The organism is Nocardia sp. NPDC003979, from assembly GCF_053605015.1.
In genome coordinates this window covers 570,393-685,386 of sequence record NZ_JBSGIJ010000002.1, presented here as the reverse complement: position 1 = coordinate 685,386, position 114,994 = coordinate 570,393, and the positions used below count along the sequence as shown (strand labels likewise).

At 67.4% G+C, this 114,994-nt stretch carries 101 protein-coding genes, 5 tRNA genes, 1 other RNA gene and 1 pseudogene (2 of these 108 only partly in view); 53 read left to right on the top strand and 55 right to left on the bottom strand.

The genetic code is table 11. The features are described from left to right. The 6 genes from pks13 to ACWEVR_RS06765 form a co-directional block, all read left to right on the top strand. Positions 1–4,031, top strand: partial view of a polyketide synthase Pks13 gene (pks13, locus tag ACWEVR_RS06790; protein ID WP_452466124.1) — the 3' portion only. The gene continues 1,135 nt to the left of window position 1, outside the view; only the last 4,031 of its 5,166 coding nucleotides appear in the window; its start codon lies beyond the left edge, outside the window; the stop codon is at positions 4,029–4,031. A gap of 5 nt (positions 4,032–4,036) precedes the next feature. Further along, on the top strand, positions 4,037–5,581 hold the full coding sequence (locus ACWEVR_RS06785) for an acyl-CoA carboxylase subunit beta (protein ID WP_067494870.1): 1,545 nt from the start codon (positions 4,037–4,039) through the stop codon (positions 5,579–5,581). 408 nt (positions 5,582–5,989) lie between these two features. After that, positions 5,990–6,292 (top strand): WXG100 family type VII secretion target, encoded by a 303-nt coding sequence (locus ACWEVR_RS06780; RefSeq protein WP_452466123.1) that lies wholly within the window; start codon positions 5,990–5,992, stop codon positions 6,290–6,292. 8 nt (positions 6,293–6,300) lie between these two features. Then, positions 6,301–6,600, top strand: coding sequence for a WXG100 family type VII secretion target (locus ACWEVR_RS06775; protein ID WP_378667622.1), 300 nt, complete (start codon positions 6,301–6,303; stop codon positions 6,598–6,600). Positions 6,601–6,630: 30 nt separating this feature from the next. Continuing rightward, the gene (locus ACWEVR_RS06770) at positions 6,631–8,295 is read left to right on the top strand and encodes a hypothetical protein (RefSeq protein ID WP_452466122.1); all 1,665 of its coding nucleotides are present in this window, start codon (positions 6,631–6,633) and stop codon (positions 8,293–8,295) included. A gap of 50 nt (positions 8,296–8,345) precedes the next feature. Continuing rightward, positions 8,346–8,762 carry a hypothetical protein gene (locus ACWEVR_RS06765; protein ID WP_452466121.1) on the top strand — a complete coding sequence of 139 codons (417 nt, stop codon included), beginning with the start codon at positions 8,346–8,348 and terminating at the stop codon, positions 8,760–8,762. A 77-nt stretch (positions 8,763–8,839) separates the two neighbouring features. Here ACWEVR_RS06765 and ACWEVR_RS06760 read toward each other — a convergent pair whose 3' ends face one another. The 3 genes from ACWEVR_RS06760 to ACWEVR_RS06750 all read right to left on the bottom strand — a co-directional run bounded on the left by ACWEVR_RS06760 (position 8,840) and on the right by ACWEVR_RS06750 (position 10,743). Next, on the bottom strand, positions 8,840–9,337 hold the full coding sequence (locus ACWEVR_RS06760; protein ID WP_452466120.1) for a hypothetical protein: 498 nt from the start codon (positions 9,335–9,337) through the stop codon (positions 8,840–8,842). A gap of 109 nt (positions 9,338–9,446) precedes the next feature. Beyond that, on the bottom strand, positions 9,447–9,944 hold the full coding sequence (locus ACWEVR_RS06755) for a peptidylprolyl isomerase (protein ID WP_452466119.1): 498 nt from the start codon (positions 9,942–9,944) through the stop codon (positions 9,447–9,449). 460 nt (positions 9,945–10,404) lie between these two features. Continuing rightward, positions 10,405–10,743, bottom strand: coding sequence for a hypothetical protein (locus ACWEVR_RS06750; RefSeq protein ID WP_243750027.1), 339 nt, complete (start codon positions 10,741–10,743; stop codon positions 10,405–10,407). On the opposite strand from ACWEVR_RS06750, the gene ACWEVR_RS06745 reads away from it, so the two are divergent. Further along, positions 10,733–11,035, top strand: coding sequence for a hypothetical protein (locus ACWEVR_RS06745; protein ID WP_452466118.1), 303 nt, complete (start codon positions 10,733–10,735; stop codon positions 11,033–11,035). The genes ACWEVR_RS06750 and ACWEVR_RS06745 overlap by 11 nt on opposite strands. A gap of 471 nt (positions 11,036–11,506) precedes the next feature. Then, positions 11,507–14,839 (top strand): arabinosyltransferase domain-containing protein, encoded by a 3,333-nt coding sequence (locus tag ACWEVR_RS06740; RefSeq protein ID WP_452466117.1) that lies wholly within the window; start codon positions 11,507–11,509, stop codon positions 14,837–14,839. Positions 14,840–14,910: 71 nt separating this feature from the next. Here ACWEVR_RS06740 and ACWEVR_RS06735 read toward each other — a convergent pair whose 3' ends face one another. From ACWEVR_RS06735 to ACWEVR_RS06695, 9 genes are all read right to left on the bottom strand, one after another. Next, positions 14,911–15,072, bottom strand: coding sequence for a hypothetical protein (locus ACWEVR_RS06735; protein WP_157101793.1), 162 nt, complete (start codon positions 15,070–15,072; stop codon positions 14,911–14,913). Positions 15,073–15,224: 152 nt separating this feature from the next. After that, positions 15,225–18,659, bottom strand: coding sequence for an arabinosyltransferase domain-containing protein (locus ACWEVR_RS06730; RefSeq protein WP_452466116.1), 3,435 nt, complete (start codon positions 18,657–18,659; stop codon positions 15,225–15,227). Positions 18,660–18,707: 48 nt separating this feature from the next. After that, positions 18,708–19,217: a hypothetical protein gene (locus ACWEVR_RS06725; RefSeq protein WP_452466115.1), complete on the bottom strand. Its 510-nt coding sequence runs from the start codon at positions 19,215–19,217 to the stop codon at positions 18,708–18,710. Positions 19,218–19,408: 191 nt separating this feature from the next. Further along, complete coding sequence (locus tag ACWEVR_RS06720) at positions 19,409–19,945, bottom strand: hypothetical protein (RefSeq protein WP_067640407.1); 537 nt, start codon at positions 19,943–19,945, stop codon at positions 19,409–19,411. 160 nt (positions 19,946–20,105) lie between these two features. Next, positions 20,106–22,076, bottom strand: a complete 1,971-nt coding sequence (locus ACWEVR_RS06715) for an arabinofuranosyltransferase (RefSeq protein WP_452466114.1) — start codon at positions 22,074–22,076, stop codon at positions 20,106–20,108. Between the two features lie 221 nt (positions 22,077–22,297). After that, entirely contained in the window at positions 22,298–22,726 is a 429-nt protein-coding gene (locus ACWEVR_RS06710; protein WP_452466113.1) for a PIN domain-containing protein, read from the bottom strand. Further along, positions 22,723–22,947 carry a type II toxin-antitoxin system VapB family antitoxin gene (locus ACWEVR_RS06705; RefSeq protein WP_452466112.1) on the bottom strand — a complete coding sequence of 75 codons (225 nt, stop codon included), beginning with the start codon at positions 22,945–22,947 and terminating at the stop codon, positions 22,723–22,725. The genes ACWEVR_RS06710 and ACWEVR_RS06705 overlap by 4 nt, the downstream gene beginning before the upstream one ends. Positions 22,948–23,077: 130 nt before the next feature. Then, a complete protein-coding gene (locus ACWEVR_RS06700) occupies positions 23,078–23,857 on the bottom strand; it encodes a decaprenylphospho-beta-D-erythro-pentofuranosid-2-ulose 2-reductase (protein ID WP_181700776.1) in 780 nt (259 codons plus the stop codon). Continuing rightward, a complete protein-coding gene (locus ACWEVR_RS06695; protein WP_452466111.1) occupies positions 23,854–25,281 on the bottom strand; it encodes an FAD-binding protein in 1,428 nt (475 codons plus the stop codon). The genes ACWEVR_RS06700 and ACWEVR_RS06695 overlap by 4 nt, the downstream gene beginning before the upstream one ends. A gap of 57 nt (positions 25,282–25,338) precedes the next feature. Between ACWEVR_RS06695 and ACWEVR_RS06690 the strand changes: the two genes are divergently transcribed. Continuing rightward, positions 25,339–25,794 carry a GtrA family protein gene (locus ACWEVR_RS06690; RefSeq protein WP_084457194.1) on the top strand — a complete coding sequence of 152 codons (456 nt, stop codon included), beginning with the start codon at positions 25,339–25,341 and terminating at the stop codon, positions 25,792–25,794. Between the two features lies 1 nt (position 25,795). Here the strand turns inward: ACWEVR_RS06690 and ACWEVR_RS06685 are convergent, their stop codons facing one another. The 3 genes from ACWEVR_RS06685 to ACWEVR_RS06675 form a co-directional block, all read right to left on the bottom strand. Beyond that, positions 25,796–26,419, bottom strand: coding sequence for a pyridoxamine 5'-phosphate oxidase family protein (locus tag ACWEVR_RS06685; protein ID WP_452466110.1), 624 nt, complete (start codon positions 26,417–26,419; stop codon positions 25,796–25,798). A gap of 137 nt (positions 26,420–26,556) precedes the next feature. Then, positions 26,557–28,719 carry a molybdopterin-dependent oxidoreductase gene (locus tag ACWEVR_RS06680; protein WP_452466109.1) on the bottom strand — a complete coding sequence of 721 codons (2,163 nt, stop codon included), beginning with the start codon at positions 28,717–28,719 and terminating at the stop codon, positions 26,557–26,559. A gap of 107 nt (positions 28,720–28,826) precedes the next feature. Then, positions 28,827–29,318: a hypothetical protein gene (locus ACWEVR_RS06675; protein ID WP_452466108.1), complete on the bottom strand. Its 492-nt coding sequence runs from the start codon at positions 29,316–29,318 to the stop codon at positions 28,827–28,829. A 179-nt stretch (positions 29,319–29,497) separates the two neighbouring features. Here ACWEVR_RS06675 and ACWEVR_RS06670 point away from each other — a divergent pair, with 179 nt between their 5' ends. Both ACWEVR_RS06670 and ACWEVR_RS06665 read left to right on the top strand, forming a co-directional pair. Further along, positions 29,498–30,103, top strand: coding sequence for a DUF4282 domain-containing protein (locus tag ACWEVR_RS06670; protein ID WP_452466107.1), 606 nt, complete (start codon positions 29,498–29,500; stop codon positions 30,101–30,103). Between the two features lie 121 nt (positions 30,104–30,224). Continuing rightward, positions 30,225–31,070, top strand: coding sequence for a helix-turn-helix domain-containing protein (locus tag ACWEVR_RS06665; protein ID WP_452466106.1), 846 nt, complete (start codon positions 30,225–30,227; stop codon positions 31,068–31,070). Between the two features lie 3 nt (positions 31,071–31,073). Here ACWEVR_RS06665 and ACWEVR_RS06660 read toward each other — a convergent pair whose 3' ends face one another. Beyond that, positions 31,074–31,472, bottom strand: coding sequence for a MarR family winged helix-turn-helix transcriptional regulator (locus ACWEVR_RS06660; protein ID WP_067494823.1), 399 nt, complete (start codon positions 31,470–31,472; stop codon positions 31,074–31,076). Positions 31,473–31,557: 85 nt separating this feature from the next. Between ACWEVR_RS06660 and ACWEVR_RS06655 the strand changes: the two genes are divergently transcribed. After that, the gene (locus tag ACWEVR_RS06655; protein WP_452466105.1) at positions 31,558–33,021 is read left to right on the top strand and encodes an MFS transporter; all 1,464 of its coding nucleotides are present in this window, start codon (positions 31,558–31,560) and stop codon (positions 33,019–33,021) included. A gap of 50 nt (positions 33,022–33,071) precedes the next feature. Here ACWEVR_RS06655 and ACWEVR_RS06650 read toward each other — a convergent pair whose 3' ends face one another. Both ACWEVR_RS06650 and rfbA read right to left on the bottom strand, forming a co-directional pair. Further along, entirely contained in the window at positions 33,072–33,620 is a 549-nt protein-coding gene (locus ACWEVR_RS06650) for a dTDP-4-dehydrorhamnose 3,5-epimerase family protein (protein ID WP_452466104.1), read from the bottom strand. A 3-nt stretch (positions 33,621–33,623) separates the two neighbouring features. Beyond that, complete coding sequence (gene rfbA, locus ACWEVR_RS06645; RefSeq protein WP_067494815.1) at positions 33,624–34,496, bottom strand: glucose-1-phosphate thymidylyltransferase RfbA; 873 nt, start codon at positions 34,494–34,496, stop codon at positions 33,624–33,626. Between the two features lie 242 nt (positions 34,497–34,738). Between rfbA and ACWEVR_RS06640 the strand changes: the two genes are divergently transcribed. Next, positions 34,739–35,788, top strand: coding sequence for an alpha/beta hydrolase (locus tag ACWEVR_RS06640; protein ID WP_452466103.1), 1,050 nt, complete (start codon positions 34,739–34,741; stop codon positions 35,786–35,788). 114 nt (positions 35,789–35,902) lie between these two features. On the opposite strand, the gene ACWEVR_RS06635 is transcribed toward ACWEVR_RS06640, so the two are convergent. Beyond that, entirely contained in the window at positions 35,903–36,604 is a 702-nt protein-coding gene (locus ACWEVR_RS06635) for a hypothetical protein (RefSeq protein WP_452466102.1), read from the bottom strand. A 306-nt stretch (positions 36,605–36,910) separates the two neighbouring features. Between ACWEVR_RS06635 and rfbB the strand changes: the two genes are divergently transcribed. Next, the gene (rfbB, locus tag ACWEVR_RS06630) at positions 36,911–37,912 is read left to right on the top strand and encodes a dTDP-glucose 4,6-dehydratase (protein WP_452466101.1); all 1,002 of its coding nucleotides are present in this window, start codon (positions 36,911–36,913) and stop codon (positions 37,910–37,912) included. A 24-nt stretch (positions 37,913–37,936) separates the two neighbouring features. Here rfbB and ACWEVR_RS06625 read toward each other — a convergent pair whose 3' ends face one another. Then, positions 37,937–39,454, bottom strand: a complete 1,518-nt coding sequence (locus tag ACWEVR_RS06625) for a DUF2142 domain-containing protein (protein WP_452466100.1) — start codon at positions 39,452–39,454, stop codon at positions 37,937–37,939. Continuing rightward, positions 39,451–40,416: a glycosyltransferase gene (locus ACWEVR_RS06620; RefSeq protein ID WP_452466099.1), complete on the bottom strand. Its 966-nt coding sequence runs from the start codon at positions 40,414–40,416 to the stop codon at positions 39,451–39,453. Before ACWEVR_RS06620 ends, ACWEVR_RS06625 begins: the two co-directional genes overlap by 4 nt. A gap of 230 nt (positions 40,417–40,646) precedes the next feature. Here ACWEVR_RS06620 and ACWEVR_RS06615 point away from each other — a divergent pair, with 230 nt between their 5' ends. Next, positions 40,647–41,168, top strand: a complete 522-nt coding sequence (locus ACWEVR_RS06615) for a GtrA family protein (protein WP_452466098.1) — start codon at positions 40,647–40,649, stop codon at positions 41,166–41,168. Positions 41,169–41,278: 110 nt separating this feature from the next. Then, the gene (locus ACWEVR_RS06610; protein ID WP_452466097.1) at positions 41,279–43,177 is read left to right on the top strand and encodes a glycosyltransferase; all 1,899 of its coding nucleotides are present in this window, start codon (positions 41,279–41,281) and stop codon (positions 43,175–43,177) included. Positions 43,178–43,248: 71 nt separating this feature from the next. Here ACWEVR_RS06610 and rsgA read toward each other — a convergent pair whose 3' ends face one another. From rsgA to ACWEVR_RS06580, 6 genes are all read right to left on the bottom strand, one after another. After that, on the bottom strand, positions 43,249–44,280 hold the full coding sequence (gene rsgA / locus ACWEVR_RS06605; RefSeq protein ID WP_357150827.1) for a ribosome small subunit-dependent GTPase A: 1,032 nt from the start codon (positions 44,278–44,280) through the stop codon (positions 43,249–43,251). Positions 44,281–44,515: 235 nt separating this feature from the next. Continuing rightward, entirely contained in the window at positions 44,516–45,043 is a 528-nt protein-coding gene (locus ACWEVR_RS06600; protein WP_452466096.1) for a hypothetical protein, read from the bottom strand. 39 nt (positions 45,044–45,082) lie between these two features. Continuing rightward, positions 45,083–46,165: a galactofuranosyltransferase GlfT1 gene (glfT1, locus tag ACWEVR_RS06595; protein ID WP_452466095.1), complete on the bottom strand. Its 1,083-nt coding sequence runs from the start codon at positions 46,163–46,165 to the stop codon at positions 45,083–45,085. Then, positions 46,162–46,980 carry a galactan export ABC transporter ATP-binding subunit Wzt/RfbE gene (gene wzt, locus ACWEVR_RS06590; RefSeq protein ID WP_452466169.1) on the bottom strand — a complete coding sequence of 273 codons (819 nt, stop codon included), beginning with the start codon at positions 46,978–46,980 and terminating at the stop codon, positions 46,162–46,164. The genes glfT1 and wzt overlap by 4 nt, the downstream gene beginning before the upstream one ends. Positions 46,981–46,998: 18 nt before the next feature. Then, positions 46,999–47,886: a galactan export ABC transporter permease subunit Wzm/RfbD gene (gene wzm / locus ACWEVR_RS06585; RefSeq protein WP_443093646.1), complete on the bottom strand. Its 888-nt coding sequence runs from the start codon at positions 47,884–47,886 to the stop codon at positions 46,999–47,001. A gap of 113 nt (positions 47,887–47,999) precedes the next feature. Then, on the bottom strand, positions 48,000–48,590 hold the full coding sequence (locus ACWEVR_RS06580) for a bacterial proteasome activator family protein (protein WP_452466094.1): 591 nt from the start codon (positions 48,588–48,590) through the stop codon (positions 48,000–48,002). Positions 48,591–48,676: 86 nt separating this feature from the next. Between ACWEVR_RS06580 and ACWEVR_RS06575 the strand changes: the two genes are divergently transcribed. Beyond that, positions 48,677–49,879: a cysteine desulfurase-like protein gene (locus tag ACWEVR_RS06575; protein WP_067494785.1), complete on the top strand. Its 1,203-nt coding sequence runs from the start codon at positions 48,677–48,679 to the stop codon at positions 49,877–49,879. An 18-nt stretch (positions 49,880–49,897) separates the two neighbouring features. On the opposite strand, the gene ACWEVR_RS06570 is transcribed toward ACWEVR_RS06575, so the two are convergent. Continuing rightward, on the bottom strand, positions 49,898–50,881 hold the full coding sequence (locus ACWEVR_RS06570; RefSeq protein ID WP_452466093.1) for an NAD(P)H-quinone oxidoreductase: 984 nt from the start codon (positions 50,879–50,881) through the stop codon (positions 49,898–49,900). Positions 50,882–51,042: 161 nt separating this feature from the next. Between ACWEVR_RS06570 and ACWEVR_RS06565 the strand changes: the two genes are divergently transcribed. Together ACWEVR_RS06565 and ACWEVR_RS06560 are read left to right on the top strand one after the other, a co-directional pair. Then, positions 51,043–51,130, top strand: a tRNA-Ser gene (locus tag ACWEVR_RS06565). Between the two features lie 48 nt (positions 51,131–51,178). Next, positions 51,179–51,595 carry a hypothetical protein gene (locus tag ACWEVR_RS06560; protein WP_452466092.1) on the top strand — a complete coding sequence of 139 codons (417 nt, stop codon included), beginning with the start codon at positions 51,179–51,181 and terminating at the stop codon, positions 51,593–51,595. 56 nt (positions 51,596–51,651) lie between these two features. Here the strand turns inward: ACWEVR_RS06560 and ACWEVR_RS06555 are convergent, their stop codons facing one another. After that, positions 51,652–52,440, bottom strand: coding sequence for a PRC and DUF2382 domain-containing protein (locus tag ACWEVR_RS06555; RefSeq protein WP_452466091.1), 789 nt, complete (start codon positions 52,438–52,440; stop codon positions 51,652–51,654). Positions 52,441–52,687: 247 nt separating this feature from the next. After that, positions 52,688–53,755, bottom strand: coding sequence for a histidinol-phosphate transaminase (gene hisC / locus ACWEVR_RS06550; protein ID WP_452466090.1), 1,068 nt, complete (start codon positions 53,753–53,755; stop codon positions 52,688–52,690). A gap of 45 nt (positions 53,756–53,800) precedes the next feature. Here hisC and ACWEVR_RS06545 point away from each other — a divergent pair, with 45 nt between their 5' ends. The 3 genes from ACWEVR_RS06545 (at position 53,801) to ACWEVR_RS06535 (ending at position 54,815) form a co-directional block, all read left to right on the top strand. Continuing rightward, positions 53,801–54,529 carry a dienelactone hydrolase family protein gene (locus tag ACWEVR_RS06545; RefSeq protein ID WP_067494737.1) on the top strand — a complete coding sequence of 243 codons (729 nt, stop codon included), beginning with the start codon at positions 53,801–53,803 and terminating at the stop codon, positions 54,527–54,529. A gap of 93 nt (positions 54,530–54,622) precedes the next feature. Further along, a tRNA-Ser gene (locus ACWEVR_RS06540) sits at positions 54,623–54,712 on the top strand. Between the two features lie 30 nt (positions 54,713–54,742). Further along, positions 54,743–54,815, top strand: a tRNA-Arg gene (locus ACWEVR_RS06535). Positions 54,816–54,913: 98 nt separating this feature from the next. Here ACWEVR_RS06535 and ACWEVR_RS06530 read toward each other — a convergent pair. The 4 genes and pseudogenes from ACWEVR_RS06530 to ACWEVR_RS06515 all read right to left on the bottom strand — a co-directional run. Further along, positions 54,914–55,228, bottom strand: a pseudogene (locus ACWEVR_RS06530) (site-specific integrase); the annotation flags it as partial. Positions 55,229–55,366: 138 nt separating this feature from the next. After that, the gene (locus ACWEVR_RS06525) at positions 55,367–55,603 is read right to left on the bottom strand and encodes a DUF2188 domain-containing protein (protein ID WP_452466089.1); all 237 of its coding nucleotides are present in this window, start codon (positions 55,601–55,603) and stop codon (positions 55,367–55,369) included. Between the two features lie 656 nt (positions 55,604–56,259). After that, a complete protein-coding gene (locus tag ACWEVR_RS06520) occupies positions 56,260–56,985 on the bottom strand; it encodes a maleylpyruvate isomerase family mycothiol-dependent enzyme (protein WP_452466088.1) in 726 nt (241 codons plus the stop codon). A 143-nt stretch (positions 56,986–57,128) separates the two neighbouring features. Next, positions 57,129–57,524 carry a RidA family protein gene (locus ACWEVR_RS06515; protein ID WP_452466087.1) on the bottom strand — a complete coding sequence of 132 codons (396 nt, stop codon included), beginning with the start codon at positions 57,522–57,524 and terminating at the stop codon, positions 57,129–57,131. An 85-nt stretch (positions 57,525–57,609) separates the two neighbouring features. Here ACWEVR_RS06515 and ACWEVR_RS06510 point away from each other — a divergent pair, with 85 nt between their 5' ends. Together ACWEVR_RS06510 and ACWEVR_RS06505 are read left to right on the top strand one after the other, a co-directional pair. After that, a complete protein-coding gene (locus tag ACWEVR_RS06510; protein ID WP_452466086.1) occupies positions 57,610–59,190 on the top strand; it encodes an esterase-like activity of phytase family protein in 1,581 nt (526 codons plus the stop codon). A 112-nt stretch (positions 59,191–59,302) separates the two neighbouring features. Further along, positions 59,303–59,431, top strand: a complete 129-nt coding sequence (locus tag ACWEVR_RS06505) for a hypothetical protein (protein WP_452466085.1) — start codon at positions 59,303–59,305, stop codon at positions 59,429–59,431. A 48-nt stretch (positions 59,432–59,479) separates the two neighbouring features. Here the strand turns inward: ACWEVR_RS06505 and ACWEVR_RS06500 are convergent, their stop codons facing one another. Together ACWEVR_RS06500 and ACWEVR_RS06495 are read right to left on the bottom strand one after the other, a co-directional pair. Next, positions 59,480–59,929 (bottom strand): very short patch repair endonuclease, encoded by a 450-nt coding sequence (locus ACWEVR_RS06500; RefSeq protein WP_452466084.1) that lies wholly within the window; start codon positions 59,927–59,929, stop codon positions 59,480–59,482. Next, positions 59,926–61,059, bottom strand: coding sequence for a DNA cytosine methyltransferase (locus tag ACWEVR_RS06495; protein WP_452466168.1), 1,134 nt, complete (start codon positions 61,057–61,059; stop codon positions 59,926–59,928). The genes ACWEVR_RS06500 and ACWEVR_RS06495 overlap by 4 nt, the downstream gene beginning before the upstream one ends. A 271-nt stretch (positions 61,060–61,330) precedes the next feature. Between ACWEVR_RS06495 and ACWEVR_RS06490 the strand changes: the two genes are divergently transcribed. The 3 genes from ACWEVR_RS06490 to ACWEVR_RS06480 are packed head-to-tail and all read left to right on the top strand — an operon-like array spanning position 61,331 to position 65,671. Continuing rightward, the gene (locus tag ACWEVR_RS06490; protein WP_452466083.1) at positions 61,331–63,160 is read left to right on the top strand and encodes an ABC transporter ATP-binding protein; all 1,830 of its coding nucleotides are present in this window, start codon (positions 61,331–61,333) and stop codon (positions 63,158–63,160) included. Continuing rightward, positions 63,160–65,004, top strand: a complete 1,845-nt coding sequence (locus tag ACWEVR_RS06485; RefSeq protein WP_452466082.1) for an ABC transporter ATP-binding protein — start codon at positions 63,160–63,162, stop codon at positions 65,002–65,004. The genes ACWEVR_RS06490 and ACWEVR_RS06485 overlap by 1 nt, the downstream gene beginning before the upstream one ends. A gap of 49 nt (positions 65,005–65,053) precedes the next feature. Continuing rightward, positions 65,054–65,671 (top strand): putative glycolipid-binding domain-containing protein, encoded by a 618-nt coding sequence (locus ACWEVR_RS06480; protein ID WP_452466081.1) that lies wholly within the window; start codon positions 65,054–65,056, stop codon positions 65,669–65,671. Positions 65,672–65,766: 95 nt separating this feature from the next. Here the strand turns inward: ACWEVR_RS06480 and ACWEVR_RS06475 are convergent, their stop codons facing one another. Next, complete coding sequence (locus ACWEVR_RS06475) at positions 65,767–66,732, bottom strand: prephenate dehydrogenase (protein ID WP_452466080.1); 966 nt, start codon at positions 66,730–66,732, stop codon at positions 65,767–65,769. 40 nt (positions 66,733–66,772) lie between these two features. Here ACWEVR_RS06475 and ACWEVR_RS06470 point away from each other — a divergent pair, with 40 nt between their 5' ends. From ACWEVR_RS06470 to ACWEVR_RS06460, 3 genes are all read left to right on the top strand, one after another. Further along, the gene (locus tag ACWEVR_RS06470) at positions 66,773–67,312 is read left to right on the top strand and encodes a tRNA adenosine deaminase-associated protein (RefSeq protein WP_452466079.1); all 540 of its coding nucleotides are present in this window, start codon (positions 66,773–66,775) and stop codon (positions 67,310–67,312) included. A gap of 11 nt (positions 67,313–67,323) precedes the next feature. Then, positions 67,324–67,758 carry a nucleoside deaminase gene (locus ACWEVR_RS06465; protein ID WP_084457211.1) on the top strand — a complete coding sequence of 145 codons (435 nt, stop codon included), beginning with the start codon at positions 67,324–67,326 and terminating at the stop codon, positions 67,756–67,758. Between the two features lie 46 nt (positions 67,759–67,804). Further along, positions 67,805–67,895: transfer RNA gene (locus ACWEVR_RS06460), tRNA-Ser, on the top strand. Here ACWEVR_RS06460 and ACWEVR_RS06455 read toward each other — a convergent pair. Then, a complete protein-coding gene (locus ACWEVR_RS06455) occupies positions 67,874–68,890 on the bottom strand; it encodes a GlxA family transcriptional regulator (RefSeq protein ID WP_452466078.1) in 1,017 nt (338 codons plus the stop codon). The two genes, ACWEVR_RS06460 and ACWEVR_RS06455, sit on opposite strands and share 22 nt — an antisense overlap. A gap of 285 nt (positions 68,891–69,175) precedes the next feature. Here ACWEVR_RS06455 and ACWEVR_RS06450 point away from each other — a divergent pair, with 285 nt between their 5' ends. Next, entirely contained in the window at positions 69,176–69,424 is a 249-nt protein-coding gene (locus tag ACWEVR_RS06450) for a hypothetical protein (protein ID WP_067494949.1), read from the top strand. Between the two features lie 33 nt (positions 69,425–69,457). Here the strand turns inward: ACWEVR_RS06450 and ACWEVR_RS06445 are convergent, their stop codons facing one another. Then, entirely contained in the window at positions 69,458–71,746 is a 2,289-nt protein-coding gene (locus tag ACWEVR_RS06445) for an MMPL family transporter (RefSeq protein ID WP_452466077.1), read from the bottom strand. 162 nt (positions 71,747–71,908) lie between these two features. Then, a complete protein-coding gene (locus tag ACWEVR_RS06440; protein ID WP_452466076.1) occupies positions 71,909–74,203 on the bottom strand; it encodes an MMPL family transporter in 2,295 nt (764 codons plus the stop codon). A 133-nt stretch (positions 74,204–74,336) separates the two neighbouring features. On the opposite strand from ACWEVR_RS06440, the gene ACWEVR_RS06435 reads away from it, so the two are divergent. From ACWEVR_RS06435 to tgt, 5 genes are all read left to right on the top strand, one after another. Next, positions 74,337–74,930 (top strand): TetR/AcrR family transcriptional regulator, encoded by a 594-nt coding sequence (locus ACWEVR_RS06435; protein ID WP_452466075.1) that lies wholly within the window; start codon positions 74,337–74,339, stop codon positions 74,928–74,930. A gap of 10 nt (positions 74,931–74,940) precedes the next feature. Next, the gene (locus tag ACWEVR_RS06430) at positions 74,941–75,417 is read left to right on the top strand and encodes an RrF2 family transcriptional regulator (RefSeq protein ID WP_452466074.1); all 477 of its coding nucleotides are present in this window, start codon (positions 74,941–74,943) and stop codon (positions 75,415–75,417) included. Between the two features lie 94 nt (positions 75,418–75,511). Continuing rightward, a complete protein-coding gene (locus ACWEVR_RS06425; RefSeq protein ID WP_452466073.1) occupies positions 75,512–77,245 on the top strand; it encodes an ABC transporter ATP-binding protein in 1,734 nt (577 codons plus the stop codon). Beyond that, the gene (locus ACWEVR_RS06420) at positions 77,242–79,146 is read left to right on the top strand and encodes an ABC transporter ATP-binding protein (RefSeq protein ID WP_452466072.1); all 1,905 of its coding nucleotides are present in this window, start codon (positions 77,242–77,244) and stop codon (positions 79,144–79,146) included. Before ACWEVR_RS06425 ends, ACWEVR_RS06420 begins: the two co-directional genes overlap by 4 nt. 20 nt (positions 79,147–79,166) lie before the next feature. Further along, positions 79,167–80,420, top strand: a complete 1,254-nt coding sequence (gene tgt, locus ACWEVR_RS06415) for a tRNA guanosine(34) transglycosylase Tgt (RefSeq protein WP_439265684.1) — start codon at positions 79,167–79,169, stop codon at positions 80,418–80,420. An 89-nt stretch (positions 80,421–80,509) separates the two neighbouring features. Here tgt and ACWEVR_RS06410 read toward each other — a convergent pair whose 3' ends face one another. After that, the gene (locus tag ACWEVR_RS06410; protein WP_067640328.1) at positions 80,510–81,283 is read right to left on the bottom strand and encodes a queuosine precursor transporter; all 774 of its coding nucleotides are present in this window, start codon (positions 81,281–81,283) and stop codon (positions 80,510–80,512) included. An 84-nt stretch (positions 81,284–81,367) separates the two neighbouring features. Between ACWEVR_RS06410 and ACWEVR_RS06405 the strand changes: the two genes are divergently transcribed. Then, positions 81,368–81,937: a DUF4190 domain-containing protein gene (locus ACWEVR_RS06405; RefSeq protein WP_452466071.1), complete on the top strand. Its 570-nt coding sequence runs from the start codon at positions 81,368–81,370 to the stop codon at positions 81,935–81,937. Positions 81,938–82,010: 73 nt separating this feature from the next. Here the strand turns inward: ACWEVR_RS06405 and ACWEVR_RS06400 are convergent, their stop codons facing one another. The 3 genes from ACWEVR_RS06400 to ACWEVR_RS06390 are packed head-to-tail and all read right to left on the bottom strand — an operon-like array spanning position 82,011 to position 84,163. Beyond that, the gene (locus ACWEVR_RS06400) at positions 82,011–82,703 is read right to left on the bottom strand and encodes an RDD family protein (RefSeq protein ID WP_357150899.1); all 693 of its coding nucleotides are present in this window, start codon (positions 82,701–82,703) and stop codon (positions 82,011–82,013) included. 43 nt (positions 82,704–82,746) lie between these two features. Then, a complete protein-coding gene (gluQRS, locus tag ACWEVR_RS06395; RefSeq protein ID WP_452466070.1) occupies positions 82,747–83,667 on the bottom strand; it encodes a tRNA glutamyl-Q(34) synthetase GluQRS in 921 nt (306 codons plus the stop codon). Positions 83,668–83,677: 10 nt separating this feature from the next. Next, on the bottom strand, positions 83,678–84,163 hold the full coding sequence (locus ACWEVR_RS06390) for a DUF309 domain-containing protein (protein ID WP_452466069.1): 486 nt from the start codon (positions 84,161–84,163) through the stop codon (positions 83,678–83,680). A 420-nt stretch (positions 84,164–84,583) separates the two neighbouring features. Here ACWEVR_RS06390 and ACWEVR_RS06385 point away from each other — a divergent pair, with 420 nt between their 5' ends. Continuing rightward, on the top strand, positions 84,584–84,793 hold the full coding sequence (locus ACWEVR_RS06385) for a DUF397 domain-containing protein (RefSeq protein WP_067494664.1): 210 nt from the start codon (positions 84,584–84,586) through the stop codon (positions 84,791–84,793). Between the two features lie 85 nt (positions 84,794–84,878). After that, positions 84,879–86,270 (top strand): wax ester/triacylglycerol synthase domain-containing protein, encoded by a 1,392-nt coding sequence (locus ACWEVR_RS06380; protein ID WP_452466068.1) that lies wholly within the window; start codon positions 84,879–84,881, stop codon positions 86,268–86,270. On the opposite strand, the gene ACWEVR_RS06375 is transcribed toward ACWEVR_RS06380, so the two are convergent. Together ACWEVR_RS06375 and ACWEVR_RS06370 are read right to left on the bottom strand one after the other, a co-directional pair. Continuing rightward, a complete protein-coding gene (locus tag ACWEVR_RS06375; protein WP_452466067.1) occupies positions 86,267–86,713 on the bottom strand; it encodes a helix-turn-helix domain-containing protein in 447 nt (148 codons plus the stop codon). The genes ACWEVR_RS06380 and ACWEVR_RS06375 overlap by 4 nt on opposite strands. A gap of 272 nt (positions 86,714–86,985) precedes the next feature. Beyond that, positions 86,986–87,624 (bottom strand): helix-turn-helix domain-containing protein, encoded by a 639-nt coding sequence (locus ACWEVR_RS06370; RefSeq protein WP_452466066.1) that lies wholly within the window; start codon positions 87,622–87,624, stop codon positions 86,986–86,988. A gap of 126 nt (positions 87,625–87,750) precedes the next feature. Between ACWEVR_RS06370 and ACWEVR_RS06365 the strand changes: the two genes are divergently transcribed. Next, positions 87,751–87,882, top strand: a complete 132-nt coding sequence (locus tag ACWEVR_RS06365; protein ID WP_255284036.1) for a hypothetical protein — start codon at positions 87,751–87,753, stop codon at positions 87,880–87,882. 85 nt (positions 87,883–87,967) lie between these two features. Then, positions 87,968–89,413: a threonine/serine ThrE exporter family protein gene (locus ACWEVR_RS06360; RefSeq protein WP_452466065.1), complete on the top strand. Its 1,446-nt coding sequence runs from the start codon at positions 87,968–87,970 to the stop codon at positions 89,411–89,413. Between the two features lies 1 nt (position 89,414). On the opposite strand, the gene ACWEVR_RS06355 is transcribed toward ACWEVR_RS06360, so the two are convergent. The 3 genes from ACWEVR_RS06355 to ACWEVR_RS06345 all read right to left on the bottom strand — a co-directional run bounded on the left by ACWEVR_RS06355 (position 89,415) and on the right by ACWEVR_RS06345 (position 91,238). Then, positions 89,415–89,828, bottom strand: coding sequence for a DUF5994 family protein (locus ACWEVR_RS06355; RefSeq protein ID WP_133734144.1), 414 nt, complete (start codon positions 89,826–89,828; stop codon positions 89,415–89,417). Positions 89,829–90,081: 253 nt separating this feature from the next. After that, a tRNA-Ser gene (locus ACWEVR_RS06350) sits at positions 90,082–90,169 on the bottom strand. A 67-nt stretch (positions 90,170–90,236) separates the two neighbouring features. After that, on the bottom strand, positions 90,237–91,238 hold the full coding sequence (locus ACWEVR_RS06345) for a hypothetical protein (RefSeq protein ID WP_452466064.1): 1,002 nt from the start codon (positions 91,236–91,238) through the stop codon (positions 90,237–90,239). 147 nt (positions 91,239–91,385) lie between these two features. Here ACWEVR_RS06345 and ACWEVR_RS06340 point away from each other — a divergent pair, with 147 nt between their 5' ends. The 3 genes from ACWEVR_RS06340 to ACWEVR_RS06330 all read left to right on the top strand — a co-directional run bounded on the left by ACWEVR_RS06340 (position 91,386) and on the right by ACWEVR_RS06330 (position 93,485). Further along, a complete protein-coding gene (locus ACWEVR_RS06340) occupies positions 91,386–91,946 on the top strand; it encodes a TetR/AcrR family transcriptional regulator (RefSeq protein WP_067640344.1) in 561 nt (186 codons plus the stop codon). 26 nt (positions 91,947–91,972) lie between these two features. Then, positions 91,973–92,067: signal recognition particle sRNA small type (gene ffs / locus ACWEVR_RS06335), an RNA gene on the top strand. A 128-nt stretch (positions 92,068–92,195) separates the two neighbouring features. Further along, entirely contained in the window at positions 92,196–93,485 is a 1,290-nt protein-coding gene (locus tag ACWEVR_RS06330) for an aminotransferase class I/II-fold pyridoxal phosphate-dependent enzyme (protein WP_452466063.1), read from the top strand. A gap of 50 nt (positions 93,486–93,535) precedes the next feature. Here the strand turns inward: ACWEVR_RS06330 and ACWEVR_RS06325 are convergent, their stop codons facing one another. Then, entirely contained in the window at positions 93,536–94,339 is an 804-nt protein-coding gene (locus ACWEVR_RS06325) for a methyltransferase domain-containing protein (RefSeq protein WP_452466062.1), read from the bottom strand. Positions 94,340–94,384: 45 nt separating this feature from the next. Between ACWEVR_RS06325 and ACWEVR_RS06320 the strand changes: the two genes are divergently transcribed. The 3 genes from ACWEVR_RS06320 (at position 94,385) to ACWEVR_RS06310 (ending at position 97,355) form a co-directional block, all read left to right on the top strand. Continuing rightward, positions 94,385–94,963 carry an HhH-GPD-type base excision DNA repair protein gene (locus ACWEVR_RS06320; RefSeq protein ID WP_452466061.1) on the top strand — a complete coding sequence of 193 codons (579 nt, stop codon included), beginning with the start codon at positions 94,385–94,387 and terminating at the stop codon, positions 94,961–94,963. 69 nt (positions 94,964–95,032) lie between these two features. Beyond that, entirely contained in the window at positions 95,033–95,728 is a 696-nt protein-coding gene (locus ACWEVR_RS06315; RefSeq protein WP_452466060.1) for a hypothetical protein, read from the top strand. Between the two features lie 358 nt (positions 95,729–96,086). Further along, complete coding sequence (locus ACWEVR_RS06310; protein WP_452466059.1) at positions 96,087–97,355, top strand: ROK family protein; 1,269 nt, start codon at positions 96,087–96,089, stop codon at positions 97,353–97,355. Here the strand turns inward: ACWEVR_RS06310 and ACWEVR_RS06305 are convergent, their stop codons facing one another. After that, positions 97,356–98,969, bottom strand: coding sequence for a DUF2207 family protein (locus ACWEVR_RS06305; protein WP_452466058.1), 1,614 nt, complete (start codon positions 98,967–98,969; stop codon positions 97,356–97,358). It lies immediately after the preceding gene. A gap of 77 nt (positions 98,970–99,046) precedes the next feature. Here ACWEVR_RS06305 and ACWEVR_RS06300 point away from each other — a divergent pair, with 77 nt between their 5' ends. Continuing rightward, positions 99,047–100,147: a neutral zinc metallopeptidase gene (locus tag ACWEVR_RS06300; protein ID WP_378667551.1), complete on the top strand. Its 1,101-nt coding sequence runs from the start codon at positions 99,047–99,049 to the stop codon at positions 100,145–100,147. Position 100,148: 1 nt separating this feature from the next. Here the strand turns inward: ACWEVR_RS06300 and ACWEVR_RS06295 are convergent, their stop codons facing one another. Further along, a complete protein-coding gene (locus ACWEVR_RS06295; RefSeq protein ID WP_452466057.1) occupies positions 100,149–100,976 on the bottom strand; it encodes a hypothetical protein in 828 nt (275 codons plus the stop codon). Positions 100,977–101,422: 446 nt separating this feature from the next. On the opposite strand from ACWEVR_RS06295, the gene ACWEVR_RS06290 reads away from it, so the two are divergent. From ACWEVR_RS06290 to ACWEVR_RS06280, 3 genes are all read left to right on the top strand, one after another. After that, entirely contained in the window at positions 101,423–104,269 is a 2,847-nt protein-coding gene (locus ACWEVR_RS06290; RefSeq protein WP_452466056.1) for a DNA polymerase III subunit gamma and tau, read from the top strand. A gap of 189 nt (positions 104,270–104,458) precedes the next feature. Further along, positions 104,459–105,673, top strand: a complete 1,215-nt coding sequence (locus ACWEVR_RS06285) for an acetyl-CoA C-acetyltransferase (RefSeq protein WP_067494619.1) — start codon at positions 104,459–104,461, stop codon at positions 105,671–105,673. Between the two features lie 40 nt (positions 105,674–105,713). Further along, positions 105,714–107,864, top strand: a complete 2,151-nt coding sequence (locus ACWEVR_RS06280; protein WP_067494616.1) for a 3-hydroxyacyl-CoA dehydrogenase NAD-binding domain-containing protein — start codon at positions 105,714–105,716, stop codon at positions 107,862–107,864. A 77-nt stretch (positions 107,865–107,941) separates the two neighbouring features. Here ACWEVR_RS06280 and ACWEVR_RS06275 read toward each other — a convergent pair whose 3' ends face one another. Both ACWEVR_RS06275 and ACWEVR_RS06270 read right to left on the bottom strand, forming a co-directional pair. Continuing rightward, positions 107,942–108,307: a cupin domain-containing protein gene (locus ACWEVR_RS06275; RefSeq protein WP_452466055.1), complete on the bottom strand. Its 366-nt coding sequence runs from the start codon at positions 108,305–108,307 to the stop codon at positions 107,942–107,944. A 235-nt stretch (positions 108,308–108,542) separates the two neighbouring features. Beyond that, the gene (locus ACWEVR_RS06270; RefSeq protein ID WP_452466054.1) at positions 108,543–109,187 is read right to left on the bottom strand and encodes a hypothetical protein; all 645 of its coding nucleotides are present in this window, start codon (positions 109,185–109,187) and stop codon (positions 108,543–108,545) included. 138 nt (positions 109,188–109,325) lie between these two features. On the opposite strand from ACWEVR_RS06270, the gene ACWEVR_RS06265 reads away from it, so the two are divergent. Then, positions 109,326–110,405 (top strand): esterase-like activity of phytase family protein, encoded by a 1,080-nt coding sequence (locus ACWEVR_RS06265; protein WP_452466053.1) that lies wholly within the window; start codon positions 109,326–109,328, stop codon positions 110,403–110,405. Positions 110,406–110,519: 114 nt separating this feature from the next. Continuing rightward, complete coding sequence (locus ACWEVR_RS06260; protein WP_452466052.1) at positions 110,520–114,068, top strand: protein kinase domain-containing protein; 3,549 nt, start codon at positions 110,520–110,522, stop codon at positions 114,066–114,068. A gap of 30 nt (positions 114,069–114,098) precedes the next feature. Here the strand turns inward: ACWEVR_RS06260 and ACWEVR_RS06255 are convergent, their stop codons facing one another. Continuing rightward, positions 114,099–114,994: the 3' portion of a class I SAM-dependent methyltransferase gene (locus tag ACWEVR_RS06255; RefSeq protein WP_452466051.1), read on the bottom strand. Its footprint extends 421 nt past the window's final position; only the last 896 of its 1,317 coding nucleotides appear in the window; the start codon falls outside the window, past its right edge; the stop codon is at positions 114,099–114,101.

The window sequence follows — 114,994 nt, the reverse complement described above, 5'->3', positions numbered from 1 at the left end:
GCGACGGCGACAACATCCTCGGCGTGATCAAGGGTTCCGCCGTGAACTCCGACGGCCGCTCCAACGGTCTGTTCGCCCCCAACCCCGACGCCCAGGTCGACGTGCTGCGGGCCGCCTACCGCGACGCGCGCATCGCGCCCTCCTCGGTCGACTACATCGAGGCGCACGGCACCGGCACCCCCATCGGCGACCCGATCGAGGCCGACGCGCTGGCCCGCGTCATCGGACGTGGCCGCGAGGCCGACAAGCCCGCCCTGCTCGGTTCGGTGAAGACCAACTTCGGCCACCTCGAATCCGGCGCGGGCGTGCCCGCTCTGGCCAAGGTGCTGATGTCGTTCCAGCACAACGTGATTCCGCCGAACATCAACTACGCGGGCCCGAGCCCGTACATCCCGTTCGAGCAGGCCAACCTCAAGGTCGTCGACGAGCCGACCGAGTTCCCGCGCTACAGCGGTGTCGCCACCGTCGGTATCTCCGGTTTCGGTTTCGGTGGCACCAACGCGCACGTGGTGCTGCAGGAATACGTGCCGTCGCAGCCCGTCGTCGAGGACGTCACGTCCGAGCAGGTCGCCGCCGCCCAGGTCGAGGGTGAGGAGACCACCGATGTGGTCGCCGAGGCCGTCGCGATCACCGAGGCCGCCGTCGAACCGGCCCCGCTCGAGTGGGACGGCGACCGCGAGGAGCCGCTGCCGGTGATCCTCGCCGTGTCGGCCTACCTGCCGTCGCGTCGCAAGCGTGCCGCCGCCCGGCTCGCCGACTGGCTAGAGGGTGCGGGCAAGGATGTGCCGCTGGCCGACGTGGCCCGTTCGCTGGCCAAGCGCAGCCACCAGCGTTCGCGCGGTGTCGTCGTCGCCAAGACGCACGAGGAGGCCGTGGCCGGTCTGCGCGCGATCGCCGAGGGCAAGCCGGGCGCCGGTGTGTTCACCGCCGACTCGCCCGCGTCCAACGGCCCGGTGTGGGTGATGGCCGGTTTCGGCTCCCAGCACCGCAAGATGGCCAAGCAGCTCTACACCGAGAACTCGATCTTCCGCAAGAAGGTCGACGAGGTCGACGAGCTGGTGCAGGACGAGGCCGGCTACTCGATCCGCGAGATGTTCCTCGACGACGAGCAGGACTACGACGTCGGCACCTGCCAGGTCGGTATCTTCACCATCCAGCTCGGCCTCGCCGCCGTGCTGCGCGCACACGGCGCGGAACCCGCCGCGGTGGTGGGTCATTCGATGGGTGAGGTCGCCGGCGCCTACATCGCGGGCGGTCTGTCGATCGAGGACGCGGTGCGCGTGATCTGCGCTCGCTCGCGCCTGATGGGCGAGGGCGAGCAGATGATCACCGAGGACGACGTGCGCAATATGGCACTGGTCGAACTCAGCGCCCACGACGTGGCCCAGCTGCTGCCGCGCTTCCCCGATGTGGAGTGCGCGGTGTACGCGGCGCCGACGAACACCGTGATCGGTGGTCCGCGCGATCAGGTGGAGCAGATCGTCGCCGAGGTGGAGGGCATGGGCAAGTTCGCCCGCATCCTGCCGACCCGCGGCGCGGGCCACACCTCCCAGATGGATCCGCTGCTCGGCGAACTCGCCGCCGAACTCGCCGGCATCGAGCCCACGTCGCTGAAGGTCGGCCTGTACTCGACCGTGCACGAGGGCCTGTACTTCAAGCCCGGCACCGACCCGATCCACGACGAGCCGTACTGGGTGAAGAACATGCGCCACAGCGTGTACTTCACCAACGCGGTCAAGGCCGCCGTCGACACCGGGCACACCACGTTCCTCGAGCTGGCGCCGAACTCCGTCGCGCTGATGCAGGTTCTGGGCACCACCTTCGCGGCCGGTGTGCACGACGCGCAGCTCATCCCGACCTTGAAGCGCAAGGAGGACGAGTCGGCCGGTGTCATCGGCGCGCTCGCCCAGCTCTACGTGCACGGTCATGCGGTGAACCTGAGTTCGCTGCTGCCCGAAGGCGATTACGCCGATATCCCGCGTACCGCGTTCGTGCGCAAGGAGTACTGGCCAAAGGTTTCGATGTCGGGCGGCTCGGGCAGCACCCGCGTGCCCGGCGCGCATGTCGCGATGCCCGACGGTCGCCATGCCTGGGAAGTACAGGCCGGTTCGGTCTCCGACCTGTCGGCTCTCGTGAAAGCCGCTGCCGCACAGGTACTTTCCGACGTCGCCGTCACAGTGACGCACCCGCATGCCGAGCTGCCGACCACCGGCACCCTCACCACCACCCTCACCCCGCACCTCGGTGGGGCATCGGTGCAGGTGCACGCCAAGACACCGGTCGGATTCATCCTGCTGTTCGACGCGGTCGTCACCTCCGGTGCGGCCCTGCCCGAACCGGTTGCGCCCGTTGCGGTTCCGGTTGCCGAGCCCTCCGCCGCCGAGATCGCCGTCGCCACCAGCGACCGCTGGGACCCCAACGGCAGTGAGACCGTCGAGCAGCGACTGTGCGTGATCGTCGCCGAGTCCATGGGTTACGCCGTCGAGGACCTCCCCATGGAGATCCCGCTGATGGAACTCGGCCTCGACTCGCTGATGGCCATGCGCATCAAGAACCGCGTGGAATACGAGTTCGACATCCCGCAGTTGCAGGTGTCGGCCGTGCGCGATGCCAGTCTGCACGAGGTCGCCAAGGTGCTGCGCTACGCGATCGAGCACCGCGACGAGGTCGCGGCGATGGCGGAGAAGCAGGCCGCGGCGCGGGCCGCGGGCGAAGATGTGGAACTCGGGGTCGACGCGAACTTCGTCGAGGCGGCTCGGGCCGCTATCGCGGCGGGGGATGATCCGTTGGCCGCAGCGAAGGCTGCCGGTGCTGAGCTTCCGTCGGAAAGTGCTGCGGGGGAGTCGGTTTCCGATGCTCCTGCTAGCGATGCGGCTGTCGCCGAGCCGGTCGCGGAAGAGTCCGCTGTTGCCGATATCGACTACTTCGCCGACGCCGGTGCCGACGAGGACAACGTTCCGCCACGTGACGCGGCCGAGCGGTTGACCTACGCCACCTGGGCTGTCGTCACAGGTGCCTCGCCCGGCGGCATCTTCAACACTCTCCCGATTCTGGAAGAGGAGGTCGCCGAGAAGATGGCGGCCCGCCTCACCGAGCGGGTGGGTGCCGAGGTGACCGTCGACGACGTGCTCGATTGCGAGACCATCGAGCAGCTGTCCGACATCGTGCGCGGATTGCAGGACAGCGGTGCCGATGTGGACGGGTTCGTTCGTCCGCTGCGCGCTCGCGTGGAAGGTTCCGACGCCGTGCCGGTGTTCGTGTTCCATCCGGCGGGTGGCAACACGTTGGTCTACGAGCCGCTGTTGAAGCGTCTGCCCGCCGATACCCCGATGTACGGCTTCGAGCGGGTCGACGGGTCCATCGAGGAGCGGGCCCGCCAGTACCTGCCCGAGCTGCGCAAGCTCCAGGGCGACGGGCCGTACGTGCTTGCCGGTTGGTCGCTGGGCGCGGTGCTCGCACTCCAGGTCGGTCAGATGCTGCGCGAAGAAGGCGCCGACGTGCGCTATGTCGGCCTGATCGACCTCGCGATGACCGTCGAGGACGAGGACAACAGCCCCGAGGAGCGCGTGCGCCGCCTCGAGCGCTACCAGGCCTTCGCCAAGAAGACCTACAACGTTCCCGCCGAGCTCGATCGCGAGCAGATCGAGGAACTCGCCGCTGCGACGGATTCCGAGCAGTTCGCGATGATCAGCGACCTGATCAAGCTCTCCGGTGCGAAGATTCCGGGCGGTGTGCTCGAACATCAGCGCACCTCATGGCTGGAAAACCGCGCGTTGCAGCAGGTTTCGCCGCGTCAGTACGACGGCGACGTCGTGCTGTACCTGGCCGACCGCTACCACGACGGCGCGATCGAACTCGAGCCGCGTTTCGCCCATCGCAAGCCGAACGGCGGCTGGGACGAATACATTCCCAACCTGGAGATCGTCCACATTCCGGGCGACCACCTGCAGATTGTCGACGAACCGCGGATCGGCCAGATCGGTGCCGACCTCGCCGCCAAGCTGGCCGCGATTTCCGCAAAGGGAGATTGAGTTAGTTGAGCACGACCGCCGAAAAGCTTGCCGATCTGAACCAGCGGCTCGAGCTCGCCAAAGAGCCCGCGGGCGCGAAGGGTATCGAAAAGCGGGCGCGTAAGGGCATTCCGAGTGCCCGCGACCGGATCAACATGCTGATGGATCCGGGCACCTTCGTGGAGATCGGTGCGCTGGTCCGCAAGCCCGGCGACCCGACCGCCCTCTACGGCGACGGTGTCGTCGTCGGGCACGGACAGGTCGACGGCCGTCCGGTCGCGGTGTTCTCGCACGACCAGACCGTGTACGGCGGTTCGGTCGGTGAGGCGTTCGGGCGCAAGCTGTGCGGGATCATGCAGTACGCCGCCAAGGTCGGTATCCCGCTGGTCGGCATCAACGATTCCGGTGGCGCGCGCGTGCAGGAGGCCATCAGCTCGCTGGCCTGGTACGCGTGGATGGCGACCAATGTGGAGCCGCTGTCGGGCATGGTGCCGCTGGTGTCGGTGATCCTCGGCAACTGCGCCGGTGGCGCGGTGTACCAGCCGATCTGCACCGATGTGGTGGTGGCGACCGAGTCGGCGCACATGTTCGTCACCGGTCCGAAGATCATCAAAGAGGTCACCGGCGAGGACGTGAGCCTCGAGGAGCTCGGCGGTGCGAAGACGCAGGCCGAGTACGGCAACATCCACCACGTCGCCGTCGACGAGGCCGCCGCGTTCCAGTGGGTGCGCGAGTACCTGGCCTACATGCCGAGCAGCTGCCAGGAGCTCCCGCCGGTCGTGAATCCGGGCATCGAGCCCGAGATCACCGACTCCGACCGTGAGCTGAACACGATCATGCCGGACTCCGACAACGCCGGTTACGACATGTACGACATCCTGCTGCGCATCTTCGACGACGGTGAGTTCAAGGAGATCAGCGCGGGCACCGGACCCAACATCATCACCGGTTTCGCCCGGGTCGACGGCCGCAGCGTCGGCGTGGTCGCCAACCAGCCGCTGGCCTCGGCCGGCGCCCTTGACGCACGCGCCTCGGACAAGGCCTCGCACTTCGTGCGTCTGTGCGACGCGTTCGAGATCCCGCTGATCTTCGTCGTCGACACCCCCGGCTTCCTGCCCGGCGTGGAACAGGAGAAGGTCGGCGTCATCAAGCGCGGCGGCCGCTTCCTGTTCTCCTACGTGGAAGCCTCGGTCCCCAAGATCACCCTGGTGGTCCGCAAGTCCTACGGCGGCGGCTACGCGGTCATGGGCTCCAAGCAACTCGGCGCCGACATCAACCTCGCCTGGCCGACCGCCCGACTCGCCGTGATGGGCGCCGAGGGCGCCGTCAGCCTCCTCGGCGCCGCCCAGATCGCCGCCGCCCCCGAAGACCAGCGCGCCGCCATCCGCCAAAACCTGATCGACTTCTACAACGCCAACATCGCCACCCCCTGGGTAGCCGCCGAACGCGGCTTCATCGACGCGGTAATCGAGCCCGCCACCACCCGCCTGGAACTCCGCCGAGCCCTGAAACTCCTCCAGGACAAGAAACTCCAGCGCAACCCCCGCAAACACCACGTCCTGCCTTTGTAGTTCGCCCCGACGGCCTGCCGCGTCTTCTGCGGCAGGCCGCGTTGCGCTGCGCGCTGCGGCAGGGCTGTATTGCTGCTCGAGGGCATAGCGGCTTCGTTGCATCATCGGGACGCGCTTGCTACGAGCCCGAATCAAGCATCCAGGGGTGCGGATGTCGTATCCCACTTCCCCGGACTGCGGATCGCCATGCACCGATAGACCTTCTCAGCCAATACTTCTGGCCGCGCTTCGCAGGGCCGCCTGGCGACGGATTGCACCGTGTCGAAGGCGGAAGCCCCTGCGCGGTAGTCGGACTGGCTCGCGACGGTACTCTCCGCGATCGGGATGAGCCACAAGGTCCAGGGCTGGCCTGCCCAGTGACGGGTTGATAGTGTCCGAATCTGTTGTATGCCAGAGCTAGGGGGTTCCATGAATAACAGCGTCTCGGTCATACCCGACGAAGTTCAGGAGATCGGTAGGGTCGCCTATCGGGTGGCCACCGAGCTGCGGTCCGGGGCCAACTCGCTGGATACCTCCGTCGTGCAGCTGCTCGCGTCATGGACTGGTACTGCGGCCGAGTCATACCAACGCGCGTGGGGCGACATGCAGACCGGCTCACGCCGCGTATGGGATGAACTGTTCGAACTCGCAGAAAAGCTGGGAGTTACCGCCGAGAACTTCCAGGCAACCGACACGGGTAGCGCGGAATCCATTTCCTCTCTAGATTTGTAGGGTATCGCGTGAGTGAATCATTCAGCGTAGACCTCGATGACCTCGAAGAGGTCACCATTCGTATCCGCGGATATAACCAATACCTCACCGATGGGCTCGCTGATTTGCAACAGCGGATCGACGGGCTGAATTCGTCGTGGGAAGGATTGGCCGCGGCAGCTTTCGCCGAGGCACACCGCGACTGGGGTACCGCCGTAGCGGACATAAGTAATGCATTGACCAGTTTATGTGATGCCGCAACGTCCGCCCGCAGCAGTTACTCCGACGCCGGCGATACCAATACCCGAATATTTCAGCGGCGGTCTTGATGGCCGGACAAGTTCCGAGGAATTGAATAGATGGCACCGATCAAAGTGGACCCGCAGGTATACTACGAAGCGGCAAAGTCGATGTCTGCGGGCTTGGCTGAATTGAAGAGCGCCGTCGCGGACGTATTGAATCCGCAGATGGTGGCCACTGACGGAATGGGGGGAAACGATCAGGTCTCTACCGCCTGGAATACTGAGTATTCCACCAAGTCCGGATGCTTTACAGATACGATAGTTGCGTACGGTCGTGCGCTGCATACCGTTGGCCGGATGTTCGATCTCGCCGGTTTCAACTGGCAGGTCGCGAATTACGATGCCGATGTCGAATCACGGAGCGGCGAACGCCCGACCATGCAGTACGCGCCGTCGGATCCTGGGTGGGCACGAGATAACATCAAGATTCCGGACTCGCTCCCAGCACCCTTTACGACGCCCAATCGAGGGCTCACGAGTACGCCGATCGAACTTCGCGATGACGTTCTTTCAGTATTTCGAAGTGTGGGCACGCATGTCACCGACGGCGATACCGATGCGCTACAAAAGGCTGCGGCGGCCTGGACTGCTTTCGCTGACCATGCCGCGTGCCTTGATGCGCCTGGAAGGCTACAGCAATTAACGGATTCTCTAGGATCCCTCCAGGCTCCAGAAACGCCAGATGTTGTAGACATGCTTGCTGCAATCAAGGCTGCGGTCGTCGGTATACGGTCCGCCGCATGCGGATTTGCGTCAGGAGTCGCTGACTTTTCGAGCGCCGTTACCGACTTTCGGTCGAAATTGGTGGCCGCAACACCGGGAGCGTTCCCCACCACCCTGGATGGCATGGCGGTTGCGCCGGTAACGGCCAGCGCTTCGTCCCAAGCGGTGGACATTCGGGCGTCGGTCGACTTCGATGCTTCGGAGATCAAGAGCGCTGCGACTACGCTCTCCAATGCGGTCACGGGGCATCGGGTTTATGATCTGGGTCAACAACCTAATTTTCCTGATACAGAGCAGCTGGCCGGGATCAAGGCCTCATTGGAAGAGATCGCAAACTCTCCTATCGATGAGATAGCCAACCGCGGTAGCTGGAAGTCAGGGGTGGTCAAATGCACGCTGAACCCTGAGGGGCAGCGCGACTACGGTAATGCGAATGCCAACATGAGAGAATGGATCGACGATGCGGTGCTGTATGGAAACCAAGCCGGCGTGGATCCTCGAGTAGTACTGGCGATTTTGTACCAAGAAGGAGGGGATCGCGCCGAGAGCGCCCTCCAGGAAAGTGCAAGCTGGGGCTACGATGCTTTCAGATATATCACTACAAGACCCAGGGAAGTGACTGATGGATACGGTAACTCCCTGGGAATTACGAATATGAAGGAAGAAACCTTCAATAAACTTAAAGAGAAGTATCCAGAGGAATTCGCCGGAAAACAGTGGGCGCTTGTCGCTGACGACGACTCGTTGGCCATCAAGGCGGCCGCATTCAACCTCAAGCGCATCCAAGAAGAGTACGGTGGACAGGCTACAGATGGGCTGAAGGAGAATTATACGCGGGATGAGTATTTGGCTGCTGGGTATAATTCGGAGACTAAATTCACGGATACCTACATCCCAAATGAAGAGTTCGGCCCCGCAGCCAAGGACTATATCAACCGATTTGATATCTCACGCCAGATAGCTTCGGACATGATCGATGGTGTATACACATGCAAGTAGGCCGAAAGAAAGTTTCGGGTCGTTGGCTCGGGGGTTTACTACTCATCGTCGTGATCCTGGGGGTGGCGTCATACTTTTACACGCGAGAAACGCCGAACTCCGTGGCCAGAAGACATGCCGAGGAGACGGTGATAACTGGATATGAGCGCGTGCATTTCGAATCTACCTGTGGAAACACCGGATGTGCTTACGAATACATGTATTTGGTCGATGCGGGTGACGGCTGGGTCGAGAAGATCTCCGCCCCCGGTCTGACCATGGGTGGGCGCTTTTCTCTAGCTGGTCCGGAACCTTATAACTGGGGCATGAGAGGAAAATTCGAGGATGGGTGCCATATGACCGCCAGGCCACTCGATCCGGCCTCTGAAGACCTGACGAAATGGGATATCGATCCCGCCGGCGTGCAGCGACTTCGGGCGGGAGGCCTCACGCTGGTGAGGCTGGGTTTCGTCTGCGGCGAAGGATAGACTTGGTCAGCATCACCGAGTCGCATCGCCTGCCGGTCGGGCCCGCATCGAACAGCGAAGGCGAGGAGGGCGCCCGTTTACCGGCAGTAGTTCGGGTTGTAAGTGCCCTGCGGGTGATTCTGCGGATGCTGCGGTTGGTATGTGGGTGCGCCGTAGGCGGGGCCGCCCTGCGGCCACTGGCCCTGAGGTTGTGGGGCGGGTGTCGGCCACTGGCCCTGTGCACCAGGCTGGCCGGCGGGGGCGTAACCCTGCGGGGCGGCGGCGGTGCGGCGTGCCCGGCGCGACCGGAGATTGCTTCGCAACCAGAACGCGCAGCCGACGCTCATTACCGCCCCACCCCCGATCAGCATCCACCCGGTGCGCTTGTTCTGTGCCTCTTGCTCGGCGGCGTCACGCTCCACCGACGAACCCTTGCTGGTCGTTACGCAGGTCTGGCCGGCCGACATGGCCGTGCCGTCGCAGTCGGCCCCACTGTTGTGAGTGACGATCCCACCGAAGACGAGGAAGCCGCCGAACACAACGCCCAGCGCAGAATAGATGAGGTCTTTCACGTGTTCCCCCAAGAACTTTGACAAGTCTTGGCACCATACCGCGTGTGCATCGGCCGCATTCGGGCGGTCCGAGGAATTCGACAACGGGCCGCCACCGAAAGGAAGGTGGCGGCCCGGGGCAAGCGTCGAAAGATCAGGCGACGGTTGCGGATTCGATGATGACGTCGTCGCGGGGGACGTCCTGGTGGGGGCCCGCGTTGCCGGTGGGGACGGCGGCGATCTTGTCGACCACCTCGGTGCCCTCGGTGACCTTGCCGAAGACGGCGTAGCCCCAGCCCTGGCCCTGGGGGGCCGTGTGGTTGAGGAAGGCGTTGTCGGAGACGTTGATGAAGAACTGGGCGGTGGCCGAGTGGGGGTCGTTGGTGCGGGCCATCGCGACGGTGTACTTGTCGTTCTTGAGGCCGTTGGTTGCTTCGTTCTCGATGGGAGCCTGGGTGGGCTTCTGCTTCAGGCCGGGCTCGAAGCCGCCGCCCTGCACCATGAAACCGGGGATGACGCGGTGGAACACGGTGCCGTTGTAATGGCCGGAGTTCACGTATTTCACGAAGTTGGCGACCGTGTTCGGCGCGGCCTGGTCGTCCAAGTCGAGCACGATCGGTCCGTAGTTTGTTACGAGATTCACCTTGGTCATGCGGTCGAGTCTAGGGAGGGGAGGGGTCAGGAAGTGACCGGGGTCCGGCGCGCCGGTAAAACTACTTCCGGCAGAAGGGCGCCCCGGACCGGGAAATACCCTGTCGGGGGACATAATCGATCAGGAGCCCGGGTGCGCCGGCCGACCGTGATCGGCGCCGTGGCAAATCGATAGTTGCCGGTTCTGAACACGATAAATCGGTTGAACTCCATCGGATCCGAATCGACTGTTCAGATCGGATATCCACCGCGGTGATGGCTGAGCGGATAACCGCCGAATCAGGGCCCGGACATGGCAAATCCGCGTACGAGAAACAATTCCCGCCGCGGAATCTCTGAATACGGGGACCCGCATGCGCCATCGGACGCATGCGGGCCTTTATTTATTGCACACCGGCGTGCTTCACCTGATTCGCGGTGACTTCGTCGCGTTACCCGTCACCGGAATATCAACCCTGAAATCAGGGGCCGACGGTAATCGGCACCGACGGGTTGGTGGTGTTGTTCACCTTGTAGGTGGCCGTCACCGTTCCGGTGGTCGAGCTGGTCGGGCAGCCGAATCCACCGGTCACCTTGATGGGCGCCGAGGCGTTGTTCAGCGACACCGTCGAGGGCGACCCGTTGGTCCACGAGCCGGCCACATTCGCCGGTGCCGTGGGGGCGACAACGGCGGTGCAGGTGGCGAGACCGGAGGTCTTGATCACCGCGCCACCGGTGGGAATCACCAGGCTGCCCGTGATGGGCGAGCCGTTCTGGCCGGTGATCGCCCAGCTGCCGCTGGTGGTGACGGTGGCGCTCACACCCCACATACTCGTGGTGCACCCGGTGATGCTCGGCGCCGCGATCGGAACCGTCACCGGCCCGCTCGGGTTCGTGTTGTTCGGCGCGGCGGGTACCGCGCCGGTGGTGCTCGAGGTCGTGCAGGTCACCGTGACGCTGCCCGCCACGAACTTCACCGTCCCCGAATTGGTTGCCGACACATTCGCCCCGGCGGGCGAAACTGTGGTGGATCCGGCGGCGTGCGCCGGCCCTATTCCGAAGGCAATTGCGGCTGCCGCACAACTCACGGAAGCCAGGGCTGCACGCGTATAGAAATTGTTATGGCTCATGCGTACTCCTAGGTGAAGCCGACAGACTTTCGGGATGAAAGCTGTCACGTTCAAGAGTACGAATGGGAATTGTTTACAAAGCTCGATTCATCGCGACAATTTCGTGCGGAAACTTTCGTGAAAAGGGTACGTGTGCGTCGATTCCGGCCTTAGAATGCACTGACGTTACCGCGTGTAACAGTTACCGCACTTTTTATCAACACCGGGAACCCGCGCTGGTATCATCGGATAACTCCTGTGCCTTCTTCGATCGCTTTCTGTCGCCCCGAGCAGACCTGGATCGATAGCCGGTATGCATCATGGCGAAACAAGCGGGGCCGGCGGGGGATCGCGGGGCTCTACCAGGTTAAACCTAATGAAATGCTTGAACTTCACACTGGCGATCCGACGACTTCACGGCCGCTGACTCGCGCGCACCAACGCTGAGTCAACCCAGCAGATACCATGGCGAACCGTGCCAGACGCCGCAACAGCTGTTCTCTCCAAGCCACCCGCAGAACCGGTGGCCTCCGCGAAGGACTTCCGCATCGCGCGATGGATCGCGCTGATCGCCGGACTCCTGGGAGCCGTGTTCGCGGTGGCGACGCCGTTCCTGCCGGTCACCCAGACCACCGCGCAGCTGAACTGGCCGCAGAACGGCAAGCTCGGCAATCTGCAAGCGCCCCTGATGTCGCAGGTGCCGATCGACCTCAACGCCACCATTCCGTGTGCCGCGGTCGACCGGTTGCCCGCCCAGGGCGGCATGCTGCTGGCCACCGCACCACCCCAGGGCGACGGCGCCGCGCTCGAGGCGCTGTTCGTTCGCGTCTCCGACACCGCCGTCGACGTGGTCGACCGCAACGCGGTGGTCGCCTCGGCGCCGCGTTCGGAGATGGGTGGCTGCTCGACCATCACCATCGCCTCCGACCAGCACCGCACCCGCGCCTCGTTCGACGGCCTGACGACCGAGATCGAGCGGCCGATCCCCGGTCAGCCCGGCGCGACGGAGACGGTGCGCGTCCCGGTGGAGGGCGAGCTCGGCGGCGACCTGCGCCCGCAGATCGTCGGTGTGTTCTCCGACCTGGAAGGCGAAGTACCCCAGGGCCTCTCGCTCACCTCGACCATCGACACCAGGTTCTCGTCGAGCCCGTCGGCGGTGAAGCTCATCGCGATCATCGCGGCCGTGCTGTGCACCCTGCTGGCACTCGGTGCGCTCGCCCAGCTCGACGGCAGCGACGGGCGTGGGCACCGCCGGTTCCTGCCGAAGAACTGGCTCAAGCCCACCTGGGCCGACGGCGCGGTGATCGGCACGCTGCTCGTGTGGCATTTCGTCGGCGCCAACACCTCCGACGACGGCTACATCCTCTCGATGGTCCGGGTGGCGCCCGAAGCGGGCTACATGGCCAACTACTTCCGCTGGTACGGCGTGCCGGAGGCGCCGTTCGGCTGGTACTACTACGTCATCCAGGTGTTCGCCGAGATCTCCACGGCCAGCCCGTGGGTGCGCGTCCCGGCCCTGATCTGCGCGATCCTGTGCTGGATGGTCATCAGCCGCGAGGTGGTGCCCCGCCTCGGCAACGCGGTCAAGCGCAGTCAGGTGGCGCTGTGGACCGGTGGCCTGGTGTTCCTCGCTTTCTGGCTGCCCTTCGACAACGGCCTGCGCTCGGAGCCGATCGTCGCCCTCGGCGCCCTGCTCACCTGGGTCTCGATCGAACGCGCCATCGCCACCGGCCGGCTGCTGCCCGCCGGGATCGCGGTGCTCGTCGCCGCCTTCACGCTGGCCGCCGCCCCGACCGGCCTGATGTGTGTGGCCGCGCTGCTGGCCGGTATCCGGCCGCTGGTGCGGATCATCGTGCGCCGGCATCGCCAGTTCGGCACGGCCGCGCTGCTCGCGCCGATCGCCTCGGCGGGCCTGCTCGTGCTCACCGTGGTCTACAGCGACCAGACCTTCGCCGGTATCCAGGAGGCCAACCGGGTGCGCCAGGCCACCGGCCCGAACCTGGCCTGGTACGAGGACTACCTGCGCTACTACTACATGTTCGTCGAGACCGTCGACGGCTCGCTGGCCCGCCGCTTCGCCTTCCTGGTGATGCTGCTGTGCCTGTTCACGACGCTGCTGGTGCTGCTGCGCCGCCGTCAGGTGCCCGGTATCGCGTCGGGTCCGACCTGGCGTCTGATGGCCGTGGTGTTCGGCACGATCTTCTTCATGATGTTCAACCCGACGAAGTGGACCCACCACTTCGGCGCGTACGCGGGCATCGCCGGATCGCTGGCCGCGGTGACGGCCGTGGCCGTGTCGCAGAGCGCGTTGCGGTCACGCAAGAACCGGGCCATCTTCCTGGCCGGGCTGCTGTTCGTGCTCGCGCTGTCGTTCTCGGGCATCAACGGGTACTGGTACGTGTCCAGCTACGGCGTGCCGTGGTTCGACAAGACCATCTCGCTGCGCGGGGTGAACTCCAACACCGTGATGCTGATCCTGTTCGGCGTGGGATTGGCCCTGGTCGGCTGGTACGCACTGCGCGAGGACTACGTGAAACCGCAGCCCTCGGCGAAGACCAAGCGCGGCAGGCGAATTCGCAAGTTCGCCGCCATCCCGCTCACCGTCGTGGTCGGGTTGATGGTCGCCTTCGAGGTGCTCTCGCTGGTGAAGGGCGCCACCCAGCAGTACCCGGCGTACTCGCTCGCCCGCTCCAACATCGACGCGCTCGGTGGCGAGAGCTGCGGCCTGGCTCGCGACGTGCTGGTGGAAGCCGACCCGAACAGCGGCAGGCTCGACCCGATCGTCGACCCGTCGCGTCCGCTCGTCGACCCCGCCGACCCGCTGCGCGGCACGCTGGCCGAAGGGTTCAGCCCCAACGGCGTGCCGAGCGACCTGTCGGCCGACGCCGTCGAGGTGAAGCCGGGTACCGGCAACACCAGCAACCAGTCGGTCGGCGCCGCCTTCGCCGAAGGTGAGAGCGCGGGCACCGGCGGTGGTGAGGGTGCGCGTGGCGTCAACGGGTCCACCGTCGCGCTGCCGTTCGGTCTCGATCCCGCCCAGACGCCGGTGCTCGGCTCCTACCAGGAGGGCATGCAGCAGCGCGCCCGTCTCGAGTCGTCCTGGTACGGCCTGCCCGCGCGCACCGAGGAGTCGCCGCTGATCGTCATCAGCGCCGCCGGTCGCATCGCCTCCAAGGACGACACCGGCGCCGACAAGTACGGCCAGTCGCTGCTCGTGGAGTACGGCACGCGCAACCCCGACGGCAGCGTCACCCCGCTCGGCACCTACCAGCCGCGCGATATCGGCCCGGCGCCGTCGTGGCGCAACCTGCGGGTGCCGCTGGCCGAGCTGGCACCCGAGGCGAACGCCGTGCGCATCCTGGCCAACGACCCGATTCTGATCGGTGACCAGTGGCTGGCGTTCACCCCGCCGCGTGTGCCCAAGCTGCAGAGCCTCGACAGCTTCATCGGCCGCACCCAGCCGGTGCTGCTCGACTGGGCCGTGGGCCTGCAGTTCCCGTGCCAGCGTCCGTTCTCGCACGAGAACGGCGTGGCCGAGGTGCCCAACTACCGCATCCTGCCCGACCGCCCGCTGGCCATCTCCTCGACCGACACCTGGCAGGCCCAGGAGTTCGGTGGCCCGCTCGGCTTCGCGCAGATGCTGGCCGCCCGGGTGACCATCCCCACCTATCTGAAGGACGACTGGGCCCGCGACTGGGGTTCGCTGGAACGCTACGACCAGCACATCCAGGCCGAACCGGCCCAGCTCGAGACCGCGACGACCGGTCGCGACGGGTTCTGGAGCCCGGGACCGCTTCGGGTGTTCTGAGGCGGGAGAGCATGAAGGCGGGGACCACCATGGTGGTCCCCGCCTTCGGTTTGTATGCCGTGTGTGGAAGGTCAGACGTTGAGCAAGCGACGGTTGAGGTCGCGGCGTAATACCTCCTGGGAAGGCAGTCTTTCCAGCACCCGCATCACGGCAGGTCGTAGTTCCTTCTTCTCGTCGTCGCTGAGCAGGTCGACGAGATCCCGCAGGTCCATGTCATCGAAGGCTCCTGTCATACCCACCAGGGTACGTGCCCAAACCTGAGAACGGGCCAAGTTGAGCGGCTCCTTAACGGGTCTTTCACCGAACCGAAATGTCCAGTGACACTAGGGTTTTCGTGAAACAGCAGCGCAACTGCCCGATCACTGCCCATGCGCTGCCCCAGTCTCTACCGCGCCCGGATGTCCGGCTCCTTCGCCCGTCCGGACTGGTCTACCACGCGCACCGTGATGTCGGCGGGCGGCGCCGGTTCGTACGGGGTGAACCGCTCCAGCGAGCCCCAGTCGCGACCGAGATCACGATCCAGATAGGTGGGCACAGTCTCGGCCTTCATCAGCAGACCTGTCCACCCGAGCGGGCCGCCGCCGATGTCGTCCTGCCAGGCGTTGGCCGCGTCCGAACCCACCCGGTCGGGCAGGATCCGCCACTTCGGCGCCTCGGCGACACCGTCGTGGTGCTCGAACGGGCGCTGACACGGGAACGCCAGGCCGACGTGCCAGTCCAGCAGCACAGGGTCGGTGTGCCCGACCACCGAGTCGAGGGAGGCCAGTTTCGGCAGGCGCGGCGGGGTCACCGCGAGCCACTGCTTCTGGGTGATGTCGTTGTCGGTGGCGACCAGGCGTACCGCGTTCACGCCCGCGGGCAGGCGGTCCAGCGGCACGCGCAGGTTGCGCCACGACGGCGACGGGCCGATGTCGAGCGGCTGGATCGAGCCGGTGACCTGCACCGATCCGTCCTCGGCGCGGGTGCCGTACTCGACGACCAGGTCCTGGCCGTAGTGCACGACGCCGTCGTTGTCGACGTAGCGGATGCGGCCCGCGGCGGTGACGACCAGCGCCTGGTAGGCGGGATCGTCGCGCACGGCGTCGATATCGGCGCCGTACCACTGCGAGGTCAGCTTCGCCTGCTGCTGTACACCGTCCTGGTAGGAGCCGAGCACCGGCGTGCGGGCCGGGTCGAGGCCGAACGGCAGGGCGACGGTGCTGCCGTTGATGCCAGCCTCGGTGCTCGTGCCGCCGCCGGTACCCGCGCCGGTGGTGTTGGTCGTCTTGTTGGCCGAGTCCTTGTCGACGGAGTTGGCCCCGCCGACCACGGTCTCGTCGGCGTCGGCGGTGAGGTCGGCGGCCACCCCGTTCGGGGTGAAGGCCACCGATTCGGTGCTCAGCCCGTCGGCAGGCGCGCCGGTGATGGGGGTGAGCAGGGAATCGGCCGTATTCGTCTCCACCAGTACGTCGTTGGCCAGGGCACACGTATTGCCCTGCAGCGACTCGATATTCGACTTGGCGATCGAATAGGCCGGGTACTGCGTGACCGCGCCCTTCAGCATCGAGGCCACCTCGAACGCCACGAGCAGCGCGGCCGCGATCGTCAACGGCATGGTGGCGAAACGGTCGAAACGGGCTGGGCGCGAAGGCTTGCGGTACGGGTCGCGCAGGTGGAAGTACAGGGCGACGAGCAGGGCGAGCACGCTGAGCCCGAGCAGTAGCGTCGACACACCCTTGCCCGCGACCATCGGCGCCTTGTCCCAGAACGGCACCCCGAAGCTGGACACGTACCACCAACCGTTGGAGCCGGTGAACGTGAGCGCGAGCAGGAACAGGACCGCCGCGGTGAACAGGGCGCGATTGCGTGGTGCGCGAATGCCGTTGGCGCCCACTGCGACAGCGGCAAGTGCGGCCAGCGAGCCCGCCAGGCCCGCGTACACACCGAAGTGGTGTGTCCACTTGGTCGGCGTCCACATCATCAGCAGCAGCGCGCCGAACACGATGCCGAGGATGCGCACCGACGGTCCGCGCGAGGTGCCGGGGATGCGGCCCTTGCGCAACACCTGCAGGATGCACACCAGCAGGCACAGCAGCATCACGAGGACGCCGAAACGCCTGGCCAGCGAGCCGTCGGGGGAGAGCATGAACAGCGAATCCCAGCGGGTGCGTTCGTCGAACCACGCCGCGTTGGGGCCGACCAGGGTGCGCACGCGGGTGGCTTCCATGACGGTCGCCAGGGTCTGATCGGCGAAGACGACGATCAGCACGAGGGTGCCTGCGGCTATGCCCGGGGCAAGGAGGGCGGCGTAGCGGAAGATCTTGGTCGCCAGAGAAAGTCGGCCGAATGCATGAGCACCGTCGGCTGTGTTGCGAGCCTCGTGCTTGCCCTCGGTGGCCGTTGCCTCTGCCGTGGCTTGGTCGGCACGCGACTTTCGTGCCTCTTCGGCAGCGTCGAGTCCGTCTCTGTCCGCGGCGATTTCGCGAGGACGCAGGCCTTGGGCGCGTTTGATGATGATCTGCATGACCGGGCGCGTGCCTGCGATCAGCGCGGCGATGCAGATGAGTCCGGTCGGACCCGCTGCCAGCGAGAACGCCGCGATGAGGATCGCGAGGGCGGCGGGGAGCAGGCGGGCGGTGGCGATCGCGCGTTCGATGGCGCACCAGGTGAGCAGGGCGCCTGCCGCGATGAGCGGTTCGGGGCGAAGACCGTTGTCGTAGGGGAGCCAGAAGGCGAGGAACACCAGGCCCGCCGTCCACAGCGCCACCTTGTCGCGCCGCACCCGGGCACCGAGGCGGGGCAGCACCTCCCGGCTGATCACCGCCCAGCACACCAGGCCCGCGGCGAGTGCGGGCAGCCGCATCCACGGGCTGGCGTCGGAGATCTTCGTCATCCAGGCCAGCAGCTCGTAGGACCATCCGAACGGCGCCTCGGGCACCCCGAACCAGCGGTAGTAGTTCGCCATGTAGCCCGACGGGCCGGAGGCGCGCGCCATGTTCAGGATGTAGCCGTCGTCGGAGGTGTTCGCGCCGATCACATGCCAGCCGAGCAGCGTCGCCACCACGACCACGTCGGTCGGCGTGATACGCCACCAGTGCCGGGGCAGGAAGTGGCGGGCGCGGCGGCCGTCGGCGCGGTCGAGCAGGTGCAGGGCGACCAGCGCGGCGAGGGTGGCGAGCGCGGCCACGATCATCACGGCCAGTTTCAGCGGCGTCGGGGTGGAGGTGAAGCGGGAATCGATGTCGGCGTGGAACCGGGCGCCGGTGAGCTGGGCTTCGTCGAGATCGGTGTACACCCCGACGATCTGCGGCCGCTTGTCCACGGTGACGGTGTTGCGGAACGGGCTGCCGTCGGCCCGCGTCACGCCGACGAACTCGACAGTCGTCGCGGCGATGGTCGAGTCGATCGCGATGTGGTCGCAGTTCGCGATCTCCTCGATCGGCGCCGACAGCATCGGCACATCGCGGGACTGCACCGTGAGCACGCCCTCGCGCGCGACGACACTCAGACCCTTGGTGATCTGCCCGGATTCGGCCGGGATCGTGGTGAGCAAGGTCGTCGGCTGCGGTGTGGGGTTCTCACCCTCCGGGCCTCGCACATCACCGCCGGGCAGTCCGCGCAGCACCGGACACGGCAATTGCGCGTTCACCTGCTGGGGCACATACGACACCAGTGGTGCTTGCACATTCGTCGCGCCCGCCTGCGGCCAGTCGAGGCTCGCGCGGTCCTGGCGCACCGGCAACAGCGGTGTGAGCAGGGCAAGCACGAACCCGAGCAGCCCACAGACGAGGGCGATCAGGCGGTATCGGGTGAACGCTCGTTCAGATCGGTCCGGTCGCACGGGGGTTGATGCTAGCCACCCGACCCGATCGTGCGGGGGCGCCGCGTCCTATCCGGTCATCCTGTTCGACCAATCGAGCTGCGAGCGGGCCCAATCGGGAATCTCCGCGGCCGGCCGCGGGTAGGCCACGAACTCGGCGCGCAGATCGTCGACCGACACCTCGGGCATCCAGTCGGCGACGGTGCCCGGCGAGTAGGTGGCCTTGAAACGGGTGGGTCCGGCGATGAAGATCTCCGCACTCAGCCAGGCGCCGACCGCCGGGTCGTAGGACATGCGCTTGTGGTCGGCCAGGTATTCGACGACTTCGGTCGGCGGCACCATATTGGTGACCGACCCGTCGCGCTCCTTGACCTGAACACCCGCCACCAGATGCCCGCCGACCTGCAGCGACCACAGCAAGGCGAACTTCTGGCCGGGGGAGAGCATGGCGATCGCGGCATCGACCACGAACTTCTCGATATCGCCGAGTGAGTGCAGTTGTTCCCGTGGCGCAGGTTCGGCGTCCTGGCGGTGTTCCCGCATCAGGAGATCGATTCGCTCCGGTCTGCTGAGCGTCATAGCTATACCTCTGCATCCGTACCGATCAGCGCTACCAAAACTGATTTCGGTCGGCCGAACTTGTCAACATTTCGCAGCGTACCCGCCCCGTCCGACGGACTGTGCGGTTTGTTCGCTGCAACCGCACATATTGTTGTCTATCGGTGCTCCGCACACCAGTAGCTACCGGGTGTCTATGGACACATGTCCGGTCAGGCTGCCGATGCGCGCAGGGCGAACCAGCCGTCGCCGGGGTCGGCGAAACCGTGGTAGACGAGGGGTACCCGCTGGTCCACGCCGAAAAACTGGTACACCGCCGCCATCGCCTGCCGCACCGAGTGCGCCTGGAAGTCGTCGATGCGCCGGGGTCCGATCCGGTGTTCGGGCAGCATCGAGAGCCGGGTGAGCTCCGCCGGATCGTCCACATCGAGCCCGATCGGCGCCGGTTCCTCGATCAGATGGTCGTGCAGCACCGTGCGCGCCGCGGTGGGATCGTGCCGTGGGCCGGTGAACGCCACCCGTTGCACCCGGGCGAGCCCGGGCAGATTCAACGGCGTGCGCACCGCCTCGATGAGGTCGATCAGTTCGGGATCGGGTTCGGGCCCCCGTTCGGCCACCGGCGCCTGTTCCAGCAGATGCAGCATCTGCCCACCCCGAACCAGCGGCTCGGGTACCACGAACACACTGATACTCGGACAGACGCAGTTCATTCCGGTGAGGCACACCCTGGTGTGCAACGGATCGGACATGAAGTCCTCCTCCGGTAACGGGCCACCCGGACCCACAACGTGCAGGATCGATAACCTTCGCCATCCGCCGACCCCCACCGACGACGACCGTTCCGCACCGCCAAGTGTAGTGCGCCTCCCCGCCCGGAAGACAGGGTTGCGCGAACTCGTTTTCGCCGGATCAGCGGTTGACGGTGATGAGGGTGAAGGGGCCGATGTCGGTGGTGGTGAAGGCTGGGGCGGCGAAGAGGGGGCGGGGGAAGGTGACGGTGTAGCGCTTGACGTTGGGGTCGTTGGGGTAGACGTCTTCGGCGAGGCGGAGGGTGTAGTTGTCGCCGTCGCGGCGGAAGAGGAAGGCGTCGGGGGCGCGCCAGGGGGCGGCCGACATGGCGTCGAGGAGGGCCTGGGGGGAGTCGAGTCTGCTCCAGGCGGCGATGGTGTCGGCGCGGGCCTTGAAGTCGGCGAGGGGGTTCGCGTAGTGCGAGGTGAGGGCCTGGAAACCGAAGTAGGGGTAGAAGGACAGGAAGCTGGTGTCGGCCGTGAGGACGACGGATTCGTCACGGGGACGGCCGGTTTGCGCCAGTAGCGCCTCGTCGACGGCGTGGTAGTAGGCCACGGCGGAGGGGCGGCGTTTGTCGCCGCGTTCACCGAAAGTGCCGTAGGCGTCGGGTGTTTCGGTGGGCACCGTGTCGGTGTAGGCGGTGTCGATCTCATGGACCAGAACGGTGGGGATCGTCTGGGCGAAGGCCATCGCGCCGAGCACCGCGAGCGCGGCGGCCGCGGTACGCACCGGCGCGGGTTCGTTCAGCGCCTGATACACCGCGCGGCCGCCCTCGACGAAGCCGAAAACGCCTGCGGCGGCGAGTAAAGCGAGCAGCACCGGTTCCAGTCGGAACGACAGCAGTGTGGTGCCCGCCGCCGTCGCCGCCATCGACAGCAATGTCCACAGGTAGATCGCCACCACGCCGATGCCGAGCGCCTGCGCCCGCCGCGACGATCCCGCCCGCACCACCAGCCACAGCAACCCGAGCAGGCACAGCGCCCCACGCAGGGAGAACTCGAGCATCGGGAACGCCAGCTGCGCACCCGACTCGGGCAGATAGTGGAAAGCGTTGCCGGACGGCAACTTCGCACCCGACAGCATCTTCAGCAGATACGGCGTCCACACCACCAAGGCCACCGCGATCGCGAGCACGCCGATCGCCGCCAGCCGCGTGAACGGCACGACCACCACCCGCCACGCGGGCTCGGTGGTGACGGCCGCATCGCGCTTGCCGATCGCCCGTCCGCTCGCCCGCCGCGCGTACAGCGCGCACGCGGCGGCGATCACCGCCATCAGCACCACGGTGAACGCCGCGATCGCCAGGTACAGCGTGTAGAAACACGCCGCGACCCCGAGGAACAACCCGGTCCCGAGCACCGCGCCCCACCCGCCGGACCGGCGATGCAACGCGCCCCACGCCAGCACGAGCACCGGCGGGATGAACACCACCAGCACCGCGCCGTAGGCCTCGGGCGAGGCATAAGCCAAGGTCATCGCGGTGACAGCGGCCGCGGCGCCCACCGCCATGTCCGCACGGACCAGCTGTGTCCACAGCACGAGCGCCACCGTGGCGGCCACCGTGAGCATCCCGATCGAGTACGGCTTGAACACCTCCCAGCCGTCCATGCCGAGCAGGTTCCCGACCCGCCCGCCGATCCAGAACCAGCCCGCCGGATAGAAGGGCGGCAGGTCGACATAGGTCATGTCGCGCAGTGCCGCACTGTCGGTGAGCCGCGTCAGATACTCGGTACGGAATTCCTGATCGACCGAAACACCGAACAGGTACAGCTTCGTCGCCGCAAGCGGCATCCCGAGCGTCACCGTGACGAATCCCGAAATGCCCACCCAGGAAGCAAGTTTCGCGACAACAGGCCACTTGCGCAGCCGGATCAGCAAGACCGAGACCACCAGCAGCCCCACCGAAACGACCTGCCCCACGGTGGTCAGCGCGCGAGTCACGTTGGAGGAGTTGAACGCAGGCCACTGCACGGCTGAGAACGCGACCAGCCCGACCACCGCCACCACGAGGGCAACCAGCGCCGCCCCGACACCTTCGCCGACCCCCACCAACGCCCTGCGCCCCGCCCGCACCTCGTCCTTGGTCGTCATCGGCGCGCGATCCTCCTCTGTGCTCCACGGTCCGGGTCAGCCTAGTGGAGCGTCATCGGGCTGTCGGTCCCGCCGACGACGAGCTCGGCCTGACCGACCTTCCGGTGGAGAACCTCCTGTGAGGTCGAAGCGAAATCGGGTTCGGTTTCGGTCGACACGGCGAACGAGTGGTGTCGCGCGATGCTGGGTTCATGCAGGTCGAAGGCACCGGCGTCGGGGACTCAGGTCCCGAGTTTCAGCGGTCCGTGGTGGACGTTGGCTTCCCTCAGCTCGGCGGCGAACCTCTTCGCGGTGACGAAGTCATTGTCGTCGTGGACGATGATCAGGTTGTGATGCGCTGCGGTGGCGCAGATCATCAGGTCCACCGCGGACAGCGATTTCACGCAACCGCCCTCTGCCGCTCGGTGTTGGAGGGTACGGATCCATGAACCGGCGGATTTCGGCACGGTCACATCGCGCGTCGTATCATCGAACATCTCCGTGAATTCGTCGTACTCTTCGAGGTTTCGAGCCGACTGACAGAACTCTGCCCGCTGCGGGTAGCACGATCGCAACGCGCCATCTGCGATCACGTCGCGCCACTTGTCGCTGACCGGGCCGCCGCGCAGCATGCGCCACATCGCCGACGAATCGATCAGGTACCCGGTCACCGCCGATACGCTTCTTTGGCGGCACGGTGGGCCGCTTCCTTGCCCTCGATGTCCCAGTTTCGTGCGCGCTCGATGGCGCGATCGAAGGCGGCGAGCCGGTCGCGCCGCTCGTTGTATTCGTCGAGGGCGGCGGCGACCGCGGCAGTCTTCGTGCGATGGCCGCCGAGCCGCTTGGCCTTTTCCAGGGACTCGTCATCGATGTCGATATGTGTCAGTGACATGTCAGCACTCCTGTACATATTCGGGCCGACGATCGTCTCAGAATTGTACATCTTGCCCCCTACTTCGTGAGTAAACGAAACCGCCGCACCGTTAGTAACGGTGCGGCAGTGATTCGGAACGGGGCGCGAGCTAGATGGGAAGCTTGCGGAAGATCGGGCGCGGCACGTGGCGAAGCGCCGACATCACGAAGCGGGCCTCGTTGGGGGTCCACACGATCTCGGTGCCCTTCTCCGAGGCGGCGACGGCCTGGCGGGCGACGTCTTCCGGGTCGACCGTGAGCGGCGCTTCCTTGGAACCGGTCGCTTCCCAGTGGGCCTTGGTCGCCGAGGTACGCACCTGCATCGGCCGCACGACGGTGACGCGCGGGCCGTAGGGGCGAAGCGCCTCGCCGAGACCCAGGTAGAAGCCGTCGAGGCCGGCCTTGGTCGAGCCGTACACGAAGTTCGAGCGACGAACCCGCTCGCCCGCCACCGACGACATGACGATGAACCGGCCGTGACCCTGCGCCTTGAACTTGTCGCCGACCAGCACACCCACCGACACACCGGCGGTGTAGTTGATACCGACGGTCATGACCGCCTTGCGCTGGTCCTGCCACAGCTGTTCGGCGTCGCCGAGCACACCGAACGCCACGATCGCGACGTCCACGTCACCACCGGCGAACGCGGCGTCGACAACCTTCGGGTGCGAGTCGGTGTCGAGCGCGTCGAAGTCGATGACCTCGACCGCCGTGGCGCCCGCGCCTTTCAGCTTGGCGACGGCATCGTCGAGCAGCGGGTCGCCGGGCAGGTTCGCCAGGATGATCCGCGCGGGGCTCTTGCGCAGGTACTCCGCGCAGATCGCGAGACCGATCTCGGAGGTGCCGCCGAAGAGCAGGATGGTCTGCGGGTTGCCAACTGCGTTGATCACTGGAGCTCCAGCCTCCTGGCCATATCGGACATGAACACGCCGTTCGGGTCGACGCTGCGGCGGACCTTGATCCACTCGTCGATCCGGGGGTACATCTTGTGGAAGGTCTCGGCGCTGGTGCGCGAGTCCTTCGCGGTGTAGAGACGGCCGCCGAATTCCATCACGCGGCGGTCCAGCTCGGTGACCAGCTCGTTGAGGCCCGGCTTGATCGGGAAGTCCACGCAGATGTTCCAGCCCGGCATCGGGAAGCTCAGCGGCGCTTCGTTACCGGGGCCGAACAGCTTGAACACATTGAGCGCCGAGTAGTGGCCCGACGCCTGGATGTCGATGATGATCCGCTTGAACTCCTCGACCGCCTCGGTCGGCACCACGAACTGGTACTGCAGGAACCCGTTGGAACCGTAGCCACGGTTCCACTCCGAGATCATGTCGAGCGGGTGGTAGAACTGCGTCAGGTTCTGCACCTTGCCGGTGTAGTTGCCGCCCATGGCGTAGTACGCCTCGCCGACCGCCGAGAGCGTCAGCTTGTTCATGGTGAAGTTCGGGAAGATGTCGGGCACCGTCATCAGGTGCGGCGCGTCGAACTTCAGCGGCTTCTTCTGCAGCTTCTTCGGCAGTTCGTCCAGCTTGGCCAGGCGGCCGCGGGTGATCGTGGCGCGGCCGAGCTTCGGCAGCGGGCTGATCACGTCGAACCAGGCGCTCGAGTAAGTGTAGTTCGCCTCGCTGCCGTCGCTGTGCGCGGCGACCGTCTCGTCGAGGGTCGCCGTCTTCACACCGTCGTTGAGGAAGTAGGCCGTTTCCGTGGGCGCCATCTCGATGGTCGCGCGCAGGATGATGCCGGTGAGCCCGTTGCCGCCGACCGTCGCCCAGAACAGCTCGGCGTCGTTGTCGGGTGACACCGTGCGCACCGAACCGTCCGCGACGAGCAGGTCGATCGAGCGGACGTGGTTGCCGAAGCTGCCCTCGCTGTGGTGGTTCTTGCCGTGGATGTCGGAGGCGATGGCGCCGCCGATGGTCACCTGGCGGGTGCCGGGTAGCACGGGAACCCACAGCCCGAACGGGAGCGCGGCCTTCATCAGCTGGTCCAGGCTCACGCCGCCGTCCACGTCGACCAGGCGGGTGTCGCGGTCGATGCGGTGGATGCGGTTGAGCGCGGGCATGTCGATGACGAGGCCGCCCGCGTTCTGGGCGTGGTCGCCGTAGGAGCGGCCGAGGCCACGGGCGATCACGCCGCGTCGCAGATGCGCCGGCTTGCTGTCGTTGTCCTCGGCGACCATGCGCACGGCCTGGGCGATCAGCTCGGGATCACCGGTCGAGAGCACTTCGGCGGAGGTGGGTGCGGTGCGACCCCAACCGGTGAGCTTGCGCGTACGCGTAGGAAGCGTAAACGGCCCGTCGTTGGTGGTCGAAATGTTCTCAGACATCGGCTTAGAGGCTACAGGCATGGCACAACCTGTGACCGGTCTCGTACCCTTCCTCACGTGCAAGCACAGCCGCATCTGCCCCTGCCCCCCGAAATTCCCCTGGTCGACGAGCCGGGGGGGACCGATGTCGATCTGAAGACTCAGATTGTCCGGTTCACCCTCACGGGCGGTTTCTCGGCGATCGTCGACTTCGGCTTGCTGCTGTTGCTGTCGAATGTGCTCGGGGTGCCGGAGGTGCTCGCCAAGGCGATCAGCTTCATCGCCGGTACGACGACGGCCTACCTGATCAATCGTCGCTGGACGTTCCAGGCCGAGCCGAGCCGTAAGCGGTTCGTGGCGGTCGTCGCGCTGTACGCGGTGACGTTCGCCGTGCAGCTCGGGATGTATGCCGCGTTCGCGTTCGCGCTGCCCGACCAGTGGTGGCGTCAGGCGGTGGCGTTCGTCGTGGCGCAGGGCACGGCGACGGTGATCAACTTCGTCGTGCAGCGTGTGGTGATCTTCAAGATCAAGTAGGTCAGCCGGCTTTGACTTCGGCGTGCTGGCGGCCCGCCTTCACACCGAAGTAGTCGCCGCCCTTGGCTCGGACGTTGTCGGTACCCCATTCGCGGCGGTCGCGGGCGACGGGGATCATCTGCGGAATGTGCTTGCGGCAGTGGATGTATGCCTCTTCCACGTCGACGACCACCCATACCTGCGCGGCCGTGCCCCGTTCCGCGGGTGGCAGATCGCTGACGGCCTCGCGTAGTTCGCTGTCGGCGACCATGCGGGCCTTCCCGTTCACGTGCAGGCCGATGAGGTCGCGGACGAAGTCGATCATCAGGATCCCGACGTGCGGGTTCTCGAGGATATTGCCGAGGCTGGCCATCACCCCGTTACCACGGTATTCGGGGTACGCAATCGTGCGATCGTCGATCACGTGCAGGAAACCGGGGGTTCCCGCACGGAAGCTGGCGTCGCATTCACCGTGCGCGTCGGCGGTGGAGATGAACGCCATGTCCATCCGGGTGACGAATTCCATCATCATCGGGTTCAGATAGTCGATGACCTGGTCGTCGTAGAACCGTTCGGCGCGATCTGTGGTGCCCAACGTTTCCTGAAGTTCGTGCTCTCCGTCGCTGCCGACCTGTGTTCCAGGCATCGGGGCCCCTCTGCTGCCGAATTGCTGTGACCACAATCTCATTGGAGTCTAGGGGAGTTCGGCGCGCGGCGTGGCGAGTCCAGTATTGCGAAGGACCGTAACGGGCGGTTTGCTTCGGGTTTTCGGACGACGACCGATCAGGCCGGACCGACCGTCACCGGCACACCGTTGAAGACGGCGGTTCCGGTGATCGCGTCGACGATCGAATTGTCGGTCAGCGCATTGGCATTCACGCCTGCGTGCGCGCGGGCGACCGACTGGGTGGTGCTCGCGGCGTGTCCCCACCCGTGCGGCAGGCTCACCACCCCGGGCATGATCGCCGCTGTCAGCTCCACTTGCACGGTCAGCGAACCGGCGGCCGAGGTGATCTCGGCCGTCTCGCCGATGCCGAGGCGGTCGGCATCCTCGGGGTGGATGTGCAATGTGCAGTGGTTGGACCCGCCGACCAGCACCTCGATGTTGTGCATCCAGCTGTTGTTGGAACGCAGCTGCCTGCGCCCGATCAGCACCATGGGCGGTGTACTCGCCGCGAGGCCTTCGCGCAGGCGCGAGACATCGGCGAGCAGGGGCTGCGGTGCGAGGTCGACGCGTTTCGATGCGGTCAGCAGAACCTTCGGCAGACGCGGTTCGAGCGGGCCGAGGTCGATGCCGTGCGGGTTGTCGAGGAGGGTGCGCAGGCCGAGGTCGCCGCCGTTCCACGCGCCGTAGGGGCCGAGTTTGAGCATCAGGTCGACGCGCTGTTCGGTGGTGTCGGCGCCCTCGAGCTCGTCGCGCCGGTCACTCATGCCAGCCTTGTGCAGCATGCCCGCGATGACCAGCTCGTCGATCATCGCGACGGCCTCGTCGCTGTGATGCGGCTGCCCGCTCACGGCCGCGGCGAGCCGGGCCAGCACGGCCGATTCCGACGGCCTGCCGTCGAGCGGCACCAGCGGGCGCGAGTATCGCGCGTAGTTGCGCACCGCGAAGTGCAGCAGCGCGAAGTCGTAATGCGGTGACTGGATCGAACGAGGCGGCGGCAGAATCACATTCGCGTGCCGGGTCGTCTCGTTGACGTACCGGTCGACGCTCACCATGAAGTCGAGCCCGGTCAGTCCCGCGTCGAGCCGCGCGCCGCTCGGTGCGGAGAGCACCGGGTTGCCCGCCACCGTCACCAGCGCGCGGATCTGACCTTCACCAGGGGTTTCGAGTTCGTCGGCGAGGGTGGCGACGGGGAGTTCGCCCATGGTCTCGGGCAATTCGCGCACCCGGCTGGTCCACCGGCCAGGCCGGAACGGCTTGGTCCGCGTGATGCCGAGCGCCGCGGGGGTGGCGAACATGGCGCCGCCGGGGGAGTCGAGATTGCCGGTGAGGACATTGATCGCATCGACAAGCCACTGCGTGAGCGTGCCGAATTCGGTGGTGCACGTGCCGATTCGGGCATAGACGGCGGCCGTCCGGGCTGCGGCGAGTTCGCGCGCGATGCGGCGGATGGTCTCGGCGGGAATGCCGGTGCGTTCCGTCGCGATCTCCGGGTTGAAATCCGCTGCGGCCGCGCGCAGTTCGTCGAGGCCGTCGACCTCCACGCGCACGTCGATCAGGTGTTCGGCGAACAACGTGTGTACCACCGCGAACAGCAGATACGCGTCGGTGCCGGGCCGGATGAAGAGGTGTTCGTCTGCCAGCTCCGCCGTGCGCGTCGCCCGGGGATCCACCACGACGAGCCTGCCGCCGCGCGCCCGCAACGCCTTCAACCGGCCGGGGAAGTTGGGCGCCGTGCAGAGCGAACCGTTCGATTCCAGCGGGTTGGCGCCGAGCATCAGCAGGTAGTCGGTGCGGTCGAGGTCGGGAACGGGCACGACCATCGGGTCGCCGAACATCAGCCCGGCGGCCACCTGCTTGGGCATCTGATCGGCGGTGCTCGCCGAGTACACGTGCCGGGTGCTCAGCGCGCGGACCAGCGCGGGTGCGTAGAGGGCGCCCGCGATCGTGTGGGCAGTGGGATTGCCGAGATAGATGCCGGTGGCGCCGGTACCGTGCGCGGCGCGCACAGCGGCGAAACGCTCGGCGATCAGGTCGAATGCTTCGTCCCAGGTCGCGGGACGGAAATCGGCGCCGTCGCGGATGAGCGGGGTGGTGACCAGGTCGGGGTCGTCGTCGAGCTTGCCGAAACCGGCGCCCTTCGGGCAGATGAAGCCTTTGCTGAACGGGTCGTCGCGGTCGCCGCGCACCGAGAGCACCCGGTCGTTGTCGTCGAGGGTGATGCTCAGGCCGCAGACGGCCTCACAGAGCGGACAGGTGCGAAGCAACGAACGCGGAGCCATGGTTCATGCCTACTCCACCCCGGCCGCTCGGCACCGGGAAACGCAGAAAACCCGCGAGGCGACGTGGGGATCCGTCGCGTTCGCGGGTTGTCGGTGGAAGAGCTGCCTCAGCAGGCCACGGTCAGGGTGGCGCGTTTGCGGGACGCGGCGGCACGCACGGCGGCACCGAGCGCGACGACCGGCGGGACCCAGCGGGCCTCGGAGGGAGCGACGCCCCACGACGCCGAACCGGCGGCCAGCTGGGTGGGCGGCAGCGGGATGCTGGCACCGTCGGTGTGCACCAGCACACCGGCCTCGCGCATCGCGGCGATGGCCATGGTGGCCTTGGCGACGCCGGTCACCAGGTGGATCTCGCGACGCTCGGCGCCCGGGATCTCGATCACGGGGCCGGACAGGTTGTTGGCGCGCAGGAAGCGGCGGACCTCGCCTGCCATCTCACCGGTGATCTCGATGGCCGAAACGTTCTCGTCGGTCACCAGGCACAGGCCGTTGGTGGTTTCGGCGACGTTCCAACCCCGCGCGGCGTAGTCCAGCGCGGCGGCACCCTTGTCGGCGGCCATAGTGTTGGTCGGAAACGTCGTGCGCACTGTGTTCTCCATTCCCCGAAGAGCTCTGTTCCTGCGTTCATGGGCGTATCGGCGCAGGGTGGCCGAGTTGTTACGCGGATTCCGAAAAATAATCGAGAGTGTCTGCTTCGTCTCATTCGACGAACCTTCGCTATCGCAGGTTCGGTCCCCGTGTGTTGGCGTGTCGTCGGAAAGCGGGCAGGATTCGGACTATGACCGACGTGCCGAACACCACCCCGGCCGGTGAGCCGGAGGCCGAGGAGTTCGAGGCCGAATCCCGCTGGCTCTCTTGGAAAGAGGCCGACGTGAAGCGTACGGCGTCGCGTTCGCGAGAGCAGGGCGAGGACTCCGAAGAGGCCGAGGCGATGAGGCTCGCGCGCGACGCGGGCTTCGACGATCCGTTCCGCAGCACCCGCTCGGCCACCCAGTGGGGCGCCGAGGCGCTTCGCTCCCTGCTCGACGTGCAATTCCGCAGGCCCGCGACCCGTACGCTGCTGCCGCTGGCCTACATCCTGTGCGTGATCTCCTTCGCGATCGGCCTGCCGATCGCGCTGACGGTGCTGATGTGGAAGGCCTCGGCGGTGCTCGGTGTGCTCGCCGCCCTCGTGGCCGTTCCGCTCGGGCTCACCATCGCCGCGTCGGTGCGGTTGATGCTCGAATTCGCCGACAACGCCGCTCGGCTCGCGGGCCGGGTCGAGCACATCAGCGAACTCGCCGACGGACTGTTCCAAGCACTGTCCGATGTCGCCGAACCGGTGAATCAGTTGTCCGAAGATGTTCGCGCCGTTCAGTTCTGGCGTTTCCGGAAGAAGAAGTAGGTCTTGCGCGGTGTCCGATTCATTGTGAAACAATCCGTCCGCAGATCTGATGATGCGTCAGCTGCGAACGGCGGCCTCCAGAGGACAAGGGGGAGGCCGGATTTGGATACAGGGGGGAAGTATGGCTTCACCGCAGGGCGTCACCGGTTCGACCATGCCGCGCAGGCAGCTGGGCAGGCACTTACGTGACCTGCGCAACCGTGCGCGGATGACCACCAGAACCGCGGCGGCGCAACTCGAGTGGTCGGAAGCGAAGATCTGGCGGATCGAAACGGGGCAGACATCGCTGCGCAGCCTCGATGTCGAGGCCATGTGCAAGGTGTACGGCGCGCCCGCCGACCAGGTGGAACCGTTGGCCGCGCTGGCTCGCGAAACCAAGGCAAGGGGATGGTGGACGAGTTACGGCGATGTGATTCCGGAGGGTTTCGAGGTCTACATCGGGCTCGAAGAGGCGGCGGCCGAGCTGTCGATCTACGAGGACGGCCTGGTCCCGGCGCTGTTGCAGACCGAGGACTACTCCAGGGCGCTGCTCGAACGCACGGTTCCCGAACTCACCGACGCCGACCTGGAACGTCGGCTGCGGGTGAGCGCGGCCAGGCAGGCGTTGCTCACCAGGGCGGGCTCACCGTTGCGGCTGCGGGTGGTGCTCGCCGCGTCGGTGCTGTCGCGCCGGATCGGTGACGATCGGGTACTCGCCGGTCAGCGTGCGCGGCTGCGTGAACTGGCCGAACGCGACACCGTCGACATCCGGGTGATCCCGGACGACTGCGGCTACCACGCCGGGCTCGAGTCGGGCCGGTTCACCGTGCTCGATTTCGACGGCGACAACGCGGTCGACAAGCAGGAACCGCCGGTGGTCTACGTGGAGACCTTCGCCGGTTCGGTCTATCTCGACAAGCCTGCCGAATTCGACCGTTACCGAAGCGCTTTCGCCGACATCACCGCCGCGGCGAGCGCGACGGTGTAGCTCCTACCAGGAGTCGGTGAGCACCGAACGGTGCGTGGGCAGGGCCTGGTCGTAGACCGCCCTGCCCTTTTCCGTGAGCTTGACGAAACACGCCCGCCGGTCACCGTCGCAGGTGATGCGTTCGACCAGGTCGTCGCGCTCGAGCCTGGCCACCGCGCGGGACAGCGCGCTCTGACTCAGGTAGATGTCGCCGGACAGGTCGGTCATGCGGTACTTCTCGCAGGCCGCGTCGACGAGACGGTCGAGGATCTCGAACTCGCTGAGTCCGATCCGGTGTTCGTTCTGAAGCGCCTTCTCCAGTGCGCAGCTCACGGCGGCGTGCCGGTCGAGCAATGCGCGCCACTGGCCGACCAGCTCGGTGGGCGCTTCGTTGCGCCGAGCTGTGTTGGCCGGGTTCGACATGCGGCCATCTTAGTGCGCCCGACCAATACATGCAACTGCATTAAATGTGTTGGCATTAAATGCGCATGCATGTAATGTCCTCCGCATGACTTCGCCAGCAACGCTCTCGGCCGCCGAGGCGACCGACCCGACCCGGTGGTCCGCTCGCCTCTGGGGCCTGCTGATCACTCTGTGCATTGTTCTGTTCCTCGACGGCCTCGATGTTTCGATGATCGGCGTCGCCCTGCCGTCCATCGGCGCCGAACTCGATATGTCCACCTCCACCCTGCAGTGGCTCGTGGGCGGTTACGTCCTCGGCTACGGCGGTCTGCTGCTGCTCGGCGGCCGCACGGCCGACCTGCTCGGGCGCCGCAAGGTGTTCCTCATCGCCCTGGCCGTCTTCGCGGTCGCGTCCCTGATCGGTGGCCTGGTCAGCGATCCGACGCTGCTGATCGTCACCCGCTTCATCAAGGGTCTGGCCGCCGCGTTCACCGCACCGACCGGCCTGTCGATCATCGCCACCACCTTCGCCGAAGGAAAGGCGCGCAACAAGGCGCTGTCCATCTACACCGTGTTCGGCGCGGGCGGCTACTCCATGGGCCTGCTCTTCGGTGGCCTGATGACCGGCGTCGGCTGGCGTTGGACCTTCCTGCTGCCCGTCCCGATCGCCGTCGCCGCCCTGATCTCGGCGTTCGTGCTGATCCCCAAGGACGGCAAGGCCGAGGAAGGCGGCCACGATCTGCTCGGCGCGCTGCTGTCCACCTCGGGCATGCTGCTGCTGGTCTACACCGTGGTCACCGCGCCCGAGGTCGGCTGGGCCTCGGCCCGGACCGTCGTCTCGTTCATCGCCGTGGTCGCCCTGTTCGCCGCGTTCGTCGTCACCGAGCAGCGCGTCGCCCACCCGCTGGTCCGGCTCGGGATCCTGCGCAAGGTGTCGCTGGTGCGGGCCAGCCTGGCCATCATCGCGGTCGCCGGCTCGTACTTCAGCTGGCAGTTCATCGTCACGCTGTACCTGCAGGACACCCTCGGCTGGTCGCCGCTGAAGCTCGCCATGGCGCTGCTTCCGGTCGGCATCCTGGTCGTCGCCTCGGCGTTCTTCTCCGACAAGCTGATCGACCGCTTCGGCACCGGCCCGGTGATCGCGGTGACCATGTCGGTGATGGCGATCGGGTACCTGCTGTTCCTGCGAGTCGACACCGCGCCCGACTACCTGACCGTGCTGCTGCCCGCCGTCCTGCTGATCGGCATCGGCTGGGTCGGCTTCCCTGCCATCAACGTGCAGGCCACCAGCGGTATCGACGACGAGGAGCAGGGCCTGGCGGCCGGCGTGCTGCAGACCTCGATGCAGGTCGGCGCGGCCGTGGTGCTCGCGGTGACCACCGCCATCGTCACCTCCGGCACCGCGCACGGCACCTCGCCGCAGCAGATGCTCGACACCTACCGGCCGGGCCTCGAGTTCGCCGCCGGTGTCACGGTGCTCGGCGCACTGGTCGCGCTCACCGTCTTCTGGCCGCGTAAGCGGGTCACCGACGCGCCGGTGGTCGAGGAGAAGGTGCTCCAGACGGTCTGATCCGAAAGCGCTGAACGGCACCACCATTCCCGGTGGTGCCTTTCGGCGTATCAGGCGAACCGCGGCGCTGCCTGGTCCTTGGCGGAGCGGATGAAGGTGAGCGGGCGGCCGTCGCGGCCCTCGGTCGGCCAGTCGATGGCCAGCCGGGGGTCGAAAGCGTCCAGGTCACGGTCGAATTCGGGGGTGTACTCGAGCGAGCACAGGTAGGTCACCGTCGAGTAGTTCTCCAGCGAGAGGATGGCGTGGCCGAGACCCTCGGACAGGAACACCGAGCGGCGGTCCACGTCGTCGAGCAGCACGCTGTCCCAGCGGCCGTAGGTGGGCGAACCCGGTCGCAGGTCGACGACCACGTCGAGAAAGGCGCCGCGCACACACGTCACATACTTGGCCTGGCCCGGCGGGTCCTCGGTGTAGTGGATGCCGCGCAACACTCCCGCGGCCGACACCGAGGTGTTCACCTGGTACAGGTCGAAGGGCCGCCCGGTGGCCTTCTCGAACTCCGAGGCCTTGAACGACTCGCAGAACATGCCGCGGTCGTCGCCGAGCAGGCGGGGGGTGACCACCCACGCGCCGGGGATGGCCAGTTCACGGATCTCCATGCGCTACCAGTCTTTTCCGCGGTCGATCAGGTCGAGCAGGTAGCGGCCGTAGCCGGAGCGAACCATCGGCTCGGCCAGTTCGCACAGCTGGTCGTCGGAGATCAGGCCGCGCCGCCACGCCACCTCCTCGGGTACCCCGATCTTGAGGCCCTGGCGTTCCTCGATGGTCCGCACGTAGTTGGCGGCGTCGAGCAGCGAGTCGAAGGTGCCGGTGTCGAGCCAGGCGGTGCCGCGTGCGAGCACGTCGACGCTGAGCCTGCCCTGCTCGAGATAGGCGCGGTTGATATCGGTGATCTCGTACTCCCCGCGCGCCGAGGGACGCAGCTCGCGCGCGATCTCGACCACGTCGTTGTCGTAGAAGTACAGACCGGGGATGGCGTAGTTGGAGCGCGGCACCTTCGGCTTCTCCTCGATGGAGACCGCGCGACCGTCCACGAACTCCACCACGCCGTAGGCGGTGGGGTCGCTCACCCAGTAGGCGAACACCGCGCCGCCGTCGATGTCGTGGAAGCGGTGCAGGCTGGCGCCGAGGCCGGGGCCGTGGAAGATGTTGTCGCCGAGCACGAGCGCGGCGGGTTCGGTGCCGATGTGGTCGGCGCCGAGCACGAAAGCCCTGGCCAGGCCGTCGGGTTCGGGCTGGACCACGTAGCTGATCGACACCCCGAACTGGCTGCCGTCACCGAGCAACCGGGTGAACGCCTCGGCATCCTCCGGCGTGGTGATGACGAGAATGTCGTCGATCCCTGCCAACATGAGGGTGGACAAGGGGTAATAGACCATCGGTTTGTCGTAGACCGGGACGAGCTGCTTGCTCACCCCGCGCGTGATCGGGTGCAGCCGCGATCCGGTGCCGCCCGCCAAGATGATTCCGCGCATAGGTGGCAAGTCTGCCAGCTCCGGTGCCGCAGGAGTCGGGGAGGTTCCGACACGTGGACGAATTGATCACGAACGTTTCGCGACCGGGTGTGTCGGTCGATAACTGGGACACGACGGCGTTCATCTGATTATGTGAGCGTCGATGTGTGAAACATCACTGTGTTAGATGTCAGCGTCGACATCCGATCCGGGGCTCGCACCCGGGCCATCGAGTCGACGCGCCAGTGTGAGGTAGGTGCGCGATGGAAGCCTCGAAGATCGGCAGGCCCGGTGTGTTGGGCGGGATCGTCCCCGTTGCCCCCAGGGTCACCACCAGTCCGAAGGCGGCGGGAATCGTCGTCAACTCCGGGCGGACGAGCACCGCGTCGCGCGTGCTGATGGGTACCTGCGTCGGCGTCGTCGGACCGCTGCTGCGCACCGTCCCCATCAACCGGAGGACCATTCCCCTCGGCGGAATCGCCGTCGACCTGCTCGCGCGCCTGCGCCCCGAACCGACGGGCATCGAGCGCGAACAGATCCAGCTCGACGGATTCAAGATGGAGATGATCCGTCCCGCGGGCGCCTCGCGGGCGCTGCGTCACGGCGCGCTGCTGTATCTGCACGGTGGCGGCTTCGCCGTCTGCGGATTGTCGACCCATCGGGCCGTCGCCGCCGGGCTGGCCAGGCGGACCGGGCTGCCGGTGCTCAATGTGGAATACCGTCAGCTGCCGGGTTCGATCGACGCCGCCATCGACGACTGCGTCCTGGCCTACCGCTGGCTGCTGCGCCACGGCGCCGACCCGGGCCGCATCGTCTTCGCCGGTGACTCGGCGGGCGGGTTCCTCACCTTCGCCACCGCGCTGCGCGCCCGCGACATCGGATTGCCGTTGCCCGCCGGTCTCGTCGGCCTGAGTCCGCTGCTCGATCTGGACTACCGGGCGAAGAAGGACTACGTGAATGTGCGCCGCGACGCCTACATTCCGCTGGCCGGGCTGGAGGCCGTGGTCCGCCTCGGCGCCGAGCACGAGGGTCCGCTCGACGCGAAGCTCTCGCCGGTCAACGCCGACCTGGCCGGGTTGCCCCCGGTACTGCTGATCGCTGCCGAAGACGAATTGCTGCGCTACGACTGCGAACTCATGGCCCATCGGCTCGGTGCGGCGGGTGTGCCGCACACACTCGAGCTGTGGCGGGGCCAGGTGCACGCCTTCATGAGCATCCTGCCGGACATGCCGGAGAGCCGTTCGGCGCTCGGACGGGTCGCCAAGTTCGTGCGGGAAGCGGTGGCGCCCGCCGAACGGGCCCGCACCGCCTGACCTCGAAACGACAGGTGCCCCGCCGCGACACTGTCGAGTCGCAGCGGGGCACCTGGCGTATCTGCTCGCGAATGTGCTTACGCGAGTGCGGTTATTGCACGTTCGGAACCGGAACTACTTGGCAGGCGGGGTGAACGGCGAGGTGACGGTGGCGAAGTACTGGATCGCCGCACCGATGGCGACCGGAGCGGTGATGAACAGCTGACCGGCCAGCACACCGAGGAAGCCGACAGCGGCGGCACCGGCGATGCAGCCGGCCAGCGGGCCCGCGCCGAACAGGGCCAGGAGGGCACCGGTCAGGACCAGGCCGGCACCGGCACCGGCGATGCAGCCGACAGCCGCGCCACCGAGGCCACCGACGAGGGCACCCATGGTGGCGCCGACGGAGATGGTGTCCTTCAGACGGTTGAACGCCGCGACCTCACGGTCGTACTCGGTCTTCCAGGGCGCCTGCGCCTCGTAAGGCAGGGCGACCGGCTTGTAGACGGCCTTGGCCGGGTCCATCACCGGGGTCAGGGTGGCGGTGTTGCCGGAGATCTCGGCCACGATCGGGAGCTCGTGCTCTTCGATGCGGAACGCCAGCGGGGTGCCCGCGACGACGGTGCCGTCGGCCGCCTTGATCTTCAGGACATTGTCCTCGACGACCATCGAGCCGGCGTCGGTGGTGACGACGGCCTTCGAGTCCTCGACGATTTCGGCGGTGTAGTTGATCGGCGCAGTGGCGGCCGGGGCCTCTTCGGCGTGCGCGGTGCCGGCGGCGACGCCCATGGCAGCGATCAGCAGCGCCGAAGTGGCGGCGAATTTCCTCATCAGCATTTTTGTTGAACCTCGATGTTGGAGCGTTCGGAGGGGACCCGATGATCAAAAGCCCCCGCAGCTAACGAGCGGTGAACCACCTGTGTACTTCTATTCAAATTCTGTTCACCGTTGATACCCCAGGGCCGGTGCGCATCCAGAAACCTGAGTGCCGACTAGGGTTTTTCTCAGGAAAGCAGACCCCGGGTCGTAACCTGAACGCGCCCAGTGTGACGGACATCACGGTGTAAATACCGTGACTGTTTCTACCTGGGCGAGTGCCGGTTCGCTTTCTGTCCCCGATCGCGAGCACGTATCGTTGTCGACGTGCGAGTGCTCGTTACCGGCGGGGCCGGATTCATCGGTGCGAATTTCGTCCAGCAGACGGTGGCCACGCGCCCCGACGTAGCGGTGACCGTCCTCGACGCGCTCACCTACGCCGGAAACCGCGCGTCGCTCGATCCGGTGGCCGACCGTATCGAATTCGTCCACGGCGACATCGCCGATCTCGACCTCGTCGACAATCTCGTCAGCGGTGTCGACGCGGTTGTGCATTTCGCCGCCGAATCCCACAACGACAACTCGCTCGCCGAGCCGTGGCCGTTCGTGCAGACCAATATCGTCGGCACCTACTCCCTGCTGCAGGCCGTGCGCCGCCACGACGTGCGCTACCACCACGTTTCCACCGACGAGGTCTACGGCGACCTCACCCCCGACGACCCCGCCTTCACCGAGACAACGGCCTACAACCCGTCGAGCCCGTATTCGGCGACGAAAGCGGGCAGCGATCTGCTCGTGCGCGCCTGGACCCGTTCCTTCGGAGTGCGCGCCACGCTGTCGAACTGTTCCAACAATTACGGCCCGTATCAGCACGTGGAGAAATTCATCCCTCGCCAGATCACCAATTTGATCGACGGCGTGCGCCCGCGTTTGTACGGTGCCGGTCATCAGGTGCGCGACTGGATTCACGTCGACGATCACAATCGCGCGGTGTGGGACATTCTCGAGCGCGGCCGAATCGGGCAGACCTATCTCATCGGTGCCGATGGTGAACTCGACAATCTCACCGTTGTGCAGTTGCTTCTGGAAGCGTTCGATCGCGAGCCAACCGATTTCGACCACGTCACCGACCGGCCCGGCCACGATCAGCGCTACGCCATCGATGCGAGCCTGCTGCGCACGGAACTCGGCTGGTCACCGCGCTACAGCGACTTCCGGACCGGGCTGGCCGACACCATCACCTGGTACCGCGAGAACGAGGACTGGTGGCGGCCGAAGAAGGCCGACACCGAACGCGCCTACGCCGCCGCGGGCGAACAGAAACTCTGACGGACTACACCGTCGTCCGCGGGGTCAGCCCCAGACGACGGTGTAATACGTTGCGGCAGCGGCGATCAGCGCGATCAGTGATGCGCAGGCCACGGTGATTCCCGGCCCGCGGGTCGGGACGACACCGTCGGCATCGCGCAGCCGCAGCGGAACCCAGCGGATCACCACCGCGATACCGAGGATGGCCAGCGGCACGAAGTATCTGCCCTGCACGCCGTCGATGATGTAGTAGTCCACCGGTGTGAACGACATGTACAGCGTCACGTAGACCATCGCCACGCTGGCGAGCACCGTCGCCGCGACGATCAGGGTGCGGCGCAGCGTGCTGGTCAGCAGATCGGCGATGCCGAAGCTCACCGCGAACGCGATCAGGCAGGCCAGCATGGTCAGCGCGGGCGCGTCGACGTAGGCGAAGCCGAGTTCACCGAAGAACTGATTGAACCAGCGGTGATCGCGCAGGGCGATGCTCTCGCCGAAGGTGTGCACGAACTGCAGCGGGTCGCCGAGGATCCCGCGCAGCTGGTCACCGGGACGAACCTGACCCCACTGGTGCGGCGGGCGCATCAGGCTCATGCCGTCGCCGGTCGGTGCGGCGATCTTGGTCCAGACCAGGAACAGCGTGCCACCGGTGATCGCGAATACCCACGGCAGCACCTTCAGCTTGCCGGTGAAACCGAGGCGTTCGGTGGGCACGACCACGATCAGCATGGCCAGCAGCACGTAGGCGGGTTTGCTCAGTGGCAGCGCGATCGTGGCGGCCAGCAGGGCGGCGGTCTCGGGCTTGCTCAGCCGGTCACCGATGAACAGCGCCTTCACCAGCAGCGCCGACACCAGAATGGCCAGCGCGTTGGTGAGCGTGTCGGCGGTGACGGTGCCCGCCTGGAACAGCGCGATCGGCAGCACGGCCACGGTGAACACCAGCCACTGGCTGCGCCGCTGCCGCAGGGCGTAGAGCCCGAACCCGACCACCGCGAGGTAGGCCGCCAACCCGGCCAGGCGGGTGAGCAGGTACATTCCGCCGATGTTCAGGCCGAGCGCCTCGCCTGCCCGGATGCCGACGGCGGCAGGCACATACGGCACGGGGGAGTAGGCGGCGGTGTTGGTGAACCACATCGGCCGGGTTGCCGAGGAGATGTCGGCACCGGCGAGCCGGTCGTAGGCGCCGGGGTCGGCGACCATCGCGCCGGGTTCCTCGGGGTTGTCGTTGTAGTCGCGGAAGGCGTAGCCCATGAGCTCGTCGATGCTCACCGGGATCTGCCCGCCGTAGGCGACACCGCGATCGTCGTGGATGCGCTGCGGGAACACCCCGCCGTGCGCCACCTGGTAGGCGCGGCCGAACTGGGTGATCTCGTCGTGGCCCCAGAACGCGGGGGTGAGCACGGCGAACAGCGCGCCGAACAGCGTCGCGAGCACGGCGAACGCCACCGTCGCGGCGCCGAACCGGCCGGTCAGCGAACGGACCGGGGCGGGCAGGCGGTCTTTGCGTTCGGTCGCTGGTACCTGTTCGGCGGCGACGGTTTCCGGCTCGACGGTGCTGGTCACCGACGGTCTCCGGCCGCGATGTCCGTGCTCTCGCCGACGGCCGAATACCGCAGGTACACCAGCCGCGCCGCTTCGTGACGCGACCGGCGGATGCCGTCGAGAATCAGCCCCGCGGTCCAGGCAAGGCAGCCGAGCAGCATCAGGGTGAACGCGAAGAACAGCGTCGGGAACCGCGCCACCTCGTGGGTGTTGTAGAACTCGATCACGATCGGCACGGTGAGGATCACCGAGAACAGCAGCGCCAGCGTGCCGAACAGGCCGTAGAAGGCGACCGGGCGTTCGTGCCTGGCCAGGCCGAGGATCAGCGCGAGGATCTTGGTGCCGTCGCGGTAGGTGCGCAGCTTCGATTCGCTGCCCGCGGGGCGGTCACGAAAACCCACCTGCACCGCGGTCTGCGGAACCCGCAGGTGCAGCGAGTGCACGGTCAGTTCGGTCTCGATCTCGAACTCGCGGGAGACGGCGGGGAAGCTCTTGACGAAGCGGCGCGAGAACACCCGGAAACCGCTCAGCATGTCTTCGACATTGTCGCCGAACACCTTGCCGACCACGCCGTTGAGCACCTTGTTGCCGGTCTCGTGCCCGGACCGGTAGGCGTTGGTGTCCTCGTCCTGCTTGCGCACACCGAGCACGTGATCGTAGGGGCCCTCGAGCAGGGTCTTGATCATCAGCGGCGCGGCCGACGCCTCGTAGGTGTCGTCGCCGTCGATCATCAGGTAGATGTCGGCCTCGATGTCGGCGAAGGCGCGGCGAACCACATTGCCCTTGCCCTTGGTGTTCTCGTAGCGCACGATCGCCCCGGCCTCACGGGCGCATTCGGCGGTGCGGTCGGTGCTCAGGTTGTCGTAGACGTAGACGACGATCCCCGGCACGGCGGCCTTCAGGTCGGCGACGACCTTGGCGACCGCGGCCTCTTCGTTGTGGCAGGGGACCACGGCGGCAATGCGAAGCTCGGTGGAGTCCACCCGGGTCAATCCTCAGATGTAGGCAGTTAAAGGGTCACCGGGAGGGTACCGGATACATGGCGGCGCGGACGCCGCGCGTTCGCGGCCCCGCCGGTCCCGCCGATCAGGCACCGTTGCTTGCTCCTTCGTCGCCTACGCAACGGCACCTGATCGGCGGGACGGCCGCGAACCGGCCACTTCGTGGCCGCCCCTCCTCGAGGTCGGGGGTGGTGGCCGGTTACCGTCGGATCGTGTCGCATCAAGATGTTCCGCCGGTTTCGCTGCTGACGAAGGTGACGACGGCGTTGCGGCAGGGGGCGGCGTTCCTCGTCGTCGGCGCGGTCGGTTTCCTCGTCGACGCCGGTACGTACAACCTGCTGGTGTTCTGGGGCGGCGGATTGTCGCTGTCGGAAGGTGTGCTCTATCACTCTCCGCTCACCGCGAAAGTCGTCGCGATCGTGGTGGCGACGGTGGTCACCTACTTCGGCAACAAGTGGTGGACCTTCGCGCACAAGAAGTCCGACAGCGCGGGCCGCGAATACCTGTTGTACGCGTTGGTGAATGTCGTGGCGATCGGCCTGCAACTGGGCTGCCTCGGCTTTTCCCGCTATGTGCTGGACCTGTCGTCGCCGCTGTCGGACAACATTTCCGCGACCGTCATCGGCCAGACGCTTGCTGTCATATTCCGTTATTGGGCCTACGACAAATTCGTGTTCACCGGCGCCGAGGCAACCGGCGAGCAACACGCGCGGGGTGCTGTTACCCCTCACTGACGGCGCCCGGCGCGGCGGTGATTGATATCCTCACCCCGCCCGCCGCGCCGCCCTTTCCTTACGTGACTGCTTGCGTCGGCGCAGTCGATACCGAGAATTTCGAGGACTTCATGGAGCAGTCGGCTACTCGAGTCGTGACCGAATCGAACGAACGGCACGAGGCCGCACCCGCGTCACTGCGTGGTGAACACTCGGCACCCGAACGCTTGGTCCTGGCCAGGGGCATCTTCACCGGCCCGTCGGCCCGGGTGAGCGACGAGCTCTACGCCGTGGTCAAGGGTGGTGCCGCCATCCGCGAGCGCCTGTCGCTGCACCTGCCCAAGGGCGCGACCGCGCACACGAACACCTACTTCGGCCGGTTCGCCGCCAGCTACTGGCAGCGCTGGACCACCGTTACCGAGGTGACCGCCACCGCGAATCTGCAGGTGGGGAACAGGGCGAATGTGCGCCTGGTCGCCTCCGATATCGCGGGCCACCGCCGCATCGTCGCCTCGCTGGTGGCGACCAGCAGCGGGTTCGTGAGCCTGTCCGCGCCGCTCGACCAGTACGTCGACGGTGGCGCGCTGTGGCTCGAGTTCGACGCGCTCGGCGGCGAACTCGACATCACCGAGCTCGCCTGGACCGCCAAGGCGCCCGAGGCGGTCCGCCCGGTCGCCATCGCGATCTGCACCTTCAACCGGGCCGAGGACTGCGCCCACACCGTCGCCGCGCTGGCCTCGGACCCCACGGTGCTGGCCGCGATCGACGCCGTCTACGTCGTGGACCAGGGCACCGACCTGGTCGAGAACCGGCCGCTGTTCCAGCAGGTCCGCCCCGATTTCGGCGACAAGCTGCGCTACATCCGTCAGCCGAATCTGGGTGGCGCGGGCGGCTTCACCCGTGGGCTGTACGAGGTGTCGGCGGCCAACGAGCACGCCGACGTCATCCTGATGGACGACGACATCCTCTGCGAGCCCGAGACCGTCCTTCGCCTGCAGGCCTTCGCGAACCTGACCGTCGAGCCGACGCTGGTCGGCGCGCAGATGCTGTTCCTGCTCAACCCCGACTACCTCAACGTGGGCGCCGAGGACGTGCGCCTTGGCGAGCTCAAGCACGGGCAGAAGGTGCCCAAGGCGCTGCGCAACACCTCCATGCTCAAGAAGAACCAGGAGCGCCGCGTCGACGCCGGCTACAACGCCTGGTGGACCTGCCTGATCCCGGCAGAGGTCGTGAAGAAGATCGGCCTTCCGGTCCCGATCTTCTTCCAGTGGGACGACGTCGAATACGGCATCCGGGCCCGCGAGCACGGCTTCGTCACCGTCACCCTGCCCAATGCCGCCGTCTGGCACGCCGACTTCTACTGGAAGGACTACGACGACTGGGCGCGCTACTTCTCCACGCGCAACTCGCTCATCGTCGGCGCCCTGCACACCGATCTCGACGGCAAGGCCGTCACCAAGGACTTCTTCCGCTACATCGCCGAACACCTCGTCGGCATGCAGTACGGCCTGGTGCACACCACGCTGCAGGGCATCGAGGACTTCATGAAGGGTCCGAAGGTGTTGCGCGACGGCGGAATCGAGGCGCTGGCCGCGGCCCGCACCTCCCGCAACGACTACCCCGAGACCATCAAGCACCCCGCCGCGACCCCGCCGGTGAACTCCGCCGAAATCCAGGTGCGCCGGGCGAGCGGTGAGCCGAGCCGCATCACCCTCGTGCTCATCAAGCGCGCGATCATGCAGTGGACCGGGCGCACCCAGCACGGCCTGATCGGTGTCACCCGCGAGGACGCGCACTGGTGGCATGTGGGCCTGTTCGACCACGTGGTCGTCACCGATGCCTCCCAGTCGGGCGTGCGCGTGCGCCGCCGCGACAAGGCCCGCGCCCGTGCTCTGCTCATCCGCACCTACCGCACGCTGCGCAAACTCCGCCGCGAACTGCCCAGGCTCCAGGCCGAATACCGCGCGGCGGTCCCCGAACTCACCAGCCGTGAGAACTGGGCCCGCCTCTACGGCATCGACCCCAGCTGATCGAGGTCACCACGCGCTGGTGGCGGCATCGCCCGAGAGGCTTCCGCCACCAGCCGTGGCGATCGGCTAGGTCAGCGGTAGCCGCGTTCGCGGTACTGCTTGCGGTGTTGCTTGGCGATGGAGCGCCAGGCGCGTTCGCGTTCGGCGGCCAGGCGCTTGTCGGTGCGCGCGGCCATCCACTCGTTCTCCTTCGCCAGCTTGCGGTAGCTGGTGAGGCGGCGCTCGGTGATGGTGCCGTCGGCGATGCCCGCCTGGACCGCGCAGCCCGGTTCGGTCTCGTGCGCGCAGTCGGCGAAACGGCAATCAGCGGCGAGTGATTCGATGTCGCTGAAGGTTTTGCCGATACCGTCGGCGGCGTCGTAGAGGCCGATACCGCGTAGCCCCGGTGTGTCGATGAGGGTGCCGCCGCCGGGGAGCGGTCGCAGTTCCCGGTGGACCGTTGTATGGCGGCCCTTGCCGTCGACCGCGCGAACGGCGTTGGTGGCGAACACTTCCGCGCCGAGCAGGGCGTTGGCCAGGGTCGACTTGCCCGCGCCGGACGGCCCGATCAGGGCAACCGTGCCGTGCAGCACGGCCGTGAGCACATCCAGCCCGGTCTCGGCGGCGGCACTCACCGCGAGCACCGTCGCCCCCGGCGCGACCGCGCGCACCTCGTCGAGCGGAAGATGATCCGCCGCATCGGCTTTGGTGAGCACGACCACGGGTTGGGCATTGCTCTCCCAGGCGAGGGCGAGCATGCGCTCGATCCGTCCCAGGTCGACGTCACCGTCGGCGGCACTGCAGATCAGCACGGTGTCGACATTGGTGGCGAGCACCTGGGCGACCGAGCGCCCCGACACCGACGATCGCATGATCGCCGAACGGCGCGGAAGCAGCAGGCGCACAGTGCCTTCGGCATCGAGACCGACCCAGTCTCCGGTGCACAAGCCGGTGATGTCACGCGGACAGGCGGCACGAGACGGGCCGCCCGGTGCGACCACATCGCATTCGCTGCGATCCATTCGGACGATGCGTGCGGGTACGAGATCGCCGAGCAGCGGAAGATATTCGGTAGCTACGGCTTCGGTCCAGCCGTAAGGGACGAGCAGGTCGTAGTCGACCATCGGTAGAAGTCCTTCGTCGGGCGCCGAGCCCGACGTCGGGCTCAGCGAGTAGAGGTGATGTCCGGAGCAGTCGGGGCGCCATCGCGCACCCCGGGCACGGCAATCCACACGTCTGTACTCACGGACATCCACCTCCTCTCCAACGTTGCTCCTACTGTGCCGCATACCCAAGGCATCGCACAACCGATTTATGCCACCGCGAGCCCGGTCAGCTCTCCATGGGCATCAAGGCAGGTCAGGGAACGACGACCTCGGTCGAAGCGGGCAGGCTCGGCCGGTCGGTGCGCACGGTGAGCTGGAACCGGCCGGGACCGGTGGGGGCGATCACCTGGAACGGGTAGGTGCCGTTGTGCCGGGCAGGGACGAAATGCGTCATGGAGCCGGTGACGCCGTTGTCCAGGTTCCGCCAGTCGACGATGACGTTCACATCGCAGGTGAGCAGGGCAGGCGCCATGTTGCCGAGCAGGCCGTGCGAGATGCGCAGCGAGATGCTGTGGGTGGCGCCGGGCGCAACGCTCGGGTCGTTGAGCGGTCCGTCGAACGCGGTACCGCCCACGTTGACGATGCCGAAGCACACGCCGTTGCCGAGCGTGGGGACAGGGGCCGTGCGCACTTCGTTCATCACGCAGGAGCGGGGGCCGACATTGGATGCGCCGAGCTGACAGGTGTCGTCGGCGGTTGCGGTGCCCGGCGCGGCAAGGCACAGCGCGCTGCCTGCGAGAACGGCGGCAGCGGCGGACGCGAAACTCGTTCGTAAGGTCACCTATCGAATCCTAGGTCGCGGGCCCCAGGATCTATGCCCCTATTTCTGGGGGCCTCGCTGGTCCGGCTTGCCGAACTGCTCATTGCGTCCGAGCGAGCGCAACCGGAACCATTCCTTCAAACCCGCCGGATCGCGGCGCGTCACCAGGAAGAACCAGGAGAACCGAATCCACTCCTGCGGCAACAGCTTCCGCATACCGGGCTGCGACATCAGGTACCCGCGATTGCGGTAGGTGAAGTAGCGCTTCACCGGATCGTCGGGGTACTGGGTGTGCATACGCCCGCCGAGGATCGGCTTGAACTCCTCGGCCCCGTTGGGGTGCAGGTAGGCGGTCTGCAGGCAGGTGCCGAACGGCAGGCCCGACCGGACCAGGCGCCGATGCACCTCCACCTCGTCGCCACGCACGAACAGGCGCAGGTCGGGCACACCGATCAGGTCGACGGCCTTCGCCGAGATCAGCGCGCCGTTGAACAGCGACGCGATGCCGGGCAGGAAGTCCTCGTCGCCGAGCTCCGAGCGTCGCCTGCGCCACACCACGCCCCGGCGCAGCGGGAAAGCGAGCCGATCGGGGTCGTCGATATCGCACACCACCGGCGATACCTCGACCAGGTTGTGCCTGCGCGCGCAATCGATCAGCGTCGCGAGGACTTCCGGGCCGTCGGGTCGGCCGTCGTCGTCGGCCAGCCACACCCAGTCCGCGCCCTGGGTGAGCGCGTGCAGCATGCCGAGCGCGAAACCGCCCGCGCCGCCGAGATTGTGGCGCGAACCGAGGTAGGTGGCCTCGATGGGCTGCTGGGCGACCAGCTCGGCCACCTCGTCCTCGTTGGCGTTGTCGACGACGATCAGATGGTCGATCGGACGCGACTGCGAGGCAAGCACTTTCAGCGATTCGGCGAGCAGTTCGCGGCGCTTGTGGGTGACGACGACCGCGATGATCCGCGCGTCCGGTCCGGTGTCGGTGCTCAGGTCGGCCGGTTCGGCGCCTGCGGGCAGCTCGGGCTCCTCGGTCACGGGCAGCACGGCGGCGGGCTCAACCGGGGCAACCCCCGCCTCGAGCCGATCGGCCATGCTGAACCCACCGGGCACAGCGGCCGGGACAGCGTCCTCACTCTGACCGCTCATGCCTGATTCCGCTCCAATTCTTTGTCGCCGGATTCGGCTTCCAGCTCGCGAAGCACTTGTGCCACGTGATTACCCGCCTCGGGCCCTTCATACGCTCGCACAACGTCTTCGATGCCGCCCTGCTCGCGGATGCGACCGTGGTCGATCCACATCGCGGTATCGCACAGCTGGGCGAGGAATTCGTTGGAGTGGCTGGCGAAAACGAGGATGCCCGACCGCGCGACCAGCGACTGGAGCCGGGTGCGAGCCTTCTTCATGAACTCGGCGTCGACGGCGCCGATGCCCTCGTCGAGCAGGAGGATCTCGGGGTCGATCGAGGTGACCACACCCATCGCCAGGCGTACCCGCATACCCGTGGAATAGGTGCGCAACGGCATCGACAGGTACTCGCCGAGCTCGGTGAAGTCGGCGATCTCGTCGATCTTGGCCAGCATCTGCTTGCGGGTCTGCCCGAGGAACAGGCCGCGGATGATGATGTTCTCGTAGCCGGAGATCTCCGGGTCCATGCCGACGCCCAGGTCGAACACGGGCGCCACCCGGCCGCGGATGCGCGCACTGCCGCGCGAGGGTTCGTAGATGCCGGAGAGCAGGCGAAGCAGCGTCGACTTGCCCGCGCCGTTGTGCCCGACGAGCCCGACCCGGTCGCCTTCCTTGAGCGAGAGGTTGATCTCGCGCAACGCCTCGACCACCACCACGTCGGAACTGTTGCGCCCGATCGCGCCGCCCGCCTTACCGAGGAAGGCCTTCTTCAGCGACCGCGACTTGGCGTCGAAGATCGGGAACTCGACCCACGCGTCATGGGTTTCGATACTCACACGGCTCACGACAGCCTCCTAAACCCAGTACGGGACGCGGGCACGGTACTGCTTGAGCGCCAGGATCGCGACCACCCAGCCGACCACGGTGATCGCGCCGACGATGGCCCAGGAATGCCAGTCGGTGGGCTCGCCGAGCAGCGGGCCACGCACGATCTCGAGGTAGTGGAAGGTGGGGATGATCTCGATCAGCTTGGCCCGGTCGCTCATGCCGCCGACCGAGTTCTCCAGCGCCTTCGTCGACCACATCACCGGGGTCAGCACGAACAGCATCAGCGTCATCGAGCCCAGGATCGGGGCGATGTCGCGGTAGCGCGTGGAGAAGATGCCGAACACGATCGACACCCACATGGCATTGAGGAACAGCAGCAGGATCGCCGGAACAACCAGCAACAACGTCCAGTCAAGATCGCGCCAGATGGAGAACGCGAGCAGCAGCACCGCGTAGATCGCCGCGTTGTGGATGAAGAACAGGAACTGGCGCCACACCAGGCGATACACATGCACGCTCAGCGCCGAGGGCAACTGTTTGATCAGTCCCTCGTTGGCGATGAACACGTCCGAGCCCTCGAGGATCGACGCGCTGATCACGTTCCAGACGATCAAACCGACCGTCACATACGGCAGGTACTCGCTGATCGGCTGATTCAGCAGCGTCGAATACAGCAGCCCCATCGCCAGCGCCTGCAGGCCGGTCGCGATGGTGATCCAGAACGGACCGAGCACCGACCGGCGGTAGCGCTGCTTGATGTCCTGCCAACCCAGCGACAACCACAGCTCACGCTGATGGAACCCGTCGCGCATGTCTTTGAACGCGCGCCGGAACGTCTGCGAATCCGACACCATCGGCGTCTTCACCAGCAGCGGGGCGTCGGCGGTCTGCTCGGCGGCGGCCGCGTCGGCCACCTCGGCTTCGGTCGGTGTGTCGTCGGTATGCACGGGGCTCTCTTCGGTACGCGCGTCACCCTGGTCGGAGACCGATTCGGAACGAGCGGCAGCAGCGGGCACGATCCCCGACCTTACAGGTACTGCCCGCCGCCGACATGGCCATGGCCTGCCTTCCCGTCGGCCGCGTGCATGCCGGGCGGGAGGGCGCCCTGGCGCATCTGTTCGAGTTGGGCGCGGGCGGCCATCTGCTGGGCGAACAGGGCGGTCTGGATGCCGTGGAACAGGCCTTCGAGCCAGCCGACGAGCTGGGCCTGGGCGATGCGCAGTTCGGCATCGGACGGGACGGACTCGTCGGTGAAGGGCAGGGTGAGGCGTTCGAGTTCCTCGCGCAGTTCGGGGGCGAGGCCCTGCTCGAGTTCGCGGACCGAGGACTTGTGGATGTCCTTGAGGCGCGAGCGGCTCGCGTCGTCGAGGGGAGCGGCGCGCACCTCCTCGAGCAGCTGTTTGATCATGGTCCCGATCCGCATCACCTTGGCGGGCTGCTCCACCATGTCGGCCAGCGACTCGGCCGACTCCTCGCGGTCGTCGTCGGCCTTCTTGTCCCCGTCGACCACCTGCGCGGTGTATTCGGCCGCGGCGTCGGAGTCGGCGGGCACGGTGACCGGCCGACCGTCGGGACCGATCACGACGATGGATTCGGGGGTGTCCTCCGAGTGCGTCATAGCCCCATCATTGCGCGTGTGTCGGCTTCGCGCTAAAACCCCCACGCGGTTACACCGCGACGCCCGCTGCCCTTAAAGTGGCCACCATGACTTATGACGTCGCGAGGGTTCGGGGCCTGATACCGTCCCTGGGCGACGGCTGGATCCATCTGGACCCGCAGGCGGGGATGCTGGTTCCCGATTCGGTATCGCGTGCCGTCTCAACGGGTTTCCGTACCTCCTCGTTTTCCCACATCGGCCGCCACGGTGCGGCGACCCGCAGCGGCGCGATCCTCGACGCCGCCCGGGAGGCGGTCGCCGACCTCGTCGGCGGAGATCCGGCCGGCGTCGTGCTCGGTCCCGATCGTGCGGTTCTGCTCGCCTGGCTGGCCGAGTCCCTGAGTTCGCGCCTGGGTCTCGGCACGGGCATCGTGCTCTCCCGCCTCGACGACGAGGCCAATGTCGCACCGTGGCTGCGCATCGCCAACCGCTACGGCGCGCACGTGCGCTGGGCCGAGGTGGAGATCGAGACGTGTGAGATGCCGTCGTGGCAGTTCGAGGAGCTGATCGGGCCGACCGCGCGCCTGGTCGCGCTCACCGCCGCGTCGCCGATCGTCGGTTCCGCACCCGCCGTTCGGGTGGCCGCCGACCGGGTGCACGATGTGGGCGGTCTGCTGGTCGCCGACGCGTTCGGCGCCGCACCGTACGCGCTGATCGACATCGACGAACTCAATGCCGACGTGGTCGCCCTGAGCGCGCCGTCGTGGGGCGGTCCGCAGGTCGGTGCGCTGGTGTTCCGCGACCCCGCCTTCCTCGACCGCATCCCGTCGATGTCGCTCAACCCCTACGCCAAGGGGGCTGAACGCCTCGAGGTCGGCGGGCACCAGTACGCGCTGCTGGCCGGGCTCACCCAGTCGATCGACTTCCTCGCCGGACTCGACGAGCGCGCCACCGGCACCCGCCGCGAACGCCTCGAAATCTCGATCACCTCGCTGCAGGACTACCACGACCAGCTCTTCGACCACCTCATGCAGGTGCTCGAGCAGGTCGAGGGCCTGACGGTGATCGGCCGCGCCTCCACCCGCATCCCCACCGTCAGCTTCACGATGGCGGGCATGCAGGCGGAGAAGGTGGCGGCCAAACTGGCCGACGCCCGCATCGGCACGGTCAGCGGGGTGCACGGCGGCAGCCGATTACTCGACGCCCTCGGTGTGAACGACGAGGGCGGGGCCGTCACCATCGGCCTGGCCCCGTACACCACGCGCTACGAGATCGACCAGCTCGGCCGGGCCCTCAGCTCGCTCGAATAGTCCGTGCCGATCCTTCGCTCAGTCGCGCACGCGCAGCACGACCTTGCCGAAAGTGTCGGGTGCGTCGAGCAATTCGTGGGCGCGGCCGGCTTCGGTGACGGGTAGTTCTGCCGAGATCACCGGAAAGATCTCGCCCGCCGCCATCTCCGGCCACAACTGCGTGCGCACCGCGGCGATGACCTCGGCCTTGCTGCCCTCGCCCGCCCGTGGACGGGCGCGCAGGTTCGTGGCATGCACCGAACCCCATTTGCGCAGCAGCCCACCGATATTCAGCGACCCGGTAGTGCCGCCTTGCAGCCCGATCACCACCAACCGGCCGTGCGGGGCGAGCGCCTCCACATTGCGTTCGAGGTAGGCGGCGCCCATGTTGTCGAGAATGATGTCGGCGCCACCGGCGTCGGCGAGTACGGTCACGAAATCCTGGGTGCGATAGTTGACGAGGATTTCGGCGCCCAGACCCGCGCATTTGGCCAGCTTCGCGTCCGACCCGGCCGTCACCGCCACCCGTGCGCCCCGCCTCCGCGCCACCTGGATGGCGTGCGTACCGATGCCACCACCACCGCCGTGGATCAGCACCAGCTGCCCCGAGCGCATGCCCGCGGTCATCACCAGGTTCGACCACACCGTCGCCGCCACCTCGGGCAAGCCGGCGGCGGCGGCCAGGTCCATCTCCTCGGGCACCGGCAACAGCTGGGTGGTCGGCACGGCCGCCAACTCGGCGTACCCACCGCCCGCCAACAGCGCGCACACCCGATCGCCGACCTTCCAGTCCGTGACCCCCGGTCCCAGCTCGACGATGGTTCCGGAGCACTCGAGACCGGGCACCGAACTGGCATCCGGCGGCGGTGGATAGAAGCCACGCCGTTGCATCACATCGGCCCGGTTCACCCCTGCCGCAACGACTTCGATCAACACCTCGCCCGCGCCGGGTTCGGGATCGACCGTCACGGTCCACTCCATCACCTCGGGCCCACCGAACCCGTTCAGCTCGATAGCACGCATGCTCGACCGCCTCTCCGCGTCTTTTGGCCAGACTAAGTGCGTGGGGCTGTGCGTTGGCGCCTTGCGAATCGTGTTGGGGCGGGGCAGCCCGTGCCCGGGGAGTTACCCATGTTCGTGCGAGATCTGTTGTCGCGGTCGCGTCCGCTAGTATTTCTGCTCAGGGAGACGTGGCAGAGCGGCCGAATGCACTCGCCTTGAAAGCGAGCATGGGTAACACCATCGGGGGTTCAAATCCCTCCGTCTCCGCCACCGCCGGGCTTTTCGCCCGGCATCAGGTTGTTTCGAGGGGGAGTTCTCATGACCGGTGCTGCATTTCCCGCGGCTCCGCAGTTCCGAGCTGTACCGGGGCAGACCGGGGTCGTCGTCCACACGCGGAAGTTGCCGATCGCGTTCGGGATCGGCGCGCGGGTCAGGGTCGACGGTTTCGAGGTTCCGAACATCACCTGGGGCGCCAACTTCGTCCCCGTGCCGCCGGGTACCCACATGCTGACCGTCGAGACCACGCAGTGGGGAATGGGCTACGGCAGCAACCATGCCTCCGTCCAGGTCTTTCCCGGTCATACCACCGAGGTGCACTACTCCGCGCCCGCCCAGATCTATCTGAAGGGTGCGCTCGGTGCGGAACGTCAGGCCACGCCCGGAGTGGCCCTCAGTTACGTGGCGTTGGCCTTCTGTGTGCTCCTGGTCGTGGCCTGGATCGCTCTGGCGATCTGACCCCGGACGCGCCTAAGCCCCGGCGCGAAACCGGGGCCTACGCGAGAGCATTTACGTCACGGCTTGTTCCGACGACGGTCGTCGTCGAAGCCTTCGGTTTCCACACGCTCCTTGCGGACGGTGTCGGAGACGGTCTGTTCGTCGGCGACCTCGTCCACCTCGAGACGGACACGTTCCACCGGGACCGCTTCCTTCTGGACGTGCACCTGGTCGGCGTGCAGCGTCACCTCGCGCTCGTCGTCACCGATCTCGGTGCGACCGGTGCGCTCGCCGGTGATCGGCTCGCGGACGATGTGCGCCTCTTCGTGGGTGGTCGGGACCTTGATGGTCTGCTCCTCGGTCACCACGTACTTACGCAACCGAGCGGTGCCGACCTCCTCGCTTTCGGTGTCGACGCGCAGCTGCTCCTCCGAACGGATCATCGAATCGTCGGTGGTGCCACGATTCATGGCCGCCGGATCACCGTGGGTCATCGGCTCGTCGGTACCGGGGCGGATCTGCTGACGCCCATAGGTGTTCCAGCCGGCCGAGCGCGGGTCCACGTGGTAATGGCGGAACAGCTCCTGCTCGGACTGGGCGCTGATGCGACCGCCGTCGTCGAGGTGCGGGGCGGACTTCACCTGCTCCTTGTCGACGTGCAGACGCAATGTGTCCTCATCGGCCTTGTGTTCGGCGCCCGCCAGCGGCACCAGCGAGTCGGAACTGAACAGGCCGGTCGAGACGGCGGCCCAGGTCGGGGATCCCGTGTTGTTGTCGATGTAGATCTGCTTGACCTTGCCGATCTTCTCGCCCCGCTCGTCATAGGCGGTGGCGCCGATCAGCGAATCCAATGTTGCCTTGCTCATTTTCATCCCTCCTACCGGGAGCGGAGCCGTCGATCCGGATCCGGGGTGACGGTCCGCGTGGTTGTGGGTGATCAGTCGGGACGCAGTGACCGGGTTGACCAGATCAGCTACGTGGCGGCAAATACCCGGGGCCCAGGGGGCCAAACAACCCGAGGTGAGGGCGCGGTTATGAGATGGGGCCGCGACGGACGCGACGTAATCGGTCGGTCGTCCATCTTTACGCCCGAAAAGGCAAGTGGCGCAGCGGTCAGCGGAAGCGGAGCGCCGTCTCCGGTGCGGTGGCGAAGGCGAGGAAACACTCGTTCTCGTGCGGGTCGCCGATAGTCACGCGCACGCCGTCACCGGCGAAGGGTCGAACCAGCACACCCGCAGCAGCGCTCGCCTCGGCGAATTCCAGGCTGCGCGCCCCGAGCGGCAGCCAGACGAAATTGGCCTCACTCGGCGGCACCTCGTACCCGGCCGCCAGCAGTGCGTCGCGCACCCGCGCCCGCTGGGTGATGAGCACGTCGGTGCGATCGAGCAGCTCGCCGTGCGCCTCCAACGAGGCGATCGCGGCCGCCTGGGCCACCCGGTTCACGCTGAACGGGATGTGCACCTTCAGCAGCGCGGTGATCACCTCGGGATCGCCCACGGCGTAACCCACGCGCAACCCGGCCAGGCCGTACGCCTTCGAGAACGTCCGCAGTACGACGACATTGGGTCGGGTGCGGCCGATCTCGATACCGTCGGTCTCCGGCAGCCGCAGGTACTCGAAATACGCCTCGTCGAGCACCACCAGCACGTGTGGGGGCACCCGATCGAGGAAACGCTCCAGCTCGGCGCGTTGGTGCGCCGTGCCCGTCGGATTGTTCGGGTTGCAGACGAAGATCAACTTGGTTCGTTCCGTGATCGCGTCGGCCATCGCGTCCAGGTCGTGGCGATGATCGGCGGTCAGCGGCACCGGCACCGAGGTGGCATTGCCCACCTGGGTGACGATCGGGTACGCCTCGAACGAGCGCCACGCGAACACCACCTCGTCGGTCCTGGCATCGCAGGTGATCTGCACGAGTTCCTGGCACAGCGCCACGCTGCCGCAGCCGACCGCAACGTTGGCAACGCTCACACCGAGGAATTCGGCCAGCGCCGCCCGCAACTCGGTGACCTGGTTGTCGGGGTACCGGTTGGCCTGCTCCGCCGCCGCCGCGATCGCCTTCGCCGCGCTCGGCAGCGGGCCGAACGTCGTCTCGTTCGAGGCGAGCTTCACCGCGTCCGGGTGGGTACGGCCGGGAACATAGGCGGGAATGGTGGCCAGGTCGGGCCGGATACGCGCGGTCACCGCTTCACCCTACCCAAGACCAGTTCTGCCGCCTACGCTGGGAATATGCCGGGCACTTACAACGATGTCGCCCCACTGCGGCCGGTGGAGTCCGCCGGTGAACCGGGTGGTGCCGAAACCAGCGCGCGCACCTCGGTGCCGATCACCGTCGTCGAGCCGGAACGAACGGCGCGCGGCGGCATCGTCGTCCTGCACGAATCGCGGGAGTTCCCGCCCCAGCTCGTCGAGCTCATGCGATCGCTTGCCCAGGAGGGCTGGATCGTCGTCGCCCCGCACCTGTTCGATCGTCTCCCCGACGACGACGTCCACGAGGTGTTCGGCGACGAACTGTTCGCCGACTTCGACGCGGGCTTCGACTGGCTCACCCGCCGCGGTGTCTTCCCCGACACCATCGGCGTCCTCGGTTTCGACACCGCGGGCACGGCTGCCTTCCTGGTGGCCACCAACCGACCCATCGGCGCCGCCGTGAGCGTGGCCGCCGCCGGCATCGTCGACCCGCTCCCCGACCAGCGCACCTCACTGGTGGAGGTGGCCCCCAGCCTGCAAGCCCCCTGGCTCGGCCTGTTCGGTGCCGACGATCCCGCCACCCCACCCGAGGCCGTCGACCAGCTCCGCGACGCCACCGCCCGCGCGAATGTGGCCAGTCTCACCGTCACCTACCCCGGCCTGCGTCACCGCGCCGACCGCCCCGACCCCGACGACGACGCTGCCGCCGCCATCCGCATCGATTCCCAGACCCGCATCTACGACTGGTTCGACAGCAATTTACGCTAGCTGACCAGGCGTTTTGGACTCCTACGACTGCTCGTGTAATCTTCATTCCCGGCGGTTCGACAAGGACCGGTGCCCTCGAAAGAGAAGGCTCCAGGAGGCGTGCCAGAGCGGCCGAATGGGACTCACTGCTAATGAGTTGTCCCTTCACGGGGACCGGAGGTTCAAATCCTCTCGCCTCCGCCACACCGGTTCGCCGGTACAACTGAAGACCATGCGCCCGTAGCTCAACGGATAGAGCACTTGACTACGGATCAAGAGGTTAGGGGTTCGAATCCCTTCGGGCGCACAACAATCCGCCTCCTACCAGCGTCAGCCGGTAGGAGGCGGATTACGTTTCCGGACAATCCGGACAGGATCACTTACTTTCCCCTTACAAACGACCCGTTACTTTCCCTCGGCGAACCGGTCGAGGGTGCTCCGGAAATCGGGACCTTGGGTCTGGCGTTCGAGGTAGTGCTGTTCGGTCGTAGCGAGCTGAGCATGGGACAACTGAGCCTGAGCCTGCGTCGCCCCGAGTTCGTTGCGGACCACCGTCGCCACCGTTCGGCGGAAGCTGTACGGGGTCACCCACTGGAGTTCGTCGGGCAATGCAGCCCGCAGCGAGCGCCGCAGATTCGCGAGACTCATCCACCCGCCATCACGATTGCCGAACACCGGACTGTCAGGGCCAGCCGCCTCGCCGAACAGGGCGGTCCAGTCGAGGGGGCCGTATGCAAAGACCCCCGCCGAGTAGACGGGGGTCTTTGTGGTGCCTCTAACTGTTGCCGAGGCTTTGGAGCGATGACGAGCTACTTCACCGAACCGAGGAGGATCGTGAGGCGCTTCGTCGGCATGGCGTCACCCCTTGGGAGGGTGCGGATCGTTCCCCGGCTGGACGGTATCCGATCCGCGAATCTGTCCATTGGGCCGGTGAATTACGGCCTCACCACCCCCGTCGTTGCCGAGGATGCGCTTAGCGATGCCGACGGCTTCCGCCTGAGTATCGGCGTGCCCGCTCGGACGGCTGGCGTTCGGCTTGACGACATCCCAGCCGCCGCCTGGATTCTTCGTGACGTGACGCTCGTTGCGAGCCATCTGTCCTCCTATTGATATGCCAACCCGGCAGCATGAACCGGTATCGGACCGGTTCGCGCTGGTTGAGGTATGTTCGGAGGGCACAACCACCACGAAGTGCAATACCGAACGAGCCTCAGCCGGGTGCCCCCGTTGGGGCTCGTTCCTTTTCAAGGTCTGTGGCAACACAAACACTACACCTAGTGGGCGACAGAATCATCTACCGCAACATGTTGTGTCGTGGAACGGCATTCACGAATTGCTGCGGTAGTATCTTGAGCCGACTGTACTCAATTTTCGGTTGCCCCCGCCGGTGTGTCAACGAGCCCCCGGGCTGTCGGGCCATAAAGCCGGTCGTATGGGGAGGCGGGCGTGGTAGTCGAGGCTGCCCGTCCGACGTCGTAGAATCTGTCACTTTCACGCAGGCGGCACCGTACGCAGTGAACTCGTTCCGTACTTTCCTCTTACAAACGTCCCCGGACTGGCGCGGACTTGCCGGGACGATTGCTGCGCCTTCTGGCCGAGAAGCGTTGCGCGGCAGTAGACTAAGCGGACAGGGGCAGACAAGTACATACGGCGGAAAGTATCCAGAGGTTAGGGGTTCGAATCCCTTCGGGCGCACAACAATCCGCCTCCTATCGGTATCCCCGGTAGGAGGCGGATTTTTTTTTGTGTGGTTATTTCCAGGCGGGGAGTGGGGGGAGGGGGCCGGTCAGGTCGGTGCCGGGGGTGCGGCCCAGGAGCCAGGCCAGGAGGGACGTGGCGGGGCCCAGGACGGTGTGGTGGGGGCGGTCGGGGCCGATGGTGGCGATGAAGTCGGTGTCGGTGGCTTGGATGTCGAAGGTCGGGGTGGCTTCGGGGTGGACCTTGGCCGACAGGTCGGCGACGGTTTCGGGGAGCAGGCGGGCGACGAATTCCTTCGGCCAGTCGGCGGGGGTGTAGCCGACGCCGAGGTCGACGTGGTGGATCTCGGTTTCGCGCAAACGCATCCACGGGACGATGTCGGCGGTGAGGGTGCCGCCCTGGCGGTTGCGGACCTCGGCCGCCCAGTCGGCGGCGGACATGGTGGTGGCCAAGGCCTGCCAGCGATGAGCCGACGCGGCGAAGTCGGCCCGCTGCACGTCGGGCGCGCGGCCCGCACCGGTTTCGATGTCGGCGTCGCGCACCGCCACGCTCGGATACTGCGGGATCTCGATGCCGGTGTGCGCCCACAGCAGCAGGTTCAGCAAGCTGTCCGCATTGCGGGACACGTGGGCGACGACATGGCCGCGGGTCCAGCCGGGCAGCTGGGACGGCTCGGCCAGGGCCGATTCGCCGAGCGCGTCGATCGAGGCTCCGAGACGCGCGGTGGAAGCGGAGACCTGAGCCAACAGGTCGGTGGGCGTTGCCATTTCGCTGGTCACGAGATCGAGGGTAGTAGTTCGGTGCGCGCGACACCGGCGTTCACGACGCCCTCGACCCGGGCTGTGGATAACTCGAAACCTGTGGACAACTGTGCACTTTTCGCCGTCGACGCCCGGGGCGCGAAGTGCCCGTGATGCGACGATCAGCCGGCGACGATCGCATCGGCTTCGATCTCCACCAGCAGCCCGGGCGCGATCAACGCGGTGACCTCGTACATCGACGCCGCGGGCCGGATATCGCCGAACACTTCGGCGTGCGCGGCCGCGACCTCCGGCCAACGGGAGATATCAGTGACGAACATCCTGGTCCGCACCACATCGCGCACACTCGCGCCCGCCTGGTCGAGTGCGGTGGCGATCCGCGCGAGGATCTCGCGGGTCTGGGCGCCGATATCGTCGCCACCGACCGCGCCCCCACCTGGCAGCGCCGCCGTCGTGCCGCTGACCAGCACATGGTTGCCCACCCGCACGGCACGCGAATACCCGACGACATCTTCGAAGTCGGAGGCAGAGGAAATGTTGAACCGGGTTGTTGTCATGGTGGCCAGAATGGGGCACCGGCTGCGGGAGGACAATTCATTTCCCGGTCGTCTGCTGGTCGGTTGCGCGCGGTACGCAAGGCGGATGAACGCACGACCAGCTCTTCGTCTTTTCCCGCTCACGGCCGCGCTGTGTGCCGCCGCCGTCACGGCGGCCTGCTCGACGCCCGGCTCCGATCCCGACTTCACCACGGCGAAGGACCAGTCGTTGGTGATCTCGCTGGACGAACTCGTGGCGAGCGTGGGTGGGGACGCGGTGCTCGGCGTGAGCATGGAGCCCGAGCACGGCAACCTCACCCGCAAGACCGACGGGTCCTACGTGTACACACCGGTCGCCGGCTACTCCGGGCTCGACCAGTTCACCGTGACCACCAGCGACGCGGTCCGGCTGTACACCACCGACATCCCGGTGCTCGGTGAATTCGGCGGGACCACGGTGCAGGGCAGCGGTTTCGGGTCGGCGTGGACGCCGGTGCCGGGCACCACCGACGAGTTCTACGGTCTCACCGACCGCGGCCCCAATGTCGACGGCCCGGGAAAGAACGAGAAGCTCTCGCCCACACCGACGTTCGTGCCGAAGATCGGCAAGTTCAAGCTGGTCGGCAGCAAGGCCGTGCTGCAGTCGAGCATCGAGCTGCGCAACCGGGCGGGCGTCCCGTTCAACGGCCAGGTCGATTCGGCGGCCAGTACCGGCGAAACCATCAAAGATCTCGCGGGCACCGTGCTGCCGGCCACCGACCACGGCCTCGACCCGGAAGGCCTTGTCGCCCTTGCCGACGGCACGTTCTGGGTATCGGACGAATACGGACCGTTCCTGGTGCACTTCGCCGCCGACGGCACCGAGATCGAACGGCTGGCGCCCGGCACCGGGCTGCCGAAGGAGATCGCCCTGCGCAGCCCCAACCAGGGCATGGAAGGACTCACCATCACCCCGGACGGCAGCACGCTGGTAGGCATGGTGCAGAGCGCGCTGAAGACACCTGGTCTCGACGGCTCTGCCAAGGAGGTGCCGTTCGCCCGGATCGTCACCGTCGACCTGAAGACCAAGGTGCAGAAGGAATTCCTGTACCCGCTGGAGAACCCGAAGCAGAACAAGGTCGCGGTCTCCGAGATCACAGCGCTGAGCGCGACGACCTTCCTGGTCGCCGAACGTGACGGGAACCTGGCGCCCGAGGCGAACAAGAAGATCTGGACGATCGACATCGCGGGCGCTACCGACGTCGGCCCCCACTCCACCCTCGCGGGCGCCCGGTACGACGCCGAGCAGGGCGGTCTGCTGATCGACGGCAAGCCGATCGAAACCCTGATCGGCACCGTCCCGACCGCCGACGCGGTTGCCGCACTGAAGAAGTCGGGTATCACCACGGTGGAGAAGAAGAGCAATCTCGACCTGGCTGCCCTGGTCACCGCGCTCGACGACAAGGGCAGGTTCTTCGGCCACGACAAGATCGAGGGCATCGCCTCGCTCGACGGCGGCAAGACCATCTACATCGCCAACGACAGCGACTTCGGTCTCGCCGCGAGCACCGGCGAGCAGCCGCCGTTCGGGTTGAAGCCGAAGACGCTGGCCAACGGATTACAGGACACCGGTGAGGTGCTGGTGGTCGACACGACGAAGCTGCCCGCGAAGGTGGGAGGTCATACGGTGAAGATCACCGTGGAGTAGGTGGGAGAACGGGGTGTGTGACGGCGTCACACGCGGTTTCATCACAGGGCGCACAGGTTGTTGTCAGGTTGGACGGGCAAGCTGGGCGATGCAACCAACCGGAAGGTCTTAGATGAGCTACGTGATCGCACTGGCCGGCTTCGCCACGATCCTGGCGATGGTGGTCTCCGGCTACGCCGCCGCCAACGCACCCCGTTCCCTGGTCCGCGTCCGCGCCGACCGCTCGCCCTACCGCCGCTGACCAAGCGCGCCGGTCACCGGGCATTCTCGGACGATGGTCGAACCCCGATCAACCAGTCCCGCGAACCAACGCGACGATCTGCTGGGCGACGACCCGCGGGTCCTCGTGTTCCCACACCCGCACCACCTGCCAGCCCGCCTCCCTCAACGCGGCATCGGTAGCGCGATCGCGTGCCACATTGCCCGCCAGCTTCTGCGCCCACCACTCGGCATTGTTCTTCGGATCGGTCGCGTGTTCGGGACACCGATGCCAGAAGCAGCCGTCGACATACACGGCGACGCGACGGCGTGGGAAAATTACATCGGCGCGCCTGCGCTGGCCCTTGATCGGCGCGCGGTCGACGAAATAGCGCAGGCCCGCGCGGTGCAGCTCGCGTCGTAGGGCGAGTTCGGGAGCGGTGTGGGCACGGCGCTGGCGCGACATCCGCGCGCTGGTCGCCGCGTCGGTGACGGGTGCCGACCGCGCAGCGTCGTCTCCGTGGACCCGCCGCCCGGTCATGCCGCCCAGCCGCCCATGCGATCGAGATGGTCGCGCACGTCGTCGAGGAATCCGGGTGGAAAACGCAAGTTGCCCATGGACGTTCGTCGCAGAAACCCGGCGGTGGCCCGCGGGGAGAGTAGTCGCGGTTCGGTGAGGAAGTTCTTCAGATCCTCATAGGGCTCGTGGACCGGCCACGTCGACAGCGGCACCTGATGTACCACGCCCGCACGCCCCCACGCCGCACTCGGCCACGGTGCGCCCGGCCGCAGCGGCGCACCGACGGTGAGCGGTTCCAACGGCGCGGCCAGCCGCTCACCCACCCAGTTCGCCATCCGCACACTCACCGCGTTGCCGACCAGCTTCCACCGATGCCCCTGCCGCACACCCGGCACGTCGAGCGCGGGCGCGGTCCACTCGGCATCAAAACCCTGTAATCGTTCCCCATCGATGATGCCAGGGGTGACGATCTCGCCCGCCGGAAGCCGCACCGCGGGCGGGCTGGCGATACCGAGCCCGGAACCACCCTTCAAGGTCGGCACCGCGTTCACCACCCAGCCGAGGCCGCGCACGCCCTCGGTCCAGTAGAAGCCGCACGGGTCGCGGTCGGGGTCGCCGTAGTCGCGCGGGCCCGCGTCGTCACCGAACAGCACCTGGCGCGGGTCCTCGGTGCGGGAGGCGAGCATCAGCACGCGCTGGCGCCGTTGCGGCAGGCCGAACGCGCGACCGTCGACCACCCGGTAGGCCCAGGTGTATCCGAGTTCCTCCAGGGCGGTGGTGATGTGGCGCATCGCCGCACCACGACCCAGCTGGAGCATGAACGGCACGTTCTCGATCAGCAGCCAGCGCGGCCCACGCTGCCGCCGGACCAGCCGGAACACCTCGTCGACCAACCCGGAACGGCGACCGGTGATACCCGCGGTGCGCCCGGCCTGGGAGAGGTCCTGGCACGGGAACCCCGCCGCGACCAGTTCGGTGCGCGCGGGCAGCGAACGCAGGCGGGTGATGTCGGCGTGCAGAGGTGTTTCGGGAAAGCGCGCGGCGAGCACGCCCTGCGCGCCCGGATCGATCTCACACAGCAACTCGGTGGACCATCCGTGTCTGCCGAGGCCGAGTTCCAGCCCGCCGATCCCGGCGAACAACCCGACCATCCGCGTCAACAGTCCTCCTGTGCTTGTCGGAACGCGCGACCACCCACTTCTCGCGCCTGCGGCATTGTATCGGGCCGCTGAACAGCGGCAGAGGGCGTAGCGGCCGGGACTGTGCACGGCTGTGGATGCTTTCGTCCGGCAGAAAAATCGGTGGCCGGGAACGGGGGTCCGGTGCGACTCTGGAAGGGCCTACTTGTCGGACCCCGATGCGAACATCGTCTGGGAGTCCGTTCCGGTAACCAACCATCCAACCGGACCCGAGGGGGAGTCTTTGTCTGTCACATCAGAACTGGCGGTCGCCGAATCGGAGGCCGACAGTTCCGGGCAGCCCACACAGCCGGCGCGCGGGGGTATGCGCTCGCTGCGCCGGTTCCTGCCCTACCTGAAGCCGTACCGGGTTCCGCTGATCCTGGCGAACCTGCTGGCCATCATGATGGCCGCGACCGCGGTGGTGACACCGCTGGTCATCGCCCGCATCATCGACGGACCGATCGCCCGCCGCGATTTCGCGGGCCTGCTCGTGCCGGTCGCGTTCGTGTTCCTGCTCGGCGCACTCGAATCGTTCGGCATGTGGGGCAGACGCTGGTTGGTGTCCAAACCGGCGACGACATTCGAAATCACCATGCGCGCAAAGCTGTTCGCGAAGCTGCAGGCGCTGTCGATCGGCCGTCACGACGGGTGGCAGTCCGGTCAGCTGCTCTCGCGTGCGATCGACGACATGTCGGCGCTGCGCCGGTTCGTCGCGTTCGCCGGGCCCTTCCTCATCGTCAACTCGGTGATCGCGCCCGTCGGGCTCATCGCCTTGTTCGTGCTGAATTGGCAGGTGGGGCTGATCTTCACGGTGACCTGCCTGCCGCTCACCGTGTACTGCGCGCGTTTCGTCCGCCGGTTCGAGGTGGCCTCGCGCCGCTCCCAGGACCAGGCGGGAGACCTGGCGACCATCGCCCAGGAATCCGCGCAAGGCGTGCGGGTGCTCAAGGCGCTCGGCCGCGGCCAATTCTTCGGCGCCCGCTTCACCGCTCTGTCGCGCGAGCTGCAACGCACCGAGCTGACGAAGGTGCACCTGGACGCCACGCTGTGGTCGGCGCTGGTCGCGCTGCCGACCATCGCGATCGCGCTGTCGCTCGGTGTCGGCGGATGCGCGGTGGCGCAGGGTTCCATGACCATCGGCACCCTGGTCGCCGCCGTCACGCTGGAAACGTTCCTGCAGTGGCCGGTGATCTGGCTCGGCTTCCTGCTGTCGGAGCTGTTCGAGGCACGCACCGCCGCCGACCGGTACTGGGAGATCATCGACACCCCGCTTGATATCGCCGATCCGCCGGACCCGGCCGCCCTGCCCGTGCCGGTGCGCGGCGAACTGGTGATCGAGGGCGTCCGGTTCGGCTACCCGCGCGTCGACGGCGGTCCGGAAAACGCTGTGCTGGAGGATGTCTCGCTGCGGATCAGGCCGGGCGAGACGGTCGCGCTCGTCGGTGCGACCGGTAGTGGCAAAACCGCACTGCTCGAGCTGATTCCGCGCCTCTACGACGTGAACGCCGGGCGCATCACCATCGACGACGTCGACATCGCCACGCTGCGATTGGCCGACCTGCGCCGGGTGGTGACGGTCGCCTTCGAGGAACCGGTGCTGTTCTCGGCGAGCGTGCGCGAGAACGTGGCCCTCGGCGACCCGAGCGCCACCGACGACGACGTGCGCCGCGCGCTCGACATCGCCCAGGCTACCGAGTTCGTCGACGCGCTGCCGTGGGGGCTCGACACCAGGATCGGCGAGCAGGGCATGAGCCTGTCCGGCGGGCAGCGGCAACGGCTCGCGCTGGCCAGGGCGGTGCTCACCGGCGCGGCCGATGCCGACGAGGGCCGGATCATGGTGCTCGACGACCCGCTCTCCGCGCTGGACGTGGAGACCGAGGAGCGCGTGCAGGATCGGCTGCGCGCGGTGCTCTCCGGTGCGACGACCCTGCTGGTGGCGCACCGCCCGTCCACCGCCGCACTGGCCGACCGGGTGGCGCTGCTCGCCGACGGACGTATCGTCGCCGAGGGCACCCACGACAAGCTGCTTCGCACCAGCCGCCACTACCGCGAACTGATGGGCGGTGCCTGATGACCACCACCGAAACAGTTGAACCACAACAGGATCAGGCGGCCGACTGGCGCGGTATCGCCAAGGAGGACGACGCCGTCACCGGCACCGGAAACGTGGTGCTCGCCGGCCGTTCCCGCAGACTGCTGCTCGATCTGGTCCGGCCCTACCGCAAGCTGGCCGTCCTCACCTTCGTCCTGATCGTGCTGGACAACGCGGCGAAGGTGTCGGTGCCGTTGTTCATCGCCTACGGGCTCGACCACGGCATAACCCAAGGGCGCCAAGGGAACTGGACGCCGTTGATCGCGACCGTCGCCGGGTTCATCGCGGTGACGGTGCTGTCGGGTCTCACCACCTTCGCCTTCCTGCGCGCGGCCGGAGCGCTGAGCCAGCGGGTGCTGTTCGACCTGCGGGTGCGCACCTTCGCGCACACCCAGCGGTTGAGTGTGTCGTTCCACGAGAAATACACCTCGGGCAAGGTCGTCACCCGGCTCACCAGCGACATCGAGGCCTTGCAGGATCTGCTGGAAGGCGCGCTGAACCAGGCGGCGAGCGCGCTGCTCTCGGTGGTCACCATCGCCGTCCTGCTCGTCTGGCTCGACCCGATGCTCGCGGCCATCGTGCTGCTCGGGTTCGTGCCGCTGGTGTTCGTCACCCGGTGGGCGCAGCGGCGTCAGCGGGCGGGTTACCGGCGGACCCGTGGCGCGATCGCCAGGGTGGTCGTGCAGTTCGTCGAATCGATGAGCGGCATGCGGGCGGTGCAGGCGTTCCGGCGCGAACACCGCAACCAGGAAGTGCTCGGCGTCGAGGACGCGGCGTACCAGAAGGCGACGACCACCGCGATGCGCGGCGTCGGCGACTACGTGGGCCTGTCGAACTTCATCGGCAAGGTGACAACCGTGGTCGTGCTGCTCGTCGGGTCCTGGCAGGTGATGGAGGGCAACCTGGCCATCGGTGTGCTCGCGGCCTACCTGCTCTACCTCGACCAGTTCTTCGGACCGCTCGACGAGCTGGCCCAGGTGTTCAACTCCTACCAGTCGGCCGCGGCAGCGCTGGAGAAGATCTCCGGTGTGCTCGAGGAGGAACCGGCGGTCGCGGAACCGGTCGAGCCGGTCACCGTCGAACATCCCACCGGTGCGGTGCGGATGGACAAGGTGTGGTTCGGCTACGACGCGGCCTCGCCGGTGCTGCCGGAATTCGACCTCGACATCCCGGCCGGGCAGATCGTCGCACTGGTCGGTGCCACGGGGGCGGGCAAGTCGACGCTGGCCAAGCTGCTCACCCGGTTCTACGACCCGTCCGGCGGCACCATCACCCTCGACGGTGTCGACCTGCGCGAACTGGCCGACGCCGAACTGCGCAGGCACGTCGTGATGATCACGCAGGAGGCGTACCTGTTCTCCGGCACGATCGCCGACAACATCCGGCTCGGCAGGCCGTCGGCCACCGATGCCGAGGTGCGGGCGGCGGCCCGTGCGGTCGGGCTCGACCAGTTCGTCGGGTCGCTGCCGGACGGGTACGACACCGACGTGCGAACCAGGGGCGGGCGATTATCGGCCGGTCAGCGTCAGCTGGTCGCCTTCGCCAGGGTGTTCCTCGCCGACCCGGTGGTGATCGTGCTCGACGAGGCGACGTCGAGTCTCGACATCCCCGGTGAGCGCCTGGTGCAGCGTGCGCTGGAGACGCTGCTGCGGGGCCGCACGGCCGTCATCATCGCGCATCGCCTGTCCACGGTCGCCATTGCCGACCGGGTGCTGGTGCTCGACGGCGGCCGCGTGGTGGAGGACGGCGCACCGGCCGAGCTGATCGCAGGCCAGGGCCGCTTCGCCGGACTGCACGCCGCCTGGCGGGATTCGCTGGTGTGATGCGCTCGTGTTGTACAGCGCCGGGGCCGGTGTCGCTTACCGTAGAGAGGTGACGACCCCAGCCCCGGGCCCGGCCGCAGGCCCCACCGAGAACAGACCGGCCTCTCGGTGGCCGGCGGTGCTCACCTGGCGAGCCCACGACAACTCCCGGATGGAATCGGTCCGGGTGACGGTGAACGGCAACCGGATCAGGGCCGCGGGCCGGATGATCGGCAGCGCCAACCACGAGCACCCGGCGTTCAGCGCCTCCTACGATCTGGTCACCGACGAAGCGGGCGCCACCAGGCGTTTGTCGCTGCGCACCACGACCGCCGCCGGTGAACGCCACGCCTCGGTCTCGCGGGACGAGGAGAACTACTGGCTCGTCGACGCGGGCGGCACCCACGTGCGCTCGACCTTCGCCGGCGCCCTCGATGTGGATGTGGTGCTCAGTCCGTTCTTCAACACCCTGCCGATCCGCCGGTTCTGCCTGCAGAACGCCGTCGGTGACGTGCAGGTGCCGGTCGTCTACGTGCGTCTGCCCGACCTGCTGGTGCAGGAGGCCGAACTCACCTATTCGAGTGCCGCCGACGGCATCAACGTGCTTTCCCCGGTTTCGAGCGCCACGTTGAAGGTGGATCCGGAAGGGTTCGTCCTCGACTATCCGGGCCTGGCCGAGCGCGTCTGAACCGCGGCAACGGCCGCCCATCGCCGGCGGCCACCTGCCGGCGCCGACCGCCCTGATCGACCCGGCCGCGGCGGCCAGAGAACCGTCGCGACCGGCTACAGCGCCCGCAGCACCCCGCCGCGCCGGCCAGCACGCCGCAGCTCGTCGAGCCAGCCGTCGGCGCCGGGCGTCACCCCCGTGATCTCCCATTGCGCCCGGCTGTCGTACGCCGACCGCCCCCGGTAACCCGCCTCGACAACCTCGCCGAGCGTGCCGTCGGCGCGAAGAGCGTCACGCGCGGCGATCAGCGCCTCGATGGTTTCGTCGAGCACCAGTTCCAATGCCCCGGCATTCGGTTCACAGATCGCGCGAACCAGGTCGGGCGCGGTGCCGGCTACCCGGGTCCCGTCGCGGAACGAACCGGCCGCCAACCCGAGCGCCAGCTCACCGCCGCCCGCCCCGGCCGCGGCCAACGCCTCGGCCAGCACATGCGGCAGATGCGAGATCCGCGCGACGGCCTGGTCGTGTTCCTCGGCAACGACCGGAACCACGACGGAACCGCAGTCCAAAGCCAGCCGAACCACCCGCGACCACGGCTCAACCCGGGTGCCCTCGTCCACGCCCACAGCCCACACCGCGCCGCGGAACAGCTCGGGATCGGTTGCTGCCCAGCCGGATTCAGACGTACCGGCCATCGGATGACCGCCGACGTACCGGGCCTCGAGTCCCTGCTTGCGCACCGCGTCGGCCACCGGCCCCTTCACGCTGACCACATCGGTCAGCGCACACTCCGGCGCATAGGCGGCGACCTCCGCGAGTACCGGCGCGACGGCGGGCATCGGCACCGCGAGCACCACGAGCGCGTCGCCGGCAGCGGCCCGGCTCAGCACCTCGGGTAGCTCACCCGACACGTCGAAACCGTCGAGCCGGGCGGCCTGAGCGCCGTCGGCCGACCGGTTGTATCCGAACGCCTCGTACCCAGCGTCCACGGCCGCGCGCAGCACGGAGCCGCCGATCAGACCCGTTCCGAGGACACACAAGGCACCACGCTCGTCGATACTCACGAGAACAGATTGGCACACGAGTTCATCATTACGGGCGGGACAGACTACCGTTTGGTCCATGGCAGCACAGCGCTCGGGCACGAACAGGGCGGCGTCGGATGACGACTTCGACGTCGAAGGGTTCGCCGTGGCGGTGGTCCGCGAAGAAGGTACGTGGCGGTGCAGTCCTCTCAGCCACCACGCCCTCGTCGACCTCTCCACCGCCGAGACCGAATTGAAGGCATTGCGCAGCTCCGGTGCGGTGTTCGGGCTGCTCGACGTCGACGACGAGTTCTTCATCGTGCTGCGGCCCGCGCCGAGCGGCACCCGGCTGCTCGTCTCCGACGCGACCGCCGCGATCGACTACGACATCGCCGCCGACGTCCTCGACGCACTCAATGTCGAGATCCCCGACATCGACCCCGACGAGCTCGACGACATCGAACCGTGGGAAGAGGGCGACCTCGGCGTACTCGCCGACCTCGGCCTGCCCGAACCGGTGCTCAGCGTGATCCTCGCCGACACCGATCTCTACCCCGACGAACAGCTGAAACTGATCGCCGAGCGCCTCGGTTTCGCCGACGAATACGCGGCGGTGCTGGACAAACTACAGAAGTGACCGACGAGGACATGCTGCGCGCCGCGCTCGCGGCCGCCGCCGACGCCGACCCGCGCGATGTGCCGGTCGGCGCCGTCGTCTTCGATGCGCAGGGCCGTGAGCTGGCCCGCGCGGCCAATGCCCGCGAAGCCCTCGGCGACCCGACCGCCCACGCGGAAGTCCTCGCCCTGCGAAAAGCCGCGGCCGTCCACGGCGACGGTTGGCGGCTCGAAGGCGCGACCCTCGCCGTCACCTTGGAACCGTGCACGATGTGCGCGGGCGCGCTGGTACTCGCCCGTGTCGAGAAGGTGATCTTCGGCGCCTGGGAACCCAAGACCGGCGCCGTCGGCTCCCTGTGGGACGTAGTCCGCGACCGCCGCCTCAACCACCGCCCTCAGGTACGCGCCGGAATCCTCGAATCCGAGTGCGTCGCCCTCCTCGACACCTTCTTCCGCAACCAGCGCTGACCAGCCGATTTAGTGATCGAGCCCCCTATCCGGTACCGTAGTCGGCGGTGGCGTGTCCGAGCGGCCTAAGGAGCACGCCTCGAAAGCGTGTGACGGGTAACCCCCGTCCGAGGGTTCAAATCCCTCCGCCACCGCCAGCAAGCCCCTTACCTGTTCCGGCAGGTGAGGGGCTTTTGCTTTGCGCGGTTCGGAAGGTGTTGCGGTATGCCGAGGGGGAGGTGTGCAAGGCCTTCGCGAAGTGGTGGCGGAAGGTGACCGCGGTGGCGAAGCCGACGGCCGTGGCGATCTCCTCCACCGGGGCATAGCTGGTTTCGAGCATCGCGAGGGCGGCCTGAATACGTTGCGTGGTGAGCCATTTGCTCGGAGTGGTACCGGTGGACCGAACGAAATGTCGCAGGTAGGTGCGCTGGGACAGGCCGGCAACCCGGGCGAGGTCGGCGACACCGAGCGGCTCGTGGATGTGTTCGGCGGCCCAGGCCAGGCTGCGGCCGACCGGGTCGTCGAGGGGTTCGGGCGGCATCGGGGACTCGATGTACTGCGCCTGCCCGCCGGTGCGGTGCGGCTGGATCACCAGTCTGCGGGCGACCGCGTTCGCGACGGACGCGCCCATGTCGGTGCGCACCAGGTGCAGCGCCAGGTCGAGGCCCGCCGCGCAGCCCGCACTGGTGAGGATGTCGCCGTCGTCGGTGTAGAGCGGTTCGGCGTCGACGACCACGGCGGGATACCGCTCACGCAGCAGGTCGGCGTATCGCCAGTGCGTGGTGGCCCGGCGACCGTCCAACAACCCGGCCGCCGCGAGCGCGAAAGCACCCGAGCAGATCGACACGATGCGTGCCCCGTTGCGATGCGCGTGCCGTAGTGCCTCGATCAGCTCCGGCGAGGTGGCGGCGCGCGGGTCGGCGACGCTGGGCACCACCACCGTGTCGGCGGCGGCGAAGTCGGCGAGGCCGTAGGGGCTGCTCATGGTCGCGCCGCCGATCACCCGGATAGGGTCGGGGGTCTCGGTGCAGACCTTCAGCTCGTACCAGGGCTGATCGATGTCGGGCCACACGAGGCCGAACACCTCGATGACGATGCCGGCCTCGAACGCCGTCATCCCGTCGTAGGCCAGCACCGACACGGTCGAACCCATGTCTGAATCTTAGCGATAGTCGTCATCTACGCCACTTCTCGTGGCCTTCGCAGCTCGCGACCATGGATTCATGTGGAAGAAATTGAAGGAATTCGCACTCGGCATTCACGCCGCGAACGCCATCAGGCACGGGGTATGCCCGCCCGCCGCGGCCCGGCGTGAACCCGCGAAACCCACAACGCGCTGATCGAGAGCTGTCGACGGCTATTCACCTGCGTCCGACCTGCGGTGTAGTACTCGCGTAATAGACTGAGTTACACCGAAATCCGGGAAGGAACGATGATTATGCGCGGGCGTGTGCCGCCACCCGCGAAGTCCGGGATCGGGCTCGGGGGGAAGCTCTTGGTTCTGATCGTGCTCGGGTGGGTGGCCGTGGGGCTGCTCGCCGCAGGTCAGCGGCACTATTTCTCGAAACTCCCGAGGGAGTGCTCGGATTGGGCGACGATCGCCGTCACGGCGGCGGCGGGACCGGGCAACTACATCGGGCTGAACCCGAGGGTCACCGAATGCGAGGTTCCGCAGCCGAGCAAGTAGGCCGGACACCCGAAGGAGTGCCCGGCCCGGGCCTCACAGTTCCGCGGCCGCCATCTCGCGGTCGTTGCGGTGGATCTCGCGCAACTTGGAACCCTCCACGTCGATATCGGGAACGATCTTGTCCAGCCAGGCGGGCATCCACCACGCCCATTTGCCCAGCAGCACAAGCAGAGCGGGAATGAGCACCATGCGCACGACGAACGCGTCGAGCGCGACGCCCGCCGCCAGCGCGAAGCCCATCGACTTCGCGGTGACATCGGATTCGAGCAAGAACGAACCGAACACCGAGATCATGATGATCGCCGCCGAGGTGACCACGCGCGCGCCGTGGTGATAACCCTTCACCACCGCCTCGGTCGGTTCGGAGCCGTGCACGTACTCCTCGCGCATGCGGGTCACCAGGAACACCTGGTAGTCCATCGCGAGCCCGAACACCAAGCCGATCAACATGATCGGCAGGAAGCTCACCAGCGGATGCGGGTCCGAGATCAGCCCGAGCTTGCCCTCCTGGAAGACCAGCACGGTCGCGCCGAACGTCGCCGCCATCGACAACAGGAACCCGAGCGCCGCCGTGAGCGGGACCAGGATCGAGCGGAACACCAGGATCAGCAGAATGAACGCGGCGCCCGCGACGATCGCCATGTACGGCACGATCTTGCTCAACAACACGTGGTCGATATCGGCGTAGATCGCGGTGGTTCCCGTGATGCCGTACGACATCTGGTACTGCTCGTGCAGCGCTGCCTCGGCATCGCGGGCCGACTGCACCAGATCCTTGGTCGACTGATCGTTGGGTCCGGCCTTGGGAATGCCGTTGATGAGCGCGCCCGCACCGTCGGCGCTCATCTGCGGTTCGGTGACCAGTTCCATGTCGGGGTAGGACATGAGCTTGTCGCGCAAGGCGTTCAGCGCGGCGGGCCGTTGATCGGCGGGGGTGTCGGCCAGGTCGACGGCCACCTGCAACACACCGTTGCTGCCCTCACCGAAACCCTCGGTGCGCAGGTCGTAGGCCTTACGCACGGTGGTCGACTTGGGCAGGCTGTCCTCGCCGGGCAGGCCGAGATTCAGGTTCAGCGCGGGCGCGGCGAGCAGCCCGAGCACCACGATGGCCAGGATCATCGTCACCGCGGGGAACTTGGCGATCACCCGGGCGACGCGGGTGCCGTTGGTGACGACGCTGTCGTCCTCGGGATCGTGCTGGGCGATCAGCGGCAGCTTCGGCTTGAACAGGGCCTTGCCGAAAGCACCGAGCAGCGCGGGCATGAGGGTGATCGCGGTGAGCACGGCGAACGCGGCCGCCACCGCACCACCGAGACCCATGAACGTCAGGAACCGGACACCGACGATGGCCAGCCCGGCGAGCGCGATGATCACGGTGAGACCGGCGAACACCACCGCCGAGCCCGCCGTACCGAGCGCGGTACCGGCGGCTTCCTCGGCCGAACCCTGCACGGTCAGTTCGTGTTTGTAGCGCGAGACGATGAACAGCGCGTAGTCGATCGACAGCGCGATACCGATCATCGAGGCGAGGAACGTCGTGAAGCTCGGGATCTCGAGCACGGTGGTGGACAGGAAGATCAGCGAGGTCGCGGCGCCGAGGCCGACGATGGCGGTGATGATCGGCACGAAGGCCGCGACGATCGCGCCGAACGCCACGATCATCACCACCAGGGCAACGGCCATACCGATCATCTCGGACTTACCGCTCGGCATCTCCTGTTCCATGGGCAGGCTGCCGCTCATCTCCACCGTGAGCCCGGCGGCGCGGGCGTCGGCGCCGACGGCGTAGGCGGCCTCGCGGTCCTCGGGCTTCACATCGGCGAACTCTTCGATGGTGAACGGCACGCTGAAGTAGGCGACGGTGTCGGGTGCCGACTCGTTCAGGACATTCAGCGGCGCGCCACTGCAGGTCGACGGATCGGGTTGCGCGGTAAGGCAACCCATCTCCTCGGTGGCCGTGATCGGGTCGACGATCGGTTCGGTGTGATCGACGATCGGCAACTGCTCGAGTCGCTGGATGATTCCCCCGACGGCCTGCCGGTTGGCCGGGTCGGTGAGCTTCTGCCCGGCGGGCGCGCCGATCACATAGGTGCCGGTGACGGCGTCGAACGCGAACGCCTCCGACATACCGGGGAAGTGCTTGTCGAGAATTTCGGTCGCCCGCTCCGACGGCAGGTTCGGCATGCTGAAGTCGTCGGTCATCGGTTTCTGCAGCTGGGCACCGAGTCCGCCGAGCACCATGAAGCAGAGTAACCAGACGGGGAGCACGATCCATTTGCGGCGAAAGGCCAGCTTTCCCCACCGGTACAGATAGACGGACACGGGTTTCTCCTCGGTGATTCGATGCAGAACGTGGAGGTAGAGCCGGGTCGAACTAGACCTGAGTCTGCTGCCGCGATACCGCGATATCAAGCAACCGGGCCCGCACATGCGACGACCCCGCGATCCATGGGGCGGATCGCGGGGTCGTGTAGGGGATTACGGTCAGCCGACGGCGACCGGGTGCTTCACCGTCTCGGAACCCGAGTTGCGCAGCTGCTCGAGCTTGGCGCCCTCGACGTCGATATCGGGAACGATGCGGTCGAGCCACTTCGGCATCCACCAGGCCCACTTGCCCATGATCACCAACAGCGCGGGCACGATCACCATGCGGACCACGAAGGCGTCGATGGCGACACCGGCGGCCAGCGCGAAACCGAACGACTTCGCGGTGACGTCGGTTTCCATGATGAAGGAGCCGAACACCGAGATCATGATGATCGCGGCCGAGGTGACCACGCGGGCGCCGTGGTGGTAACCGGCGACCATGGCGTCCTTCGGCGAACGGCCGTGCACGAATTCCTCACGCATGCGGGTCACCAGGAACACCTGGTAGTCCATCGCGAGACCGAACACCAAGCCGATCAACATGATCGGCAGGAAGCTGACCAGCGGCTGTGGGTCCTCGATCAGCCCGAAGGTGCCCTCCTGGAAGATCAGCACGGTGGCACCGAAGGTGGCAGCCATCGACAGCAGGAACCCGAGCGCCGCGGTGAGCGGAACCAGGATCGAGCGGAACACCAGGATCAGCAGGATGAACGCGGCACCGGCGACGATCGCCAGGTACGGCACGATCTTGCTGAGCAGCGCGTGGTCGACATCGGCGTAGATCGCGGTGGTACCGGTGATGCCGTACTGCATGCCGTACTGCGCCTGCAACTCGGCCTCGGCGCCGCGCGCCGACTGCACCAGATCCTTGGTTTCCTGGTTGTTCGGACCGGACACCGGGACGCCGTTGAGCATGGCGCCCTGCTTGTCCTCGCTCCACTGCGGCTCGGTGACGTAGTCCATGCCCTCGTAGGAGGCGAGCTTGTCGCGCAGCGCGCCGAGCGCCGCCTCACGCTGACCCTCGGGCGTGGCACTCAGGTCGGCGACGACCATGAGCACACCGTTGCTGCCCTCACCGAAGCCCTCGGTGCGCAGGTCGTAGGCCTTACGCACGGTCGAGGTCTTGGGCAGGCTGTCCTCGCCGGGCAGACCGAGGTTCAGGCCCGCGGCGGGTGCGGCGAGCGCACCGAGCACGACCACCGACAGGATCAGGGCGACCCACGGCGCCTTGCCGATCAGGCGGGCGAAACGCTGGCCGTTGGTGACCGAGCTGTCGTCCTCGGGATCGTGCTGGGCCACCAGCGGCAGCTTCGGCTTGAACAGGGCCTTACCGAAGGCGCCCATCAGGGCGGGCATCAGGGTGACGGCGGTGAGCACCGCGAACGCGGCGGCGATGGCGCCACCGAGACCCATGAAGGTCAGGAACTCCACGCCGACGATGCTCAGCGCGCCGAGCGCGATGATGACGGTGAGACCGGCGAACACCACGGCCGAACCGGCGGTGCCCAGTGCGGTACCGGCGGCTTCCTCGGCCGAATCACGCACGGACAGTTCGTGTTTGTAGCGCGAGACGATGAACAGCGCGTAGTCGATCGACAGCGCGATACCGATCATCGAGGCGAGGAAGGTGGTGAAGCCTGGCACTTCCATGAAGGAGGTGCCGAGCATGATCGTCGAGGTCGCGGCGCCGAGGCCGACGATGGCGGTGACGATCGGGACGACCGCGGCGACGATGGCGCCGAACGCGATCACCATGACGATCAGGGCGACGCCCATACCGATGAGCTCGGACTTGCCGCTCGGCTGTTCCTGCTTCATCGCGATGGAACCGCTGAGTTCGACGGTCAGGCCGGCGTTGCGGGCATCGGCGCCGACCTCGAAGGCGGCGTCGCGCTCGGCGTCGGTCACGTCGGTGACGTTCTCGATGGTGAACGGCACGTTGAGGGTGGCGACGGTCTTCGGCGCGGTTTCGTTGAGCACGTTGAGCGGGGCGCCCGAGCAGGTCGACGGGTCAGGGTTGCTCAGGCAGCCCATCTTGTCGGTCATCTCGATCGGGTTGGCCAGCGGCTTGGTCTTGTCGACGATCGGCAGTTCACCGAGCTTGCCGATGAACGCTTCGATCGCGGCACGGTTGGCCGGATCGGTGAGCTGCTGGCCTTCCGGCGCGGCGATCACGTACGTGCCTGCCACGGCGTCGAACTTGAACTGTTCGGACATGCCGGGGAAGTGCTTGTCGAGGATTTCGTTGGCGCGAGCCGAGGGCAGCTCGGGCATGCTGAAGTCGTTGCTCATCGGCTTGCTGAGGGTGGCGCCGAGCGCGCCGAGCAGCACGAACAGCAGTAGCCAGACCGGCAACACTATCCATTTACGGCGGAAAGCGAACTTTCCCCATCTGTACAGGTATACGGACACGTGTCCCCGCCTCCACATCGCGAATGATTTGTCTACCGTGCGGTAGGTAGACTACCGACGGCGTAAGCGGAGGGGCAACCTCAATTTTATGGGCGCCGGCTAGATCACCAACGATTCATGGGAGGATTACCACATGGCTGCCCGGGACACCGCCGACACCGTTACCGCAGGTGGAGGCACTAAACAGGCGATTCGTGATGCCGCGCTCCGGCTGTTCGCCGCGAAAGGCTTCGAGCAGACGAGCCTGCGCGAAGTCGCCGATATGGTGGGAATCACAAAGGCGTCGCTGTACTACCACTACGCGTCGAAGCTCGATCTGCTGCTGGCGATCATCGACCCGATCATCGATCACATGCGCGACATCGTCACCGATATCGACGCCGTGCCCTACGACAGCGAGGGCATCCGCGCCGTCCTGCGCACCTATCTGCGCGGCATGATCCGCCACCGCGACGCGGGCGCGCTGTGTGTGCGCGACACCGCCGCCATCGTCAACGCCATCGCCGACCGCTACCCGGATCTCATGGAACCCACTCGCGAGCTGCGGACCTGGCTGTCCGGACCGAATCCGACGCCGGAGTCGATGCTGCGCGCGGCCGGTGCCATCGAGGTGCTCGGGGTGGCACTGCTGTCGATCGAGCTGGCGCCGGGAGCCACCGACGCGCTCGTCGAGCAGACGCTGCTCGACGCGGCGACCGCCGTGCTGTCCGGCGGCGCGACCGCGTAGGTTCGAGACCGTGCATATCACCGCAAGGGTCGATTACGCGGTGCGAACGTTGCTCGAGCTCGCCGCGGCCGACGGGGTCGTGAAGGCCGAGGCCATCGCCGCCGCGGCGCAGATCCCGCCGAAGGTCCTCGAGACCGTGCTCGCCGAGCTGCGTCGCGCCGAACTGGTGCGCAGCAGGCGCGGACCAGACGGCGGGTACCGCCTCGGTAGGCCCGCCGAGGAGATCTCGGTGGCCGATGTGATCCGTGGCGTCGAGTCGCCGCTGGCCTCGGTGCGCGGGCAGCGTCCCGAGGACGTGCGCTACCCCGGTGCGGGAGAGCCGCTGCAGAAGGTGTGGATCGCGCTGCGGGTGAATATCCGGGCCGTGCTCGAGAATGTGTCGATCGCCGATATCGCCGCCGACCGACTGCCCGGTTTCATCGATGAGTTGATCGCGGATCCCGGCGCCTGGGCGCGGCGCGAGCCACGTACGCCCGCCGACGCGTGATTCATCCACAGGTTCTGGTTTATCCACAGGCCTGGTGAAACGCCTGGATAACCCGGGGGCGCGGCCTCGCCGCACGCGGTAGCCTGCGTCCATCATGTTGATCACCCTGCTGCGGACCTACCTGGCCCCGTACCGCGCCCAGCTGGCCGGGGTCCTCGTGCTCCAGCTGGTCTCGGTCATCGCGATGCTCTACCTGCCGAGCCTCAACGCCGACCTCATCGACAACGGCATCACCAGGGGCGACATCGGCTACATCTGGACCACCGGCCTGTGGATGCTCGCGGTGAGCTGCGTGCAGATCATCGCCTCGTCGGCCTCGGTGTACTTCGGTGCGCAGGCGGCGATGGGCGCGGGCCGGGACATGCGCGGCGCGGTGCTGCACCGGGTCGAGACGTTCTCCGCGCGCGAGGTCGGCCTGTTCGGCGCGCCCTCGCTCATCACCCGCTCCACCAACGACATCCAGCAGGTGCAGCTGCTCATCGTGATGTCGGTGACGATTCTGGTGATGGCACCGATCATGTGCGTCGGCGGCATCATCATGGCGGTGCGCGAAGACGCCGGGCTCTCGTGGCTGCTGCTCATCGCGGTGCCCGCGCTGGCGCTGAGCATGGGGCTGGTCGTCGCGAAGATGGTGCCGGGCTTCCGGCAGATGCAGGAACGCATCGACGGGGTGAACCGGGTGCTGCGCGAGCAGATCACCGGCATCCGGGTGATCCGCGCGTTCGTGCGGGAACGTCAGGAGATCTGGCGCTTCGGGATGGCCAACACCTCGCTCACCGACGCCTCGCTGCGCGTCGGCAAGCTGATGGCGCTGATGTTCCCGATCGTCATGCTCATCTCCAATGTCACCGCCGTCGGGGTGATCTGGTTCGGCGGGCATCACGTCGACGACGGCACCATGCAGATCGGCTCGCTCACCGCGATGCTGTCCTACATCATGCAGATCCTGATGGCCGTGATGATGGCCTCGTTCCTGGCGATGATGGCCCCGCGTGCGGCGGTCTCGGCCGACCGGATCGGCGGGGTGCTCGAGACCGAGTCCTCGGTGCGCCCGCCGCGCCTGCCGCAGCCCTTCGCCGGCGATCCGGCGACCGTCGACCTGCAGTTCGCCGAATTCGCCTTCCCCGGTGCGGAGAAGGCGGTGCTGCGAGCCATCCGCTTCCAGGTCGCACCCGGAACGACAACGGCCGTGGTCGGTTCCACCGGTGCCGGCAAGACCACGCTCGTCAACCTGATCCCGCGCCTGATCGATGTCACCGACGGCGCGGTGTATGTGGGCGGCACCGACGTGCGGCACCTCGACCTCGAAACCCTGCGCGGCGGAATCGGATTGGTGCCGCAGAAGGCGTACCTGTTCTCCGGAACCGTCGCGAGCAACCTGCGCTACGGCAAACCCGACGCCACCGACGACGAGCTCTGGCACGCGCTCGAGGTGGCCCAGGCGGCCGACTTCGTGCGCGAGATGCCGCAGGGCCTCGACACCCCGGTCGCCCAGGGCGGGACAACGGTGTCGGGTGGGCAGCGGCAGCGCCTGTGCATCGCCCGCGCGCTGGTGCGCAAGCCGCGCATCTACCTGTTCGACGATTCGTTCTCCGCGCTCGACGTGGCGACCGACGCCCGGTTGCGCGCGGCGCTGAAACCCGAGACCGCCGACGCGTCGGTGATCATCGTGGCCCAGCGGATCCAGACCATTCGCGACGCCGACCAGATCGTCGTCCTCGAGGACGGCGCGATGGCAGGCCTCGGCACCCATGACGAACTGATGCAGCGGTGCCCGGAGTACCGCGAGATCGTCGAGTCCCAGCTCAGTGTGGAGGAGGCTCGATGAGGCCGGGTGGACCCGTCCCCGGCGCCCCGGGTACGAAACCGAAATCGTTCGTTCCGTCGCTGAAGCGGCTGCTGCGCAGGCTCGCGCCGGAGAAGTTCTCCGTCGCGGTCATCATCGCGCTCGTCGTCACCTCGGTGGTGCTCAACACCCTCGGCCCGTGGTTGCTCGGCAAGGCGACGAACCTGGTGTTCGACGGGTTCGTCGGCAAGCAGCTCCCGGCGGGGCTGAGCAAGGACGAGACCGTCGAGATGCTGCGTCAGCGCGGGGAGAACACCCGTGCCGACATGCTCTCGGCCATGAACGTGATCCCTGGCACCGGTATCGATTTCGGTGCTGTCGGCCGGGTGCTCACGCTGGTTCTCGTGCTCTACGTGGTCGCCGCGGTGTTCGGCTGGCTGCAGGGTTATCTGCTCAACGTCGTCATCAACCGCACGGTCAAACGCCTGCGCGACGACGTGGAGAACAAGCTGCACCGCCTGCCGCTGCGCTACTTCGACACCGCACCGCGCGGCGACGTGCTCAGCCGCGTCACCAACGACGTCGACAACGTCTCCCAGAGCCTGCAGCAGACCATGAGCCAGCTGCTCGTCTCGCTGTTCACCGTGGTCGGCATCCTGATCATGATGTTCTGGATCTCGCCGCTGCTGGCGCTGATCGCCCTGCTCACGGTGCCCGCGGCCATCGTCGTCACCGCGCAGATCGCCAAGCGGTCCAAGCCGCACTTCGTGGACCAGTGGAAATACACCGGTGAGGTGAACTCCTCGGTGGAGGAGGCCTACACCGGCCACGAGATCATCACCGCGTTCGGCCGCAGCCGCGAGGTCGGCCGGGAGTTCGACGAGCGCAACGACAAGCTCTACAACGCCAGCTTCAAGGCGCAGTTCATCTCCGGCCTGATCATGCCTGCGATCATGTTCCTCGGAAACGTGAACTTCGTGTTCATCGCGCTGGTCGGTGGCCTGCGGGTGGCCACCGGCAATCTCTCGCTCGGTGAGGTGCAGGCCTTCATCCAGTACTCGCGCCAGTTCAGCCAGCCGCTCACCCAGATCGGCGCCATGGCCAACCTGCTGCAGTCCGGGGTGGCCTCGGCCGAGCGGATCTTCGAGATCCTCGACGCCGAGGAACAGAGCCCCGACCCGCTGGTGGAGAACTCGCGCCCGGTCGACCGCGGCCGGGTGGAGTTCGACGCGGTGTCCTTCGGTTACGACCCGGAAACCCCTGTCATCGAACGGCTTTCGCTGGTAGCCGATCCCGGTCATGTGATCGCCATCGTCGGCCCGACCGGTGCGGGTAAGACCACGCTGGTGAACCTGCTGATGCGCTTCTACGAGATCGACGCCGGCACCATCTCCATCGACGACGTCGACATCACCACCATCACCCGCGACCACCTGCGCTCACGCATCGGCATGGTGTTGCAGGACACCTGGCTGTTCCAGGGCACCATCCGCGAGAACATCGCCTACGGCAATCCCAACGCTTCCGAGCACGACATCATCGCCGCGGCCCGCGCCGCCTACGTCGACCGGTTCGTGCACTCGCTGCCCGACGGCTACGACACGGTGATCGACGAGGAAGGCGGCGGGGTGAGCGCCGGTGAGAAGCAGCTCATCACCATCGCCCGCGCGTTCCTGGCCAAGCCGTCGATCCTGATCCTCGACGAGGCGACCAGCTCGGTCGACACCCGCACCGAACTGCTGGTGCAGCACGCCACCGCCGCGCTGCGTCGCGACCGCACGAGTTTCGTCATCGCCCACCGGCTTTCGACGATCCGCGACGCGGACCTGATCGTGGTGATGGAGAAGGGCCGCATCGTCGAACACGGCAACCACGAACGCCTGCTAGAGGAACGCGGCGCCTACTACCGCCTGTACAACGCCCAGTTCGCGGCCGCCCAGTAGCGCCCTGGCACCATGGGCGGGTGGCCGACAGCAGCGAATTCTCCTTCACGGTAGGTACCCGTCTCGACGGGGACCGGCACGGGCGTACCGGCGTCATCAGCACGCCGCACGGGGAGATCGCGACGCCCGCCTTCATTCCGGTGGGGACGAAGGCGTCGGTGAAGGCGGTGCTGCCGGAGACGATGAAGGAGCTGGGGGCGCAGGCGCTGCTCGCCAACGCCTACCACCTGTATCTGCAACCGGGGTCCGACATCGTCGACGAGGCCGGTGGGCTCGGGAAGTTCATGAACTGGGACGGGCCGACCTTCACCGACAGCGGTGGCTTCCAGGTGATGTCGCTGGGTGTGGGCTTCAAGAAGGTGCTCGCGATGGAGGCCGTCGGGGTGCGCTCCGATCAGGTGATCGCGGCGGGCAAGGAGCGGCTCGCCACCGTCGACGACGACGGTGTCACCTTCCGCTCCCACCTCGACGGCTCGAAGCACCGGTTCACCCCCGAGGTGTCGATGGGCATCCAGCACCAGCTCGGCGCCGACATCATGTTCGCCTTCGACGAACTGACCACCCTGATGAATACCCGTGGCTACCAGGAGAAGTCGCTGCAGCGCACGCACGAGTGGGCGCAACGCTGCATCGACGAGCACGAACGGCTCACCGCCGCCCGCACGCACCGGCCCTACCAGGCGCTGTTCGCGGTGATCCAGGGCGCACAGTACGAAGACCTGCGCCGCAAGGCCTGTCGTGAGCTCGAATCCATCCGGGGCAGTGGCGGAACGGAATTCGACGGGTACGGCATCGGCGGTGCGCTGGAGAAACACAATCTCGGCACCATCGTCGGCTGGTGCTGCGACGAGCTGCCCGAGGCCAAACCGAGGCACATGCTCGGCATCAGCGAGCCCGAGGACATGTTCGTCGCCATCGAGAACGGGGCCGACACCTTCGACTGCGTGAACCCCTCGCGAGTGGCGCGCAATGCGGCGATCTACGTCGACGAGGGCCGGTTCAACATCAACACCAGCCGCTTCCGCCGCGATTTCACCCCCATCGACGAGAACTGCGACTGCTACACCTGCGCGCACTACACCCGCGCCTACCTGCATCACCTGTTCAAGGCCAAGGAGATGCTCTCGGCGACGCTGTGCACCATCCACAACGAGCGGTTCACCGTCCGCCTGGTCGACCGGATCCGGGCGAGCATCGAAGGCGGCTACTTCGACGAGTTCAAGAAGGAATTCCTCGGCCAGTGGCAAGGCCGTATCAAAGCGCCGGGGGAGTAAGCGCTGCCGGACGCTCGATCACCACGCTCTGGTGGCGCGGGGCTCTCGGTCGATGCCGCCACCAGAGCGTGGTGATCAACTGTCCAGGCTCAGTCGTGGAGGGCGTCGACCTTCGCGGGGGCGTAGGTCGGCTCCTTCTTCTTGAGGATCGCGATGACGCGGTAGGTGATCGGGAGGACGAGCACCTCGCACACGGTCTTCCAGACGAAGCCGACGATCACGAAGTTGACGAACGACTGCCAGGTGTCGATGCCGATCGCCGGGGCGGCGATCGAGCAGAAGATCAGGGTGTCGGCGAACTCGCCGACCACGGTCGACCCGATCAGCCGGGCCCACAGGTGCTTTTCCTTGGTGCGTTCCTTGATGAACACCAGCGTCGCCGAGTTCAGCAACTGGCCGACGAAGTACCCGGCGAGCCCGGCGAGCACCAGCTGCGGGGTGGTGCCGAGAACGGTGCGGAACGCTTCCTGGTTCTCGTAGAAACCGGCGGCAGGCAGCCGAACGGCGACGAAGAAGCAGCCGACGGTGAGCAGCAGCGCCGCGAAACCGGTGTAGATGGCGTGGCGAGTGGCGCGGAAGCCGTAGACCTCGCTGAGCACGTCACCCAGGATGTAGGCCAGGGGGAACAGGAAGAAGGCGCCGTCGGTGGCGATCGGCAGGATCTGCAGCGGGCCGAGCACGACCGAACTGCCGGAGAAGAACTCCACGCCCTTGGTGGCGCAGATATTGGAGATGATCAGCGTCGCGGTGAACACGGCGACGATTACCGGATAGAACCCCCGCGCTACCTGGGCGAATGCCGCATGCTCCGGCGCGGGGTGCCCAGATTCGGCGGGTTTGTCGAGCGAATTTGCATCAGTCACGGGTTACATCTTCCCAGCAGGGGCACGCAGGCCACCGCCTCGAGCGCGCCAGCGCTCCAACAAGGAATGCAATACGCTGTAGCAATGACGAATCCCGGCGATTCCGACGAGTGGTGGAAGCAGTACGGCGGTTCCGGCGTGTCCCCGGAATCCGGCGCGCCGGGTTCGGTGCCGCAGTACCCGACCGCCCCGCCGTCGCAGCCTTCGAGCTACCCGTCCAACCCGCAGCAGTCCGCGCCGCAATACCCGCAGCAGCAGCCACCGTCGCAGCCGCAGTACCCGAACTATCAGCAGCCTGCCGCGCCGCAGTACCCGCAGTACCCGCAGCAGCCGCAGTACGGCGGGTATCCGGCGGCCGGGGCCTACAACCCGTACGGTGGGTACCCGCAGCCGCAGGGCACCAACGGCCTTGCCATCGGCGCGCTGGTGTCGTCGCTGATCGGCCTGTGCAGCTGCGGTGTCGGTTCGATCGTCGGCATCATCCTCGGTGTGATGGCGATCAACCAGATCAAGGAACGCGGCGGTGAAGGCAAGGGGATGGCGCAGGCCGGCATCTGGATCGGTGCCATCTCCCTGGTGCTCTGGCTGCTCTACATCGTTTTCGTCGTGGTCCTCGGTGTGGTCGGCGGGATGGATTCTTCGTCCACCTACTGACTTTCGCGGACAACACAAGGGGCGCTTCCGGAATCCGGAAGCGCCCCTTGGTGTTTACGCGGTCGGAGCTGAATCAGCCCTTGACGACCTGGGTTCCGCCTGCGAACTTGTCGTGCCAGCCCTGCTTGTTCGGGTCGTTGTTGATGGTGACCGCGATGTAGATCCCCAGGCCCGCGGTGGCCAGGTTGCCGAGGCAGTAGATGACCGAGGGCACCAGGTAGATGTTGCGCTTGATGGAAACCTCAGGGGTCAGCTTCGGCGCACCACCGGGGGCGACCACGCGCAGGCCGAGCAGCTTCTTGCCGACAGTCGCGCCCTGGGTCACCTCCATGGCGACGTTGTAGCCGACGAGCGCCAGGGTGCTCAGGATCGGGATGACCACGAAGGTGACCAACATGCTGGCGGGCAGGATGAAGTTGACGATCGCCATCGGAATACCGACGATCAGGCCGTCGATGAACCGAGCGCCGAAGCGCGTGCCGAGGTCACCGGCCTGCGAGCCACCGAAACCCTGCTGGTTGTACGGATCGGCACCGTAACCGGGCTGCGGCTGCCCGTACGGCTGCTGGCCGTAGGCGGGCTGCTGCTGACCGTAGGGGTCGGCCTGCCCGTAACCGGGCACCGGCTGGCCGTATCCCGGGTTCGGCTGACCGTAAGGCTGCTGCTGTCCGTAACCCGGCTGCTGCTGGCCGTAGGGGTCCTGGCCGTAGCCGCCGGGCTGACCGCCCTGCGGGTACTGATTGGGGTCGTAACCACCGCTGGTCATAAATTCGTCCTCGTCGTGATCAGTAGATCGGTCGTTGCGTACGTTACGGACATCGGTCTGCTTGGAACAACCCGATAGGCTCGAGTATCCATGGTTTCTCCGGGATGCGCGCCGGGTCGAAAACCTCGCGGAGCTCTGCCGTTGTGCGAGCGGCATATCCGAGTGAATCGGCGATCGCCGCCACCACGTCGCCGGGCGTGTTGCCGAGCGCCATCTGGTCGGAAAGGCTCACCGCCCCATCACGTTTGGCAAGCCTTTTGCCTTCGGTGTTGAGTACCAACGGAACATGGGCGTACGTGGGCCGTGGCAGGCCGAGTAGGTCGGCGAGATAGGCCTGGCGTGGGGTGGACGGCAGCAGATCGTCGCCGCGCACCACTTGATCCACACCCTGGGCGGCATCGTCGACCACGACGGTGAGGTTGTAGGCGGGGATGCCGTCACCCCGGCGCAGCACCAGATCGTCGACGGCGCCTCGGTAGCGGCCGTGGCGCAGGTCGGTGATCTCGTAGTCGGTCACGTCGGCGCGCAATCGCACTGCGGGTGAACGGCCTTCGGCTCGGCGAGCGGCACGCTGTGCGTCGGTGAGGGTGCGGCAGGTGCCGGGGTAGGCGCCCATCGGACCGTGCGGTGCGGCGGCGGCCTGCTGGATTTCGCGTCTGGTGCAGAAACATTCGTAGGTGCGCCCGGCCGCGGTGAGTTCCTCGATCGTCGACTCGTAGACCGGCAGCCGGTCGGATTGCCGCAGCACCGGCCCGTCCCAGTCGAGCCCGATGGCGGCGAGGTCGTCGAGCTGGCGTTGTGCCGCTCCCGGGCGGACGCGGTCGAGGTCGTCGATGCGCATCCGGAACGCGCGCCCGGTGGTACGGGCGTAGAGCCAGGCCAGGATGGCGGTGCGCAGGTTGCCCAGGTGGAGCTCGCCCGAGGGGCTCGGGGCGTAGCGGCCTGCACCTGGTGAACTGGACACCTGTCCGATCCTAGTCGGTCGTGCGGCGCAGCCTCGGCCGCAGCTGTTCGTCGGTGAGCTGGGCGCCGCCGTCGATGGCGTCGAGCAGCTGTTCGGCGTAGGAAATCAGGCCCGCACGGTCGACATCGTGCTGCTGGGCATTCGCCGGGTAGGCGCCGAGCCGCTCGCAGGCGCGCTGCAGCAGCGTCGTCGCGCCCTTGGTGTTGCCGCGCTGGATGTGGGTCAGGCCGACGGCATATTGGGCAAGACCCTGCCAGAGCATCCGCTCGGCAACCGGCCCGTTCTTCCAGGCCGCCTCCAAAACCTCGTGTGCGTTGAATGCCAATCCGTCGTCCAGCAGTTGCTGGGCGAAGGCCAGAGTTTGCTGGGGGCTCAACTCGAGATCGTCGGGAATTCGGGCGACTCCGGCACTGCCGGGCGGCAGTGGTCGGCCGAGTCGGTCGCGTGGGCGGTCGTTACGGGCACGACCTGCGGCGTCGCGGTCACGGGAGATCATTCCCCCATGATCCACGTCCACGTCGGATGGTGCTGATGTGGCCGGTGAGGCGAGCAGGAAAGTGACGTATCACGAACGAATCACATGGAAGTAAATCCGCATGTGTCAAGCCCGTGGGGAATGGGTAAGAGGCTCCGGCAATGCCGCCGCAAACCCGAACCTTCGCAAGCTTGGCAAACGGATATGAGAAAGCAAATTCTCATCCGCAAACTTGCGGAAGACCTGCTAGTGTTTCTTCCGCGGGGGCAGCCCCCGGAGGCGGAAACGCCTCATGCGCTGGTTCGTGCCGATCGGTTGCGCGTTCCGGGTGGCAGTGCTGTGGGTGCCACGAAGTAACTCGTCGGTCGCGCCGTAAATCGGAAATGCTGAACCGATTCGGCGGTGTTATCCCGTTCTCACTGATGCGAAGGAGCAAGTGCTGTGGAGGTTGATGTGACGGGCGCTGTGTGGCGCAAGAGCACCTACAGCGGTCCCGATGGAAACTGCGTGGAAGTCGCCTTTCTCACCGGCGGCGAAATCGCGGTCCGCGACACCAAGGATCACGGGCGTGGCCCCGTGCTGGCCTTCGGACCAGGAGCGTGGCGAGCGTTTCTCGCCGACGTCACCGCGGGACAGTTCGCGCGCGGCTGAACCGCGAATGCGCCTGAACCGGGCAGTCCGGGCCCCGGGTCGATAGGACTCGGGGCCTTCTCTCGGCGTGGCCTATCGTGGCCGGGTGACCGGAATGGCCCCGCGCGACGCGACGATGTTCTGGCTGTCGCGCCGCACCGCCAATGATGTGTTCCTGCTCTACTGTTTCGCCGAAACCCCTACTCCTACCGACGGACTGCGCGCCGCCGTTGCCGAACGCGTAGCGCTCATTCCCGGTCTGTGCCGCCGGCTGCGTGAGACCGCGCGCGATCTCGACTATCCGCACTGGATTCCGGCCGAATTCATTCCCCAGCAATTCATTGCCCACCGGCCCGACGGCCTGCCGTGGCCCACATTGCTCGACCGGCTCGGCGAACTTCTGGGCACCGGCGTCGATGCCACCGAACGACCCTGGCGGCTGCACGTTTTCCGTGGCGTTCGCGATGCGCCGATGTCGACCGGGCCGTCGCTGGTCGCGGTGGTTCAGATCTCCCATGCTCTCGCCGACGGCACCCGTGCGGCCGCACTCACCAGATCCCTTTTTATCCACAGGGTTCCCGGAGCGCCTGTGGATAACTCGGTGAAACACCGAGTGGATCCAGTGAAAACGCCGGTGGGCCCTGTGGATTACTGGGGACAACTCTGTGGATGGATGGATCCGAGTGTGCTTGGGGTGCTGCGTTTTCCCCAGCAGCTGGCCGCGACGTTCCGCCGTGGTCTGGCGGCGGGCCGTGCCCACCGGGAACTCGCCGAGCGCACCGCCGCCGGTGAAGTGCCCGCGCCCACAACCGGCTTCACACCCGGTGCGCTCAACACGATGCGGCCCGTCGCGGCGCTCGACCATCAGGTCCGCATGCTCGTCGTTCCCGCGGACGCGCTCCGCCGCCCGCACGTCACAGTGACAGTGCTTGCGCTGACGGCGATTTCGCGCGCACTCACCACCTACCTCACCGAGCACGGTCGGACACCGGAACGCGTCGGCGCCGCACTGCCGATGGCCGTGCCCGCATCGGGCGACGCGCACAACAACTACCGGAGCCTGTCCATCGACCTGCACATCGAGGAACCCGACCTGCGCGCCCGTGCCGAACTGATCGCCGACGAACTGCGAACCCGTCGCGAACGCGCGCTGAATCCGCTGCTCGCCGTGCAGGATCGAGTCGGTGACACCGTTCCCGCGCTGTTCGCGGTGCGTGACGTCGCCCGCGCCGATCTCGACACACCACCGCAGGCGATCGACGGCAACACCGTCGTCTCCAGCGTGAATCGTGGCGCCGCCGACCTCACCTTCGCAGGCGCACCGGTCCTGTTCACCGGCGGATTTCCGGCGCTCGGCACCGTCATGCACCTCACCCACGGCATCCACGGACTCGGCGAAACCATCACGCTCTCCGTGCATTCCGACAGAGCGGCCGTGCCGGATCCCGATCGGTACCTGGCCCTGCTCGCCGAAGCGGTGGACGCCGTGCGCGGCTAGCGCTTACCCGCCCGCCCCAGCTCGTCGCCGATCGCCCGCAGCGCCGAACGCAGCGCGGTGGCCGCGTCGGTGCCCGCCGCCTCGCCCTCGATCAACCCGTCGATCCGGAACGGACAGAAGTACCCCGTATCACCCTGGTGTGGGCGGCCGATCTCGATGAGAGGACGGCCGGTCCGATGCGCGATAGCGGCGGCGAGGGCCGCGTCGGCCGCGCGTGGATCGCGCCGCACGCGGGGGAGGGCGAGCACCGCCTGGGCGTGCACCCGCTCGTACCAGTCGATCACCTCGGAAGGCGCGGCGCGCGTGCCGGTTTCGTAGTGACCGAGCGCGGCCCGGCTGTACGGAACGCGGGTGGCCAACCCCGCCAAGGACAATCCGGCTTCTTCCCGCAGCCGCCGCAACCGCGCGCCTACGAGTCTCCCCTGCTCGCCCCGACTGGACATGCAGCCATCGTAGAGAACTGTAGACGTTTGTAGACGCTTTTTGCTGTCCAAAAGGTCTTGACAGTGACCATACTTTTTCCTGGCGGATTCACCAGAACCATACCGCGCCACCCGTGCAGCACTGACACGTTCGGAGGGGAAAGCATGGATGTCTACCTGTGGATTGCCGTCGGCCTCTTGGGATTCGGGGCACTCATCCGGTACCTGCTGTTACTACCGCCCGCCGAGACCGTCACCGGCCGTCCGACCGTTGCCGACATCCGCCGCAGGATTCAGTCCGAGCGGGCACCCGGCCACGATTCGACGACACCGTCGCCGCGCAACATCTCCAGCAGGAGCTTCTCGGCGTCGGACTTCTCCCTGGCCAGTGCGCTCCAGCCGCGCACCACCCCGTCGGGGCCCGATTTCGTCGTCCACGAGCCCACCGCATGAGCGCCCTGGGGGTGCAGCGAGTAGTAGATGGTGCCGACCGGGAAGGCGACATCCATGCCACGCACCCAGCCGGTGATCGCGTCGCCGTCCCATACCCGCATCTCACCGCGCACACCCGGGCCCGGATCGTCCTCGGCCGCAGCGGCTTCGGCGGTGTCGAGCAGCAGGTGGTCGCCTTCGTGCCGGATCGTCACCTCCGCTACCTCGACCTCGTCGCCGTGTTTCGCCGCCTTCTGCCAGGCTGCCCACCAGCGGCCCGCCAGGTCGACCCGGTTGTCGACGATCCCGGCCAGTTCCGCCAGCGAGATGCGCAACGCGTCGGCCAACCGGATCGCGACCGGAAGGGTCGGCGACTGCTCCTCGGACTCATACCGGGTGATCTGCCGCGAACTCACCCCGATGGCGGTGGCGAGCGCGGGCTGCGACAGCCCGAGCAAGCGCCGCCGCTCCTGAATCACCTTCCCCGTCCCGGTGTTCATACAGTCATCGCCTCCATTGCCGGCCCCTACCGTCACACCCTGCCCGACACATCCGCGCCGGACCCGCCGCCACGGGTCGTCACCGGCGATATCGAACATCACTGGCGCACCGCACATGCCGACTGCGTGGCCGATTCTCCCATCTCTTCGCTCCAGCAGGCCCGTTTCGTGCTGACCGAGCACGACGGGTGCGGACCACGCTGCCTGCAGCACCTCGCCGCCACCGCTTACAGCACGGGTCTGATCGACGACATCTGAGCAGGTCGCGGGGAGTTACGAACGACACGTTGACGAACTCGTGACGAGACGGCGCACCGGCACGAAACGCCGTTACGGTCGAAGTATGACAGCGGAGCACACGGCGGACGGCGACGATTCGTCCCTCGGACGCCTCGGTTCGCGTCCGCGTCTGCGCCTGCGCCGCCCGTTCTGGCGTCCGCTCGAGCGCGCGACCGCCGACAACATCGTCGCCGCGCCCACCCCGCTGCGGCCGATCGACCTCACCGACGACGCCGAGGTGTCGCAGGTGCTCGACCTGGCGGTACGGGTGGGTGAGGTGGTGCTCGCCGCCGGTACCGGTGTCGGCGACACCTCAGCGCAGGTGCGCTTCATCGCCTCCACCTACGGTCTGGACAAATGCGATATCGACGTCACCTTCGACGCCATCCGCATCTGGGCCGACCGCGGCCCGTACCTGCCACCGGCCAGCGATATGCGGGTGGTGAAGTACCGCTCGCTCGACTTCACCCGCCTCGCCGCCGTCGACCGGTTGACCCGGCGCATCCGTACCCAGGTGGTGCCGGTGGAGAACGCGCACGCCGCGCTCGACGAGATCGTCTCCGCCCGGCACCCGTATCCACGCTGGGTCTCGACGGCGGGCTGGTCGCTGCTCGCCGCGGCCATCGCGGTGCTGCTCGGCGGCGGCGTGATGCTCGCGGTGATCAGTTTCGCGACGACCGCCGTCATCGACATGGTGAACCGCGCGCTGCATCAGCTCGGCCTGCCGTTCTTCTTCCAGAACATGGTCGGCGGCATCATCGCCTCGGTTCCGGCGATCGCGCTCGCCGCGTTCAGCGATCAATGGCGGGCCGATGCCGCGCTGATCGTGGCTGCGGGCATCACCGTGTTGCTGTCCGGGTTGCAACTGGTCGGTTCGGTACAGGACGCCATCACCGGCGCGCCGATCACCGCCGCGGCCCGCATGCTCGAAGTGGTGATGATGACCGGCGGCATCGTCGCGGGCATCGGCCTGGCCCTGCGGGTTTCGACGATCCTGGGCATCGAGGTGCCCGAGATCGCGGCGAACGCGGGTCGCGATACCGAGTTCCTCGCGCTCAAGCTCAGTGCCGGTGCGGTAGCGGCGGTCGCGTTCGCGATGGCCTGTTACGCCGAGCGGCGGGCCTTGTTCGCGGCAGGTCTCAGCGGTGCGGGCGGCACCGCGGCCTACCTCGTCGTTCAGGACATCGGATTCGGGCCGGTCGTCGCCTCGGGTGCCGCGGCCACGCTGATCGGCATGGCCGGTGGTCTGATGGCGCGGCGCGCGCTCACTCCGCCGCTGGTCGTCGCGGCCGCGGGCATCACGCCGCTGCTGCCCGGTCTGAAGGTGTACCGAGGGCTGTACGCCCTGCTCGAGGACGAAACGCTGCTCGGGTTCGGGCAGATTCTCGGTGCCTTCGGCGTCGGGTGCGCGCTGGCGGCCGGCGTCATTCTCGGTGAATGGTTCGACCGGTTGCTCAGCCGCCGCGGCACACCGCGCGACTTCGACCCGACCTACACCAGCGACCGCTGACTCAGACCGCGCCCATCAGCGTGCGCGGTCCGTCGGCGGCGGTGTCGGCCGGTGCCGGATCCTGGATACGGGGCTTGCCCGCGGCCCAGCGCATCTGGCTGCGCGCGGCGGCCGCCTCGGTGGAGGCGGGGATGACGAGCAGCGCGAGGCTCGCGCCGTTGCTGCCGACCAGGTGCATGATGCGGGCGGCCTCGTCGGCGCCCGATTCGTCGGCGGTCCAGTCGAATCCGAGCTGGGCCAGCTTGCCGATCTGCGGTCCGACCGCGGTGACCAGCTGGTGCATCTCGGTCATCGGCGCGTCGGTGCGCGGCCACCAGGCGCCGTCGATCGGGCCGGGTGCCGTCTTGCGGTCGCGCAGCATCAGGCGAATGGGGCCCGCCGTGTCGCGACCGATAGTCGTGTCAGGTGTACTCACGAAAGTTTCCTCTTGGTGTGTTCGGCCGGCGCTCTCGGCGCCGGCCGGTGTGCGCCGTCGGTTTCGACGGGCACGAAGCCTTTAATACCCAGTTCCGCTGTGTCTGCACGCGCGATTTATCGCGGCGACGACGGCGGTCGGGTGCGGTGGGGGTCTCCCGCACCATCGGGGGTCACTCTACGGACACCCACCGACAGATCCACCGGATCAAACGAACAGGGCCCTGACCGGCGAACCGATCAGGGCCCTGCTGTGGCGGAGGATAGGGGATTTGAACCCCTGAGGGCGTTAACCCAACCCGCGTTCCAGGCGAGCGCCATAGGCCACTAGGCGAATCCTCCGTGGAGCAGCATAGCGGGTCGACGGGGGCCGATGCCAAACCGGCCCCCGTCCTACCCCGCTGACCTGCTATTTCTTCAGTGCCGTCAGGACCTTGCGGACCTGGGTTTCGGCGGCCGAGCGCAGGGTCGACTTGTCGACACTGCCCATCTTGTCCACCTCGATCTCCACCTTCACCGAGATATTGCTGTCGTGCGCGGCGACCACGTAGATGTAGTCGTTCGGGATGGAACCGTAGATGCGCTGCTCGTAGGCGTAGTACGCCTCCGTGCCGAGGCCGCTGAGCGGGCCGTGGTCGTAGTCCTTGCCGGTGGTCTTGGTGTCGTAGCCCTTCCAGCGCGAGTAGTCCGATTCGGTCTCGTAGCTGGACTTGAACGCCACCTCGAGCGAGATCTTCGCGCCGGTGCCGCTGCGGCCGGAGTCCTGGTTCTTGGCATCGCAGTTGTAGGAGCCACCACCGCCGTACTCCGAGGGCTCACGCTCGGTGTGCGTGGTCGTCTCCCTGGTCGAGGACCACTGGTTGAGCACCGTGAGGTCGATCAGGTCGCAGGCGTTCTTGCCCTTCTGGAAGGCGTAGTCGCCTTCCCATTCGGACGGGTTGGGGCCGAACGGGTTGGTCTCGTCGGCCTTGTTCGCGGCGAACGCGATGAGGCCGATCACCAGCACGCCGACCAGCAGCACCGCGCCGCCGACGATCCACCACACGGCCTTGTTGCCCGACGACGGCGGACGCGGCGGCGTGCCCCACTGCTGGGCCGGGTACTGCGGCGGCGCCGCGAACGGCTGTGCGGTGGCGCCCGCCTGGTAGGGCATGCCGGTGTAAGGCTGCGGGTTGGCACCGCTCTGGTACGGCGTCGCCGCCGGGGGAGCGGTGTAGGGGTTGGCGCCGCTGTGCTGCGGTGTGGGCGGCGCGGTGTAGGGGCCGGGCGTGCCGATGTCGCCGCGCAGGATGGTCGGATCGGCCTGCTGTGGTGGCTGACCCGAGTCGGGGCCTGGGCGTTCCCACCACTGCACAGTCGGGTCGGACGGCGGTACGTCGCCGCCGGGCGGTTGCTGGTTCGGGCCGGTCACGCGCGGAACCCCCTCGTAGTCATGGGGAACCGGGACCCCCCTTGCCGATATCGCACTGATCGTAGCCAGCTTCGTCATGCGATGACGTATCTATACGCCTACGTACACTGGTTCTTCCGTCGTCGGGCGAGCAGAAACGGAGCACACGTGGGCGTCGCGCGAACACCACGCGAACGGTGGATCGAAGAGGGGCTGCACGTGCTCGCCACCTCGGGTGTCGACGCGGTGCGGGTGGAAGCGCTCGCCAAACGCATCGGCGTCACCAAGGGCGGCTTCTACGGCTACTTCGCCGACCGCGAGGCCCTGCTGACGGCGATGCTGGAAGCCTGGGAGCGCGAGGCCGTCGACGAGGTGCTCGCCAAGGTCGACAACGCGGGCCTCGACCCCAAGAACCGGGCGCGCATGGCCGGTGTCCTCACTCTCTCGGATCACCGGCTGCTGCCCATCGATCTGGCCGTTCGCGACTGGGCCCGCCGCGACGACGACGTCGCCACCCGCCTGCGCCGCGTCGACAACGCGCGAATGGCGTTGCTGCGCGAGACGATCGGCGAATTCTGCGATGATCCCGATGAGGTGGAAGCCCGAGCCCTGCTCGCCTTCTGCGCCGTGATCGGCGGGCACTTCCTCGCCGCCGATCACGAGGGCCGCACCCGTGTCGAGGTGCTCATCCGAGCCGCCGACCTGCTGTTCGAACCCCGAAATCGCTAGTGCGCGCGATTGCGGCTACACTGGCCGACGGATCCCGCGCGGCGCGCATCCTGTGAACTCCCCCAGGGCCGGAAGGCAGCAAGGGTCAACGGGCTCTGCCGGGTGCGCGGGGTCCCCTTAATCTCGGGACTCCGCTGCGCACCTTCGCAGCGTGCGAGCCCATCCTCCCCGGATACCCTGCCGATTCCCGGCAACCGCCGGGTAACGTTGCGGGTACACCCACCTTGCTGCTTCGAAAGGCTGCCCAGGATGCCCCGGCAAACGCAGATCGGTTTGATGAGCCACGCGGAACTCGTGTCCGAGCACGAGTCCCAGACCGCGAACTACGCGACGCTCAAGACCGAGAAGCTCACGCTGGACCTCACCCGAGGTAAGCCGTCACCGGAACAGTTAGACCTCTCCTCGTCGCTGCTCGCACTGCCCGGCGACGGTGATTTCCGCGACGGCACCGGCACCGACTGCCGCAACTACGGCGGCCTCACCGGCCTGCCCGAACTGCGCGCCATCTTCGGCGAACTGCTCGGCATCCCCGTCGACCAATTGGTGGCGGGCAACAACGCCAGCCTCGAGATGATGCACGACATCATCGTCTTCTCGATGCTCTACGGCACCCCCGACTCCCCGCGCCGCTGGGCCTCCGACGAGCCGATCAAGTGGCTGTGTCCTGCCCCCGGCTACGACCGGCACTTCGCCATCACCGAGGCGCTCGGTATCGAGATGATCACCATCCCGATGCGCCACGACGGCCCCGACACCCACGCCATCGCGCGGTTGCTGGCAAACGACCCGCAGATCAAGGGTCTGTGGGCGGTGCCGAACTACTCCAACCCCACCGGCGTGGTCTTCTCCGAAGAGATTGTGCGCGAACTGGTTTCGATGCCCGCCGCGGCACCGGACTTCCGCCTGTTCTGGGACAACGCCTACGCGGTGCACCCGCTCACCGACACCGCCGCACCCGTGCTCGACGTGCTCGGCATGGCGGCGGCCGCCGGGCACCCGAACCGGCCGCTGGTCTTCGCCTCGACCTCCAAGATCACCTTCGCCGGTGCGGGCGTGAGCTTCTTCGGTGCGTCCAAGGCCAATATCGACTGGTACCTCGACCACGCCGGCAAGAAGAGCATCGGCCCCGACAAGCTCAACCAGCTGCGCCACCTGCGGTTCTTCACCGACGCCGAAGGCGTGCGCGAGCACATGCAGAAGCATCGGCGGTTGCTCGAGCCGAAGTTCGCGCTGGTGCGCCGGATTCTCGAGGATCGGCTGGGTGCGTCGAAGGTCGCGTCGTGGACCGAGCCCAAGGGTGGGTACTTCATCAGTCTCGATGTGCTCGAGGGGACGGCGGCGCGGGTGATCGCGTTGGCCAAGGACGCGGGAATCGCGCTGACGGCCGCTGGGTCGGCGTTCCCGTACCGCAACGATCCCGAGGACAAGAACATCCGGATCGCGCCGAGTTTCCCGCAGCTGCCGGAGCTGGAGAAGGCGATGGACGGGTTGGCGACCTGTGTGTTGCTGGCCGCGACGGAGAAGCTGCTCGAAGCCTGACCACGAACGAGGCCCCGCGTACCCCGCCTGCCGGGATACGCGGGGTTTCGTCATTTCTTGTGGGCCAGGGTCGCGAAGACGGTGACCGAGATGTGGGTGTGGCCTCGGGCCGCGGCCTCGTGGAGGTCGGTGCGGAGTCGGTCCCGGGCTTCGGGGGTGACGGTTCCGCGCAGGACCGCGAGGTCGGCTATGCGGTTGACCAGCGCGCCCGCGCCGATGGTTCGGTCCTGGACCAGGGCGTGGGAGCCGATCTCGTCGACGGTCAGGCCCGCGTCGGTGAGGAGGCCGGCCAGTCTGCGGCCGGAGAAGGGATTGGTGGTGCCGGAGATCAGGGTGTCGATCACCGCGCGGGCCACCTCGGGGGCGCCGGGGTGGATGATGGCGGTCGCCCAGTCGGCGTCGACGACCACCGCGCGTCCGCCGGGGCGCAGGACGCGCGCGATTTCGGTCGCGGCGCGGGCGGGGGCGGTCAGGTGCTGGAAGACGCGTTCGCACAGAACGGCGTCGAAGGTGTTGTCGCCGAAGGGCAATCCGTAGGCGTCGCCGGAGACGAAGGTGGCGGTGGAGCCGCGTTCGGTCGCGCGCCGGGTGGCGGAGGCGAGCAGATCCGGGTCGGGTTCCACGCCGACGGCGGTGCCACGGGGGCCGACCGCGTCGGCGAAGGTGAACACTTCCGAGCCGGTGCCGGAACCGATGTCGAGCGCGCTGTCGCCGGGCCGCAAACCGAGTCGTTCATGGGTCCAGGCGCCGAGAGCGCGCACGCCGGGCTGTGTCACCTCCAGGTCATGGGCATCGATCAGCTGGGGTTGTCCCGCCCGATCGAAACGGTCCGGGCGTGGGGTGTAATCCGTCATTCGTACCGCCGATGTGGGTGCAGTGAAATGTGTCACGATGAATATATGACCCGAACGCTGTGCCTTGCCCAGGACGCCGAGGCCGATCGACTACTCAGCACCGACGATTTCGCCTTGCTGCTCGGCATGCTCCTGGATCAGCAGTACCCGATGGAACACGCCTTTCGGGGGCCGCAGAAACTGGCCGGGCGAATGGGCGGATTCGATCTGCGCCGTATCGCCGAGGCCGACCCGGCCGAATTCGAGCAACTCGCCGCCACCCCACCCGCCATCCACCGGTACGGCCGCTCGATGGCCCGGCGCGCGCAGGCGCTCGCCAACTACATCATCGAGCACTACGACGGCGTACCAGCGAAGATCTGGACCGAGGGCGACCCCGACGGCAAGGAAGTGCTGCGCCGGTTGCAGGACCTGCCGGGCTTCGGCGCGCAGAAGGCGAAGATCTTCCTCGCCCTGCTCGGCAAACAACGCGGTGTGCAACCGGAGGGCTGGCGAAAAGCGGCGGGTGCCTACGGCGACGAGGGTTCGCGCCGTTCGGTCGCCGATGTCGTGGACGCCGAAACCCTCGCCGAAGTAAGGGAATTCAAGAAACAAGCGAAAGCGGCGGCCAAAGCGGCCGAGTGAATTCGGCGATTGCGATCTGGGTGCGTTTATTCCTCGTCAGGCAAACGCGTTTACCGGAAGCTTTCCGGCATGAAGATGAGGAAGTTCGCCGTGGTTGCGGCACTGTTGATCGTGGCGACCGGGGTCACCTCGGGCACCGTCAACGCGGCGCCCGAGCAAGCAGCACCGATCAACTACACCGCCGAGGTCGTCGACGAGTCGAGGGCTGTCGTCACCACCGACGCCGGATCGCTGGTCACCGAGGACGGTGCGTTCAAGATCAAAGCCGCCGATGGGACCACCGTCGCGGCCACCCCGCTGACGTTCCGGCTCGACGAGTTCGAGTTGCCGATCGCCGCCGAGATCTCGGGTAACACCGCCACCCTCACCCCGCAGCTCGACCCGGCCAAGGCCGTGTACAAGCCGGTCGCCCTGCCGTACGAGGACAAGGCGCCCTGGAAGTCGGAGTACGAGCGTGAGCAGGCGGCCTGGTCGCGCCTGACCTCGACGATCTCGATGGGCGCGACCATCGGCACCCTGGTCGGCGGGCTCGGCGGGGCCGCCGCCGGTTGCATCGCGGGCGCGGCGCTCGGCCTCGTCGCCACCGGTGCGCTGCTCACCCTGTTCGGCCTCGGCCCGCTGGGCGGGTGCGTCGCGGGTGCGGCCGCCGTGGGCTTCCTCGGCGTGATCGCCGGGCAGCTGTTCGTCACCGGCCCGGTAGCCGTCGCCGCCGCGATCCAGTACTTCACCACCATCAACCAGCCCTTCACGCCACCGGCCAAGTAGGCCGCCCGCGCGCGAACCCCTCCCGGCGTCCTCGGGAGGGGTTCGTGCTGTGTCACAGCACCATTACGCCTTCCGTCGCACCCCGCTGACCTGGTGATTTGCTGTGTGTCACCACACAATTCGCCGGTCGGTCTTGGATGGGGGCCGATTCGGTGTTAATTTGATTGTTATGTCCGGCAACCATCACTCCGCCCCGCGGGTCACCTACGTGACCGCCGCGCTGGGTCTGCGGTTGCCGTTGACGCGCGAACTGTGTCGTTCCTGCCGCTGCAGCTGAGCCTGTCGGGCTCGCGAGCTGCCACACCCCTCGTGTAGGCAAACCCGTTGGTGAAACGGGATTTTCGGCAAGGAACTGCATATGTCTGCCCCCATTCTCGACCGCCCGATTTCGCGGGTGGTCACCGGTCGTCCCCGAGTTTCGCGTCCCGTCGTCGCCCCTGAACTGCGGCGCAGCGACAACCCTGCCGCCGCCGTGCTGCGTGCGGCTGTCGGCGGCCCGATCTCCCGCGACAATGCCGCCCGGGCAACGGGTTTGAGCATCGCGACGGTGAACCGCCAAGTGGCCGCGCTGCTTTCGGCCGGTCTGCTGCGTGAACGCGCCGATCTCACCGCCGCCGGTGCGGTCGGGCGGCCACGGGTGCCCTTCGAGATCGACCACGACGCCTACCTCACCATCGGCATCCACATCGGCGCCGCCGCGACGAAAATCGTGGCCGCCGACCTGCGCGGCCGCATCCTCGGTGGGCTGGCCATTGCGACACCGCAGACCGGGCAGGACTTCGCTGTCACCACGGTCGCCCGCAGTGCCAAGGCGTTCCTGCAGCGCTGGCACCGGCGCACCCCGCTGTGGGCAGGCGTCGCCATCGGCGGCCGGGTCGACACGCACACCGGTGTGGTCGACCATCCGAAACTGGCGTGGCAGGGCGCACCGCTCGGCCAGGTCCTCGGCGACGTGCTCGAGCTGCCGGTTTCCGTCGCGCCGCACGTGGAAGCGATGGCCGCCTCGGAACTGCTGCTGCCGACCTTCGACGCGCGCGGCCCGGAACAGCCCGCCGACCAGCCCGGCAGCAGCCTGTACTTCTACGTCCGCGAGACGGCCGGCATCGCCGTCACCCTCGACGGGCGGGTGCACACCCCGAGCAACGGCCCGGGTTCCATCGCGCACCTGCCCACCGGTTCGGACGTGCAGTGCACCTGCGGCAGGCGTGGCTGCTTGGAAGTGACCGTCGGCGATCGGGCGCTGCAGGCGCGTGCGGTCGGGCGCGGAATCATCCCGGCGCACAACGGAACCGGGGGCACCACCATCGCCGACCTGTACCGGGCCGCCGAGTCCGGTTCCGAGGGCGCCCGCGAGCTGCTCGCCGAACGCGCGACCATGCTCGGCCAGACCGTCGCCCTGGTCCGCGACATGCTCAACCCGGACCGGGTGGTCCTCGGCGGACAGGCCTTCACCGGCTACCGCCCGGCCCTCGGCCACGTGGCCCGCGCGTTCACCCAGAGCACCCAGCTGCCCCCGACCGACATCCGGGTCAGCGGATTCGGCGGCAAGGTGCAGGAATTCGCCGCCGTCGTCACCTCGCTCAGCGCGTTGTACGCCGACCCGCTGGCCGCCCTGCGCCGGGTGTAGCTACTTGCACGCGCCTTCCAGTGCCGTGATGAAGAACGGGAACTGGGAGGCGAAGCGGTGCAGGTTGCGGTCGCGGTCGTAGCCGGCGAACCAGTACAGGCCGGGCTGGGAATCGGCGGACGGGTCCATATCGCGGAAGGTGCGGATCCAGTTGTCGGCGCGACCGCTGATCACCGTGTAGGGCAGGGCGCGGGAGAAGATCGTCTCCTGATCGATCGGTGGGATGCGGTCGCGTGACACCGAGTCGAGTCCGCGTCCCATCGCCTTGATCCGGCCGACCACGGTGTCACCCAGCGTGGTTCGGGTCGGCAGGTAGTTCGGCAGCACGACCGCGGCCACCCCGGCCAGCAGGATCGCCACGCCGACCAGGGCGTGCCCGGCGGTCAACGCCAGGGCGACGGTGGTCACGGCGCCGACGGCGATCAGCGCGGCGCCGATCCAGCGGGGCAGCATCCGCTGCTTCGGATCGGCCAGCGCGCCGGTCGACACCGCGTCGCGGCGCATGGCCTCGCGGATCGGGTCCAGTTGCAGGCGTCCGGGCGCGCGCAGCTCACGCACGGCGACGGTGTCGGTGCCCTCGGGCAGCAACATGTCGTAGACGACCCGCTCGTACTCGCGCAGCTGGTCGTCGGGGGCGTTGACGCGGCTGATCCGCCAGTCGTCCTCGCCGCGCGCGTTCACCGGGGCGATCCACAGGTAGCGGCGCACCGCCAGATCGACGACGGTGGCGGCGATGTCGACAGGGTCGACGTGTTCGTCGAGCAGCAGACCGGCCTCGCCGGGCAGGACACCGTCGGGGGAGGTGAATTCCATCCGGTCACCGCTGGTGACGAGCGGGTCGAACGTGTCGCTGGTGGCGCGGGCCGTCGCACCGCGCTTGCGGGCGGTGAGCACGTAGGCGATCATCCCGGCCAGTGCCAGCAGCAGGGCGCCGAAGGCGGCGAGGACCGGGGTGGTGAAGGCGAAGAAGTTGTTCGAATCCCCGTCGCGCACATCGGCATTGGCGGGCACCGTGCCGGGGGGCATCTGCAGGGTGAGGTCGATCGCGTCGCCCTTGCGCAGGTCGGTCTGGCTCAGGTACAGCACACCGTCGGGTTCGACGTGCACCTCGGCGCACGGGCGCGCACTGCCCGCAGGGCCCAATTTGCAGTCGACGATGCCCATTTGGAAGCTCGGGCTGATCACCGACACATCGAGGGAGGCGATGTCGGCGTTGAGCACGCCGAGCCAGTGGAACATCTGCGTGCCCGGCGCGTCGGCGACGGTGTTGTGCACCGTATACGTGAACTTGGATTCACCGGGCTCGGCCTCCACGACGAACTGGTCGTCGACGGTTGTCGCGGTGCCCGCCCCGGTCGCGGACACATCGGTGACCTTGAACACCCGCTCCACACCGTCGCCGAGGCCGAGGCGCAACGGCAGCGACATCGTGAAGTTTCCGTCGGCGGGCACCGCGACGGTTTCGACGACCCGCAGCACGCCTGTCTCGGTCAAGGTGAGATCGGCGGTGATCGACACCCCCGCGGGCTGCGTGTGGGCTACCGGAGCGGCCGCGAGCAGGCCCGCCGAAGCGAGCAGCAGCGCGCCCGCGGCGCCCCCCCGAAAAGTCAGCATGGCTGCCTACTCTAGACAGCTTGCTATCCTGCGTCAGCGGCTGTCGGCGACGAACTAGACGAGGGGGTACGGGGGACGTGAACCAACCACCGTACGGCTACGGCCCATACGGGCCCGGTGGACGACCGGTTCCGCCACCCCCCGGCTATGGTCGTGCCCCGGGTTATCGCCCGCAACAGGGCTACGGTCCGCCCGGATACCCACCGCCGCAAGGGTATCCGCAGCAGCGTCCGGCCTACGGACCGCCGCCGGGCTACCGTCCGCCGCCGATGCCCTACGGGCCACCCGGCAGGCCCACCCCGCCGCCACGCAAGCGACGCGGCGGTTTCACCTCGCTGATGTTGGTGGTGATTTTCCTCGTCGTCGGTGGTCTGGTGAAGTTCGCCGTGAACAAGGGCGTCGATATCGGCATCGACGCGTTCGGCCCGAGACCGACCACCACCTACACGCCGCAACCCGGGAGCGCGCCCGCCAAGACCGGTGACAACCCGCTGGTCACCGATGCCGACGGCTCACTGGTGCCCGCCTCCTGCGACTACGCGCCGTGGGGCGCACAGGTCGACAAGGCCCGCAAGTTCTTCGAATCCGCCGCGGGCTGCCTGGAAGCGGCGTGGAAGCCGCTGATGGCCGCCAACGGGCTGCCCTTCGAGTCGCCGACGCTGAGCATCACCGCCACCACCGACGGCATCACCACCCCGTGCACCGGCTCCACCAGCAACTTCGCCGCCTTCTACTGCGCGGCGAACAAGACCATCTACATGCCGATCAGCCAGTTGCAGACCGATCAGTTCCGTGACAACTGGGTGGTCTACCTGTCGGTGTTCGCGCACGAATACGGGCACCACGTCCAGGCGCAGTCCGGAATCCTGCGCAAGGCCAACAGCGAACGGGTCGACGCGGGGGCGCGCTCGACGAAGGGACTCGAGCTGTCACGCCGAGTCGAGTTGCAGGCCAACTGTTTCGACGCCATGTTCATCGCCGCGTCCAAGGGCGGCGGTTCGCTGTCGTCGGACCAGGTCACCCTCGCCACCCGCGATTCCTACGGGCGCGGCGACCGGCCGGGCGACATGCGCGACCACGGCACCGCCGACAACGGCGGCAAGTGGTTCGAAGCCGGGCTGGAAAACCTGACGCCGCAGTGCAATACCTTCATCGCGGCGGCCGGCGACGTGAGCTGAGTCAGCCGCGAGCGTCCTTGGCCAGCGCGCGCAGGCCGCGTTTGCCCGGGGCGGGCAGGTCGTCGCCGGTGTCGGCGAGCCATTCGGCGGTGACCAGCCAGCGGCGCTGGGCGTGCGCGTCGGCCACATCGAAGAACACCCGGCGGCCGCGATCGTCACGCAGGTCGCGCGACAGTGCCGCCCAGCTCGGTGCGCGGCCCTTGTCAACGGTGTGCTCGGCGACGAAACCCGCGACCATCTTCCCGATCGTGTTCACCGGCTTCTGTGACACCCGGTTGCCGTATTTCGTTGTGTGCCAACGACGGGCGGGGCACAGCGAGCCCGGGTTCGCGTTGGAGGCGATCCAGCCCGCGCGCTGCGCGCGTTCGATGAGCCACAGGTGTTTCACGGCGGTCGGCGCGATCTCACCGACCCGGTCGGCGATGAGTTCGGTGATCTGGGGGTCGGCGAGGATGTCGCGGCGGGTGGGGCCGATGCCGTGCTCGGTCCAATGTGCGGCCGCGAGCCTGGCCAGGATGCGGCCGAACTCGTCGATGCTGCGTTGTGCCCGCCTGCCGAGCCGTTCGATCCGTTCGGCCTCGCGACGCATCTCGTTCTGCGCGGTGAGGGTGCGGATCGCGGCCATCGTCGGCACCTGCCCGCGCTCGAGCAGCTGCAGGATGGCGGCGGCGGTGGCCGGGTCGGCGGCCGCCGCGACGGGTAAGGAGTCGCGTTTGATGTCGAAGTCCTGCGGGCTGATCGCCCGGCTCAGCAGTCCGACCGCGGCGTGGTCGCCCGCGAACTCGGTGTGGGCCAGCCAGGCGGCTGCGATGTCATCACACGACAGCACGATGAAACGTTCCTCCGGTCGATGCGGTGGGGGAGCGATCGGTGCGCGAAGGTTGTGCCCCGGTCGGGATGAGGGACCGGCCGGGGTCACCAACCTGATGAAGGTTTGGCCACCGAAGTTGCCGATAACCACGGTAGCCAGCTGCTTGCGCCGCTGTCACGACGGTTCACGGTTTCGTTACATCTGGAAACGGGTCGATATTCGGGGACCGGGTACGGAATTACGCGACAACCAGGATCGACGAACTCGTCCTGTCGCGATTCGCCGAATCGGGAACCCTCGATAACCGGTGAGTTGCACCCACCGGACCCGCTATGCGGCCTGGAGTTGAACCTTTAACTACCATGTGATCTACAACACATGTAACTTGCTGTACCGCTATGCCTTTCGGCTCCACCTCTGCGGCGCCAGCCGGGATGTCACACCGCACCGGTAGCCTTTGGGCCGTGGCTCTGTACCGGAAATATCGACCGGCGACATTCGCTGAGGTAGTGGGTCAGGAGCACGTCACCGACCCGCTGAGTACAGCGCTGGACACCGGCCGCATCAGCCATGCGTACCTGTTCTCCGGGCCGCGTGGCTGCGGCAAGACGTCCTCGGCGCGCATCCTCGCCCGCTCGCTCAACTGTGTGGAGGGGCCGACCTCGCGCCCGTGTGGCACGTGCGCGTCCTGCGTGGCGCTCGGGCCGGGCGGGTCCGGCAACCTCGACGTCATCGAGCTCGACGCGGCCAGCCACGGTGGTGTCGACGACACCCGTGAGCTGCGCGATCGTGCCTTCTACGCGCCCGCCGAGTCGCGCTATCGCGTGTTCATCGTCGACGAGGCGCACATGGTCACCACGGCCGGTTTCAACGCGCTGCTCAAGATCGTCGAGGAACCGCCCGCCCATCTGATCTTCATCTTCGCCACCACCGAACCCGACAAGGTGCTGCCGACCATCCGGTCGCGCACCCACCACTACCCGTTCCGGTTGCTGCCGCCCGCGACCATGCGCGGACTGCTCGGCAAGATCTGCGAGCAGGAGCACGTGCCGGTGGAGGAGGCGGTGTATCCGCTGGTCATCCGGGCCGGTGGGGGTTCACCGCGCGACAGCCTCAGCGTGCTCGACCAACTGCTCGCCGGTGCCGGGCCGGAGGGCGTCACCTATCCGCGGGCGGTGTCGCTGCTCGGCGTCACCGATGTGGCGCTGATCGACCACGCCGTCGACGCACTCGCCGCCGACGACGGCGCCGCCCTGTTCGGCACGATCGACCAGGTGATGGAGGCCGGGCACGATCCGCGCCGATTCTCCGTCGACCTGCTCGAACGCCTGCGCGATCTGATCTTGCTCCGCGCGGTCCCCGATGCCGCCGAGCGCGGCCTCGTCGCGGGCCCCGGCGACGTGCTCGAGCGCATGCGCGACCAGGCCGCCCGCATCGGCCCCGCCACCCTCACCCGCTACGCCGAACTCCTCCACGAGGGCCTCGGCGAAATGCGCGGCGCCACCGCCCCCCGCCTGCTGCTCGAGGTCATCTGCGCCCGCATGCTCCTCCCGTCGGTCTCCGACACCGAATCCGCCACCCTCCAACGCCTCGAACGCCTGGAACGCGGATTCGCCAGTGGGGCAATCCCTTCTGCCCGCCCCGCCGGCGACGCCCCCGCTCGCCCTCCGGGCGACGCCCCCGGCCCGGCCTCGTCGAGTGCGCAAGGTTCGAGTGCCGAAGGGCGCCGCCGAGGTGCGGAAATCCTCGCCGCCGCCATGGCGGAAAAGGAAGCCGCAGCACGGAAGTCGGGTGTCTCGGCCGCTGAGGGCGCCACCGCCGCAACGCCTGACGCTTCGGGCGCCGCGGAAGCCCGCGCGCACACGTCCGACGGTCCCGCCGCCGACCGCGGGCCGCACCCGGATGCCCCGGTCGCCGACCGCGACGCCGCCGACAACGGTCGCGTCCCGCCCTCGCCCGCTCCGACTGTCGAGCCGATCGACCGACCGTCGACCGCGTACTCGGCCGCCGCACCGTCGGGCGCCACGCAGTCGTCGGTCACCGACTCGACCACCACGCCGTCGGTGGCAGCGCACTCGGCTGCACCGCCGTCGAGTGCCCCCGACGCAGATCCCCACCGGGCAGACGCGCGTCGTGAAACGTCCCCGATGAGCTCGCCGGTTACACCGACGTCGCGTGGCGACGAACAGGGTCCTGCTACGCAGTCGCAGCCGCCCAGCCCCGCAGCGCGGGTCGTCGACGCAGAGGATGTCGCCCCGAACCCGCCGACCTCGACGGAATCCGATTCCGCTACCGGATCAGTCGGCTCTGCACCGGCGCCGGACACCCGCCGCGACGGGCCGGAAGTTCCCTCGCCACAGGGCGATTCGCGCGGTCGGATGGACCATGAGCCGGGAGCAGCCTCTCCACGGGTCGATAGCCAGTCGGGACCGGCGTACGTCGGTGGTGCGCCGCAGGGTGATCACGCTCGGCGGGCCGATAGCCCGTCCGGGCCCGCGCATGTCGGTGGTGCGAGGGAGGGCGATTCGCACGCTGGTGCGGGAGCTGAGCCGATGGCGGAGGCTCGACGAGCCGACGCACCCTCGACGTCCGTACAGGCAGGTGCTGCGCCCTCAAGCGCGACGGACCGGCCCGGGTCACCACAGGGGCAGGCGCCGACGGAAGATCTGCTCGCCCTCGTCGACGCGGCGTGGGCCGACATCAAGACGAAGGTGCGGGAGTTCGGGCTCACGTTGCATGCGTTGATGTCGGGGGCCGCGGTGTCGCGGGTCGAGGGGCAGACCATCGTTTTCGCGCATCAGAGTGCTCCGTTGGCGCAGCGGTTGTCCGATCCGCGCAATATCGAGTCGGTGCGGGCGGCCGTGCGGGCGGTGCTCGGGCGGGAACTGGATGTGCGCTGGGAGACCGGTGCCCCCGCGGCACGCCCGGCGCCGCAGGCCAAGAACACGGCGGGTCCGGCGGAGAGCAAGCCCGCCGCCCGGCCGCAGTTCTCGCGGCCGAGCCAGGCCAAGGGTGGGCGGGCGCGCACCGGCAAGCCCGACGACGACATTCCGCCGCCCGACTTCCCCGACTTACCCGACGACCCGGGTCCGCAGGACAGTTATGCCGTCGATCCGGCGCGTTCCGGCGGCGAGTCGGCAGGCGCCCCGCGCCCCGCGCCGGGCATTCCCGCCCCGCCGACCCCAGAGGAGGAGCAGGAGATGCTGGCCGCCGCCGCGGTTCCGGTGGCTCCGGGCGACCGGCAGGACCCGGACGAGGTCGCCCTGTCGTTGCTGCGCAGCGAGCTCGGCGCAAAGTCTCTCGATGGTTGACAGCCACCGTCCATACCGCGTTAAGTTAACCGGAGTTCGCACACCACGGTAGTATGAACGGGTGGCCGGGAACTCCGGATGGGCATGGTTCTATGCTCCGCTGGTGCTTGCCGGATTTGTACGGCGTCGAAGACGATTGGTCGTGGCGTTCGTGCGGCCACCGCACCCCAAGGAAGGAAACACTCCGATATGACCACAGAGGCCTACATCTACGAGGCCATCCGCACTCCGCGCGGCCGCGGCAAGAAGAACGGCTCGCTGCACTCGGTCAAGCCGATCGATCTGACTGTTGGTCTGATCCAGGAGCTGCGTGGCCGCTTCCCGAACCTCGACGAGGATCGGATCTCCGACATCATCCTCGGCGTGGTCACCCCCGTCGGTGACCAGGGCATGGACATCGCCCGCACCGCGGTCACCATCGCCGGCCTGCCCGACACCGTCGGTGGCTTCCAGCTGAACCGCTTCTGTGCCTCCGGCCTCGAGGCCGTGAACCTGGCCGCGCAGAAGGTGCGCTCGGGCTTCGACGAGCTCGTGATCGCCGGTGGCGTCGAGTCCATGTCGCGCGTGCCGATGGGCTCCGACGGCGGCGCCTGGGCGCTCGACCCCGCCACCAACTACGACGGCTACTTCGTGCCCCAGGGCATCTCGGCCGACCTGATCGCCACCATCGAGGGCTTCACCCGCGATGACGTCGACGCCTACGCCGTGCGCTCGCAGGACCTGGCGGCCAAGGCCACCACCGGCGGCTACTTCGCCAAGTCGATCGTCCCGGTCAAGGACATCAACGGCCTGGTCGTGCTCGACAACGACGAGCACATGCGCCCCGGCACCACCGCCGAGGACCTGGCCAAGCTGAACCCGGCCTTCGCGGGCATCGGCGAGATGGGTGGCTTCGACGCGGTCGCGCTGCAGAAGTTCACCTACGTGGAGAAGATCAACCACGTCCACCACGGTGGCAACAGCTCGGGCATCGTCGACGGCGCCGCCCTGCTGCTGATCGGTTCCGAGGACGCGGGCAAGAACTCGGGTATGACCCCGCGCGCCCGCGTCGTCGCCACCGCCACCTCCGGTGCCGACTCCACCATCATGCTGACCGGCCCCACCCCGGCCGCCAAGAAGGCGCTGGCGCTGGCCGGTCTGACGATCGAGGACATGGACCTCGTCGAGATCAACGAGGCCTTCGCCTCCGTTGTGCTGAAGTTCCAGAAGGACCTGAACGTCCCGGACGAGAAGCTGAACGTCAACGGTGGCGCGATCGCGATGGGTCACCCCCTCGGTGCCACCGGCGCGATGATCACCGGCACCGTGCTCGACGAGCTGGAGCGCCGCAACGCTCGCTACGGCCTGATCACGCTGTGCATCGGTGGCGGCATGGGCGTTGCCACCATCATCGAGCGGGTCTGACCTTCCAACCGGAACTTCTCATAGGAGAGAACGAAAAACTATGACTGACAACATCATCGGTTGGGAGAAGGACGCCGACGGCGTGGTCGTCCTGACCATCGACGACCCGAGCCAGGGCGCCAACACCATGAACGACGCGTACATCACCTCGATGGCCGCGACCGTTGACCGCCTCGAGGCCGAGAAGGACGACATCACCGGTGTCGTCATCACCTCCGGCAAGAAGACCTTCTTCGCCGGCGGCGACCTGAAGAACATGATGCAGGTCGGCCCGGACAACGCCGCCGACGTCGCGAAGATGCTCGACGGTGTCAAGGCCCCGCTGCGTCGCCTCGAGCAGCTCGGCAAGCCCGTCGTCGCCGCCATCAACGGTGCCGCCCTCGGTGGTGGCCTCGAGATCGCGCTGGCCACCCACCACCGCATCGCGGCCGACGTCAAGGGTTCGGCCATCGGCCTGCCCGAGGTGTCCCTCGGCCTGCTGCCCGGCGGCGGCGGTGTGACCCGCACCGTGCGCATGCTCGGCCTGCAGAACGCGCTGATGCAGGTGCTGCTGCAGGGCCAGCGTCACCGCGTCACCAAGGCCAAGGAAATCGGCCTGATCGACGAGGTCGTCTCCTCCGTCGAGGAGCTGCTGCCCGCCGCCAAGGCGTGGATCGCGGCCAACCCCGAGGCCGCCCAGCCGTGGGACAAGAAGGGCTACAAGATCCCCGGCGGCACCCCGTCGACCCCGGCGCTCGCGGCGAACCTGCCCGCGTTCCCGGCCAACCTGCGCAAGCAGATCAAGGGCACCAACATGCCCGCCCCGCGCGCCATCATGGCCGCGGCGGTCGAGGGTGCGCAGGTCGACATCGACAACGCGCTTGCCATCGAGGGTCGCTACTTCATCAGCCTGCTGACCGGCCCGGTCGCGAAGAACATGATCCAGGCGTTCTTCTTCGACCTGAACCACATCAACGGCGGCGGTTCGCGTCCCAAGGATGTGCCCAAGCGCGAGATCAAGAAGATCGGCGTCATCGGCGCGGGCATGATGGGCGCGGGCATCGCCTACGTCTCGGCCAAGGCCGGCTACGAGGTCGTCCTCAAGGACGTCGAGCTCGCCAACGCCGAGAAGGGCAAGGCGTACTCGGAGGCCATCGAGAAGAAGGCCCTCTCCCGTGGCAAGACCACCCAGGAGAAGTCCGACGCGCTGCTGGCCCGCATCACCCCGACCGCGGACGCCGCCGACTTCAAGGGCGTCGACTTCGTGATCGAGGCCGTGTTCGAGAACCCCGACCTCAAGAACAAGGTGTTCCAGGAGATCGAGGACATCGTCGATCCCGACGCGCTGCTCGGCTCCAACACCTCCACCCTGCCCATCACCCTGCTGTCGGAGGGTGTGAAGCGGTCCGAGGACTTCATCGGTATCCACTTCTTCTCCCCCGTGGACAAAATGCCGCTGGTGGAGATCATCAAGGGCGAGAACACCTCCGACGAGGCGCTGGCCCGGGTGTACGACTACACCCTCGCCATCAAGAAGACCCCGATCGTCGTCAACGACAGCCGTGGCTTCTTCACCTCGCGCGTGATCGGCACCTTCATCAACGAGGCCATCTCCATGGTCGCCGAGGGTGTCGACCCCTCGACGGTCGAGCAGGCCGGTCTGCAGGCGGGCTACCCGGCCGCGCCGCTGAAGCTCAGCGACGAGCTGAACTTCACCACCATGCAGAAGATCTACAAGGAGACCGCCGACGCCATCAAGGCCGCCGGTGGCGAGCTGAACGCGGCCGCGGAGACCACCGCCGCGGTGCTCGACAAGCTGGTCGGCGAGTTCGACCGCAAGGGCAAGGCGGGCGGCGCCGGCTTCTACGACTACGTCGACGGTAAGGCCGTGGGCCTGTGGAGCGAGCTGCGTTCGCTGTACAACTCGCAGCGTGAGCTCCCGGAGGGTGTCACCTTCCAGGACCTCAAGGACCGGATGATGTTCGCCGAGGCCATCGAGACCCAGAAGTGCTTCGACGAAGGCGTGCTCACCAGCACCGCCGACGCGAACATCGGCTCGATCTTCGGCATCGGCTTCCCGGCCTGGTCGGGCGGCTCGCACCAGTTCATCGTCGGCTACCCCGGTGGCCAGGAGGCCTTCGTGGCCCGCGCCGACGAACTGGCCAAGAAGTTCGGCCCCCGCTTCGAGGTCCCGGCCTCCCTGCGCAAGTAGTACCCACCAGCGCCCCACCCCGGCGCTGCTGACCCGACAGCCCCGCCTCGCCACCGCGAGCCGGGGCTGTCGGCGTATCAGTGGGGCTTGGCGTAGTCGGCGTAGCCCTGCCAGTCGAGCATGACGCAGGGTTCGTCGCCGACGACCCAGGCGTCGTGGCCCGGGGGGACGACCATGACGTCGCCGGGGCCGTATTCCTGTTCTTCGCCGTCGTCCATCACGACCATGAGTCGGCCGGACAGGCAGTAGCCGATGTGGGGTGCTTGGCAGCTGTCGGTGCCTGCGATCGGTTTCACGTGGTCGCTCCAGCGCCAGCCGGGTTCGAAGACGGCCCGCCCGACCGGGCCTGCTTCGGTGTTGACCAGGTCGAGTCGACCCTTGTTCTGTTCGAACGGCCGGGTTTCCTCGGGCGCGTCGAAATTCATGCGGATGAGCGTGGACATGACATCTCACTTCTGCTCGGGTGATGAGCGGTCATGTCGTGGTCCACCGTGTGGAATCTGGCACGGCCCACGGCCGAGCCCACCGAGAAATCTCATCTTTCGCCGCTGCGCCGAAGTGCGCAAGAGTATGGCTGTTATCGGAACAGGATGGCGGTGATGATGTCGGTGTGGCGGTAGCGGAGGTATTTCTCGACGGTGGCCGCGTCGACGGCGGAGGTGGCGGTTGCCAGCGTGATCACCACGAACTCGGCCTGTGAACCCGCGCGCCATTTGCCGGTCGCGAAATCCTTGATGTAGCTGCCGGGCGCAGTTCGAAGTCTTTGTCCTCGATCTTGTCGGCGGCGGCCTCGGCGGTGGCCTTGTCCGGCATCGCCAGGATGAACTGGGTGAATTTCAGGCTGCCGCCTTCGGCGGACAACACCAGTTCGGCTGCGTACTGACAACCGAGCTCGGTGAGTTTCCCGGCGTGCTCGATGGGGGCGCAACTGGTGTGATCGCGGCCGTCCACCCAGTCCGCCTGCAATTCGACATTGTCGAACTTGAAATCCCACGGGCCTTCGTAATCGGTGTAACTCAGGCGCTCACCAGATTTCGACGGTGGTTTACCCGTGGTGCTGCTCGTGGTCGGCTTGCGGGTCGACGGCACATCCGTCGCCGACGCAGCGACCGCGGAACCGTCCACCCCGTTGTTACCCGCCCACACAAGCAAACCGCTGCCGCCGACAAGTCCCGCGACCACCACCAGCGCGATGACGATCCACGCCCCGCCGGAGTTGCGCGGCGGCGGCGCGAGCGGCGGAACTTCCTGCGCGAACGGTGGATACGCCGTCTCCTTCGACGGCAGCCCCCACGGCGCGGGATCCTGTGGTGGATAAGTCATCTCAGCTCCCCCTTCCCCGGACGACAATCGCGCCCGAGCCTGCCCCGAGCTTACCGATCGGCGCTGTCCGGCCGGGTCGGTGGAAGTATTCGAACGGTGTTCACCCGACGGCACTCCGGGGTGGCTAGCGTGCCGGTCATGGGACGTCGGCTGGGTGCGGTGGTGTTCGGTGCGGTACTGGCTGGAGTGTGGGCCCCGGTCGGTGACGCCGAACCGATGGTGCGGGTGCTCGGGGAGCAGGTCATCGAGCACGACCTGGATTTTCGAGGCACGGTGGTCGGTGGGTTGTCGGGCATCGACTACCGGCCCGGCAGCGGCGATTTCGCGCTGATCAGCGACGATCGCTCCGAGAAGAGCCCGGCCCGGGTGTACACGGCGCGGATCCCGCTGGGAGACACCGGTGTCGGGGCCGTGGATTTCACCGGAACCGTGCCGTTGCGTCGCGCCGACGGTTCGTTGTATCCGCCGAAGTCGGTCGACCCGGAGGACATTCGTGTCGACCCGCTGACCGGTGACTATTTCTGGACGCAGGAGGGCGAACGAGCCGCGGTACTCGCCGACCCTTCCGTGCGCGTCGCGAAGCAGGACGGAACCTTCGTCTCCGAATTGCCGATCCCGGAAAACGAACGCATGCTGCCGGATTCGGGCCCGCGTCAGAACCAGGCACTCGAAGCGGCGACCTTCGCGGCGGGCGGCGCATTGTTCGTCACCGCGCTGGAAGGACCCCTGCTCGGCGACGGTCCCGAGGCCACGCCGACGAGCGGCGCGATCACCCGGATCACCGTGCAGGCCAGGTTCGGCCCACTCCTTGCCCAGTACCCGTACCAACTCGAACCGGTCTTCACCGATTCGCGTCCGGAACCCGGCCGGGCGAGCAACGGCGTCACCGCGATCCTGGCCGTCGATCCCGTCGACCCGACCCGATTCCTGGTGCTCGAGCGCGCGTTCGCCGAGGGTGCGGGCAACCGGGTCCGCGTTTTCGAGATCGATACGGCAGGCGCGACGAATATCCTCGACGCGCCCGTCGCTGGTGCGCGTCCGGTGACCAAACGTCTCGTCGCCGACCTCACCGACCTCGGCGTCGCGGCCGTCGACAACATCGAGGCGATGACATGGGGACCTCGGCTGTCCTCCGGCGAGCGAACCTTGGTGCTGGTCGCGGACAACAACTTCAGCGCACGTCAGCGCAGCCAGGTGATCGTTCTCGCCGTTCGCTGACCGTGGGGCCATCCGTTGCCGCCACTGCATCGAATCTCCACCCGTTGGATGCCGGATCGCGCTAGCTTGGATATGTAAGACCGGTGACGCCATTTCGAATCGAGAGGTGGTCACATGGAACCGGAGCCGACGCGCATCCAGGATGGGCGACCCGGATCGTCGCCGGTCGGGACCGATACGCAACGGACCACCGCGCCGGGTGAGACCGACGAGGCCGTGGTCGCCGAACTCGACGCGATGGGGTTGACCGACGCCGCCGAGATCGGGCGCGGCGGGTTCGGTGTGGTGTATCGGGCGGTGCAGCCCGCGCTGGATCGCGTCGTCGCGGTGAAGGTGCTGTCCTCGGAGATCGATCAGGAGAGCCGCGAGCGGTTCCTGCGCGAGGAACAGGCCATGGGCAGGCTGTCGGGCCACCCGAACATCGTCGATATCCTGCAGGTCGACGTCACGGGCACCGGCCTGCCGTTGATCGTGATGCCGTACTGCCCGCGCGGCTCGCTGGAGCGTCTCATCCACGACCGGGGCCCGCTCACCTGGGAAGACACCCTGCGCGCCGGAGTGAAGCTGGCGGCGGCGATCGAGTCGGCGCACCGGGCGGGCATCCTGCATCGCGATGTGAAGCCGGCCAACGTCCTCATCAGCGGTTACGGCGAACCGCAGCTCACCGACTTCGGCATCGCCCGCATTCCCGGCGGGTTCCAGACCTCGAGCAGCCTCATCACCGGTTCGCCCGCGTTCACGGCCCCCGAGGTACTCAGGGGGCATGAACCAACCGTGCGGTCCGATATCTATGGGCTCGGCGCCACTCTGTTCGCGCTGCTCACCGGCCATGCCGCGTTCGAGCGGCAGGCGGGGGAGAAGGTCGTCGCCCAATTCCTGCGCATCACCACGCAGGCCGTCCCCGACCTGCGCGCCAAGGACTTCCCCGCCGATGTGGCCGCAGCCATCGAAAAGGCCATGTCCCAGGACCCGGCCGATCGCCCGGCCTCGGCCTACGAATTCGGCGAACTCCTGCGCGACGTGCAGCGCGCCCACGGGCAGATGCCCGACGAGATGGCGCTGCTCGTCACCGGCGACGAGCTCGCCGAGCCACCACCGGAAGCCCTCAAAGCGGTCACCGCGCGCCGCAGCTGGCCGCTCACCCTGCAGCCGGCGGGCGCGTCGGTGCCGGTACCCAAGCCGACCACCGGCACCCTGCCGCCCACCGCCGCGACCAAGTTCCGCCCGCCGACCCCGGCGCGCGATCCCTTCCCCCGCCCACGACTGCTCGACACCTTGCGTTCGGGTGGTCTGCGCAGGCTCGCGCTGATCCACGCGCCCGCCGGCTTCGGCAAGAGCACCGTCGCCACCCAGTGGCGCGCCGACCTCGCCGCCCGCGATATTCCGGTGGCCTGGCTCGGTATCGACTCCGACGACGACAGTGAGATCTGGTTCCTCGCGCACTTGATCCAGGCGATCCGGCGGGTGCGTCCCGATGTCGGCGCCGGGCTCGAACAGGTGCTGGAGGAACGCCCGTCCGATGCGGTGGCGTTCGTGATCGCCACGCTGATCGACGAGATCCATGCCAGTGACCGGCCGGTGGTCGTCATCGTCGACGACTGGCACCGCGTGCAGGACCCCGGCGTGCACCGGGCGATGGCGGCGCTGCTCGACAACGGTTGCCACCATGTGCGTTTCGTCGTGACCAGCCGCGACCAGGCCGGATTGCCGATCAGCAGGCTGCGGGTGCGCGACGAGCTGGTCGAGCTGGACGCGGCGGCGTTGCGGCTCACCGAGTCGGAAACCCGCCAGATCCTGGTGGAGCGCAACGGGTTCGCGCTCACCGACGAACAGGTCGAGCAGATCCACGCCGCGACCGACGGGTGGCCCGCCGCCATCCAGCTGGTGAGCCTGACGCTGCGCGGTACCGCGGATCCCGGTCAGCTGCTGGTGCAGCTCGCCGAAGGCGGGCACGGGATGCGGGAGTATCTGGCCGAGAACGTGCTCGACACGCTGGAACCGGACCTGCTGGATTTCCTGATGGCGATCTCGGTGGTGGAGCGGGTGAACGGTTCGCTGGCCACGCTGCTCGCCGACGTGCCCGACGGTGCCGCTCTGCTGGAGCAGGCCGAGCAGCGCGAGCTGTTCCTGCATCGGCTCCCGCACGATCCGGAGTGGTATCGCATGCAGCCGCTGTTCGCCGAGCACCTGCGCGCACGCCTCGATCGCGATCACCCGGGACGCTCGAAGGTGCTGCACCGCAAGGCCGCCCGCTGGTACGCGGAGCATCAATTGCTGCGCAAGTCGGTGGATCATGCGCTGGCCGCGACCGATCTCAAACTGGCTGCCGACCTGCTGGAAAGCGGCGGCATGGACCTCATCGACGGGTCACGGCTCGCGACGTTGCTCGGCAGTGTGTCGAAACTGCCCATGCAGCAGGTGAGTTCGCGATCGAAGCTGTTGATGGCGGTGGCACGGGCCAATATGAACCTGCAACAGTCCGGCACCGCCCGCACCGCCCTCGGCAGGCTGTCGAACCTGCTGGCCCGGGGCAGCACCGGCGGTCCCGAGCAGGCGGAAGAACGCTGCGCGGCAACGGTTCTCGAAGCGGCCGACCGGGTGGCCCACGACGACACCGAGGGCGTGGCCGATCAGCTCGCCACCTGCTTGGACGCGCCGGACGGCCTGCCGGACTGGATCGTCTCGACGGCGGCCAACCTGATGTCGTTCGTGCGCCTGTGCGAGTTCGATTTCGCCGCGGCCACCGACACCCAGGACTGGGCGGCCGAATATCACGCTCGGTCCAAGGACCCGCTCGGCCCGGTCTTCGGGCTCTGCGCCCGCGCCGCCGCGGCCTATGAACAACTCGATATCGCCACGGCCACCGCCTGTCTAGAGGAGGCCTACGAGACAGCACGCACCAGGGCCGGGCCGCGCTCGGACGCCGCGCGCGTGGCGGCGGCCATGCTGGGCGAAGTGACCTACCGGCGCGGTGACCTGGCCATGGCCGACCGCCTGCTCGACGAGAGCCACCAGCTGCTCACGCGCGTGGGCCCCGTCGACTTTCTCGTCGCGACCTTCGTCATCGGAGCGCGCGTGAAAGCGGCCCTCGGCGACCAGTACACCGCCGCGGCCCGGCTCGAGGAAGGCGCGCGCGTGGCCGCGGCCAACAGCCTGGCCCGCCTCGACGCCCAGGTGCGTGCGGAACGCTCGCGCCTCGGGCTGCCGCCGGGCAACGGCGCCAACGGGATCGTCGTCGACCCGTCGGGCAACGGCGGACGCCGCAAAAAAGGCGCCGCCGCGCTCATCACCGAGGCGAGGCAGGTGGCCGAAATCCGCACCCTGCTCACCGAACAGCGCCTGCGCGCCGACGACCGCGCCGCCCGCCACGCCCGCGTGCTGTATTCGCGTGTCCTCGAACAATCCCGCCCCCGCGCGGAACTGGACGCCACCCTGCTACTCGCCGAATGCCTCGCGGCGGCAGGCTGGATCGGCGAAGCGACCAACCTGGTCCTGCCGGTCCTGCGCACCTGCGCCGACCTCGGCTGGACCCGCCCCTTGCTCGACGCGGGCCCCGGCGTGGTCGGCCTCCTGCACGTCCTGCGTACCCAGGCTCACGACACCCAGCAGCATCCGATCCTGGAGGGGATGCCCGGCCATTTCCTCGACGAACTGCTGACCTGACCGGCCCGGTTACCCGGGCCGGTCACCGCACTAGGGCTGCCACCAGGGCCGCAACGGCACGTCCCAGGTTCCGTTCTTGTTCAGTTTCACGCCGAGGACGTGGTGGAGCTGGACGACATTGCGTTGGAAGCCGAGCCGGCAGCCTGCCATGTAGAGGCCCCAGACCTTTGCCGTGCCCTCGCCTACCTCGTCGACGCAGGCGTCCCAGTTGGCGACCAGGTTCTTGCACCATTCGTGCAGGGTGAGGGCGTAGTGCTCGCGCAGGTTCTCCTCGTGCAGGACCTCGAGGCCGAGGTTCTGGATCTCGGAGATGATGCGGCCCGAGCCGATGAGTTCGCCGTCGGGGAAGACGTAGCGATCGATGAAATCGCCCGCCTTGGTGGTTCGGGTGTTGTCGGGGCGGGTGATGCAGTGGTTGAGGAACAGGCCGCCGTCGCGGAGTTTGTCCTTGATGAAACCGAAGTAGAAGGGGTAGTTGTGCACCCCGATGTGTTCGGTGAGACCGATCGAGGAGACGGCGTCGAACTCGCCCTCGACGATGTCGCGGTAGTCGCTGTGGCGGACTTCGGCGAGGTCGGCGAGGCCTTCCTCGACGATCTTCTGCTGCGCCCACGCCGCCTGTTCGGCCGACAGCGTGGCACCGATGACGCGCACGCCACGCTTGGCGGCGTAGCGGACCATGCCGCCCCAGCCGCAACCGATGTCGAGCAGCCGGTCGCCTTCCTTCAAGCGCAGTTTGTCGAAGATCAGCCGGTACTTGTTCTCCTGTGCCTGCTCGAGCGTCCAGTCGCGGTCGCCGTATACCGCGCAGGTGTAGGTCATCGACGGGCCGAGCACGTATTCGTAGAACTTGTTGGAGACGTCGTAGTGGTGGTGGATCGCCTCGGCGTCGCGAGTCTTGGAGTGGCGTAAGCCTTCCAGGGCGA

Bases quoted from the DNA above. Each gene is read 5' to 3' on its own strand.
- ACWEVR_RS06780 (WP_452466123.1), top strand. From the start codon at position 5,990: ATGAATAACAGCGTCTCGGTCATACCCGACGAAGTTCAGGAGATCGGT.
- ACWEVR_RS06770 (WP_452466122.1), top strand. From the start codon at position 6,631: ATGGCACCGATCAAAGTGGACCCGCAGGTATACTACGAAGCGGCAAAG.
- ACWEVR_RS06755 (WP_452466119.1), bottom strand. From the start codon at position 9,944: ATGACCAAGGTGAATCTCGTAACAAACTACGGACCGATCGTGCTCGAC.
- ACWEVR_RS06735 (WP_157101793.1), bottom strand. From the start codon at position 15,072: ATGACAGGAGCCTTCGATGACATGGACCTGCGGGATCTCGTCGACCTG.
- ACWEVR_RS06725 (WP_452466115.1), bottom strand. From the start codon at position 19,217: ATGACGCTCAGCAGACCGGAGCGAATCGATCTCCTGATGCGGGAACAC.
- ACWEVR_RS06720 (WP_067640407.1), bottom strand. From the start codon at position 19,945: ATGTCCGATCCGTTGCACACCAGGGTGTGCCTCACCGGAATGAACTGC.
- ACWEVR_RS06715 (WP_452466114.1), bottom strand. From the start codon at position 22,076: ATGACGACCAAGGACGAGGTGCGGGCGGGGCGCAGGGCGTTGGTGGGG.
- ACWEVR_RS06705 (WP_452466112.1), bottom strand. From the start codon at position 22,947: ATGTCACTGACACATATCGACATCGATGACGAGTCCCTGGAAAAGGCC.
- ACWEVR_RS06695 (WP_452466111.1), bottom strand. From the start codon at position 25,281: ATGTCTGAGAACATTTCGACCACCAACGACGGGCCGTTTACGCTTCCT.
- ACWEVR_RS06685 (WP_452466110.1), bottom strand. From the start codon at position 26,419: ATGCCTGGAACACAGGTCGGCAGCGACGGAGAGCACGAACTTCAGGAA.
- ACWEVR_RS06680 (WP_452466109.1), bottom strand. From the start codon at position 28,719: ATGGCTCCGCGTTCGTTGCTTCGCACCTGTCCGCTCTGTGAGGCCGTC.
- ACWEVR_RS06675 (WP_452466108.1), bottom strand. From the start codon at position 29,318: ATGGAGAACACAGTGCGCACGACGTTTCCGACCAACACTATGGCCGCC.
- ACWEVR_RS06670 (WP_452466107.1), top strand. From the start codon at position 29,498: ATGACCGACGTGCCGAACACCACCCCGGCCGGTGAGCCGGAGGCCGAG.
- ACWEVR_RS06665 (WP_452466106.1), top strand. From the start codon at position 30,225: ATGGCTTCACCGCAGGGCGTCACCGGTTCGACCATGCCGCGCAGGCAG.
- ACWEVR_RS06660 (WP_067494823.1), bottom strand. From the start codon at position 31,472: ATGTCGAACCCGGCCAACACAGCTCGGCGCAACGAAGCGCCCACCGAG.
- ACWEVR_RS06655 (WP_452466105.1), top strand. From the start codon at position 31,558: ATGACTTCGCCAGCAACGCTCTCGGCCGCCGAGGCGACCGACCCGACC.
- ACWEVR_RS06650 (WP_452466104.1), bottom strand. From the start codon at position 33,620: ATGGAGATCCGTGAACTGGCCATCCCCGGCGCGTGGGTGGTCACCCCC.
- rfbA (WP_067494815.1), bottom strand. From the start codon at position 34,496: ATGCGCGGAATCATCTTGGCGGGCGGCACCGGATCGCGGCTGCACCCG.
- ACWEVR_RS06640 (WP_452466103.1), top strand. From the start codon at position 34,739: ATGGAAGCCTCGAAGATCGGCAGGCCCGGTGTGTTGGGCGGGATCGTC.
- ACWEVR_RS06635 (WP_452466102.1), bottom strand. From the start codon at position 36,604: ATGCTGATGAGGAAATTCGCCGCCACTTCGGCGCTGCTGATCGCTGCC.
- ACWEVR_RS06610 (WP_452466097.1), top strand. From the start codon at position 41,279: ATGGAGCAGTCGGCTACTCGAGTCGTGACCGAATCGAACGAACGGCAC.
- rsgA (WP_357150827.1), bottom strand. From the start codon at position 44,280: ATGGTCGACTACGACCTGCTCGTCCCTTACGGCTGGACCGAAGCCGTA.
- glfT1 (WP_452466095.1), bottom strand. From the start codon at position 46,165: ATGAGCGGTCAGAGTGAGGACGCTGTCCCGGCCGCTGTGCCCGGTGGG.
- ACWEVR_RS06580 (WP_452466094.1), bottom strand. From the start codon at position 48,590: ATGACGCACTCGGAGGACACCCCCGAATCCATCGTCGTGATCGGTCCC.
- ACWEVR_RS06575 (WP_067494785.1), top strand. From the start codon at position 48,677: ATGACTTATGACGTCGCGAGGGTTCGGGGCCTGATACCGTCCCTGGGC.
- ACWEVR_RS06570 (WP_452466093.1), bottom strand. From the start codon at position 50,881: ATGCGTGCTATCGAGCTGAACGGGTTCGGTGGGCCCGAGGTGATGGAG.
- ACWEVR_RS06560 (WP_452466092.1), top strand. From the start codon at position 51,179: ATGACCGGTGCTGCATTTCCCGCGGCTCCGCAGTTCCGAGCTGTACCG.
- ACWEVR_RS06555 (WP_452466091.1), bottom strand. From the start codon at position 52,440: ATGAGCAAGGCAACATTGGATTCGCTGATCGGCGCCACCGCCTATGAC.
- ACWEVR_RS06545 (WP_067494737.1), top strand. From the start codon at position 53,801: ATGCCGGGCACTTACAACGATGTCGCCCCACTGCGGCCGGTGGAGTCC.
- ACWEVR_RS06525 (WP_452466089.1), bottom strand. From the start codon at position 55,603: ATGGCTCGCAACGAGCGTCACGTCACGAAGAATCCAGGCGGCGGCTGG.
- ACWEVR_RS06515 (WP_452466087.1), bottom strand. From the start codon at position 57,524: ATGACAACAACCCGGTTCAACATTTCCTCTGCCTCCGACTTCGAAGAT.
- ACWEVR_RS06510 (WP_452466086.1), top strand. From the start codon at position 57,610: ATGAACGCACGACCAGCTCTTCGTCTTTTCCCGCTCACGGCCGCGCTG.
- ACWEVR_RS06505 (WP_452466085.1), top strand. From the start codon at position 59,303: ATGAGCTACGTGATCGCACTGGCCGGCTTCGCCACGATCCTGGCGATG.
- ACWEVR_RS06500 (WP_452466084.1), bottom strand. From the start codon at position 59,929: ATGACCGGGCGGCGGGTCCACGGAGACGACGCTGCGCGGTCGGCACCC.
- ACWEVR_RS06495 (WP_452466168.1), bottom strand. From the start codon at position 61,059: ATGGTCGGGTTGTTCGCCGGGATCGGCGGGCTGGAACTCGGCCTCGGC.
- ACWEVR_RS06485 (WP_452466082.1), top strand. From the start codon at position 63,160: ATGACCACCACCGAAACAGTTGAACCACAACAGGATCAGGCGGCCGAC.
- ACWEVR_RS06470 (WP_452466079.1), top strand. From the start codon at position 66,773: ATGGCAGCACAGCGCTCGGGCACGAACAGGGCGGCGTCGGATGACGAC.
- ACWEVR_RS06465 (WP_084457211.1), top strand. From the start codon at position 67,324: ATGCTGCGCGCCGCGCTCGCGGCCGCCGCCGACGCCGACCCGCGCGAT.
- ACWEVR_RS06455 (WP_452466078.1), bottom strand. From the start codon at position 68,890: ATGGGTTCGACCGTGTCGGTGCTGGCCTACGACGGGATGACGGCGTTC.
- ACWEVR_RS06450 (WP_067494949.1), top strand. From the start codon at position 69,176: ATGCGCGGGCGTGTGCCGCCACCCGCGAAGTCCGGGATCGGGCTCGGG.
- ACWEVR_RS06435 (WP_452466075.1), top strand. From the start codon at position 74,337: ATGGCTGCCCGGGACACCGCCGACACCGTTACCGCAGGTGGAGGCACT.
- ACWEVR_RS06425 (WP_452466073.1), top strand. From the start codon at position 75,512: ATGTTGATCACCCTGCTGCGGACCTACCTGGCCCCGTACCGCGCCCAG.
- ACWEVR_RS06420 (WP_452466072.1), top strand. From the start codon at position 77,242: ATGAGGCCGGGTGGACCCGTCCCCGGCGCCCCGGGTACGAAACCGAAA.
- ACWEVR_RS06405 (WP_452466071.1), top strand. From the start codon at position 81,368: ATGACGAATCCCGGCGATTCCGACGAGTGGTGGAAGCAGTACGGCGGT.
- ACWEVR_RS06400 (WP_357150899.1), bottom strand. From the start codon at position 82,703: ATGACCAGCGGTGGTTACGACCCCAATCAGTACCCGCAGGGCGGTCAG.
- ACWEVR_RS06390 (WP_452466069.1), bottom strand. From the start codon at position 84,163: ATGATCTCCCGTGACCGCGACGCCGCAGGTCGTGCCCGTAACGACCGC.
- ACWEVR_RS06375 (WP_452466067.1), bottom strand. From the start codon at position 86,713: ATGTCCAGTCGGGGCGAGCAGGGGAGACTCGTAGGCGCGCGGTTGCGG.
- ACWEVR_RS06370 (WP_452466066.1), bottom strand. From the start codon at position 87,624: ATGAACACCGGGACGGGGAAGGTGATTCAGGAGCGGCGGCGCTTGCTC.
- ACWEVR_RS06360 (WP_452466065.1), top strand. From the start codon at position 87,968: ATGACAGCGGAGCACACGGCGGACGGCGACGATTCGTCCCTCGGACGC.
- ACWEVR_RS06330 (WP_452466063.1), top strand. From the start codon at position 92,196: ATGCCCCGGCAAACGCAGATCGGTTTGATGAGCCACGCGGAACTCGTG.
- ACWEVR_RS06325 (WP_452466062.1), bottom strand. From the start codon at position 94,339: ATGACGGATTACACCCCACGCCCGGACCGTTTCGATCGGGCGGGACAA.
- ACWEVR_RS06320 (WP_452466061.1), top strand. From the start codon at position 94,385: ATGACCCGAACGCTGTGCCTTGCCCAGGACGCCGAGGCCGATCGACTA.
- ACWEVR_RS06315 (WP_452466060.1), top strand. From the start codon at position 95,033: ATGAAGATGAGGAAGTTCGCCGTGGTTGCGGCACTGTTGATCGTGGCG.
- ACWEVR_RS06310 (WP_452466059.1), top strand. From the start codon at position 96,087: ATGTCTGCCCCCATTCTCGACCGCCCGATTTCGCGGGTGGTCACCGGT.
- ACWEVR_RS06305 (WP_452466058.1), bottom strand. From the start codon at position 98,969: ATGCTGACTTTTCGGGGGGGCGCCGCGGGCGCGCTGCTGCTCGCTTCG.
- ACWEVR_RS06285 (WP_067494619.1), top strand. From the start codon at position 104,459: ATGACCACAGAGGCCTACATCTACGAGGCCATCCGCACTCCGCGCGGC.
- ACWEVR_RS06280 (WP_067494616.1), top strand. From the start codon at position 105,714: ATGACTGACAACATCATCGGTTGGGAGAAGGACGCCGACGGCGTGGTC.
- ACWEVR_RS06275 (WP_452466055.1), bottom strand. From the start codon at position 108,307: ATGTCCACGCTCATCCGCATGAATTTCGACGCGCCCGAGGAAACCCGG.
- ACWEVR_RS06270 (WP_452466054.1), bottom strand. From the start codon at position 109,187: ATGACTTATCCACCACAGGATCCCGCGCCGTGGGGGCTGCCGTCGAAG.
- ACWEVR_RS06265 (WP_452466053.1), top strand. From the start codon at position 109,326: ATGGGACGTCGGCTGGGTGCGGTGGTGTTCGGTGCGGTACTGGCTGGA.
- ACWEVR_RS06260 (WP_452466052.1), top strand. From the start codon at position 110,520: ATGGAACCGGAGCCGACGCGCATCCAGGATGGGCGACCCGGATCGTCG.